Origin of the sequence: Nocardia concava NBRC 100430, assembly GCF_000308815.1 — a bacterium.
Taxonomy (GTDB): Bacteria; Actinomycetota; Actinomycetes; order Mycobacteriales; family Mycobacteriaceae; genus Nocardia; species Nocardia concava.
The window spans coordinates 1-114,618 of sequence record NZ_BAFX01000101.1; the positions used below are offsets into that span (position 1 = coordinate 1).

Here is a 114,618-nt window from a genome sequence, read left to right on the forward strand (position 1 = left end):
GAACACCGTGGGGGCGTCGAGACCGTCGATCGATTCGATCGCGATGGTGTGCAGGTCCGAAGTCTGCAGCCGTTCGCAGACCTGGTCGTAAATGTCGGCCGGGTCGCCCGCATCGGGGAGCAGCAGGACGTGGTGCCGTGTTTCGGGTCCGCCGATTCGCACCGCCCACTCGCGGTCACCGACCGTGATCCGCCGAGATTCCATGGTCGATAACGCTACAGGAGCGCCGGAGGGGTCGAACGCGAGTCAGCCGGATTGCTGTGACGCCGGTCACTTGTGGACGGTCAGAATTGGGAGATCTGACAGCGGACCTGCGGTGATGAGGCGCTCGAGGGTGTCGGGATCGAGGCGCTTCTCGAGCAGATCGGCGAGCAGATCCAGCTGCCCGGTGCGCACCTCGTCCACCGAAACATCCTCGGCGACAACGAAGCCCGCGCGGCCCGCCCGCTCGGCCACCTGACGCAGCCAGGCGCGGCGAAATTCGTCCGATTCCAAGGCTCCATGGAGATGGGTGCCCCAGATCGATTCGCGCACACTGCCTTCGGGGTGGCCGTCCAGTTCGAACCAGGGGCGGTCGCCGGTGTGGGTGACGCGGCCGTGGTGGATCTCATAGCCGTGCACGGGGAGATGGTTATTACTCCCGGCTCCCGCATGATCCTGGACACGGCCGGTGGAGCGGCGCAACACCTTCGGATCGGCGAATTCGATCTCCAGGTCGAGCAGGCCCAGGCCGGGGACGGTGCCCGCACCCGATTCCACCGGGTCGACGATGGTGCGGGACAGCATCTGGTAGCCGCCGCAGATGCCGAGGATCGGTGCGCCCGTGGCCGCCCGCGCGGTGAGGGCGTCCGCGATCCCGGTGCGGCGCAACCACTCCAGATCGCTGACGGTGGATTTGCTGCCCGGTACGACGACCAGGTCGGCTCCCGCCATGCGGGACGGATCGCTCACCCAGCGCACGGAAACCCCGGGTTCGCAGGCCAGCGCCTCGACGTCGGTGGAGTTGGAGATGCGCGGCAGCCGGACGGCGGCGACGGTCAGCCACTCCGTGCCCAGCGGCGGGCGCGACCGACCCACCGGCGCGTCGGCGACCGTGCCGAGCGAGTCCTCCGCGTCGATCCACAGATCCTCCGCGAACGGGATGACACCCAGCGTGGGCCGCCCGGTGAGCGCCTCGAGCTGATCCAGCCCCGGCTTCAGCAGATCCACGTCGCCGCGGAACTTGTTGATGATGAACCCGGAAATCAGTTGCTGGTCTTCGGGTTCCAGAATCGCGACGGTCCCGAACAGATGCGCCAGCACTCCCCCGCGATCGATGTCGCCGACCAGCACGACCGGCAGCTCCGCCGCCCGCGCCAATCCCATATTCGCCAGATCGGTTGCCCGCAAATTGATCTCGGCGGGGGATCCGGCGCCCTCACAGATCACGACATCGAATTCGTCACGCAGCGAGGCCAATTCCTCCGCCACAATGGCCCGCAATTCCTGCCGATGCCGGAAGTAATCCTTGGCCCCCACGGTATCGATGGCCTTGCCCCGCACCACGAGCTGCGACCGCCGATCACTCCCCGGCTTCAACAACACCGGATTGAACCGCACGCTCGGCTCGAGCCCACAAGCCCGAGCCTGCAACGCCTGCGCCCGCCCGATCTCCCCGCCGTCGAGCGTGACCACGGAGTTGTTGGACATGTTCTGCGCCTTGAACGGCGCGACGCGCACCCCGCGCCGCGCCAGCATCCGGCAAAGTCCCGCTACGACAACGCTTTTGCCCGCGTCGGAGGTAGTGCCCGCGACCAGCAGCGCACCTCTCACCGCGTGCTGTACTCCGCTCGCGGGCGGTAGACGTAGTATTCGCGGCCGCTGCTGGTGTAGGCGTCGCGGTTCACGTACTCGTCGCGGCTGTCGGCGGCGGCGTCGTCGGTCTCGGCGTCATCCACCGGACGGCCCGCGGAGAGTTCGACGTGGCGGCGCATGGTGGCGCGCATGACGTCCAGGCCCGCGTCGCGCGGGTTCGGGGGGAGGAAACGGGAGGGCTTGCGGCGCGGGCCGCGGGAGCCGATGCCGCGCGTGGTGACGCCCCGTTGGGGCATGGCGATTTTCACGGCAGCGTGAGGATCTCGGCACCGTCGTCGGTCACGACGAGGGTGTGCTCGAACTGGGCCGTCCACTTGCGGTCCTTGGTGACCACGGTCCAGCCGTCGTCCCAGATCTCGTAGTCGATGCCGCCCAGATTGATCATGGGCTCGATGGTGAAGGTCATGCCCGGCTCGATGACCGACTCCACGGCCGGCTGGTCGTAATGCAGGATGACCAGGCCCGAGTGGAAGGTGGGCCCGACGCCGTGCCCGGTGAAGTCGCGGACCACGCCGTAGCCGAAGCGGTTGGCGTAGGCCTCGATCACGCGGCCGATCACATTGAGCGCGCGGCCCGGCTTGACCGCCTTGATGGCCCGCATGGTGGCCTCTTCGGTGCGCTCGACCAGCAGCCGCACCTCCTCGTCCACATCACCGGCGAGGAAGGTCTTGTTGGTGTCGCCGTGCACGCCGTCGATGTAGGCGGTCACGTCGATATTGACGATGTCGCCGTCCTCGATGACCGTCGAGTCCGGAATCCCGTGGCAGATCACCTCGTTCAGCGAGGTGCAGCAGGACTTGGGAAATCCCTTGTAGCCCAGCGTCGACGGGTACGCGCCGTGGTCGAGCATGTACTCGTGCGCGATGCGGTCCAGCTCGTCGGTGGTCACGCCCGGCGCGACGGCCTTACCGGCCGCTTCCAGGGCCTGCGCCGCGATCTTGCCCGCGAGACGCATCTTCTCGATGGTCTCCGGCGTCTGCACCCAGGGCTCGTGTCCCTCGTTGGCGGTCTTCTTCCAGACGTATTCGGGTCGCTCGATGTTCTTGGGGACCTCGCGAATAGGCGACTGCACGCCGGGTACGAGGGGCTTGCGGGTACGCACAGACATGGGTACCAGAGTATCTGCCGGTCCGAATGGTGAGATGACCAGGTCCGGGCATGCGGGAATCTTTCCGGACTGCGGTCCGTTTAAGCTCTCGAATGACTTGGAAACGAGACTCGAGAGGGGCTTCGGCCGTGGAACTGGGACTGACGACATTCGCGGAAACGCACCCGGTCGGTGGCAACGGACCGACCCCCACCGCTGGTGAGCGGCTGCGACAGGTGGTCGAGGAGGCGGTGGCCACCGAGGCGGCCGGGCTGGACGTATACGGCGTGGGCGAGCACCACCGCAAGGATTTCGCGGCCTCCTCGCCCGCCGTGGTGCTGGCCGCGATCGCCTCGCGGACCGAGCGGATCCAGCTCACCAGCGCGGTGACCGTGCTCAGCTCCGCCGACCCGGTGCGGACCTTCCAGGACTTCTCGACCCTGGACGGGCTCTCCAACGGACGGGCCGAACTGATGGCCGGGCGTGGGTCGTTCATCGAGTCGTTCCCGCTGTTCGGCTACGACCTCAGCGATTACGACGAACTCTTCGAGGAGAAGCTGGCGCTGCTGCTGAAGATTCGCGAGGAGGGGCCGGTCACCTGGGAGGGCAAGTTCCGCGCGCCCCTGAAGGACGCGATCGTCTATCCGCGTACCGAGAACCGGCCGCTGCCGGTGTGGATCGCGGTCGGCGGCAGCCCCGAATCCGTTGTGCGCGCGGGACTTCTGGGCCTGCCGCTGGCGATCGCCATCATCGGCGGGCAGCCGGCGCGGTTCAAGCCGCTGGTGGATCTGTACCACCGGGCCCTCGACGAGGGCGGGCACGAGCCGCAGCCGGTGGCGGTGCACGCGCACGGGTACATCGCCGACACCGACAAGGCGGCGGTCGAGGACTTCTACGGTTCCTACGCGCGAGCCATGTCCGCGATCGGGCGCGAGCGCGGCTGGGGTCCGATGAACCGCCAGCAGTTCGATGCCTTGCGCTCGCAGAGCGGTTCGCTATTCGTGGGCACGCCGGACTACGTGGCCTCCAAGATCGCCGATGTCCGCGACACCCTCGGACTGGATCGGTTCATGCTGCACACCAGCGTCGGCACGCTGCCGCACGAGAAGGTGCTGCGGAGCATCGAGCTGCTGGGCACGAAAGTCGCTGCGCAGCTTCAGTAATCGGGCAGCTTCAGTAATCGGTGAGCTTGGCCTGGAACGCGATGCGGTCGCCGCGATACAGCGACCGCACGCGTTCGATCGGCACACCCTCGGCATCCACGCTGCGCCGGTGCAGCAACAGCATCGGCAGGGCGGTAGTGCATTCCAGCAGCGCGGCCTCACGCGGTGAGGCCAACATGGTCTCGATGCGCTCGGTGGCGGAGAAGTACACCACGCCACGCGAGCGCGTCGCCGTGTACAGCGACGTCGTCGGGTCGTAGAACTCGCGCAGGAAAGCGAAGCGCGGCAACGGCATCCAGGTGCTCTCCAACCCGATGCGCTCACCGTCGGCCAGCAGCACCCGCTCCAGATGGGTCACCACGGTGCCCGCCGGGACGGCCAGATCCGCGGCGACCTCCGGCGCGGCGGGGATGTCGGTCCACTCGACGAGCAGCCGCCCCGGCTTGCGGCCGAACTTGAGCGCGCCCTCGGTGTAGGAGCGAAGGGTCAAGGGCTGCACCATCTTCGGGTGCGAGACCACGGTGCCGCGACCTTGTCGGCGAATCCGCCCCTCCACCAACAGTTCTCGCACGGCCTGCCGCACGGTTTCGCGGGCGACGCCGCAGCGCAGGGCCAGTTCGCGTTCCGACGGCAGCGGATCGCCTTCGGAGAGTTCGGTCAGCAGAGATTCCAATTCCGCACGCACGCGATACGACTTCGGCATGCGCGCCAGCTGGTCTTCCACCCCTGCGGCCTCCCTCGAATCCATGCCCCCAGCGTACACAAGATTGGTCTATACCAATTATTAACCTATCGTTTCCACACGTAACACTCCTAGGTCTAGACCATTGCCCAGGATGTTGTTCATGCGATTGGTCATCATCGGCGGAGGGATCCTCGGCACCGCCCACGCACTCGCCGCCATCGGACGCGGCCACGAAGTGGTCCACCTGGAACGCGAGGTGGAGGCGCGCGGCGCTACCGTGCGCAACTTCGGCCTGGTGTGGGTATCGGGCCGCAGCGCAAACGAATTGGAGCTCACGCTGCGGTCCCGGCAGCTGTGGGAGGAGATCGGCGGCAAGGTGCCGGGCGTGGGCTTCCGGCCCGCGGGCTCGATCACCCTGGTGCGCACCGAGAACGAACTGGCCGTGGCCGAGGCCGCCGTGGCGAACCCGTCGGCCGCCGAACGCGGCTTCGAACTGCTCGACCCGGACCGCGTCCGCGCGCTGAACCCGGCGCTGCGCGGCAAATTCCTTGCGGGCCTGCACTGTTCGGCCGATGCCGCGGTGGAGTCGCGGCAGGCGCTGCCCGCGCTGCGCCGCTACATGGAGGCCAGCGAGCGCTACACCTTCTTCTCCGGCACCGAGGCCCGCACCATCACCGGCACCACCGTGATCGATGATCGCGGCCGCCGTCACGAGGGCGATCTGATCCTGGTCTGCCCGGGCGCCGCGCACGTCGGCCTGACTCGTGAACTGGTGGGCGATATTCCGGTGCGCCGGGTGCGACTGCAGATGATGCAGACCGCTCCCCTGGGCGAGCCGCTCACCACCGCCATCGCCGACGGCGACAGCTTCCGCTACTACCCGGCCTTCGCGGGCCCGGAGCTGGATCGGCTCAATCGTGAAGAGGCGCAGCCGTTCACGGCCGCGCAGCACAAGATGCAGCTGCTGGCGGTGCAGCGGCTGCACGGCGGGCTCACCATCGGCGACACCCACGAGTACGACGAGCCGTTCACCTTCGACGTGGACGAGGCCCCCTACGAGCACCTCACCGGCGTGATGGAGGAGCTGCTGGGCCGCAAGCTGCCGCCGGTGGTGCGGCGCTGGGCGGGTGTGTACAGCCAGTCCATCGATCCGGGGACCATCGTCACCCGTGCGCAGGCGTCCGAGAACGTCTGGGTCATCACCGGTCCGGGCGGTCGCGGCATGACCCTCGGCCCCGCCCTCGGCGAGCAGACCGCCGACCTCCTCAACCTCTGACCGTTCGAAACCGCGAAGGAAACCCAGTGTCCGACAAGCAGATCGAACTCGCCGTCCTGGACATGGCCGGCACCACCGTCGCCGATGACGGCCTGGTCGAGCAGGCGTTCGAGGCGGCCATCACCGCCGTCGGCGTCCCCGCCGAAGGGCAGGAGCGCGAGGATGCCCGGGCGTTCGTGCAGCGCACCATGGGCCAGTCCAAGATCTGGTGCTTCCGCACCCTGTTCGGCGACGAGGATCGCGCCCAGGAAGCCAACCGCGCCTTCGAGGCCGCCTACACCGAGCTCGCGGAGGAGGCCGGGATCACCCCGATTCCCGGTGCCGCCGAGGCCATTTCGGCGCTGCGCGCGGCGGGCATCAAGGTGGCGCTGACCACCGGGTTCAGCCGCGTGACCCAGGACAAGCTGCTGAACGCGCTGGGCTGGAACGATATCGCGGACCTGGCCCTGGTCCCGTCCGACGCCGGACGCGGCCGCCCCTACCCGGATATGGTACTGACCGCCCTGCTGCGGCTCGAGGTCGACGCCGTGGATCGCGTTGCGGTGCTGGGCGATACGTCCAGCGATATCGCCACCGGCCTGGCCGCGGGCGCGCGCATCGTCGCGGGCACGCTGACCGGCGCGCACACCGAGGAGCAGCTGCGCGCCGCGGGCGCGACCCACGTGCTGGCCTCGGTCACCGAGTTCGCGCAGCTGCTGCTGGCCGAGCGCGGCTAGAGAATTCCGCCGCCCGGACGCGCCTCGCCCGGGCGGCGGAGTATCCCCCAGTCCCTTCTAGCGTCACGTCCCCTGAACTGAAAGTTGCAGTCACCGTGCGTAATTCGAACAACCGCCTCGCACGCACCATCGCCCGTACCGCTCTCATCCTGACCTCCGCCACCGCGGTCGCCTTCAGCCTGACCGCCTGCGGCGGCACCGGCAGCAGCGAATCGGGCGACAAGACGGTCACCGTCTACTCCGCCGATGGCGTCGGCGACTGGTACAAGGCCCAGTTCGCGAAGTTCAAGGACCAGACCGGCATCGCGGTCAACCTGGTCGAGGCCGGGTCCGGCGAGGTCGTCAGCCGCGTCGAGAAGGAACAGTCCAACCCGCAGGCCGACGTGGTCGTGACCCTGCCGCCGTTCATGCAGAAGGCCGACAAGTCCGGTCTGCTGCAGGCGTCGGGCGTCGACACCGCCGCCGTCGCCGCGGCCGACAAGGACGCCAAAGGCAACTGGGTCACCCTCGCGGGCAACTACCTGTGCTTCATCGCCAATCCGTCGGTCGACGCCACCAAGGTCATCACCTGGGACGACCTGCTCAAGCCCGACTACAAGGGCAAGATCCAGTACTCCACCCCGGGCCAGGCCGGTGACGGCACCGCGGTGCTGATCCTGCTGCAGCAGCTCATGGGCAAGCAGGGCGCGCTGGACTACCTGACCAAGCTGCAGGCCAACAATGTCGGCCCGTCCTCCTCGACCGGCAAGCTGCAGGCCAAGGTCGACAAGGGCGAGATCCTGGTCGCCAACGGTGACGTGCAGATGAACCTGGCCACCGTGAAGGAGAAGGGTTCGAAGTTCGACGTCTTCTTCCCCGCCACCGCCGACGGCAAGGCCAAGACGGTCGCGCTGCCGTACCTGATGGGCCTGGCCAAGGGCGCGCCGCATTCGAGCGCCGGTAAGAAGCTGATGGAGTTCCTGCTCTCGGCCGACGCGCAGAAGAGCCTGCCCGACGCCTACGCCGTCCCGGCCCGCACCGAGCTCGCCAACGCCCCGGCCACCACGCCCGGCGCGGTCTCCCCGGCCTCGGTGGTGAAGAACGTCGAGATCCTGCACCCGGATTGGACGAAGGTGCTCGACGACCTCGACGCCGACGTCGCCGCCTACTCGAAGGCCACCGGCAGCTAGTCCACCCCGAGCCCCAGGAGCAGCAACCATGTCCTCCGCGTTGACGACATCCACGGTGGCCACCGAGTCCACCGACGAACCGGCCATCGTGTTCGACCGGGTCGGGGTCACCTACGGCCGCGGCAAGAAGACCACCGTCGCCCTGGCCGAATTCAACCTGCGCGTCGCCGCGGGCGAAACGGTCGCGCTCCTGGGGCCCAGCGGTTCCGGCAAGTCCACCGCGCTCAAGGCGCTGGCCGGATTCGTCCGGCCCACCTCGGGCACGGTGCGCCTGGCCGGGCGCGACGTCACCGACCTGTCCCCCGCCAAGCGCGGGATCGGGGTGGTGGTGCAGTCCTACGCGCTGTTCCCGCACATGCGGGTGCGCGACAATGTGGCCTTCGGGCTCAAGGCACATCACGTGCCGCGCAACGAGATCGGGGCCCGGGTGACCGAGGCCCTGGAGATGGTCGGCATGGGGGCCTACGCGCAGCGGCTGCCGCGCGAGCTGTCCGGCGGACAGCAGCAGCGCGTCGCCATCGCGCGGGCGCTGGCCATCCGGCCCAAGGTGCTGTTGCTCGACGAGCCGCTGGCCGCGTTGGATGCCCAGCTGCGGCAGAACATGCTCGGCGAACTGCAGCAGCTGCGAAAGGCGTTGCCGGACACGGCGATGCTGTACGTGACACACGACCAGGCCGAGGCGCTGGCGCTGGCCGACCGGATCGCCGTCATGCGCGACGCGCGGCTGGTCGACATCGACACCGCCCGCAATCTGTGGCGGCAGCCCTCCACCGAATTCACCGCGTCCTTCCTCGGCGGCGCGAATCTGCTTGCCTGCGAGGTGAAGCACGTCTCCGGCACCGCCGCACTGGTCACCGTCGGCGAGCACACCCTGCGCGCCGACGCGCCCCCGCCGGGTGTCGGCCGCCCCGACTGGGCCCCCAACGCCGACGCCCAACTGTGCGTCCGCCCGCACACCGTCCAGGTCGTCCCCCTGACCGACCGAGATGCCCTGCGCGCCACCGTGATCACCAGCGTCTGGAAGGGCGCTTCGACTCGCCTCCACCTCGAGGTCGCGGGCATCCCCGCCGAACTCGCCGTGGACGTGCTCGGCCACACCGAGATCACCCCCGGCGACCACATCGGCATCCGCTTCCCCGACCCGGCCGGTGTGCTGATCCCGCCGGGCATCGGCACCGACTCCGCCGCAGTAGAACCCGAGGTGCGCGCATGATCAGGTCATTTCCTCGTCATCCCGGCGTGCTTTTGGCCGGGATCCATTCGGCCGGTGTGGATTCCGGCCAAAAGCATGCCGGAATGACGGTGGGGACTTACCACGCCGGAATGACGGTGGGGGCTTACGTGGAAGGGAGAGGGCTGTCATGACCGCGTTGCTCGAATCTCCTTCCGCGCCCGAGGCTCCCGAAGCGCGAGAAGCAGGCCAGTCGTGGCGGCCGGTGCTGTGGGCGGTGCCGCCGGTGCTGGTGGTGTTGCTGATCGCGGTGTATCCGATCGTGCGGGTGCTGCTGGAGTCGACCAAGACCAAGTCCGGGCGAGGGGTCGGGACTTGGTCGAAGGTGCTGGCCGAGGAGTCTTTTCGGCATGCGTTGTGGCGGACCGTGACCATCGCGGTCAGCTCGACGCTGGGGTGCCTGGTGCTGGGGACGTTCCTGGCCGTGGTGCTGGCGTTCGTGCCGTTTCCGGGGTCGCAGCTGGTAGGGCGGCTCATCGACTCGGTGCTCACGCTGCCGTCTTTCCTTGTGACGCTGGCGTTTACGTTCCTGTACGGGACGGCGGGCGCGGTGAACGCGTTCATCAACCAGATCACCGGCGGCAAGCAGCCGGTGGTGAACTTCCTCAGCACGCCGTGGGGTGTGATCCTCGCCGAGGTCACCTTCTTCACGCCGTTCGTGGTGCGGCCGCTGCTGGCGGCGTTCGCGCAGCTGCCGCGGGAGCAGCTGGATGTGGCGTCGAGCCTGGGTGCGACGCCGTGGCGGGTGCTGCGGCAGGTGGTCATGCCCGAGGCGTGGCCGGCGCTGGCGGCGGGCGGGAGTCTCACGCTCCTGTTGACGCTCAACGAATTCGGCATCGTGTTGTTCACCGGCGCGAAGGGCGTCATCACGCTGCCCGCGCTGATCTACACGCGGGGCATCGTCACCTTCGACCTGCCGGGGGCCGCGGTGCTGGCCTCGGTGCAGGTGCTGCTGTCGCTCGGGCTGTATCTGGGATACCGAATGCTGTTCGCGCGCTTGACCGGTGCGCGGAAGGAGAGCTGATCATGCTGGTGTGGACGCGACGCGGGCGGGCCGCGGTGCTCGCGGTGTTCGGGATCGTGGTCGCGGTGGTGTTCGTGGCCCCGATCGCAACCGTGGTGGCCGCCGCGCTGGCCGGACACTGGAGTGGGCCGCTGCCCTCGCAGCTGGGTTTCGCGAATTTCGGCCGGGCGCTGTCGGGCGAGGAATCCGCGAGTCTGTCGGTGAGCCTGCAGACCGCGCTGCTCGCCGCCCTGTTCTCGCTGGTGCTGGGCACCTGGGCGGCGCTGGCCTCGCGGGAGGCGCCCGGCTGGCTGCGGCGGATCACCGACGCGGTGTTCCACGTGCCGGTGGCGGTGCCGTCGGTGGCGATCGGCCTGGGCGTGCTCATCACCTTCAACGAGCGCCCGCTGCTGCTGGGCGGCACCAAATGGATCGTGATCCTGGCCCATACGGTGCTGGTGCTGGCCTACGCGTTCAGCGGCGTCTCCGCGGCGCTGGACCGGCTCGATCCCGGCTACCGGCAGGCGGCCGAATCCCTCGGCGCGGGACCGGTGCGTGTACTCCTGCGCATCACCCTGCCGCTGCTGCTGCCCGCCCTGGGCGCGGCCGCCGGTCTGGCCATCGCGCTGTCCATGGGCGAACTGGGCGCGACCATCATGGTCTACCCCGCCACCTGGAAGACGCTGCCGGTGACCATCTTCGCCGCCACCGACCGCGGCGCGGTCTTCGACGCCGCCGCCAGCACCACCCTGCTGGTGCTGGTCACCCTCATCGCCCTGGTCATCCTGGGCCGCTTGAAAGGTCGTGCGGCGCTGCGTTGAGCGCATCCACCGCACCACACCGCTGACCGGTTATGCGGGGACGGTCAGCGGTGTCTTGCGTTTATGCCCGGGCGTGGCGGACGCTGGACCGGTATCCTGGCCGCGTTGTCGGAGTTGCTGGCTTTGTCGGAGTTACTGTTCGGGCGGGGGAAGTTCGATGGTGTTCGTAGCAGGTATGTCGGGTGAGTCCTATGACGTGGACGCCGAACCCTTCTACGCCGCCGGCAGCCGGTCGGTGCAGTACCTGTGCCGGGATCCACGCGGGCAGCAGCGGCTCTACAAACAGTTCCGGACCCCGGTAACCAGCCCGGACGGGATCGAATGGGCCCGCCAGGCCATGCTTCTCGGACGGCAGACGGTGGCCAACACGGGCGGATCCACCGCCAATGCCGCCGAGGCCGTCAACTGGCCGATCGATCTGATCGTCCACGACGGGGTACTGGCCGGTGTCATCCTGCCGCTGATCCCCATGGACTACCTGCTGCCCGATGGTCGGCCGCGCACCCTGGACCAGCTGTGGAGCGGCGTGCCCGGTCAGACCGCGACGTATTTTCGTGCGGGACTGGGCATTCGGCTCTGCGATATCGTGCGCGTGCTCGAGGATCGGCACCTGGTGCACGGCGACCTGTCGGCCAAGAACGTGCTCTGGCACGCGACCGTCCCGCTGGCCTACGTCATCGATACCGCCGGGCTGCAGCCGGTCGAGGCCGCCTACGACCGGTACAAGGACCGCTACGATCTCGCGGCGCTGCTGTACCGCACCCTGTTCCTCGACGCCGGGGCCGGGCCGGGTGCGCCGTGGCAGCCGACGCGCGGGTACCCCGCCGACCTGGATCCGCGGCTGCGCGCCTTGTTCGACCGCGCCTTCGGCAATGGCGGATTCGGCCCGGACGCACGGCCTTCCGCATCGGAATGGGCCGACACGCTGCGCGCGGCGTACCTGACCCCCGACGGCGCGAACTACATCTCCGAGCATCTGGCGGTGCTGGATCGCTTCACCGGGCAGCGGCCCGCGAGCGCGCCCGCCCTGCCGACGGTGGCGTTCGGCCAGTCCACCGCCCCCGGCCCACCGACCGGTTGGTCCCAGCCGCAGCCGCTCGTGTATTCCCAAGCACCGCAACCACAATCGGGCGACTCCAACACCGCACTGAAGGTGATCCTCGGCGTCCTGCTGGTCGTGCTGGTCATCGCCCTCGGCGTCGGCGCGGTCGTGCTCACCCGCGGCGATTCCGAGAACACCGCCAAGACGACCACCACGACCACGGTGCCGCCCACCACGACCACCGCTCCCCCGACGACCACCACCGCGGCCTTCGACAAGAGCACCCTCAATCAGCAGGCCACCGACAAGACGCCCTTCACCACCGAGGCGATGCTCCCGCAGAACTTCACCGACAGTAAGAACGTGCTGTTCACCCGCCGCTCTTCGGGTGTGAAGGACTGCACCACCACCAATATGTCGCAGAACGTGAAGACCGCGCTGGGCGACAACAAGTGCCAGGGGATGGTGACCGGCACCTACATCAGCCAGGACGACAAGATCCTGGTCTCGGTCGAGGTCTTCGCCTTCCCCTCCAACACCGAGGCCGAGAACCTCTACAACGGTCTCAAGGGCGCCAACCAGACCTGGGACGTCTGGTGCCCCACGCAGGGCGTCGGCTCCAGCGTCTGCCAGGCCGATTACGACACCCTCTTCGGCGCCACCTACTCCAGCTGGGGCCGCCAGCAGTACCGCTACGTCTACGAGTCCTACGGCGTCTACATCAACCTGGCCAAGGATTCCGCCCTCGAACCCAACCTCGACGCCCCTGCCCACACCAGCATTCAGGTGGTGGGACCGGACAACTACTGGAAGCCGCGCTAATGGTTCCGCTGTCGCACCTGGTGGCCTTCGGGTTGGCCGCCTTGATCATCATCGTGATTCCCGGGCCCAACGTGATGTTCTCGGTGGGAAGGGCATTGGTGCTGGGGCGGCGGGCGGCGGTGTTGTCCGTCGTGGGGACCGGGATGGGGACGACCGTGTGCCTGGTGGCGGCGTCGGTGGGGCTGGGAGCGCTGCTGATGGCCTGGGCGATGCTGTTCCTGGCGGTGAAGATCGCCGGGGCGCTGTATTTGATCTTCCTGGGGGCCAACGCCATTCGCGAGCGGCGGAAGCTGAGTGAGGCGCTGCGGGCCGAGATTCCGGTCGCCGAGGAGCGGCGGGTGCTGCGGCAGGGGTTCCTGGTGGGGGTGACCAATCCGAAGACCGTGGTGTTCTTCGCCGCGGTGCTGCCGCAGTTCGCGGTGCCCGAGGCCGGATGGCTGCCGCTGCAGTTCCTGATGATCGGGGCGATCTTCCCTGTGCTGCAGGTGCTTTCGGATGTCGTGTGGGCCGTGGGCGCGGCCTCGGCGCGGCAGTGGTTCGCGCGGTCGCCACGGCGGGTGGAGGCGGTGGGGGCCACCGGCGGGGCGATGATCATCGGCGTGGGGACGACCGTGGCGTTCAGCGGGAACGGCTGAGATCTTCCGGCACGAACGAGATCGCCTGGCACGGACGAGAGTTGGGCCGGTACCCGGGGATTCGGGTACCGGCCCAACTGTTCTCCGGGTGAGGGATCAGAACCCCGAAGTTTCGGTTGCCGCCGCGGTTCCTATGGATGCCGTAGCGGCCAAGAGTGCGCGGGAGTGGGCCGCGTCGGTGGCCCGGATGAGTCCGGCCGCCAGCAGGTAGGCGGCGGCCATCTCCAGGGCCGAGTCACGCAGGGCGGTCAGGGCATCGGTGAGGTCGGCGGCCTTGTTTTCGAAGCCGCGGCGGAGCTGGTGGGCGGAGTCGAACGCACCGAAGCCGGCGAGCCGGTGGGCATCGCGGCTGCGCGCGATCTGCGGGTCCAGCGCGTCTGCGAACCGCAGGAAGTTTGCGGCGCACTTGCGCGCCGCACCGACTTCCAGGCGGAACGTACCGTCCTGGGCCCGCTGATAGAGCTCGGTGGCCGTGGCCTCGCCCGCGTTCATGAACGAACTCCGTCCCCTCGGATTGTGAAAAGCCGATTACACCCGCACGAGTGCGAAAAAGACACCGTGCGAATGACTGTCGAGCGCTCCGCAGTCACGAGAATTCAGGGCGGGCGTGCCGCGCCAGTCGACCACGCGGCACGCCGGGCGGGGCGCCCCGTTGCGCCCGCCGTCTTGAGGCGGGCGACGTCTTACGGTTCGAGCGAGCTATTGGTCCGATAGCGCTACTCGGTTGACGTCACCGCTGACGATCAATGGTTCGGTAGCAATACATTAATTGTGTCAATGCATTTGGAATCATTGTTCTGGTAAACGGCGACGGCCACCGGCCACGTCGATTACGAGATCAGTGTAACCGTCCACCAGTTCGGCAAGATGGTACCAGTGTTTATGGGTGTTATCACTGGCCGCACCCTCGTGATCGATCACCTGATTGGCCTCCACCCAGCTCCGGGCCATGCGGTCGACGACCGCGCCCAGACTCTCGGTGTGCAGCCTGGCGCCGTTGCGGTGTTGTGGCAGTTCCTGTTCCACCCAATCGTTGATATCGTCAACGAGTTCGCCGCGGCGACAATCGATCTCACTCACCATCATGGGATCCCGCACCTGGGCACGACGTTCGTGAAGTTCGGCGAGCGCATGCGCCGACCGCAACAAAACTCGATCTTGAAATCGCCTCCCCTGGAAGGCGCAGAGCAATTGCGGAGCGGTCGGCAGGACTCCCGCTATGGACATGGTCATCGCGACTCCCCATACACACCCGACAGCATCACTAATCGCACCAACATGATTGGTCTCCGGATTCAGCTATACCGGTCATCGGATCGGTTGTACACGAATAGGCTAGCTGGATCATGCTCTTACAAATGCAAGAACGCAAGAATGCGTTCTTGCTTGTGCGCCAAGCGAAAGGGTTGTCATGGCAGGCAAGCGCACCGTGCTTACCGTCCGTTTGCGGCGGCTCGCCGCGATGCTCCACGAGATGCGCGAGAACGCCCAACTCAGCAAAGAGGTGGTCAGCGCCAAGACCGGCATCAACGTGACCACGCTCTACCGCATCGAGACCGCTCAGGCCAGGCCACAGCGCCGCACCCTGACCGCGATGCTGGACCTGTACGGCATCGGCGAGCCGCAGCGTTCAGATGCCTTGCAGTTGCTGGTGGACGCGCTCCGCCCCGGCATGGCACGGTCCTTCGAGGATGCCGTCTCTGAGGTCTACGGGGCATACATCAACTTCGAGGCCGAGGCCCTGTCGGCGCGCTTCTTCCAGTCCACCTACGTCCCGGGCCTGCTGCAGACCGAGGCCTACGCCAACGCGGTCTACCAGACCACCATGCCCAAGGTCTCGGATCAGGTTATCGAGCAACGCATCCGGGCCCGGCAGGAGCGCTCCAAGGTGTTGATCAAGGATGATCCGCTGGAGCTGTGGGTGGTGCTGGACGAGGCCGTGATCCGCCGCCTGGTGGGCGGTCCGGAGGTGATGAGCCAACAGTTCAGCCAGCTCTTATGGCATACCGAGAAGCGCAATGTGATCCTGCAGATCCTGCCCTTCGACGCCGGCGCGCACCCGGGCATGCTGGGCTCCTTCACGCTGCTGGACTTCCCCGATCCCGCCGACCCCGAGCTGGTGTACGTCGAGGGCATCGCCAGCGACGAGCTCATCGAGGGCCACCCGGAGGTGCGCCGCTACGGGGTGATGTTCGATCAGCTGCGGGCCATGGCGCTGAGCCCCCGCGATTCCATCACCATGATCCAGCAAACCATGGAGGACCTGGACAAATCATGATCGGAGCGGGCAGATGATCTTCCACCCACCCTAGGGTGGAGGGACCCGCACCCTCGGAGCGGAAATCGGCAGCACTGTGGTCGCTATCGACCGCGGCGCGCGGCGGCGAGAGTGGATACATACCGAACACCCCCGCTACCGCCCCCTCCGAGAGGATGATGTTCGATGTGCAAGCCGGTCGAATCGCCCGCCTCCATCGCGGTGACCGCCGCCGACTGCGAACTCAACAACGCGGAGCTGGACCGCTGGAGCAACCGGATGGCGCGTATGCTGCTGCGCCTCGGAGCCCACCCCGGCGCGCGTATCGCGATCGCGGAGACCCCGCAGCTCGAGGCTGTGGTGGCCCGCCTGGCCATTGTCAAGACCGGGGCCACGCCGGTGCCGCTGACCACCGAAACCACCTTGGCGCGTGCCGATTTCGGCATCACCACCAAGGCCGGGCGCGATCTGATCACCGACGCGAGCCGCTGGCTGGTGCTCGACGACCGGTCCACGCTGGTGCAGTACCTCACCGGCTCGGACGCACCGCTTTCCGAGGCGGAGCTGCAACTGGCGCGGAAGGCCTCCTGACCCGCCGAATCTCTATAGCCCGCAGAAGGTTACAGCAGAATGGCTTCCAGTAGCACCCTGTCCGCTTCCACCCCTGCTGCTGGCGAATCAGCTGCGGCCTTCACCCTGTCCGCCGCCCAGCGCGGCATCTGGTTCGCCCAGCAGCTCGCCGGTGACACGCCGTTCTCGATCGCCCAGTACGTCGAGTTCACCGGCGCGTTCGATATCGAACTGCTGGCCGATGCGGCGCGGCGAGCCGGGCACGAGTTCGGCACCGGATACCTGCGGATAGTCGAAATCGACGATCTGCCTTGGCAAGTCGTCGATACCACGCTCGACGACCGGATCGAGACCGTCGACCTGAGCGGCGCGCCCGATCCGGAAGCCGCCGCCCGGGCCTGGATGCGCGCGGAGTACACCGCGCCGCTGGATCTGACCCGCGACCGGCTGTGCAAGGTCGCCATGCTGCGGCTGGCGCCCGATCGCTGGTACTGGTACTCGCGCTTTCATCACATCCTGCTCGACGGCGTCGGCGCGCTCACCATGCTGCAGCGCACCTCGGAGATCTACAACGCCGCCGCGCGCGGCGAGGAGGTTCCGGCCGGCAAGGCCGAACCGTTGCAGCGCATAGTGGAAGCCGATGCGGCATACCGGGATTCGGACAAGCTGCAGGCCGACCGCGACTATTGGCGCGAACATCTGACCGGTATGCCCGAACCCGCCCAGCTGGGCAAGCGCACCGGCGCGGTGGACGCCCACCCGCGGCTGCTGAGCGGCGCGCTGCCGGAATCGACGGCGGCCCTGCTGGATTCGGTGACGGCGGCGCTGTCCACCAGTCCGGCCCCCGTGGTGGTGGCCGCCTTCGCCGCCTATGTCGGGGCCATGACCGGAGCGGGCGAGATCGTGCTGAGCCTGCCGGTGTCCGGGCGCACCACCGCGACCCTGCGCCGCTCCGGCGGCATGGTCGCCAATGTGGTGCCGCTGCGGCTGCACCCCTCCCCCACCGCCACGGTCGGCGATCTCATCCGCGCCACCCAGGGTGAGCTGACCGCCGCCCTGCGCCGGCAGCGGTACCGGCAGGAGGACATCATCCGCGACCTCGGCTGGGCCATGGACGAGGTGGCCGGATTCGGGCCGACGGTGAACCTCATGCTCGCCGACACCCGCATCCGCCTGGGCGAGGTGACCGGGCAGCTGCACGTGCTGACCTCGGGGCTCATCGACGACCTGTTCGTGAACGTCTATCCGGGCACCGGCGGCGAGCGCACCCACATCGATTTCCAGGCCAATCCGAACCGCTACGCCGATACCGAGCTCGCCACCCTGCACGCGCGGTTCCTGGAGTTCCTGCACCGCTTCCTGGCCGGGGGCATCGAGGGGCGTCTGGCCGCGGTGACCGTGATCTCCGCCGAGGAGCGCGCCGAACTGGTGCCCGCGGTCGGCCGCGACGGCACCCGGCCGCACAGCCTGCCCGAGATCCTCACCGCCGGGGCCGAACGCGCGCCCTCGGCTATTGCGCTGCGCATCGACGGCACGGCCTATACCTATCGTGAGCTCACCGAGTACACGAACCGGCTGGCCCGCGTGCTGATCGCGGCGGGCGCGGGACCCGAACGGGTGGTGGCGATCTCGATCCCGCGGTCGGCGGAATCGGTGCTGGCCATGTGGGCGGTGGCACAGACGGGCGCGGCCTTCGTGCCCATCGATCCCGGGTATCCGATCGATCGCATCGAGCACATGATCGCCGACAGCGGTGTGGTCGCGGGTGTGACGGTGGCCGGATCGCGGGCGGCGCTGCCGGATCGGATCGACTGGCTGGTGCTCGACGATCCGGAGACCGAGAAGCGGCTCAGCGCAAGCGATTCCGGTCCGATCATTGATGCCGATCGCCGTGCGCCGGTGCTGCTGGACCAGGTGGCGTATCTGATCTACACCTCCGGTTCGACCGGCCTGCCCAAGGGCGTCGCGGTCACCCATCGCGGGCTCACCAATCTGGTGACGGGTTCCGGGGCCGCGTTCGGTGTCGGCTCGGATGCCGTGGTGGCGCACGCGGTCTCACCAAGTTTCGACATCTCGATCGAGGAGCTGCTGGTCGCGTTCGCGGTGGGCGCGACGGTGGCGGTGGTCCCGCCGACCGCCTACGCGGGCGACGATCTGGCTCGCGTGCTGCGGCAGCTGGAGGTCACGCATCTGAATGTGACTCCGGCCGTCGCGGGTTCGCTGGAACCGGATTCGCTGCCCCGGCTGCGGACCGTGGTGGTCGGCGGCGACTCCTGCCCGCCGGAGCTGCCGGTGCGCTGGGCCGGACGCTGCGTCCTCAATGGCTACGGCCCGACCGAGACCACGGTCACGGCCACCCTGAGCGCCCCGCTGGCCCCCGGTGATCCCATTACGATCGGCGCGCCCTCGCGTGGCGTCTCGGCGGTCGTGCTGGATCCGTGGCTGCGGCCGGTGCCGCCGGGCGTGGTCGGCGAATTGTATTTGAGCGGTGCGGGTTTGGCGCGCGGCTATCACCAGCGCATCGGGTTGAGCGCGGAGCGGTTCGTGGCCAGCCCGTTCGCGGCCGGGGAGCGCATGTACCGCACCGGCGATCTGGTGCGGTGGCGCCGGCGCAACGGCCGCTGGGAACTGGAGTACCTGGGGCGCGGTGACACCCAGGTGAAGGTGCGCGGGTTCCGGATCGAGTTGGGCGAGGTGGATGCGGCGGTGGCGCGGCATCCGGGCGTCGAGATGGCGATCACGGTGGGCGCGAGCACGCCGGGCGGGGCGACGGCGCTGGTGTCGTATGTGTTGGCGACGGACTCGGCGGTCGAGGCCGAGGCCGTGAAAGCGACAGTGGCCCAGCACCTTCCGGCGCACATGGTGCCGTCGGTGGTGATGGTGCTCGATACGCTGCCCCTCACCCCGGCGGGCAAGGTGGATCGCCGCGCCCTGCCGAAGCCCGATTACGGTACCCGGGCCCGGGCCGGTCGCGCACCCGCCACCGAGCGGGAAATCCTGCTGGCCGAGGTGTTCACCGCCGTTCTCGGCGTGGAATCGGTTGCGGCGGACGACAATTTCTTCGCACTCGGCGGTGACAGCATTGTCGCCATCCAGCTGGTGGCGCGCGCCAAGGCCGCCGGGCTCGGGCTGCGCGCCCGGGATGTGTTCGAGCACAAGACGGTTGCCGGGCTGGCGGCCGTGGCCACCGATGTGACCGCTCCGATCATCCAGGAGTTGCCCGGCGGTCCGGTCGGCCAGGTGCCGCTCACCCCCATCGTGCACGACATGCTGGCGCACAGCGATGCCTGGCCCAGATACGCCCAGGCCGTGCTGATCCCGCTGCCCCACGACATCGATCGCGGCCGCCTCGTCGCAGCGGTTCAGGCCGTGCTGGATCGTCACGATCTGCTGCGCAGCACCCTCACTCATACGTCGGCCAATGGCACCCGCGCCTGGGACTGGCGGGTCGGCGAGCCCGGTGGGATCGAGGCGGGGGCGCTCATCGAGACCGTCACCACCACCGCCGACAGCGACGGTGAGGACGAATTGCAGCGCGCGGCCGATCTTCTGGATCCGGCCGCCGGGATCGTGGCCCGCTTCGTACTGATCGAGCGCGGGGAGGCGCTGCCGCTGCTGTGGGTCGTGCTGCACCACCTGGTCACCGACGGTGTCTCCTGGCGCATCCTGCTGCCGGACCTGGCCACCGCGTGGGCGGGCGGCACGCTCGCTCCGGTCGGCACCTCCTTCCGGCGTTGGGCGCACGGCCAGGTCGAGCAGACGCCCGCCCGCGCGGGCGAGATCCCCGGCTGGCGAAGCATTCTCACCACCCCGGATCCGCGGCTGGGCACCCGCGCCCTCGATCCCGGGCTCGACACCGTGGCCACCATGGGCCAGCTGCGGACCGTGATCGATTCCGATACCACCACGGCCGCACAGGAACTCATTCCGACGCGCTTCCACTGCGGGCTCGACGACGCGCTGCTGGCCGCGCTGGCCATGGCGGTCGGCCGGATTCGCGGCACCCAGCGCACCCTGCTCACGGTGGAGGGGCACGGGCGCGAGGAGTCGATCCTGCCGGGGGCCGATATTTCGCGCACGATCGGCTGGTTCACCAGCGTGTTCCCGGTGGCGCTGGATCTCAGCGATATCGATCTCGACGATGCCTTCCGGGGCGGCCCGGCCGCGGGCGCGGTGCTCAAGGCCGTGAAGGAACAGCTGCGGGCCATCCCGGACAAGGGTGTCGGTTTCGGCATGCTGCGCTACCTCGATGCCGAGACCGCGGCCGAGTTCGCGGGTGCGCCGACGCCGCAGATCAGCTTCAACTATCTGGGCCGGACCGGGGCCGGGGTGGAGCATCCCGGTGGCGCGGAAACACCGTGGGTGCCGGTCCGATTCGCCTCCACCCAGGACGACAGCGCGCCGCTGGCGGCGGTCGTCGATATCAATGCCTTCCATACGGCCGCCGGGCTGGAGGTGACCTGGGCCTACGCGTCGCGGGTGCTCGGGGCGGCCCAGGTCCGGGAACTGGCGCGGCTGTGGGGGCGGGCGGTCACCGCGCTGGTCACCCATGCGCGGCATGCCGGGGCGGGCGGGCATACGCCGTCGGACTTCCCGCTGGTCGCCGTGTCGCAGCGGCAGCTGGACGAGTGGGAGCGCACATACCCGTCGCTGGCCGACGTGTGGCCGCTCTCGCCGCTGCAGTACGGACTGCTCTTCCACGCGCGCTACGACACCGATACCGCCGACGGCTACACCGTGCAGACCCAGCTCACCCTGGCCGGGCGGGTGGATGCGGCCCGCCTGCGCACCGCGGCCGCGGCGCTGCTGGACCGGCACGAGGTGCTGCGGGTGGCCTATGTCGAGACCACCGACGGGCCGCGGCAGCTGGTGCTGGGCGAGGCCGAAATACCTTGGCAGGAGCTCGATCTCACCACCATCGCGGAACCGGCCGAACGGCAGCGGGAACTGGCCCGGCTGATCGCCGTGGACGCGGGCACTCGCTTCGATCTGGCCCGGCCGCCGCTGCTGCGGTTCAGCCTGATTCGCACCGACGCCGAGGCGTACACGCTCCTGATGACCAATCACCATCTGGCACTGGATGGTTGGTCGACGCCGCTGGTGGTGCGGGAGCTGCTGGCCGGGTACCTGGCCGCGGTCACCGGGCATGAGATTCCGCAGACACCGGCGCATTCCTATCGCGAATTCCTGGGCTGGCTGGGTGAGCAGGACGATGCCGCGTCGCTGGCCGTCTGGACCGAGGCGTTGGCCGGGGTCGATTCCCCGACTCGGGCGGTGCCGACCCTGGCGGGCATCACCTCCACCGAATCCGGCATGGTCTCGGTGGACTTCGACACGGTACGCCTGGAGCGGCTGACCGGCACCGTGCGCGAGACCGGCGCGACGGTGAACACTGCGGTGCAGGCGGCGTGGGCGCTGCTGCTGGCCATGCTCACCGGCCGCACCGATGTGGTGTTCGGCGGCACCGTCTCCGGGCGGCCACCGCAGCTGGCCGGGGTCGAGGAGATGGTCGGCCTGTTCATCAATACCCTGCCGGTACGGGTGCGGCTGGAACCCGGTGAACGGGTGGGCGATCTGTTGGCGCGGGTGCAGGGCGAGCAGGCGCGGCTGCTGGATCATCAGCACGTCGGGTTGGCGGCCATTCATCAGGCGGTGGGGCTGCCCGAGCTGTTCGACACGCTGACCGTGTTCGAGTCCTATCCCATCGATCGCGAAACGCTCTCGCGGGCACTGGATATCGCGGGGATGCGCATTCTCGACGTGTCGGGTACCGATGCGACGCCATATCCGCTCAACCTGATGGTGATTCCGCAGCGCGCCGCCGACGGCAGCGAAAGCCTGACCATCACCATCAAATTCATGGCCGACGAGCTGCCCGAGGCGGCGGCGCGGCGGCTGCTGGACCGGTTCGTGCTGCTGCTCAACCAGATCGCCGACCATCCGCAGCGCCGCATCGCCCAGTTGCAGCATTGCGATCCGATCGAGCGGGCGCAGCTGCTGCCGGTGCGCGGCGGCGAGGCCACTCCCCTGCGCACCCTGCCCGACATCCTGGCCTCGGGAGCCCGCGCCAATCCGGATGGCATCGCGGTGAGCTCCGGCGAGCTCAGCATGACCTACCGGGATCTCGACTCGTGGTCGAACCGGTTCGCGCGAATCCTGTTGCGGCGCGGGGTCGGTCGCGAGACGTTCGTGGTGCTGGCGCTGACCCGGTCGGTGGAGTCGGTGGTCGCGGTGTGGGCGCTGGCCAAGACCGGGGCGGCGTTCCTGCCGCTGGATCCCAACTATCCGGTCGAGCGGATCGAGCACATTCTCACCGATTCGCGGGCCCCGATCGGGGTGACGGTGTGCGAGGTCGGCGAGACGCTGCCGGGCAGCATCGACTGGCTGCTGCTCGATGATCTCAACACCATTCGCCGGGTCATGACGGTTTCCGACGCGCATATCACCGATGCCGAGCGCGGCGGGCCGATCAACCTCGCGCAGACGGCGTACCTCATCTACACGTCGGGGTCGACGGGTAAGCCCAAGGCCGTGCTGCTCAGCCATCGCGGGCTGGCCAATCTCGTTGCCTCCCAGCAAAGTCTGCTGGACTTGGATGAGACGACCAGTGCGCTGCAGGTGGCCTCGCCCAGTTTCGACGCGTCGGTGCACGAGCTGCTCATGGCCCACGGGGCCGGCGGCCGGCTGGTGATATCGCCGCCGGATGTGTACGGCGGCAGCGCGCTCGAGGAGCTGCTGCGCACCGAGAAGGTCACGCATGCGGTCATCACACCGTCGGTGCTGGCCACCATGAATCCCGAAGGGCTCGAGGACCTCAGCTGCCTGTCGGTGGCCGGCGAGGCGGCCGGGACGGAACTGGTGGCGGCCTGGTCGGCCGGGCGGCGCATGGTGAACCTCTACGGCCCAACGGAATTCAGCGTGTGGGCGACCGGTCCCGGTGAGTTGCTGCCCGGGGAACCCATCACCATCGGTGCGCCCATTCGGGGTGCGGCGGCCATGGTGCTCGACACCTGGCTGCGGCCGGTTCCCGTCGGCGTGACCGGGGAGCTGTATCTGGCGGGACCCGCCCTGGCGCGCGGCTATTTCAACCGATTCGGGCTCACCGCAGCACGTTTCGTGGCGAATCCGTACACCCAGCACGGGGCGCGCATGTACCGCACCGGCGACATGGTGCGCTGGGTCGAGGTCAAGACGGCCGACGGCGCGCAACTGGAACTGGAGTACCAGGGGCGCAGCGACTTCCAGGTCAAGATCCGCGGCCTGCGCATCGAACTCGGTGAGATCGACGCGGTACTGGGGGCCGACGAGCAGGTCGAATACGCCGCCACCATCGGCTGCCCGGGACCCGCCGGGCAGACCGTGCTCGTCTCGTATGTGGTCGCCGCACCCGGCCACACCCTCGACACCGAAGGGCTGCGGACCCGGGTGGCCGGGGCGCTGCCCGGCTACATGGTGCCCAGCTACCTCATCGAACTCGACGACGTCCCGCTCACCCCGGTCGGCAAGCTCGACCGGAATGCCCTGCCCGCACCGGATTTCGCCACCCTCGACGAGCGGTACCTCGCGCCCCGCAGCCCCATCGAGACGGCGGTCGCGAAGGTGTTCGCGGAGGTGCTCGAGACCGAGCGGGTCAGCATCGACCGCTCCTTCTTCGACCTCGGCGGCAACTCACTGATCGCCACCCGAGTGGTGGCGCGCGTAAATGCGGCGCTCGGCGCGACCATCGCCCTGCGCGACCTCTTCGACGCGCCGACGGTCGCGCAACTCTCGGCGCGCATCGTGCCCGGCACCGAGATCGCGGGCCTGCCGGCGCTTGCCCCACGCATCCGCCCCGACCGGATCCCGTTGTCGCCCGCGCAGCAACGCATGTGGGTGCTCAACCGGCTCGACCCCACCTCCGCCGCCTACAACATCACCGCGGCCCTGCGCCTGACCGGCGACCTCGACGTCGACGCGCTGCGGCAGGCTGTAGCCGACGTCGTGCTGCGCCACGAAACCCTGCGCACCCTCTACCCCGCCGACGCCGACGGGCCGCGTCAGGTCGTGCTCAGCGCCGACGCGGCCGCGCCCGCCATCGAATTGGACGACGTGGAAGACGGTGCGCCACTGCGGAAACGGATCGAGGACCTGACCGGCACCGGCTTCGACCTCACCCGGGAGGCCCCGCTGCGCGTCGGCCTGCTCCGCATCGTCACACCGCCGCATGGTGCGGACGCCTCTCGTCATCCCGGCGTGCTTTTGGCCGGGATCCATCCGACCGCAGTGGATTCCGGCCAAGAGCACGCCGGAATGACGGGGGGATCATCCCGCACGGCGCGCAACGGAGCGGCCGTCACCCACGTCGTTGTCCTCGTGGTCCACCACATCAGCGCGGACGGGTCCTCGATGGCACCGCTGGCCACCGATCTGATCACCGCGTATCTGGCGCGGAGCACAGGTATCGAGTCCGACCGGCCGCCATTGCGGGTTCAGTACGCCGACTACTCGATGTGGCAGCGGGAGCTGCTCGGGGACGAGAAGGATTCGGAATCCCGGGCGGCACAGCAGATTCGGTACTGGAGCGAGCGGCTGGCGGCCACTCCGGACGTGCTGGAGTTGCCGACGGATCGGCCGCGGCCCGCGGTGCAGAGCATGCGGAGCACCGATCTGGAGTTCCGGCTCGACGGCGGATTGCACTCGGCGCTCACCGAATTGGCGGCGGCGACCGACACCAGCCTGTTCATGGTGCTGCATGCCGCGCTGGCGGTGCTGCTGTCGCGGATGGCGGGGACGCACGATGTGCTGATCGGCACCGCGGTAGCCGGGCGCGGAGAGGCCGCGCTCGACGATCTCGTCGGGATGTTCGTCAATACCCTGGCATTGCGCACGCCGGTCGATCCGGCCAAGGGGTTCCGGGAATTCCTCGGCGAGGTGCGGACCACCGATCTGGATGCCTTCGCGCACGCGGAGGTGCCGTTCGAACGGCTTGTGCAGGTGCTGGATCCGCCGCGCTCGACCGCGCAGCACCCGCTGTTCCAGGTGTCGCTGTCGCTGCAGAACTTCACCCCGCCGGCCGTGGAATTTCCGGGGCTGCGGGTCGAGGTCGAGCCCATCGAGCGGGATGCCTCGCAGTTCGATCTGACCTTCGATCTGCGCGCGCCGCTGCCCGGCACGGACTCCGCGGGGCTGGACGGAACGCTCACCTTCGCCACCGATCTGTTCGACGAGGCCACGGCGGCCCGGCTGGTCACCCGCTGGCAGCGGATACTCACCGCCATCACCGCCGATCCCGGTGTGCGGCTGTCGGATATCGACCTGCTCGACGCGGCTGAGCGCCGGGCCCTGGTGCCTTTGCGCGGGCCGGGGCATGCCGGAATCACCACCCTGGCCCAGGTTTTCCGGGCCGCGGCCACCGCGCACCGGCTGTGCCCGGCCATCGTCGCCGACGGGCGGGCGGTGTCCTATCGGGAGCTGGATACCGCATCTCAGCGCCTGGCCATGCAACTCTCGGCCGCCGGTGCCGGATCGGAAAGCATTGTGGCGTTGGCGCTTTCGCGAGGCACGGAGCTGCTCACCGCGATCTGGGCGTGCGCGAAGGCCGGGGCGGCGTTCCTGCCCATCGATCCACGCCATCCGCTGGACCGCATCGATCACATGCTGACCGATTCGCGCGCGGTGCTCGGACTCACCACGAGCGCGCACCGGGGGCTGCTGCCCGATACCGTCGGGTGGCTGGTGCTTGATGATCCCGCCGCGTCGAGTGTGCGGATCACCCTGGGGCAGGGCCGGATTCGAGCGATGGGCAGCCATCCGGATCAGCCCGCGTGGCTGATCTACACCTCGGGCTCCACCGGTACGCCCAAGGGCGTGTCCGTCTCGCATCGCGGCATCGCCGACCTGGTGCGGGCGCAGCGTGAACTGCTGTCCCTGGGCGAGCACTGCCGCGTGCTGCAGGTCGCGTCACCGAGTTTCGACGCGTCCGCCTTCGAAGCGCTCATGGCGTTCGGGTCCGGCGGCACCGCGATTGTCGCGCCGCCGGACGTCTTCGGCGGCCAGCCGCTGACCGATCTCATTGCGGCACAGGGCGTCACGCACCTGGTTATCACACCGTCCGCGCTGGCGACGCTCGATCCGGACGCGGTGTCCAGCGTTCGGGTGCTGGCGGTGGCGGGCGAGGCCATCGGGCCGGATCTGGTGGCGCGCTGGGCGACCGGGCGGACCTTGATCAACCTGTACGGTCCGACCGAATTCACCATCTGGGCAACGGCTTCCGAGCCGCTGATCGCGGGGCAGCCGGTGACCATCGGCACCCCGATCCGCGGGGCGGGCACCCTGGTTCTCGACGACCGGCTGCGGCCGGTGCCCATGGGCGTGGCCGGGGAACTGTACCTGGCCGGACCGGCCCTGGCCCGCGGCTACCACAACCGGCCCGGGCTCACCGCGGCCCGCTTCGTACCCGACCCGTACGGGCGGCCCGGGGAACGGCTCTACCGCACCGGCGACCTCGTGCGCTGGACCGGATACCTCGACGAACCCCGCCTGGAATACCTGGGCCGCACCGACTTCCAGGTCAAGGTGCGCGGGCAGCGCATCGAGCTCGGGGAGATCGACGCGGCGCTCTCCGCCGCCGAAGGCGTCGAGTTCGCGGTCACGCTGGGCGTTCCCGGGCCGGGCGGCGCCACCGCGCTGGCCGCCTACCTGTTGGCCGAGCCCGGCCGCACGGTCGATCTCGCGGCCGTGCGCGCCCATGCCGCCGACCGGCTGCCCGGGTACATGGTGCCGTCGGCGTTCGTGGTCCTCGACGCGATCCCGCTCAACGCGGTCGGCAAGCTGGACCGCCGCGCGCTGCCCGATCCGGTCTTCGAGTCCGAGACCGAATACCGGGCTCCGACAACCGATCTCGAAACCGTGCTCGCGGAGATCATCGCCGAACTGCTGGGCCGCGACCGGGTCGGCGTACACGACTCGTTCTTCGCGCTCGGCGGCGACAGCATCCTGGCCATTCAGCTGGTCTCACGCGCGCGGCTGCGCGGCATCGAACTCACGCCATTGCAGGTGTTCGAGCATCGCACCGTCGCGGCCCTGGCGGCGCTGGCGGCGGCCGCGGGCGAGACCGTCGTGCTCGAGGAGCTGCCCGGCGGCGGGGTCGGCGAGATTCCACTCACCCCGATCGCGCGCTGGATGCTCGAACGCGGCGGCGATCACCGCAGATTCGCGCAGACCGCGGTGCTGGAACTGCCGCGCGGCATCGGCCGCGAACAGCTCGTCGCCACCGTCACCGCGGTCGTCGACCAGCACGACATGCTGCGCGCCCAGCTGGCTTTCATCGACGGCGACTGGCGGTTGCGGACCCGCCCGCCCGGCGCGGTGGATGTCGACCGGCTGCTGCACCGCATCGAATTCGATACCGGCGACAGTGTCGAACTGCGCGAATACGCGGTCACCGAACTGGATTCCGCGCTCGGGCGGCTCGATCCCGACAGCGGGACCGTGCTGCAACTGGTGTGGCTGGATCCCGCGCCGGACAGCCCGCCCGAACGCCGGGGGCGGCTCATCCTGGTGGCCCACCACCTGGTGATCGACGGCGTGTCGTGGCGGATCCTCATTCCGGATCTCATTGCCGCGTGGGCGCAGATCAGCGGCGGCGCGGAACCGATCCTCACCGAGACCGGAACCTCGGTGCGGCGCTGGGCCTATGCCCTCGACGAGGCCGCCCGGCAACCCCGCCGGACCGGGGAGCTGGACTACTGGCGCGATATCGCCGCCACACCCGACCCGCGCATCGGCGCTCGGGAACTCGATCCGGCCGTGGATCGTGTCGCGGCCGTGCGCGAGGTCGAGGTCGAGGTCGACGCGGAGACCACCGCGACACTGCTCACCACGCTGCCCGCACTGTTCGACGGCACCGTCGAGGACGCGCTGCTGGCCGGGCTGGCCCTGGCCATCCGGCGCTGGCGCATGGAGCCGATCGAGGCGGTGCTGCTGCGGCTCGAAGGCCACGGGCGGCAGCAGGAGATCATTCCGGGCGCGGATCTCTCGCGCACGCTGGGCTGGTTCACCACCGTGTATCCGGTGCGACTCACGCTGTCCGACATACCGATTCGCGACGCGCTCGCGGGCGGGCCGTCGATGGGCGATGCCATCCGCGCGGTGAAGCATCAGCTGGCGGAGGTGCCGGACAAGGGCATCGGGTACGGCATGCTGCGCTACCTGAACCCCGACACCGCCGCCGAGTTGCCCGCCCGGGTGCCCGGCCGGATCGGGTTCAACTATCTCGGCCGCTACGCCACCGCCGACATTCCAGCGGGCCTGGAGGATCTCGGCTGGCTGCCCACCGACGAATTCGGCGACCTGCACGCCACCGAGCATCCCGACGTGCCCGTCACCGCCGAGATCGAGATCAACGCGGTCGTGGTCGGGGATCGGCTGCAGGCCAGTTTCAGCTTCCCCGAAACCCTGCTGCCCCGGCACGAGATCACCATGCTGGCCCACCTGTGGGTCGACGCGCTGTCCGCCGCAGCGGCTTTCGCGCAGTCACCGGCCGCCGAACTCGCCGCCGAGGCCGAACGGCAGTTCATGATCGAGCTCCGCGAGAAGCAGGCCGCCGCGGAACTGGCTGCCACGCGGGCGGATTCACAACCCGGGCTGGGGTTGGACGTGGTGCTGCCCATCCGGCCGGGCGGCGACGAGCCACCGCTGTTCTGCATCCACCCGTCCTCGGGCATCGCCTGGACCTACCTGGGTCTCGCCGACGCCCTGTCGCCGGGGCGGCCCATCTACGGCCTGCAGGCCCCCGACCTGTCCGGGGAACCGCACGCCCGCAGCATCGCCGACTTCGCCGACCGCTACGTGGCCGAAATCCGCCGACTGCAACCGCACGGCCCCTATCATCTGCTCGGATGGTCCTTCGGCGGCCTCATCGCGCACGCCGTGGCCGCCCAGTTCGAGGCAACCGGAGACGAGGTCGCCACCCTGGCCCTGCTCGACGCGGACAGCACCGATATCGACGGCGGCAGCATCGACAAGCTCACCGCCGGATCCTTCGTCGCCACCTTCGGGTCGGTCTTCGGGATCACCGACATCCCGGCCGACACCACCGCCGAACAGGCCGCGGCCATGATCAGCGAACGCATGGGCGGTGTTTCGCTGGTCGACGCCGAGACCCTCGAACGCATGGCGGCCTCCTACAACGCCTCCGCCGACACCCGCACCGGGTATCAGCGGCCCGTATTCCATGGCGACGCACTGTATTTCAGCGCCACCGTGCACTCGTCCGACATCTTCGGCCCGGACGGCTGGCGGCCCTACATCACCGGGACCATCAGCAATCACGACATCGACGTCAGCCACGAAGAACTCACCGCGCCGCACGCGCTGGCGGCCATATCTCGCATTCTCGACACACATTGGGGACGGACGCCGTGAACATCGACAGTGGCAAACCCGATACAACACACGTGAAAACCAGTACGGTCCTCGACGGCGTGGTCGTCGAGAACGTCGAGAAATCCTTCGGCGCGGTGCAGGCGCTACGCGGGATCACCTTCAAGGCCGCGCCCGGTGAAGTGCTCGGCATCCTCGGGCCCAACGGGGCGGGCAAGACCACCACGGTCAATATCCTGTCCACGCTCATCGCGCCCGACGCCGGACGGGCCATGGTCGCCGGGCACGATGTGGTCGCCGACGCGGCCGCGGTGCGGCGGTCGATCATGCTGACCGGGCAGTTCGCGGCGCTGGACGACGCGCTGTCGGGCTACGAGAACCTCGTCATGTTCGGGCGGCTCATGGGTTTGCGCAAGCGCGCGGCCCGGGCGCGGGCCGACGAACTCGTGGAGGAATTCGATCTGGTGCAGGCCGCCGGACGGCGCGTCGGGACCTACTCCGGCGGTATGCGGCGGCGCATCGACATCGCCTGCGGGCTCGTGGTGCGGCCCGAGGTGGTGTTCCTCGACGAACCCACCACCGGGCTGGATCCGCGCAGCCGCCAAGGGGTTTGGGATCTGGTCGGCGGCTTCCGCAAGCACGGGATCACCACGCTGCTCACCACCCAGTACCTGGAAGAGGCCGACGCACTGTGCGATCGGATCATCGTCATCGACCACGGTGTGGTCATCGCCGACGGCACCGCCGATGAACTGAAGGCCCGCACCGGCGGCAGCTACTGCGAGATCGTGCCGCTGCGCATGGAGGATCTGCCCTCGATCGCCCGCGCACTCGGGGACATGCTGCCCGCCGCCAATCGTGAAGCGCTGACCGGCGATTCGGATCGGATCACCATTCCCGCGCCGGAAGGGGCCAAGACTCTGGCCGAGGCGTTGCGGCGGTTGGACTCGGCCGGAATGGAACTGGTCGACATCGCGCTGCGGCGGCCCTCGCTCGACGACGTGTTCCTGGAACTCACCGGGCACATCGCCAAGACCGAAGAGCCGGAAGACGATTCGCCGTCCGTGCGATTCCGGACCCCGGACGGGCGCTACACCTCCGAGGATCGGACCCGGGCATGAGCGCCGACACGGCCGTCGCCGAGGCGCCCGGCAACTGGCTCACCGACCTGCGCGCCACCCCGGCCACCCTGGCCCAGTGGTGGGTGCTCACGGTGCGGCTCATCGCGCCCTCCATCCAGACCGGCGAGATCGCCACCGCCATCCTCGCGCCCATCACCTTCACCGTCAGCTTCTACATCCCGCTGAATCGCGTGATGACCTTCGCCGGACTGGGATTCAGCAGCTACGCGCAGTTCATGGCGCCCATCGTGATCCTGCAGGCCGCCGCCTTCACCGCCGTGTCCGCGGCGTTCCGGGCCGCCACCGACGCGGTGTCCGGGCTCGACCGGCGCTTCGACGCCATGCCCATGCATCCGCTGGTGCCCGCCGCGGCGCGCATGTCCTCCAACGTCTTCCGGCTCGTGATCGGCATGATCTCCGCGGTCATCAGCATCTACGTGATCGGCTTCCGCTTCGCCGGCGGCGCCGCGCACACCCTCGGATTCCTCGCGCTCGGCATGCTCATCGGCTTCGCGTTCTGTCTCGGCGCGGACGCCATCGGCACCTTCACCCGCAGTCCGGAGGCCACCTCGCAGATGCTGGTGCTGCCGCCGCTCATCCTCGGCATGCTCTCCACCGGTCTGGCCCCCGCCCACCAATTCCCGCACTGGGTCCAGTTCTTCGTGCGCAACCAGCCCGTCTCGCAGTTCGCCGAGGGCCTGCGCGCGCTCGGCGGCGACACCCTCGGCAAGGCCCATCCGGTCACCTGGGGGCTGATGACGCCGCCGCTGCTGTGGATCGCCGCCATCCTCGCGGTGTCCGGCTACTTCATCGCCCGGCAGAACCTGAAGAGGTCGTGATGGCAACCCTCGACCGCCCCGCCGCCGATGACACCCTCGTCTTCCACGAGGCCTCCACCCCGGCCCTGTTGCGCCACACCTGGATTCAGGCGCAACGCCTGCTGGTCCGCTGGGCCCGCGATCCCGTCACCCTGCTCGAAACCCTCATCGTCCCTTGCCTTTTGCTATTGATGCTCGACATCGTTGTGGGCTCCCAGATCCAGAAGTTCTCCGGCCACAGCGCCCTCTACGGCTCGACCCCCATGGTCACCCTGGTCGGCGCGCTGTCCGGCACCGTCGCCAGCGGCGTCATGCTCGGCCGCGAACGCGAGGCGGGCATCCTCGCCCGCTTCTGGGTCCTGCCTGTCCACCGCGCCTCCGGCCTGGCCGCCCGCATCCTCGCCGAGGGCTGCCGCATCTTCGCCGGCACCGTCGTCATCATCCTGTTCGGCATGGCCCTGGGCTTCCGCTTCCGCGAAGGCCCCCTGCAAACCTTCGCCTTCCTCTGGATCCCGGTCCTCTTCGGCCTGGCCTTCGCGACCATGGTCACCGCCATCGCCGTCTTCACCGCCAAATCCACCTTGGTCGAAGCCGTCGCCCTCCTCTCCTCCCTCCTCATGTTCTTCAGCTCCGGCTTCGTCCCGCTCCTGGCCTACCCCAAGTGGATCCAACCGGTGGTCCAGCACCAGCCCATGTCGGTGGCCGTCGAAACCATGCGAGCCCTGGCCGAAGGCGGCCCAGTCGCGAGCCCATTGATCCAAACCATCGCCTGGTCCCTCGGCCTGATCGCCGTCTTCGCCATCCCCGCCGCCTACGGCTACCGCCGAGCCAGCCGCCGCTGAGCAGAACCCGCTCGGGTCAGGGCCGATGCTCATTCTCGAGGAGCCGGACCAGATTCCGCAGGAGCGATCGCAGGGCCTCGAGCTCCTCCGGCCCGGCCAGTTCGGCCCAGTGCTGCTCGATCCGATTTCCGGCGGCGACGGCCAGCGGCCGGACGGCGCGGCCGCGGTCGGTGAGGAAGACCAGATGTGATCTGCGGTCGCGCGGATTCGGGCGGCGTTCGAGGTAGCCGCGGCCCTCGAGCCGATCGATCGCCTCGGCCATGGTCTGCTTGCGCACCCCGGTGCGCAGGGCCAGCCCGCCCGCAGTGATGCCCTCGTCGGGAACATGCGGAAAGGCCTTGGCATCACCGGGCCGGAGGTCGTCGAAGCCCGCATCCCGAATCGTGGTCTCGACGGCGTTGGCGTAATGCCGCCGCAGCAGCCCGGTGAGCATGGCGATGCGCGGGCGTTCCGGAAGATCCACGGACATATCGACAATCGCCTGTCTGCGCTAGGCGTCGGGGGCGGAGCGCACGGCGGGCCAGAGCGTGGCCGCGAGTACGTCTGCCAGACCGCGTCGGGTATCGGCGTCATCGCCGCGCAGGAACGCACCGAAGTACGCGCCGAACACCATGGTGGCGATGGCCCGGGTGTCGATATCGGATCGGATGGCACCGCGGTCGCCGAGTTGGCGCAACAGCTCTTCGACCTGGCGGGCGCGCGGCTCGATGGCCCGTTCGACGACATGCGCGAGCAGTTCCGGCACACGCTCGGATTCGCTGATGAACCCGCTCAGCAGAAGGATCGCGTCGGGGTTGCGGTAGCAAGGATCGGCGCGGCGGATGACTTCGGTGAACACCTCGCGGGGCGTCGAGTCATCGAGCGGGAACGGCGGGGTGGCCGCGGTCTGGGCGCGCAGTCCATGGTCGAGGGCGTCGATGACGAGTTCGAGCTTGCCCGGCCAGCGCCGGTAGAGGGTGGGACGGGTGACCCCGGCATCGGCGGCGATATCGCCCAGCGCCATCTGGGAGTAGCCGTCGGTGACCAGGCGGCGGCGGGTCGCGAGCAGGATGGCCTCGTCCACGGCGGGGTCGCGGGGCCGCCCGCCGCGCGGACCAGATTTGGGCGCCCGCGGCGGCTCGGTGGATTCCATACGCTGCTCCGTCATGGTCAGAGATTGTGGTGGGCAGGCAGATTGAGGCCGTACCGGGCGACGATGTCATCGAACCATTCGGGGTTACCGTAGGTCAGCCCGTACCGGGCGGCCAGGTCCTGGAACGCGGCGGGGGCGGTGCCATCGGTCGCCATCAGATCACTGAGTTCGCTGAAATAGCGTTCGAAGCCGCCGGGAACGATGATCTCGATGATCCGGCCCGGGGTGTCCCCCGCGTTCCACATGGCGTGCATCTCGCCGCGCGGTTTGATCACGTAGCCGCCCGGTCCCACCACCGCCTCGGCGTCGCCGGACCGGAACCCGATCTGCCCCTCCAGAACAATGGAGTACTCGTCCTCACGGCTGTGCATGTGCGGCGGCGTGATCATGCCGACGGAGAAGGGATGCTCCACCATCGACACCGCACCACCGGTGCTCTGGCTGTCGAACTTGAAATCGGCGCCGAAACCGGGGATCGGAAAGCTCCTGCCCGCACCGGGCTGCACGATGGTGAAGGGCGGAATTACGTTGTGGTTCACAGTGTTTCGCTTCGCTGTAGTTATATTACGTGCACTGACTGTAACGTAACTGGCGGAAGCCGGCAACCACAGCGATCACGCCCGGGCCACACCGCTGATCCAGGCCCCTTTCCGTAAATAGTGGTGTGCGGGCGCGTCGAGCGGGTACCGAGATCGATTGGGCCGATTATGCTGGCCGCCGTGCTCGAAGCCGAAAATCCCGTTGCGCCGCATCCCGATATCGCCCATCTCGCTCCGCTGCTGGGGACCTGGCGGGGGCGTGGGCAGGGGGAATACCCGACCATCGAGTCGTTCGAGTACCTGGAGGAAGTGCACTTCGGGCACGTCGGGCGGCCGTTCCTGACCTATCGGCAGCGCACCCGGGCCGCCGACGGTAGTCGGCCCATGCACAGTGAGACCGGGTATCTGCGGGCCACCGGGCCCGATCGGATCGAGTTGATTCTGGCGCACCCGACGGGGATCACCGAGATCTGCGAGGGGCGGCTGGTGAACGAGGACGGGGAATTGCGGCTGGAGCTCGATTCCACCTCGATCGGGTTGAGCAGCAGCGCGAAGTCGGTGACCGCGCTCGGGCGGACCATCACCGTCGCGGGTGACACGCTCGAATACTCGCTGCGGATGGCCGCGGTCGAGCAGCCGCTGACCCATCACCTCGCCGCCACCATGCAGCGCAGCAACTGACGGTAAACATCCGATACCGATTCAGGCAAGGGTCTACTACACACCCCAGGTAGTGGCTGTGTTGCGGGCCACGGGCGGGTTGCCCCGGCATAACTGACCGATTACCGTTTCGTGCATTGGCAAACAGTCAGCCAACCCTAATGAGCACCGGGCAACCGAATAACCCCATTCGGTCTCCCTGACTCATCCCCAAACAAGGGAGAGGGACATGAAGCGCTCGGCCCTTTTGCTAGTCACCACCGCGGGAATGATCCTCGCCGGAGCCGGAGTCACCGAAATCATCGGCGACGCCTCCGCGGACGGACCACCCACCAAGGCCCTGGCCGAACAACGCTTCGTCACCGACGGAGTCGGCAACCTCCCCCCCGCCGCCTGCCTCCGCCTCGACAGCCAGTACGGCGAACGCTGAAACGTCGAATGACGCTCGGCCGCTCCACTTCTCAGTAGCCGGTCCATTCTTCAGTAGCCCGCGGGCAGGGCTGTCAGCATGTCGCGGGTGACCGCCACCGCGTTGTCCGAGCTGCCGCCGCGCACCACGAGGGTGGCCCAGGCCATATCGCCGCGGTAACCGATGAACCAGGCGTGCGAACCACCGTCCACCTCGGCCTCACCGGTCTTGCCGTAGACCTCGCCCTGGTCGACGATGCGTTCGGCGGTACCGCCGAGCACCACTTTGCGCATCATGAGGCGCAGGCCGTCGATGACGTCGGGGGTCAATTGGGGGTGGTCGCCGGAGACCTGGGTCGGGTGGCCCGCGATCAGGTACGGCACCGGGGTCGAACCGCGGGCGACCGTTGCCGCCACCAGAGCCATGCCGAATGGGCTGGCCACCACCTTGCCCTGGCCGATGCCGTCCTCGGCGCGCTGCACCAGGTCGTCGTCGGGGGGCACCGAACCCGAGACCGTGGGCAGGCCCGCCACCGTGTAGTCCGGGCCCAGGCCCAGAGCCGATGCGGCCCTGCGCAGATCCTCGCCGCCGAGCTCCGAGGCGATCTTGGCGAAGGATGTGTTGCAGGAGCGCTCGTAGGCGGTGGCCATCGAGACCGTGCCCACGCTGAACAGGTCGTAGTTGGGAATCGTGCGCTCCCCCACCACGATCTGGCTCGGGCACGGGACCGAGGTGTCGGGGGTGGCGTGGCCGGCGGTCATGGCCGCGGCGGCGGTCACCGTCTTGAAGGTCGAGCCGGGCGGGTAGAGGCCGGTCGCGGCGACCGGGCCGTCGGCGTCGGCGGCCTCGTTCTGGGCGATGGCCAGGATCGCGCCGGTGGAGGGTTGCAGCACCACCATCATGGCCTGCTCGGTGCGGGCGTCGACCGAGTGCTGGGCGGCGTTCTGGACATTGCGGTCGACGCTGAGCGAGAAGGACGGGGAGGTCTCGGGATCGACCTCCTGGAGCACATCGGTGTCGACGCCGTTCGCGTTGACGGTGACCACGCTCCAGCCCGCCTTGCCGTCGACCTCGTCGATGACGGTCTTGCGGACCTGGGTCATCAGGTCCGGGGCGAAGCGGCGGTCGGTGGGGACCAGATCGAATTCCTTGCTGAAGGTGACCCCGGGCAGGCCCAGCAGCTCCGAATTGACCTCGCCGAACTCCCATTCCGTGAGCAGGGCCGCGGTGTAGGGGCCGTCGGACTTGCGGGCCGCGGACAGCAGCGAATCGGGGGTGAGGTGTTCGTCGAAGCGGCGCAGCGCATTCGCCAGGGTCACCGAGACACCGCGGGCGTCGGCCGACGGGGACGGCTTGAACTTCACCCGGTACAGCGAGCCCGGCACCATCACATCGCTGCCCGAACGCTCGTTCACGCGGGCGCGCGGGGCGGGGTTCGAACGTAGTTGCAGCGTCTGGGTATTGCCGAGCCGCGGGTGGATGTCGGCGGAGGTCCAGCGCACCTCCCAGCGGCCCTCGGTGCGGCCCATCTGCAGCTGACCCTTGTAGGTCCAGACGCGATCCTTGGGCAGATGCCACTGGTAGGTGTAGTCGACGATGGCGGTGTCGTCGGTGACGCGGGCATTGTCGGTGGTGGCCACCAGCTTCTCGGCCTGCAGCTGATCCCAGGCCGAAGCCATTGCGGCGCGGGCCTTTTCGGGTTGGCTGGTGCGGTCGGCGGCCGCGTCCAGGTCGTGGTCGGCGAAGGCGGAGACGAACGCCTCGGCGGACTGGGCGGGACCCTGCGGACCCGACGAGCACCCGGCGGCGAAGGCGGCGACCGGGAGGGCGACCGCGGTGGCGATCAGCGTGGAGAAGACCCGTGGTGACATCGGGTCAGATGCTAGAGCCAACTATCGGCAAACCGGTGCGACACACTGCACCGGAACGGATTTCACGACTACATCACAGGGAGTTCTTCAGTCCAGCAGCACGGTCGCGAACGTGGCGATTTGCCGGAATCCCACCTTTTGATAGGCGCGGCGCGCAACCTCGTTGTAGCAGTTGACATACAGGCTGGCCGTGCGGCCCGAGGACACCACGACATTCGCGACGGTCGCGGTACCGGCCGTGCCATGGCCCTGACCACGCTTTTCCGGATGCACCCAGACGCCCTGGATCTGCCCGGTCCGCCGCGAGAGCGCGCCCACCTCGGCCTTGAAGACCACCTCGCCGTCCTCGAAACGCGCCCAGGCCCGGCCGGATTCGATGAGGCTCGACACCCGGCGGCGATAGCTGCGGCCGCCGTCGCCCGCGCGCGGGTCGATGCCGATCTCCTCGGTGAACATGGCGACGGCTGCGACCATGTAGCGATCGATCTCCTCGGGCCGCACCCGGCGCACCCGGAGATCGGGAGCCAGATTGGCGGGCCGCTCCAAGGCCAGCAACGGCTGATCCTCGCGCAGCTCGCGCGCCGGGCCCCAATGGTCGCTCAGCATCTCCCACAGCGGCAGCGCCAGCTCGCGGCGGCCCACCACCGACGAGCACAACCGCGGGCCCTTGACCGCCCGGTCGGCGAAGGCCTTCATATCCTCGCGACTACCCCGCAGCGGCACCAGATTCGCCCCCGAGAAGCACAGCGACTCCGCCGGACCGCCACGGCTCCACAGCTCCCCGTACGCCCCGCGCGGGTCCAGCCCGTACTCCTGCAGGCGCGCGGCGACCATGCAGGTCGCGACCGGATCGGCGTCCAGCACGCGCAAAACCTGGGTCAGATCGCGGTTCGCGAGCTGACGGGCCCCGGATATCCGGCCCCGGCGAGTCGGCTCCAGCACACTCCGCACGCTCACAGCCTGCCAGAACTTCCCCACCCGCGCCGCCCGATTGCCCCCAACCCACCAGTAACCAGCGAAAACCCCAAACCCCCACACCCCGAACCGACCAGTCCGCGCCGCACTTCGCATCCGGCCCGCGGCGTCCTCGCCATCCAGCCCGCGGCGTCCTCGCCATCCAGCCCGCAGCGCCTTCACCATCCGGTCCGCAGCGCCTCGTCATCCCGGCATGCTTCTTGGCCGGGATCCATACCGGCCGGGCCACAGCCTGTTCCAGTGGATTCCGGCCAAAAGCACGCCGGAATGACGAAGCCGGACCGACGCCGGAATGACGAGGCCCGGTCACGGCCGTCTATCTGGATGGGCGTGGCATGCGAACGGCCCGGTCCGCAGGGGACCGGGCCGTTGGAATCGGTGGGTGGCTAGCCCGCGGTGACGACCGGGGCGCCGGTGCCGGCCTCGTCGCCCATGTCCTCGGCGAGGCGCATGGCCTCCTCGATGAGGGTTTCGACGATGAGGTGTTCGGGGACGGTCTTGATGACCTCGCCCTTGACGAAGATCTGGCCCTTGCCGTTGCCGGAGGCGACGCCCAGGTCGGCCTCGCGGGCCTCGCCGGGGCCGTTCACGACGCAGCCCATGACGGCCACGCGCAGCGGGACCTCCATGCCTTCCAGACCGGCGGTGACCGCGTTGGCCAGGGTGTAGACGTCGACCTGGGCGCGACCGCAGGACGGGCAGGAGACGATCTCGAGCTTGCGGGGGCGCAGGTTGAGCGACTGCAGGATCTGGGTGCCGACCTTGATCTCCTCGGCGGGCGGGGCCGAGAGGGAGACGCGGATGGTGTCGCCGATGCCCTCGCTCAGCAGCGCGCCGAAGGCGACGGCGGACTTGATGGTGCCCTGGAACGCCGGGCCGGCCTCGGTCACACCTAGATGCAGCGGGTAGTCGCATTTGGCGGCGAGCTGGCGGTAGGCCTCGACCATGACGACCGGGTCGTTGTGCTTGACCGAGATCTTGATGTCGCCGAAGCCGTGCTCCTCGAACAGCGACGCCTCCCACAGCGCGGACTCCACCAGCGCCTCGGGGGTGGCCTTGCCGTACTTCTCCAGCAGCCGCTTGTCCAGCGATCCGGCGTTGACGCCGATGCGCAGCGGGATGCCCGCGTCCCCGGCCGCCTTGGCGACCTCCTTGACGCGGCCGTCGAATTCCTTGATGTTGCCCGGATTCACGCGCACCGCAGCGCATCCCGCGTCGATGGCGGCGAAGATGTAGCGCGGCTGGAAGTGGATGTCGGCGATCACGGGGATCTGGGACTTCTTGGCGATGGTCGCCAGCGCGTCCGCATCCTCCTGACGCGGGCACGCCACACGCACGATGTCGCAGCCGGACGCGGTCAGCTCCGCGATCTGCTGCAGGGTGGCATTGATGTCATGGGTCTTGGTGGTGGTCATCGACTGGACCGAAACGGGGAACTCGCTGCCCACTCCGACATTGCCCACCATCAGCTGGCGCGTCTTGCGCCGCGGTGCGAGGACGGCCGCCGGTGCGGCCGGCATCCCCAAAGCGATGGCACTGCTCACGATCGGCTGCCTACTTTCGACTAAGTCCTCACCCTTACCGGCTCCGAGCTTACCGAGGCTCGAATACCGGTCGCCCTGTGACGGCGGCGACAAGGGTACCCGCGCCGGATGCAGGACTCGGAATCGGCCGGGGCCTACAGTTCTTATTCGTTGCAAGTGACGTGAAGGTTTACGGTCTGAATTGTGAAGGTAGCGAAACCGGATTCGTGGCCCACCAGCCCCGAAGAGGCTGTGGCACTGCAAGATCTCCTGCGCACCCGGGTGGTCGCCGAAAATCCTCGGCCACCTCGTTTCCGGACGGTAGCGGGTCTCGACTCGGCCTACGACGATGCGGGCAACGTGGTCGCCGCCATAGTGGTGTTGGACGCCACAACCCTGGAAACCGTCGAGGTCGCCACCGCCCGCGGCACCACCGACTTCCCCTACGTCCCCGGCCTCCTGGCCTTCCGCGAACTCCCCACCACCCTCGCCGCCCTCGAAAACCTCACCGTCACACCGGATCTGTTCGTCTGCGACTCCCAGGGCCTGGCCCACCCCCGCCGCTTCGGCTTCGCCTGCCACCTCGGCCTCCTCACCGGCATCCCCACCCTCGGCGTGGCCAAGAACGCCTGGGGCGACTACGACGAACCCGGCCCCGAGCGGGGCTCCTCCAGCGTGATCACCATCGACGGCGACCCGGTCGGCCGCGCCCTCCGCACCCGCACCGACGTGAAACCGGTCTTCGTCTCGGTCGGCCACCTCATCGACCTCGACACCGCCTGCACCCAGGTCCTAGCCCTCACCCCCGAATACCGCCAACCCGAAACCACCCGCCGAGCCGACCACCTCTGCCGCCAACTCCTCCGCGACATCGCCGCCACCGGGGCGGCTCGCCAGGACTGACCCCGTCGGCCCTACATCCGCGCGCCCTTGGCCAGATTGCAGCGGCGGCAAAGGATTTGCAGATTGTCGACACTGGTCGCACCGCCCCTGCTCCAGGGGATGACGTGGTCGAATTCGAGGTATTCCTGGGCGCCGCACTCGACGCATTTGCCGCCGTCGCGCTGCCAGACCCGGGTCTTCACATCTTGCGGAATCGCCCGGGAGTCCCGTTCGCCCGGTGCGAGCACGAGACGTTTGGCGACCCGCAGCGTGCCTTCCAGCACCGCGGCGACGTATTCGGCGTCGGGCACGCGGTAGCTGCCGCCGCCCTTGGCGGTGGTGGCGGCGATGACGACGGTGTCGTACTCGCGCCGGATGGAAACGATCTTGGTCCAGGGCAGTTCGGCTCCGGCCCCGGTTCCGATGAAGCGCAGCTTCTTGCTGCTGCCGATGAGCCGTCCGGTGCTGTGTTTCGGGCCGCTGGCGAGGTGTCTGATCTGCACCGCGTTCACGTCCACGTGCAGCAGTTCGTCGGCCTCGAGGTGCAGGTCGGGGCGATTCACGCGGGGCAGCTCACCGGCCTTCACCTGGGTGAGCGCTCGACCACGCAGCATCCGCTGCCGCAGCTGTTCGATGGGCCGGCCCATGGCGGACAGATCCGCCGCGGCGTGCAACTCGGCGACGGTGCGATCGAAATCGTCGAGCTCCCCCTGCTCGATCTCGTTGTCCGCGAAGGCGAAAGCCACCACTCGCTCGAGGTGCGCCAAGGCCAGCGGCCGCAAGGCCTCGCGACCGGCCAGATCGCTGATCATCTGGTAGCGCAACATGATCCAGAGTTCGTCCCAGCGCGGCCCGCGCGGACCGGTCGCGGTGAGGACCTGCCAAGCCTGAGCGCGCCAGGTCTCCAGTATCTGCCCGTACGTCGCCGGGTCGTGTGGCGGATGCGACTTCCAGCGCTCCTCGGTCCACGCCGTGCCGCTCCACCACCGCAGCCGATCCGGATCCCCCGGCATCTCGTACCAGCCCGGCGCCAACGCGACCGGCGGCGGAACGCTCGCCTCCGGCGACGGTAGCGGGTCATCGTCCACCGTGACGCCGAATTCCTCTGCGAGACCACGCAATCCGCTGTCCCAGCCCTGCCCCACGGCGCGGAATCGCCAGCCGCCCGCGCGCCGATAGAACTCGCCGAGGACCATGGCCTGCACTGCGTCCATGCGCGACACCGCGTATCGGAGCACGGGCCGCCCGGCCTCCTGAACGCTCAGCGCCAGCCCCGGAATCTCCCGAAACGAACCGGCGGCAACCGATCCCGCGATCACGACCCGATCGACTCCGGATTCGATTCCCCGCAGGTCCACCGCCAGAACCGCTCGCCCGGCCGTAACCTCTTGCAGCACTACGGCTCCGGACGGATGCCGGGGCGCGTTGAAGAAGACGAAATCGTCATCGGATCGGATCCGCCCCGTCTCGGCCAGTAGCAGTGCTTGCGGATCGACCTCCTGCCCCGAACCCCATTCCAGCACCACCGAGACGGCCGATGCGGCCACGCGCGTATTCGCCCCACGCGTCAACTCCACGACGCAAACCCCAATTCCTCGTGCGCATTTCGCTACCGGGACACAGTACTCATCCACCCTGACACGCGGACGAGTCCGCTGCACACAGCCATACTTGAACAGTGTTCAAGCTCGAGGTAGGTTGCGTTGGCATGACGAGTGGATTGTTGAACCTGTTGGCGGACAAGGCGTTACGGAAGGTGGCTCCCACGAGGGCGGAAGGGTTGGCGCTGTTGGCGGGTTCGGAACCGCTGATCGACGTGATCGCCGCGGGATCACGGGTGCGGCGCGAGTTCTTCGGGATGCGCGTCAAGCTGAACACGATCATCAATATGAAAAGCGGTTTGTGTCCGGAGGATTGCGGCTACTGCTCCCAGCGCCTCGGTTCGAAATCCGAGGTCCTCAAGTACTCGTGGATTTCACCGGACGAAGCGGCTCGGATCGCTGATCGCGCGATCGGCGCGGGCGCGAAGCGGGTTTGCCTCGTCGCCAGCGGGCGGGGGCCCGGCGAGCGCGACATCACCCGGATCGAAAACACCATCGCCGCAATCAAAGCCGACAATCCGAACGTCGAGATCTGCGCGTGCCTGGGGTTACTGAACGAGGGACAGGCCGAACGGCTCGCGGCGGCGGGTGCGCACGCCTACTCCCACAACCTCAATACGGCGGAAGCCCGCTACTCGGAGATCTGCACGACGCACACCTTCGCCGACCGAGTGGACACGCTCGCACGCGCCGGTGCGGCCGGATTGTCGCCGTGCTCCGGGGCGATTTTCGGCATGGGCGAGTCCGATGCGGACATCGTCGATGTGGCCATCGCACTGCGCGAACTCGACCCGGACTCGGTGCCGGTGAATTTCCTGATTCCATTCGAGGGCACCCCGCTGGGCGACCGGTGGGACCTCACCCCGCAGCGCTGCCTGCGCATCCTCGCGCTGTTCCGGTTCTTCTTCCCCGACGTCGAGGTCCGGCTCGCGGGCGGTCGCGAGATCCACCTGCGCAGCCTGCAGCCCTTGGCGCTGCACCTGGCCAACTCGATCTTCCTGGGCGACTACCTGACCAGCGAGGGCCAGCCCGGCGTCGACGACCGCCAGATGATCAGCGATGCCGGATTCACCATCGAGGGCGCGGACGAGCAATCACTCCCGCAGCCTCGCCACGACCTCGTCGCGCTGCGACGCCGAGGCGCGGGAACAGACCTGCCCGCCAACTCCTGAGGCGATTCCCCAAGCGCGGCAAGCGCTATGGGAACAGCTTCACCGGGTTCACGATGTCGGCGACCAGGGTGAGGATCATGTACGCGCCGCCTATGACGACCACGACGTAGGTCGCCGGGAGCAGTTTCAGGTAGTCGACGGGAGCGCCGTCCGGCAGGCCCTTGCGGTTGCGGAAGAGGTTGCGGAGCTTCTCGTAGATGACCACGGCCATGTGGCCGCCGTCCAACGGCAGCAACGGAAGCAGGTTGAAGGCGCCCAGGAAGAAGTTGAGGCTGGCCAGGGTCAGGATGAAGATCGACCAGAGGCCGTGCTCGGCGGTCTCGCCGCCGATCTTGCTGGCGCCGTAGACCGAAACCGGAGTTTCCGGGTCGCGGACGCCGCCGGTGACGGCATGCCAGAGGTCGACGACCTTGGCGGGCATCTTGGCGAGGGATTCGACGGTCCGGACGGCGAGCTGGCCGGTGAAGGCGCCCGAGGCGGGAATGGCGGCCAGGACGTTGTATTTGACCGGCTCGTAGATGGTCTTCTGGACGCCGACCTTGGCGACGGTCCGGGCCTTGCCGTCCTTGTCGTAGACCACCGCCATCTGCGGGGTGATCGGGAGCTGCAGGGTGCGGCCGTCGCGGTCGACGGTGTAGGTGAAGGTGCCGGTCTGCTTCTGGGTCTGGGTGGTGAAGTCGTCCCAGCTCTTGATCGGGACGCCGTTGACCGCGGTCACCTTGTCACCGGGCTGCAGGCCGGCCAGCTCGGCCGGACCGGAACCGGTGCAGTCGTCGTACTTGGACCGGTCCGCCTTCATGTCGGACACGCAGATCAGCTTGCCCACCTGGGTTTCCGGCGGGGAATCCAGGCGCGGCAGCCCCCAGCCGACGGCCAGCACCACGATCAGTAGGAAGCCGATCAGGAAGTTCATCAGGATGCCGCCGGACATGACCAGCAGCCGCTTCCAGGTGGCCTGCCGGTACATGGCCCGGTCGAGCTCCTCGGGCTCGAGTTCGTCGAGGGCGGTCATGCCCGCGATATCGCAGAAGCCGCCCAGCGGCAGCGCCTTGAGACCGTATTCGGTCTCGCCGCGCTTCCACGAGAACACCTTGGGCCCGAAGCCGATGAAGTAGCGCCGCACCTTCATGCCGGTGGCCTGCGCGGTCCACATGTGACCGCATTCGTGCAGGGCGACCGAGGCCGTGATCCCGAGGGCGAACAGTATGAAGCCGATCGCGTAGCCCATCCGGTTACGAACCCTCCTGCTGTCAGCCGCGCACGAGCGTGCGTGCGGTGTCGCGCGCCCACGTATCGGCCGCGAGCACCTCGTCCAAGCTACCGGGTTCGACCGACCAGCGGTCGGCGGACTCCACGACGCGCGCCACCGTGCGCACGATGTCGGGGAATCGGATGAGTCCGTCCAGGAAGGCCTGCACCGCGATCTCGTTGGCGGCGTTGTAGACCGCGGTCACGCAACCACCGGCCTCACCGGCGCGGCGGGCCAGCTCGACGGCCGGGAAGACCCGATTGTCGACCGGTTCGAAGGTCCAGGTGGACGCGGTGGAGAAATCGCAGGCGGCGGCCGCGCCCGGCACCCGGTCCGGCCAGCCCAGGGCCAGCGCGATGGGCAGCTTCATATCGGGCGGGCTGGCCTGGGCCAAGGTCGAGCCGTCCTTGAAGGTGACCATGGAATGCACGATGGACTGCGGGTGCACGGTCACGTCGATATCCGCGTAGGGCACCCCGAACAGCAGGTGCGTCTCGATCAGCTCGAGGCCCTTGTTCACCAGCGACGCCGAGTTCAGCGTGTTCATCGGACCCATGGACCAGGTCGGATGCGTCTTGGCCTCGGCCGGATTCACCGACTCCAGCATCTCGGTGGTCCAGCCCCGGAACGGCCCGCCCGAGGCGGTCAGCACCAGCTTCGCGACCTCGTCGGCGCGCCCGCCGCGCAGGCACTGGGCCAGCGCCGAATGCTCGGAGTCCACCGGCACGATCTGCCCCGGCTTGGCCGCCCGCGTCACCAGCGAACCGCCCGCCACCAGAGATTCCTTGTTGGCCAAGGCAAGCCGCCGCCCCGATTCCAGGGTGGCCAGCGTCGGCTCCAGCCCGAGCGAACCGACCAGCGCGTTCAACACCACATCGGCGTCGGTACGCCGCACCAGCTCGGTAGCGGCGTCCGGACCGGCCAGCGCCACACCGAGTTTCGCCGCCGCGGCCTCGTCCGCCACCGCCACGTTGGTGGTCCCGGTCGCCGCGATCTGCTGAGCCAGCAGCTCCGTATTGCCCCCGCGCGCCGCCAGACCCACCACCTCGAAACGGTCGGGATTGGCAGCGATCACCTCCAGCGCCTGCGTACCAATCGACCCGGTGCTGCCCAGCAGCAGAACTCTCACAACGTCCGACACGCGCCTATTCTCTCCTGCCCCGATCTCGAATCCGCTTCGCCCCAATGCCGCCGATCCCACCCTTGATGGGCGTGGGTGTTTCGGGACCTCCGCCAGAGTCGGCGACACGCCCACCTCGCTCCGGGGTTTCAGAGGCTTGCCCCTGAGAGTTACGAGAGTTGTCCATCCCCCCTGCTGGCTACGACGCCGGGTCGTATGTCACGATATTGCCCAGCAATCGATTCGAGCCGTAAAGGAGCCAAAGTGGCCGCCACGGAACTGGAACCCGCGCACCCGAAGGATGTCGTCACCAAGGTCGACACCGCCGAGGTTCCGTCCGCCGCGTGGGGCTGGAGCGGTGAATCGCGCCGGACCGCCCGCGCCGCCGGTTGGGTCGTCGTCGTGATCCTGCTGGCCATGCTGTTCGAGAACCAGCAGGGCAGCTCGTCGGGCACCGGCAATGTCGGTTACATCTTCCTGATCCTGTTCGCGGTCGGCATCGCCTTCATCCTGATCCGCGATTCGATCCTGTCGCGCCGCCCGCGCTAGTCGCCCCGGCGCACATTTCCGACGCGTAATCCCTTGCCCCACCGACTCGTTCGGTGGGGCATTCGGGTTTTGTCGGTGTCTTGCGGCACACTCGCTAGCGTCCCAACGCAGTACGAGTAACCGGAGACATCACATGCGCAAGCTCCTGCCGTCCGCCCTGGTCGCCGTGGCCGCCACCGCCGCGCTGCTGGTCGGCCCCACCGGCACCGCCCACGCCCAGTCCTGGGCCTGCGGCACCGCCGTCGATCTCATCAACGCCGCCATCGACCAGTACCCCAACGGCATCGACAACGACGGTCAGAAGGCGCTGGCCGCCAAGCTGCTCGGCATCGACGCCTCCGGTTCGGACAAGGCGGCCATCGCGGCCTTCGCCACCGCGCTCATCGACGACAATGTCACCGATCTGAGCGACGCGATCGACGCGTTCAACGCTTCCTGCGCGTAAGCACTGCCGCGCGCTCACACCTGACCGAGGGCGCGCACACGAATCGGGCCGGATCGCATTCCAGCGATCCGGCCCGAATTCTATTGTCCCGCAACAACTCCTGCATAGTCGCCACGGGTGCCACGATCCGGTCCGACCGTGGTGGTCCCGGTCGGTCCCGGGTCAGCGGCTCAGTTGTCGGCCGCGGTCGGCGCGAGCAGCCGGGAACCCAGACCCAGGCCGATCGCGACGGCGGCGACGCCACCGGTCAGCACCAGCCCGGCCGCGGCACCGATCGGGATGCCGATGCCGGCGCCCATCAGGCAGCCGCCGATCCAGCCCGGGAGCAGCACCGGGGTGCCGAGGACCGCGCCGAGCGCGCAGCCGCCGACGCCGCCGATCAGGGTGCCGATCAGGGTGCCCATGCCGGTCGCGATGCCGAACTGCGACGAGGCCGCGGACCAGGCGGCATCCTGGTCGGCCTGGCTGGCGACGTTGTGCAGCACGGGGGCCGGGGTGGCGGCGGCCGGGTCCATGTTGGGGGTGAAAGTGGCGGTGTTGCCGTCGATCTGGGCAGCCACCGGGTGGGCCAGCCCGTCCGTCTGGAAGGACAGCGGGAACGCGGTCACCAGGCCGCCGTCGGCGTCGAGCACCTGGAACTGCCCGTCCTGCTGGGTGAGCGAACCGAGATCGGTCTTCAGCACGACCGAAGCGCCTTCGATCTTGGCGTCCCAGTGAATGGCGTCGGCCGTGGGTGCCGGGGCGGGATCGGCGTAGGCGGTGCCGGCGCTGATTCCGAGGGCCGCGATGGCCAGGGCCGAGGTGGCGGCGAACTTCTTGAATCGCATTACTTCTCGTCGCTTTCTTGAACGGGCGCTTCCCTCCAGGGAGCGAGGTCCTCATCGAGCACCCGGTACAAGAAAACCCAGCAAATGTTGCCTAGTTGTTGCTAAAACGTGGCGATAACAGGACTTTGAGTAGGTTTTGCGTAAATGTCATGTTCCATAGCTATTGGTACAACGCTTGCAGCAATCTCTTGGAATACGAAAAAGGCCCCTCCCAACAGGTGTCGGAGCGGGCCTTTTGCGTCGCGAACTTCCGGCTACTGCTCGGCCGGGTTGTTGATGCGGTTGAAGAAGACGATGCCGACGACGATCGCGGCGGGAACGCCCACGAGAACCAGACCGGCGGCAGCACCCAGGGTGATGCCGACCGCGGCACCGGCCATGCAGCCACCGATCCAGCCGGGAACGAGACCCGGGGTACCGACGGCAGCGCCGACGACACAGCCGAGCGAACCGCCGATGACGGTGCCGACCAGGGTGCCGATGGCGGTGGCCAGACCGAACTGGGTCGCCGCGGCCGAGACGGCGTCATCGAAGCTCGACTGCTTCTCGCTGGTCACGTTGTGCAGCAGCGGGTTGGCCGGGCGAGCGGCGGCCGGGTCGGTGTTGGGAACCAGGGTGGCGCGCAGACCCTCGACGATCGCCTGAATCGGGTGGTCCAGATCGTCCAGGGTGTAGGACAGCGGCACCGCGGTGACGACATTGCCGCCGTTGTCGCGAACCTGGAGCTGGCCGTTGTCGGTGCTGAGCGAGCCCTGGTCGATGTCGACCACCACGGCATTGCCATCGACCTTGGCGTTCCAGTGGATGCCCGGGGCCACCTGGGCGATGCCCTGGTTCACACCGTCGAGCAGGGAAGGAATGACCGGCACCGGAGCGGGGGCGGGATCCGCATGAACCACACCGGCGGTGACGCCGAGCGCCGCGATAACCATCGTAGAAGTGGCGGCGAGTTTGCTGAACTTCATGGCACTTGCTTTCTTACGGGGGTTGACCTTCCTCTGGGTGCTTCCCGAGAGCGAAGTGGACGTGGGTTTCGGGCGTCCGGGTCAAGTGTCCAGTAAGAATATGCTGAGAAATAGCGACAAATGTCCTTTGATAGCAGACGTCACTCAGTGCCATCAAGCGTGAGGCAAGCCACTCCCACCTGCGGATTCACCGCCGGAACCGCTCCCGAAGCTGCGGATCGTTCTCCCACCACAGGCCGCTGGACACCGCCTCGCCGTCCTCCTCGACATCGAGTTCGGCATCGGTCTCCCTCGCCTTGCGCGTCTCGTCCGCCGCGAACGCGCGCATGACGACCAGCGAATAGACGAGCCCGAGCAGATCGCCGAGCAGCCAGAGGATCCCCGCGCCGATGGTCTGATCCAGCCGCGCGTCCGGCCCCCAGGTGCGGCCGAGCGAGGAGTAGTAGCCGGTGGCCACGAGCGGACCCAGCCACAGCACGATCCCGAGAATGCCGTCGGCCAGGGATTCGGCAATGGTGATGAGCAGCGACAGACCCTGGGTGAAGTGCTTGGCCACCGGATCGACCTGAAGTCGCGAATAGAAGTACAGGAACCCGATGGCCACCACGAGGATCCGGGTCAGGGCGTCGACTCCCCCGTGCCGCAGCACCGCCTCGTACCAGGGCGAGAGGAACAGCGCCCAGGGCAGCAGCAGGATCAACACGGACGCGGTGGCCGGATGGGTGAGCACCCGGGCGATATCGCCGGAGAGCATGGCGTCCAAGCGTTTCCGGCCCGCGGGCCCCAGCGCCGCGCGCAGCACCGTGAACGGCGCTCCGGCCGCGAGCGCGAACGGCACCAGGTAGAGCAGGATCAACACCTGCAGCGCGCGCACCCAGAACAGCGTCCCGGAGTAGACGCCGATGAACCCGAGCCCGGAATACAGCCACACCCCGAGCCCGCCGACGGCGAAGCACACCGCCCGCCCCATCGAAAGCTGTTCGCCGCGTTGGCGCCCCTTCACGAAACAGATCGCATAGGCGACCCCGAGCAGCGCGGTGACCAGCACGGTCGAGCCGTCCCACCGCCACGAACTCACCAAACCGGCCATCCGCAACGGTGTTTCGATCCCGATCACGGCGTCCAGTATGCGCCGCCCCCACTCCCCGCCCGTCGAGTGGCACATCTTGGAGGCGATATGTCCGGATCATCCTGAAATCGCCCTCCAGGATGTGCCGTTCGGCGAAACGACGGTCAGGTGGGGAGGGCGATGTGGGGGTCGGTGGTGAGGTACGGCTCGGCTCGGGGGCCGGTGGCGAAGCCACGCAACACCGTGGCGATGGCGTGGCGGATGGCGGCCTCGCGGTCCGCGTCCTCGACGTCGGTCAGGGGGCCGTCGACGATGAGGGTGGCCAGGCCGTGGATGGCCGCCCAGGCCGTGAAATCGGCGCCGGGGCGTTGGCGCGGATCCATGAAGCCGAGCGATACCAGTGTGTCGAGGCCGACGCCGATGAGTTGGAAGATCGGGTCCTCCAGGACGTCCTCGTCCTTGTGGATGTCGATATCGCTGCCGCAGAACGCGGTTCGGAACAGGCCGCGCTCGCGGGAGGCGTACTCGATGTAGGCGCGGCCGGCGGTGGCCAGGCGGGCGATCGCGGTCGCGGTCGGATCGGCTTGGTCCGCAACGTCGTTCATGGCGGTGGCGAGGGCCTCGAACAGTGCGGCCTCGGCCTGCTCGTGGACCGCGGCCAGCAGCTCCTCGTGTCCGCTGAAGTGCCGGTAGGCGGCGGTGGCGGTGACGCCGACCGCGCGGGCGGCGGCGCGGACGGTGACCGCGGCCGGGCCGCCGATCTCGGCGAGTTGCGCGGAGGCGGTCACCAAGGCGTTGCGCAGGTCCCCGTGGTGGTAGGGGGTCTCGCGAACGGGTCGCTGAGCTGCATCGCCGGTGACGTCCACGACACCAATGTTGACACCCGTACAGATTCGATGGCAAGTTAACACCCACAAAGTTCACGCCTGTAAACATCCCTCGCGTTCCCGAGAGGAATCACCCATGAGCGCACTACTGGGGCGCCTCGGCGACTTCGCCTTCCGACGCCGGGGCCTGGTCGTCTCGATCTGGGTTCTCGTACTCGTCGCCGTGGTCGGCGGCGCGGCCCTCGCCGGCGGCCGCCTCGACGACCGCTTCACCGTGCCGGGCGCCGAATCCCAGCACGCCCTGGACACCTTGACCGAGACCGCGCCCGACGCCGCGGGCGCCACCGCACAGCTGGTCTTCACCGCGCCCGAGGGGCACCTCATCACCGAAGCGCCCTACCGCGCGGCCATCGCGCACACCCTGGAAACGGCCGGGACCGCACCCGGGGCGATCGGGGTGACCACACCGCAGGAGGCGGGAACGGTCTCCCCCGATCAGCGGACCGCGGTCGGCGTGGTGCATTTCGACGGCGACCGCTCCAAGGTGAGCGCCGATGCTCGCGAAACGGTCGAGAAGTCCGGTGACTCGGCTCGCGAAGCCGGACTCGAGGTTTCGGTCGGCGGATCCGCCTACGGGGCGGGCGACATACAGCCGGGCATCACCGAGATCCTCGGGCTCGCCGTGGCGGTGCTGGTTCTGCTGATCACCTTCGGTTCCCTGCTCGCCGCCGGAATGCCGCTGCTCTCAGCGGTTTTCGGGATCGCCGTCACGGTCGGCGGGCTGTTCGCGCTGAGCGCCGCGGTCCCGGTGTCCTCGACCGCGCTGACCCTGGCGCTGATGCTGGGCCTGGCGGTCGGGATCGACTACGCGCTGTTCATCCTGTCCCGGCATCGCTCCCAGTTGGCGGCCGGACTGACACCGCGCGCGTCGGCCCGTCGTGCGAACGAAACCGCGGGCAGCGCCGTCGTTTTCGCGGGCATCACGGTGATCATCGCGCTGGCCGCACTGAGCGTGATCGGCATTCCGTTCCTGACCGTCATGGGCCTGGCCGCCTCGGGAGCGGTCCTGGTCGCCGTGGCCGTGGCCCTGACGCTGCTGCCCGCGCTGGCCGGATTCGCCGGACACCGCCTGGCTCCGCGCCCCGGATCCCGGGCTCATCGCCGGATCACCGCCGCGGGCGACAGCACTGCACCGGACCAGAACGGCGCTGTCCCGCGCTCCGACAGCATGGGTGCGAGGTGGGCGCGGCTGGTGACCGCGCGGCCGGTGGTCACCGTCCTGGCGGTGGCCGGGGCGTTGATCCTGCTGGCCCTGCCGGTCGCGTCGCTGCGGACCGCCTTGCCGGACAACGGTTCCGCCGCCGTAGGGAGCGGACCGCGGCAGGCCTACGACACCATTGCCGAGAAGTTCGGTCCGGGATTCAACGGCCCGCTGGTCGTGGTCGTGGACGGCGACGCGAGTGCGGCGGCGACCGTCTCGGACTCGGTGCGCAAGCTGCCCGACGTCGCCTATGTGCTGCCGCCGCAGCCGACCCAGCGGGCGGGCCAGTCGCTGGTGACGGTGGTTCCGGCCAGCGCACCGGAATCGCAGCAGACCACCGATCTCGTGCACGCCATCCGTGACCGCGTGCCCGGCGCGGTGCCCGGGGCCGAGGTGACGGTGACCGGCGATACCGCCGTCACCATCGATGTCTCGCAACGGCTTTCGGCTTCGCTGCTGCCGTTCCTGGCCATCGTGGTCGGCCTGAGTCTGCTGCTGCTGGTCGTGGTGTTCCGCTCGATCGCGGTGCCGGTGAAGGCGGCGCTCGGCTTCCTGCTGTCGGTGGCGGCGGCACTGGGCACCACGGTGGCGGTGTTCCAATGGGGTTGGGCCGCCGAGCTGTTCGGGGTGGCGAAGGTGGGCCCGATGGTGAGCGTGCTGCCGATCATCCTGGTGGGCGTGCTGTTCGGGCTGGCCATGGATTACGAGGTGTTCCTGGTCTCCGGCATTCGCGAACAGTGGTTGCACCGGGGCGATTCGAAGACGTCGATCATCGAGGGCACCCGCCACAATGCCCGCGTGGTCACCGCGGCGGCCACCATCATGGTGGTGGTCTTCGCCTCGTTCGTGCCGATCGAGGACGCGATGATCAAGCCGATCGCGTTCGCGCTGGCGGTGGGTGTGCTGGTGGACGCGTTCGCGGTGCGCCTGACCCTGGTGCCCGCGGTGCTGGCGCTGCTGGGCCGGGCGGCATGGTGGCTGCCGCGCCGCCTGGACCGGATCCTGCCGGAGCTGAATATCGAAGGGCCGCAGGAGAAGAGCGAGGAACAACCCGCGGAGCTGGCCGCGGTGTGATCCGACGATCCCGGCCTCGGTGTGACCCGGGGCCGGATCAGTCGGTCTCGTGGGCCGGCTCGTGGGCGGCCTCGTACTCGGCCTCGAAGGCCTTCTCGCGGCGGCTCTCCCGGATCTTCCACACGATGAGCCCCAGCACGACGATGACGGCGACCGCGATGGCGATATCGCGGCCGACCGCCTTCGCCACCCGCTCGTAGGACTGTCCCGCCACGTACCCCAGCACCACGAACGTTGTGCCCCACACGATTCCACCGGCGGCATTGAAGATCAGGAAGCGGCGGTAGGGCATCCGCGAGGTCCCGGCCAGGGCGGGCATCATGGCCCGGAAGAAGGCGGTGAACCGGCCCAGGAACACCGCCCAGCCGCCGCGCCGGGCCAGGTAGTCCTGCGCCTTGTCGAGCCGTCCGCGATGGCGGTCCAGCATCTCGGCCTGCAGTAGTCGCGGCCCGACATGCTTGCCGACCTCGTATCCCACACTGTCGCCGATGATCGCGGCCGCCACCACCAGGACGATCATCACGCCGAGCACCACATGCCCCTGGCTGGCCGCCACTCCGCCGAGCACCGCGGCCGTCTCGCCCGGAATCACGAAGCCGACGAAGATCGCGTCCTCCGCGAACACCAGCAGGGTGACGATGAGGTACACCCAGATCGGGGCGATATCCAAAATCCGGTGCAGCAGCGAGTTCATGTCCGCAACGGTACCCAGGCCGCGAGATTCAGGTCGCGGGATCGTCCTCGGGGCGCCGCCGCAGCAGCACCCACAGACCCACCCCGCAGCCCGCCGCCAGCGCGGTCGCCGCCCAGCCCGGCGCGAACGAGGTGAAATCGCTGATGGTGCACGGCTTTCCGGGCTCGACCAGCAGGCAGTGCCCGCGGCGGGTGTAGTCGCGCAGCGCCAGCACCGGCGAGGGCGCGTACAGCAGCACGATGCCGAGCACGCGGGTGGAGCCGTAGCGCGGGGTGACCGCGCCGAAGCAGTAGCCCGCCAGCAGCGACAGCAGGCCGTGGCCGAGGCCGGTGAGAACGGCGGCGTGCCCGGCCGCGACCACCAGCACCGCGAACACCGAGATCCCGATGATGCCGACCGCCGCGACACGCATTCCGGGCCACCGGGTTCCGGCCAGCAGCCCGAGCCCGACGAGCACCATGTACAGCGGCAGCGACCAACCCGGCAGCCGCGTGACCAGGATGGCGCTGCCCGCACCCGCCAGCGCCACCGCCAGCAGCACCTGCGCGCCGTCGCGATCGGGCAGCAGCAGCGCCGCCAGCATCGCGGCCGATGCCGTGGCCAGAATGGTGATCGCGATATCGCGCGGGCTGTCGCCGTGCCGGGCCAGCACCGTGGAGCAGAGCAGGCTCACCCCGATCATCAACGCGCCCGCGATGATCGGCAGGATGGGCAGTTGCAGCGAATAGGGTTCGGCCGGTTGCGATCCCGGCTCCCGCAGGAACCGCCATGCGATCAAGACCAGAGCCAGCGCGATGAACCACAGCGGCGGCGCGTCGAGGGCGGGCCAGTTCTGCGGGAAGTGCTGGTCGATGACCCTGGATCGGGTCTCCGGTGCGATCTGCTGCAGGACGACGCCACCGATGGCCCCGAGCAGCCAGGCCAAAGCCGTCCAGGAGTACCGGGATTCGATGCGCGAGCGCGACAGCACCGCCGCGCCCGAGCCGCCGAAGATCAGACCGCCCGCTATCGAGTCCAGGAAGTTCAGGGTGGCGAGGGACGTGCCCAGCACGGCGTGCCGCCCCAGCAGATGGTTCAGGAACAGCAGCGCCACCCCACCCAGCGCCACGCCCCAGCGCAGGCTCTGCCCGCCCAGCGCGGTCGCCAGCACCGCCGCGACCACGGCAATCAGCGAACCTGCCGCAATCGCCTGCGGCAGACTGAAAACCAGCAGATCCAGCCGCAGCGCCGTACTCCGAGAGGTCCATGCGAAGTCGATCGGGACCATGAGCGACAGGCCAGCTATCAGCGCGGCGGCAAACGCGGTGGCCGCCTCCAAGCCCTCCCGACCCCACCGGACCGTCATCGAAGCCCGAGTGGACGCGATCCGGAAACCCGCCGATCTGCACCCATCTCGTCAGATTAGCAATTATTCAGCTACCAACCGGGGAGGCTGGGAACCGTCCGCCACAAGAGCCGGAGCGCGCTGTGAATCAAGCCGCATGCGCGAGAACCATCCCGATCGACACCAAGCCCACCGCCGCCACTCCACCCGCCACGAACGGCAGCAACGGGACGGCGGCCCGATGCTCACGACGCCGCAGGCTCCGATTTCGCGCCACCGCCACCACCGCGAGCACCACCATCACCACCGCGGAGGCCAGCGGCAGCAGCCCGGTCGGCTGCCACCCCACGCCACCCTCGGCCGCGACCTTCCCGAACAAGGCCGCACTGGCCATCGCGGAAATGGCGGTGCGCCGCCAGGCGAGCGCGGTTCGCTCGACCGCCAGTCCCGTATCCGGCGCGGCCGCAGCGCTTTTCGTGGCCGTGCCCGCACCGCTCACAGGCCGAGGACGCCGATCACCGCGAAGGCGGAGATCAATGTGACGCCCGCGGCCAGCACGGGAATCAGCACATTCCGCGGCAACTTCTTGCCCGCCCACATGGCCTGCTCGACCTTGCGCCACTGCGTGTACGCGCCGACTGCGAGGATGACCGCCAGCACGATGGCCGACATGGCGATGGCCACCCGCAATCCGTGGATGCGGAACCGTTCGACCAGCGTGTGCACGGCGACACCACCCGCGAGCAGGCCCAGCGAGGTGCGGATCCAGGCCAGGAAGGTGCGCTCGTTGGCGAGGGTGAATCGATAGTCGAGTTCGTTCTGCTCTTCGGACTGCTGATCGGAAGCCACCCCGCCATTTTATTGCATAGTGACTGCAATAATGCCGGGGTGTGAGCATCCGTACAGCTCAGCCCTCGCCGAGGAAGGCGTCGAGCACCTTCGCGGTGGCCTCGGCGGGAATGCCGTGGTCGGCGCCGCCGGGCACGCCGACGTAGCGGGCGTTGGCGAGCCGGGCGGGCAGCGCCTCGGAGGCCGAGCGCACGCCGGGCCAGGATTCGGGGCTGCTGATCACGAGGGCTTCGATGTCCAGGCGGGCCATCTCGGGGGTCGGGACATTGGGCGGGCGGCAGATGGCGGCGTCGTAGACCACGGTCTGCGCGATGGCCTCCAGCTGCGGCCAGATCGGGGACAGCTTCACCTGTTCGATCAATTCCGCCGGGAGACCGATGCCTTCGCGCTGCATGAGTTCCACGGCCGCGCCGCGCTCCCCGCGGGCGATCAGCTCGGCCAGGCGTTCGGGCAGGCGGTGCGGGGCGTGGTCGGCCAGCCCCGCCAATGCGAAGGGCGGCTCGTAGAGAGCCAGGCGGGTGATGGTCGAGCCCGCCGCGGCGGCGCGCAGGGCCAGGATCGCGCCGGAGGAGAAGCCGAAAACCGCTGCGCTGCCGCCGATATCGGCGAGGACGGCGTCGAGGTCCTCGATCTCACGTCGGATGTCGTAGCGAGCGGCATCCACAGGGGCGATGGCGTCGGTGCTGTCGCCGCGGCCGCGGCGGTCGGGGCGGACGACGGTGTAGCGGTCGCTCAGCTGCTCGGCCAGCGGCGCGCAGGTGGTGCTGTCGTTGAAGGCGCCGGGCAGGAACACGATGGCCGGGCCGGTACCGGCGCGGTGGTAGGCGATGACGGTGCCATCGGCGGAGGTCACGGTGGGCATGGGAGTTTCTCCATCGGTCGGGGCTTGATATCGGCACGACGAACGGGAATCCCGGCCTTGGACACCTCGCGTCGGCATAGTTGATGTCCATCCCCGGCCGATCCGTTCGTCGAGGGGGTGAAAGGAGACGACCATGCGATATTTGTTGCTGATCAGCGCCGACGAATCCCGGGTGGATGACGCGGTGTCCGAGGAGGGGCTGCGGGATTTCCGGGCGTGGATGGACGATCTGCTGGCCCGCGGTGTGCTCACGGCGCACGAGGGTCTGCATCCCAGCCACACCGCCACGACGGTCCGGGTGCGCGGGGACGAGGTGCTGCTGACCGACGGGCCGTTCCTGGAGGCCAAGGATCAGATCGGCGGTTTCGCGCTCATCGAGGTGGAGGATCTGGACGAGGCCATCGAGATCGCGGCGCGGCATCCGGCCAGTCGCTTCGGGCAGATCGAGATTCGGCCGGTGCTCACGCTTCCCCTCGGAATCCCTGCCCCGTGACCGCGGTCGACGATGCCATTACCGCCGCGTTCCGCACCGAGTGGGCGCGGCTGGTGGCGACCCTCATCGGCGGGCTGGGCGATTGGGATCTGGCCGAGGAGTGCGCGCAGGAGGCGTTCGCGCTGGCCTGGCGCACCTGGCCGCGCGACGGCATCCCGGATCGGCCGGGCGCGTGGCTGCTCACCGCGGCGCGGCGGCGGGCCGTGGACCGATTGCGCCGGGAGCGGGTGGGTGCCGAGAAGCTGCGCGCGCTCGCCCTGATCGATGACCCCGGAGAACCCGTGTCCGACAACAGCATTCCCGACGACCGGCTGCGCCTGCTGTTCACCTGCTGCCATCCTGCGCTGGCCTTCGAGGCCCAGGTGGCGCTGGCGCTGCGCACCTTGACCGGGTTGACGACCGCCGAAATCGCCCGCGCCTTCGGCGTTCCCGAGCCGACCATGGCGAAAAGGCTGGTGCGGGCCAAGCAGAAGATTCGCGATGCCGCGATCCCGTACCGGGTACCGCCCGCGCATCTGCTGCCCGAGCGGACCCGGGCGGTGCTGGGGGTGATCTATCTGCTGTTCAACGAGGGGTACGTGGCCAGCGGCGGGGCGGAGTTGCAGCGGGCGGATCTCGCGGCGGAGGCGCAGCGGCTGGCCGCGCTGGTGGTGGAGTTGATGCCGGACGATCCGGAGGCCGGTGGGTTGAATGCCCTTGTGCTGCTGCAACAGTCGCGGGCGGCGACGCGCAGCGCGGCCGACGGCGGGTTGATTCCGCTGGAGGAACAGGATCGAACCCGCTGGGATCGGGAGCTGATCGCCGCCGGGCTGACCGAATTGCGGCGTACCGCGCGGCGAGATCGTCTGGGGCCGTATCAGTTACAGGCGATGATCGTCGCATGCCACGTCACCGCGGAGGGTCCCGGGGACACCGACTGGGCGCGGATCACCGAACTGTACGAAGCCCTGCTGGTCCAAGTCCCCTCCCCCACTGTGGCTTTGAACCATGCCATCGCCGTCGCCATGCGCTCCGGTCCTGAGGCGGGGCTGAAACTACTGGACGAGCTGGTCACCACACCCGAGCAAGGTCACCTGTTCGCGGCCGCCCGCGCGGACCTGCTGCGCCGACTCGGCCGCGACGATGCCGCCGCACGGGAATACCGCACCGCCCTGCAACTCGCCGCCAATGACGCCGAACGCGCCTACCTGACCCGCCGTCTCAACGAGGTTGTTCGATCGGAAACATGATGGGGCTCAACAGATATTGATCACGCCCCGCCTCGGCCCGGTTGGCCAGTCGCGGCACGATCACCGCGCTCAATTCGGCGATCATCTGCTCGAGCTCCTCGCGGCTCAGCCACAGCGCATGCTGCCGGAATCCGACGAGATCCGCCGCGGGATCGGGCTTCTCACCGTCGAGGTAGGCGTTGAATTCGGCGATCAGCACGGCCATGGCGACGGCGAACACGGAACGGTATCCGTCACCGGACAATTCGGCGGCCGCCTCGGTGGGAATGGCGGCCTTGTCCTGCCGCAGCCGGTAGAGCCGCTCCACCGCGCCGCGCACCCGCCGTTCCTCCGCGACCTCCAGAATGCCCGCGGCGGTGAGCGCGTCGACGTGCCGGTACACCGTCGCCTTCGAGATGTCGGGCAGGCGATCGCACAGTTCGCCGGTGGTCAGGGTCCGATCCCCGCGCAGCGCGTGCACGATGCGCAGCCGCGCCGGATGCGCCAGCAGCTCGAAGGTTTCCACTACCCAACCTTCTCACACCCTGCTACCGTTCTCAATTGTAAGAATGATTGCACTTATTGAGAAAGGTTCGACGGCATGACCGTTGACATCGACTCCGCGACCGTGGCCACCACCGTCGCGGAAATGCTGAGGGACGAACGCTTCGACGACCTCGCGGAACTGTTCGCGCCCCGGATGGCGGCCGTGGTGTCGGCCGAGACGGTGCGGGTCGGGTGGACCGGGGAGATCGCCAAGATCGGCGCGGTGCGGGCGATCGGGAACGCGGCCGTCGAGCGGGTGGACGACGAGCTGGTGAAGGTGAGCGTGCCCGTCACCGCCGAACGCGGCGGGATCACGGTGTATCTGGCGGTGGACGCGGACGGGCGACTGCACGGGTTGCGGCTGGCGGGGCCCGCCGAATCCGGCTGGACCCCACCGGATTACGCCATACCGGGGCTCTTCAGGGAGCGTGAGGTCACGCTCGGCGACGGGGACACCGCGGTTTCCGGCACGCTGACCCTGCCCAGGGGCCGGGGCGCGCGGCCCGCGGTCGTCCTGGTCTCCTCCGGTGCCGTGGACCGCGACGTCACCACGGGCCCGAACAAGCCGTTCAAGGATCTCGCCTGGGGACTCGCCACTCTCGGTGTCGCGGTGCTGCGGTTCGACAAATTGACGTACGCGCACAGCGGATTCGAGAGCGCGCCGGGTTTCACCATGGTCGAGGAGTATGTCCCGCACGCGCTCGCCGCGGCCGAGATCCTGAAGCGGCAACCCGGCGTCGATCCGGCCCGGATCTACGTGGTCGGCCACAGCGGCGGCGGCAAGGCGGCCCCGCGCATCGCGGCCGCCGACCCGTCGATCGCGGGCGTGGGAATCCTTGCCGGAGATACGATTCCGCTCCCCCGCTCGATCCTGCGCGCCCTCGCGCATGTCGCGGCGGTGCAGCCCGGCGAGGACCTCACCGAGGTCCTGGAATCCACCCGCCGCCAGGTCGAACGCACCGAAAGCCCCACGCTGTCAACGGAAACCCCCACCTCGGACCTGCTGTTCAACTGGCCCGCCTCCTACTGGCTGGACCTGCGCGACTACGACCAGGTCGCCACCGCGGCCGCGTTGCACCGGCCGATCCTGCTGGTGCAGGGCGGCCGCGACTATCAGGTCACCGCCGATGAGGATCTCCCGCTGTGGGAGTCGGGGCTGGAGGGCGTTGCGGACGTCACCGTCCGCGTTCACCCGGCGGTGGACCACATGCTCTTCCCCGGCACCGGCCCGTCGACTCCGGCCGACTATCTCGAGCCGCATCACGTCGATCCCGCGGTGATCACCGATCTCACCGACTGGCTCGGCGCCGAACCCGTCCGGCTGAGTCTGCGAGATCGGCTGGGAGACTTCTGGATCCGTCAGGCCGCCCGGGTGCGGCGCATGAGCAGGATCGGCCGCCCCGACGAAACCACCCAGTACTCATAGGCATTGAGCCCGGCCACGATCGCGGTGACCGCGGCCAGCGTCACGATCTCCGGCAGCAGCGACGCGGCCGCCGTGACCGCACCCAGCACGACCGCGGTGACGAACCTGCCCACGGTGGCCGCGCCGAACATGCGCCAGCGGGTGAACAGGAAGGTGCTCACGTACAGCGTGGCGCCCAGCGGCAGCAGGTATCCGATCGCCCCGTGCGCGGTCGCGGTCGGATGCTCGACCATGGCGCTCGCCCCGACCGCCACCAGCACCAGGCCGATGACCAGCAGCATGTGCCCGTAGCTGAGCACATCGCGCACCACCCGCCCGCGAACCTGGTTGGTGCGCAACGAATGTTCGACGGCGGAGAACCCGTAGGCGAAGTACAGCCACCACAGCGCACAGCCGAGCAGGAAGATCAGCACGACCGCGATCCACGACGTCACGCCCAGATGCGCTTCCGCCGCCCGGGATCCCACCGACGCCACGGTCTCGCCGAGCGCGATGATGACGAACAGCGCGAAGCGTTCGGGCAGATGCGTCGCCCCGAACTGCACGGTCTCGAGCCGGCGCGCCAGCAGCGCCGGTCCGCCGAACATCAAGGCCACCGCGAAGATCCACAGCCCATCGCGCGGCGCGCCCTCGGGGACCAGGGTGGCCACCACCAGAATCAGCGCCGCCACCACCGACACCGTGAACGGATTGACCCAGCTCCCGAACGTCCCCGCCTGCGAGAACGCCCGCTTGCGCTGCATCTCCCACCACAGCAGCAGCCGCAATACCAGATGCGCGACGGCCAGCACCACCGGTTGCGCGTGACCGGCGAACGCGTGCGGCGCGGTGATCGCCATGACGAACATGCACAGCCCGCAGGCGAACAGGAAGATCCGCTGCCCGTTGGAGTCCTCGACCCCGTGCACGGCCAGCGTGGTGCCCACCCACGACCACCACATGATCGCCAGCACCAGCACCGTCTGGCCGACCGCGCCCCAACTCTCCCCCGCGAACGCCACGTGCGCCGCCTGCGTCACCGCGAACACCAGCACCAGATCGAAGAACAACTCCGCCCAGCTGGCCCGCTCGTGCGCCTCGTGCAGAACCTCAGTCACAACCCGTAATTCCCGTCTAGCTCCACATCCAGCGGCCCCAACCCTAGCGGGGGCCGGTGAAGCGTACCGGTTGGCTAGGAAACGGCCTGGGAGCCCAGGAAGTTCAGCAGGATCTGGACATCGTCGCCGTAGTCGACGTGGGCGTTAGAGGCGTAGAAGGCGGCCATGTCGACACCCTGGCGGCTCAGCTCCAACAGCGAGTTGATGGAGTCGACACCGCCCGCGCTGAGCAAGGTCTGCGCGGCCACGCGCAAATCACCCCGGACGGCGGCGGTGAACGGGCCGACCACCGATCCGACCAGGTCGAGTCCGGTCGGGGCGAGCGTCGCGACCTCGGTGGCGGCCGCGCGCGCATTGTTGTTCGTGAGGTATTCGACTGCGCGCCAGAGGGTTTCCTCGATCTGACCGACGTCGGCGGCGATGCGCAGGATGTCGACCTGGGCCAGGGCGTCACCGATGACGCTGGCGGCGGCGGTCCAGCCCGAGGGGTCGATGGTTCCGGCGGCGCGGATGACCGCGCCGATGAGCGGCAGGTCGACGCCCGCGACGGCGTGAACCATCGGGGTCAGGGCGACGTTCAGATCGCTCGCGATCTGATGTGCCGCGGTGAGATCCCCGGATTGGATCAGCCCGGGCAGGCCGGTGAGGTCGCGCAGGATCGTGGGCAGTTGCGTCGCGGTCGCCGTCCAGCCCGCACCCACCTTCACGGCCTGCGCGAGCAAGGTGTTCGGGTCGGTGCCCGGGGGGATCAGGGCGGAGATCGCCCCGCCGTCACCGCTGAGGACGCGGCCGAGCGCGGCCAGGAACGGCGAGGCGGTGGCATTGAGCGAGCAGTACAGGTCACCCGCCGCGCACAGCGTGCGCACCCGGTCGGTCAGCGCGCCGAAGTCGTGCCCGCGGGTTCCGGCGATGCCGTGGCCGGGTTGCGGATCGCCCAGGGAGAGCGTGGTGTTCGGATCGCGGTGCGGATCGGCCAGCAGGCCGACGGCGACCACCCGATCGGCGGGGATCGGGCCTTCGCCGTTGCCGATCTCGGTGGCGACATCGCCCATGCCGTCCGCGCCCTGGCTGTACCCGGCGAGGATGACCCGCGTCGAGGCGCACAGCCCGCGCGTCATCTTGCCCAGTTCGGCTTCGAGGGTGCTCAGGGACTGCACGTAGCTCAGGCCCTGGTCGAAAGCACTCGCGGCGTATGGGGCGTACAGCACGGTGATGTCGGCGCCGAACTGCCGCTGCAGACCGTCACCGATCGGGCGGAGCATTCCGACCGGCACGCTCGGATCCGCGTCGGGGCGCGTCTCCCAGGTGCCCGGCGCGAGAATCGCCGTGAACGGGGTGCAGTCCGCGGCCGCGACCGGTCGCGCGCCCGCCTCGACCGCCGTGCTTCCGACCATGACCGTCACCGCGCCCAGGATCGCCGCGCACGAGGTCGCCAGCCTGTTCATGATCCAATCCCTCTGTCGCCGACACGCTTTCGTTCCAGTGCGGCAGAGGCTCGACCCGCAGCACAGTCACAGCTAATTCTCGCCGCGAACCGCCGATTTCGCAGCATTTTCAGACACATATTCATTTCAGATGTTCGGGCGGGTCGATCCGGCCTCCCACCGCGCCCGCGCAATCCGGGTCTGCCGAACGGAAACGTCTCTCCGTACGTTGGAAGAGTGTCGGACGGTGCCGTTCGACCGGCAGGCGAGGGGTGGATGAGCTGTGCTCGAGGTTTCCGAAACGACTTCCGACAGTGGGCTTTTCGGTGAGGTCGTGGTCACGCTGACCGACGATCGGTGTTCCGTGCGCTTCGCGAGCGGGGATTCACCGGTGGTGACGATCGAGCGCCTCGGGGCGCGGACCCGCAAGAGCGTGCCGATCGGTACGCGGGCGGCGGGGTGCCTCAGCGCGCGGGTGAACGACCGGGCGATGGCGGTGCGGCCGGGCAGCGGGCGGGTGTTCCGGCGGAGCTATCGGGTCGCCGCCGAGATCGACGGGCGGGTGGTGAGTCTGCGGCCGAAATCCATTGATACGTGCCTGTTCATCGACGGTCGGCCGAAGGAGGTCGAGCGGGAGTTCGGCGAATTCACCGCGCGCGCCGACGGAACGATCGAGGTGGTGTGGCAGACGGCGACCGAGATCAGGGCGCTCGGGAAGACTGTCGAACCGCCGGAGGCGACCGCGGAGGATGTGCTCATCGGGTTCGCGCTGGCGGCGGCGTTCGGCACCGGGTCGCTGTCGGCGATATCGATTGCGCTGGGATTCGTTTCGGCAGCCCTGCCGAACTGAGCCGCTCTGCCCGGCCGACCGCTCAGATCGTCTGGGCCGCATGGGCGTCGACGAGCGCCCGCAGAAAGGCCGGGGGAACCTCCGGCCATTCGGGGTGCCAGCGGCCCGCGAGCTGGTCGGCGTGCAGCGCGGCCAGGGTCGCCACGACGTAGGGGCCGCCGTCGAGGATGTAGCGGACCGAACCGTGTTCGGCGCATTGGGCGGTCACGGTCGCCAGCAGCGCCTTGGCCTCCTCGATGTGCCCGGCGGCGGCCAGGCAGGCCACGAGCAGACGGCGGGCCTTGAGGAGTTCACGCGGGCGATGCACGGCCTCAAGGCGATCGACCCATTCCTGCGCCCAGGTGCGCGCGAGTTCGAGGCTCTCGGTGGTGGATTCGGCCAGCAGCAGGCGGATGGCGGTGAATTCCTCGTAGAGGACGGTGAATTCGTCGATCGGATCGGTGGGCTCGCGGCGGTTGTGGTAGTCGACGACCGGGAGCGGCCCGAATTCCGGATGCGGCGGCAGCCCCAGGCGTAGGCGCTCGTTCTCGACCTCGGCGCGCAGGCGCGGCAGCGACATCGAGATGGCCACGCGCGCACCCTCGTTCAGTCGGCGGATGGCGGCCGATCTGTCGCCGCGCAGCGCCTTCACGCGTGCGCCGACCACGTAGCGGGCGAGTTTGAAGTCGACGACCCCGGCATCGGGGCCCAGCTTGTAGCCCTCGTCGAGCAGCCGTTCGGCCTCGGCGACCTCGCCGCGCTCGTAGAGCAGTTCACCCAGCAGGGAACCGGCCAGCCGCGCACCGTAGGAGTGGCTGCCGCCGGATTGCTTGGCGATCTTCATGGCGGCCCGGAAGTACTGCTCGGCGCGGGCGATGTCGAGTTGCAGGCTGGCGGCCAGGCCGAGGAAGCACAGGCCGTGAATGTTGTTGTAGAAGCCCTTGTTCTGGCGCATGTAGGGCGCGGACCACTCCTGGATGCGGACCGCCTCGTCGAAGTCGTAGCGGTAGCCCGCGGCGAAGCTGGCCACATTCGCGCCGATGGCCACGACATAGGGCGAGAGTTCGTCGGCCAGCTCGAAACACGGTGCGAGCCAATCCTCCACGCCGGTCAGCACGTCCGCGCGCACGGTGACGACCGCGTGCACCACGCCCGCCTCGGCGCGCAGCCGGGCCCGCACCCGCTCGTCGAGTTCGCCGGTGTCGAGGGTCGATTCGGCCAGTCGCAGTGCGCGTTCGGCGGGTCCGGCCCGGTGCAGCAGGATGTTCGCCCAGGCCAGATCCAGTTGCAGGCGCGGATGGGTTTCGATGACCGCGGGCGGCAGCTTGTTCACCAGGCCGATGAGGCTGGCCATCTGACCGTATTCGAGCAGTGACATGCCGTCGCGTTCCACGATGACCACGGCCCGCTGCTCGTCACCGGCGAGCAGGGCGTGGTCGACGGCCTCGCTCACGTGGCGGTGCTCGGCGAACCAGGTCGAGGCGGTGCGGTGCAGGGTGTCGATGTCCTCGGGGCGGCCGTGTTCGAGGCGCTGGCGCAGGAAATCCTGGAACAGCTGGTGGTATTGGAACCATTGGCCGCCGTCGAGGCGGCGCAGGAACAGGTCCTGCTGTTCGATCTGCTCGAGCAGGGCCTGCCCGTTGGGGACGCCGGTGAGCGCGGAAGCCAGGTCGCCGCAGGTGCGTTCGGTGATCGAGGTCGCGACCATGAAGTCGAGGACGCCGGGTTCCAGTGTCTCCAGGACGTTTTCGGCGAGGAATTCGCCGATGGCGTGATGGCGGCCGGTGAGCTGGCCGATCAGCATGCCCGGATCCTCGCTGCCGCGCATGGACAGCGCTGCCAGCTGCAGCGCGGCCGCCCAGCCGCCGGTGGATTCGGTGAGGTCCTCCACATCGCCGCGGTCCAGGTCCAGGCCGCCCAGCTCGACCAGCAGGGCGTAGGCCTCCTCGGCGGTGAAACGCAGTGCGGCGGTGTCGATTTCCACCAGTTCGTCGCGGGCGCGCATGGAGCTCATGGGCAGGCCGGTCTGGCGGCGGCTGGTGACCAGGATGCGCAGGACGGGGCTGGAGCTCTCGATGAGGAAGCGCAGGGCGGCCTGGGTGTTCTGGTCGGCGACGCGGTGCCAGTCGTCGATGACGACGGTCAATTGCTCACCGCGGCGGTCGATGTCGTTGATGAGGGAGGTCAGGACGAACCGCCCGGCCTCGTCGCCGTGTTCCTCGAGCAGGTCGCCAAGTTCGCGGGCCAGGGCGGGGCGGGCCGCGCGAATGGCCTCGATCAGGTGGGAGAGGAACCAGACCACATTGTCGTCTTCGCTGTCGACGGTCAGCCAGGCGACCGAGCCGCCCGACGCGGTGACCTCGGCGCACCACTGTGCGGCGAGGGTGGTCTTGCCGAAACCGGTGGGGCCGTGGACGACCGCGAGGCGGCGGTCGCTGGCCGAGCGCAGGGCGTCGAGCAGGCGCGGGCGGGCGACCAGGGCGCGGCTGAGGGTGGGCGGGCGCAGGCGGGTCGCGGGGACGGGCGGGGTCGCGGTGGTGTTGCGGCCGCGGCGGCGGTTCGGTGTGCGGCCGGTGGTATTGCGTCCGGATGTGGCGCGGTCGAATCCCGTGACGCCGTCCCATTGCCCGGTTTCCTCAGCGGGCAGGTCCTCGGTGGGCAGCGGTATCGCCATCTCGTCCGGCTTGAGCCCGTGCCGTTCCTGGATCTCGCGCAAGGCCATTCCGAATTCCGCCGCCGATTTCGGCCGGTGCCCGCGCTCGCGCGCCATGGCGGATTCGATCACCACGGTCAGCTCCTCCGGCAGCCCCGAATCACCCAGATCCGGCATCGGCTGCTTGGTGATCCGCACGAACTGCGCGACCAGCTGCTCCCCGCTGCGCCGCTCGAACACCGCGTGCCCGGTTCCGGCGCAGAACAGCGTGGCCGCCAAACCGTAGACATCGGCCGTCACGTCCGGGGCCTGCCCCTGCAGCACCTCCGGCGCGGTATACGCCGGCGACCCGGTCACCGTCCCCGCCGCCGTCTCGAAACCCCCTGCCAGCCGGGCGATCCCGAAGTCCGCGAGCTGCGGCTCCCCGTACTCGGTGAGCAGGATGTTCCCCGGCTTCACATCCCGATGCAGCAGCCCCCGCCGATGCGCCGTCTCCAGCGCCCCCGACAACTTCACCCCGAAATGCAGCAGCTCCTGCCACGGGACGGGCCCCTTCTGCTGAATCCGCGCATCCAGCGACCCTTGCGAGTGATACGGCATCACGATGAACGGCCGGCCCGCATCCGTGGACCCCGCCTCGAACACGGTCACGATATTCGGATGTCCGCTCAGCTTCCCCATGGCGAGCTGCTCCCGCACGAACCGCTCCAACGCCTCGGACTCCAGATCCGCCGTCAACACCTTGATAGCGACGGTCCGCTCCAGCCCAGCCTGAAACGCCCGATAAACCACCCCGAACCCACCCCGCCCGATCTCCACCGGCCCCCCGAACCCGGCCGCCTCGAGCTCCGCCGCGAACCCGGAGGTCACATCGCGGCGCGTAGAAAACGGATCGACATGCCCCACAACGACCCCGATACGAAAACGAGCCTTCCACCCCGAGCATAAGCCGATCACCGCGTTCAGGCCGCCCCAATGGCTTCACCAAGACCAATCCTCGCTCTCGTCCGCGGCCACCGACGGCCACCGCCCCTCGATCGCCCGTTCCGCCTCGTCATGAAGGACATTCCGAGTCATGACCAAATACATGTAGGCCCGATCGGTGTACGGGATCAGATCCTCCGCCCCATCGTCGGGCCGAGTGAAGCCACCTTCATCCAGCATCTGCGCCAGCTCCTCCCGCCGCCTCTCCGCAGCAGCCTCCCGATCGCGCGCGAACCTCCTCCTCGCCTCCGTCAACCACTCAGGCCGCTCCCGCCGCAACCGCAGCACCTCCCCAACGGTCCACCTCCGCCCCAACTCCGGCAGATCCCCGACCGCGATACTCAACCGCGCCGCCGCAGCAGCCCACGTCAATGGCCTTGCCTCCCTACAACTTCGACTCCGCTTCGGGCTCATGGCCAACAACGCTGATCAGACCCCCATTCGCCCCACAGCCCTTCCGCAACTTCGCACCTCGGGCCGACTATCCCGTACCCCGCGTGCGCGACATTATGAACTTCAACGCTGCCAGCGGCCACCAAGTTCTGCGAATTACGGGGTCGCCCGTTGATTCTTTCCGAAACCGACCGACCGCAGCGAGAGACTATTGTGCCAGCTGAGCCTGAACCGGCCGATGCAGACCTCGCCAATGCAGCTGTTAGATTCGAGGGCCGGAGAAGCGGCTGGGTGAGCTATCAATGCCGAATTCCTATAGCTTGCATGATGAATGCCTCGGATTTCGAATCATGGCCTGGACTTACGTCCGGTCTGGTGATGAACCACGGGTGGCTACAGTGGTCGCGATTGCGCGGCGCGCCGTAAGCACCTTTGGTCAGCCCTGCGGTTCTCCGTTATCCGGGTTTTCGGCCTCGGGCGGAGCAGAGCCAGCCATCAGGTTCTCAAGCCGGTCGACCAGTGTGGGCTTTTCGAATGCGCCCAGGAACTTTCCGAACATTCTAATCACATATTCACGCTCGTCCGGTTCGGTGTCAGTGAAGAGATCGCCAATGATGCGAACGAAAGAATCCTGCGCGGCGAGGGTCTCAGCTCGGCGATGTTCATTGCGCGCATCGTCGATATTTGACACGAGCATTTTGAATTCGTCCTCGGACAAGGCTTCCAACTTCTCTGATGGCTGGTCAATCCACCAAAGCCAGGCATGCTCCTTGCTCTCAAACACCGTCCGCAGATGATCCAGACGCACAACTGCCTGAGCCTGCCGCTTTCGCTCGGCCCGGATTGCGGACAGGTACTCGGAGGTGATCAACTCGCTCTCAGCGGCCGGGGCTAGCCGAACCCATCCTCCGACAGCAAGCTCAAAAGGCTCCTGCACAGTTACACGATGAGCAAGCTCATGATTGATCGCGATCTCAGCGGCGGAACATTGTGTCACCATTCGTGAAGATGCTGCGCGTTCAGTGACCCAACGCAGACGATCGCAAGCAATCCAAAAGGCTTGCTTATCTCGTCCCCCATCACCGGTTTCGCTCTCGCGGTACACCCACTCCGGATGCAGATCGACAACAAAGTCGGCACCAGGGATAGCGCTTGACACACTGATCGTCGTGCTATGACCGTTTTTCGTTCTACTGGAGAGTGATGAGGTGCGACGTAGTATCACGAATTAGTCACCTGCACAGATTTTTTGAAGTCATCCGCTAGAATATCCATGATTCTTTCACCAACGGCATCGGAGGCGGCCGAGACGACCTTCGCGTGTAAGGCGTGGTTTGCCGTCGCCCGAATGGTTGGCATACAAACGTCGAAGACGATATCTCCTGGTAGTAGATCACCACTCGCGGCGAACCAAGAGCACATGACTGGAGCACAACCAGCCACATCCAGCACGTCGTAGGTCTGGCGCCACAGATTTGCGATCAGATCCTTTACCTTGTTGTCGACCTGCGCTGCCTCAAGCAGGACCGGCACGACGTTGGGCCCATCCAGTCGCGCCAGTTCGATGAATGTTTTCGCTCCAGCGGAAGCATTGTTCTTTAAAAGTCGTGCTACGGATTCTACAAACCTAGCCGTGGAATCGACGCTGTTGACTAGCCCTGCGATTGCGCGATTCGCTGCTTGCAAGATTTCGCGTGGGGCGCCGGTTTTCGCGAGCACTCGCGTCAGCCTCGTCAACGCAAGATCGGTACGCTCGACGGCCAGTCGTCGTTCACATACACCCACCGTCAGCGCCAATCGGACCGGATCCTGGTTATTGGCCCAGAAGTAGAGCCGCCGCCGCACTCCGACTCCGATATCCGAATCAAGCACCACGGCGTCAAGCACTAGTACCGCAAGCTCGAGGTGCCTAGGGCTGCGGACCGCTTCGGTGCGTAGGAAATCGAAAAGCTGGTTTGGATTGTGTAGCCGAACCGCAAATCCTGCGAGCACGGCAGCAATCCTCTGCCTTCTATTGGACGGAGCCTTCTTGCTGGTCCCCAGATCAACCAGCCATGCCAGTAGTGGTTCGCGCAGTGACGGCCGCTCTCGCCAGATATGATCTAAGATCGCTATATCGAGCCGGGGCCGAGCTTTTGTGAGTGATACGCGCCGGTCCTGATCTATCTGTGCGCCAGTGCTGGAAAGCTTCGCGCTAATGTCTGGTCCAGCGAGCGGGCCGAAAACTTCCGGCTGCTGAGAGCACGCATCGGCTAGCAAATCACCCGCGTGCACGATTTCATGATCGAACGCTCCATCTAGCACAGCCGCAGCAATAAGGTAGGCACGCGAGGACACGTCCTCGTTCTTGTGAAACCACGCTTCAAGATAATTGCGCCATCCCCAGAACTCATCGAGAGCGTCGGTGAGATTTGCGAATCCGTCGGCATTCCCAACGCGCGCGATGGCCTGTGCGAGCCGAACCGCATCAGCAGGCGCCAAATCGGACCGTTCAAGAATCGAATTCACCGATTCGTCGGCTTGCCAATCAACCCGCTCGGCCATTGGGAATCGTCGGTTCAAGCATGCAATTACGATTCGTTGCGGCTCCGGTTTTTCCCAATCGAAGGTGACATCCTTCGCTGTTCCTGCACAATGAATCCAAATCTCAGGTGTTGTGATAATTACGAGGAACGATCCACGGCGCTTCATCTCTGCCGACAACCGAATCAGGTCTTCGCCGAAACGGGCCGATGGTCGACTATCCTCGCCAATCTCGGCATCGCGTGCGTCCCAGGTTCTAGACAGATCCAGAAGGTAACCGTGCTGGTGGCGGAGCGGTAACCAGTGGACGTCGGGGCGGAGCCACGTTGGATGTAGCCGACTTACATCACCGAGGGGACGTCCTTCGCGGTTCGCCAGCTCCCGCGCCTCGTGTAGCAAACTGAGCGCCGCTGTCATACGGCCGGTGCGCGGTTTGCCCGATACGACCGTTATGTGTTTTTCAAAAAGGTTGCGGCAGGCGCTCAAAGATGGCCCGGTATCGACGAAAAATGCATTGGCCGAGCGGAGCTGCGATTCAGCGATCGGCTCGATGCTCAGCTGCCCATAATAGTGATGTTCGCTCTGGTCATGGAAGGCTGAAGCATTGCCCTGGAAGGCAACTACGGCGTTCGAATGGTCGCTGGCAATGACTGTATGTCCACGGTCGCCCAGTGCGGACGACAGCACTGCCGAATCGGCAAAATCTGACAACTCTCAGTCCCGATATGTTGCAGATGCGTTGCCAATGCCAGTCGAGGTGATGCGACTTCCGCCTGACGCGCTGTTCTTAATTTTCACCACTTGGCTACTCGTGGGTACTTTCGGACCCGCGCCGCCTTCAATCAGTGCCCGAAGCGAGTCAAGAGACTCCGGGTGATCGGCCAACAATTCATGCAAGCGAACAGACCATTTGGAATCTAGTCGTGACGCCCACGCCTCGTCGCCGGATTCGCGTGCATCTTCCAACCGGGCGGCGTCGCGGTCGAGCTGCGCCTCCTCGCGGGCTTCGTCTTCGGGGTCGCCCTGCCCAAGGATCCGGCTCAACAGCTTCTTAAAGGCGTCCCATGTATCGGTCCCTATCGTCTTACCCAGCGCGGTCACCACTGCTGCGACCACTGCCGATTGCGTAGCGTCCATTACACCTTCCCCCTGTCCATCAACGTTAATCACGAGTTTTTCATGGAACATCTTGCCAGGCAACATACTTCAGGCTGGCCTAAGCGCAGCCTTTGGTTCAAAGTGATGTCGGCAGACGCCAAGCTGAATGACGGTATTGACCATCCCGCCGGGTCGGCGACATCGATCGGTGCAGGTACGGAGCTGATTTGGATCCATGTTAGCCGTCGCCAAGACCGTCCTCAGTGAGATGCCGATCGACTGTTCTTACTTGACTCGCATCTACCGCGTCGGCCCGGTTCGCGGCGACGGCAAGCCACCAGAGCGACGGCCACCTCGGATCTGATCCGGCATAGTGGTGATCAACCATCCGATCTCGTCCTGATGTTCCAAGGTCAACCCTGCAGGCGGGTGCGGGTGCCGCAGGCCACGTGGAGCCAGTCGACGTCAGGGGTGGGGGCCGCGCTGTCGGCGATGTAGCGGTCGATCATGTTGGTGCCCACGGGATCCTGGCCGAACAGGGCCTTGCAGCCGCGATTGGTCGCGACGACGGTGCCGTAGGCGTCGACGACCAGCGCCGGGAAGGGTTCGTGGGCGCGCAGCAGGCGGTCGATGACGGTGGTGAAGGGCTGCCAGCGCGGATCATGCACCGGGACATCGGGATACGCCGAGGGGAAGCCGGCGGCGCGCAAAAGCTGGTTGCGGTCGGGTAGGCCCAGGTCCAGGACATCGGTCATGCGCAGGACCAGGTCTCGCTCCGGCTCGGTCCGCCCCGTCTCCAGTAGTGACAGCTGTCGTGCGCTGATTCCCACCAGCGCAGCCAATTCCACCTGGCTGACATGCCGAATTCGGCGCCACTGGCGCAGCCGCTCCCCGAACGAATCCTCCGGGACCCCCGCAATCGATCCCATGCTGTCCCAGCTTGCCAGACGTGTCCCGCGCCGTCCGGCGCTCGGCGAATCGTCAAGTGTGCGAAGGGTTCTCCAAGATCGAGGCGGGAAAATGGCGGCGGGATTCCGCTCTCGCGGGGGTGTCGACCGGGGATCATGGATGCGACGGGTTCCCGACCGCCCGTCCGGAATTACGGGGAGTCTGTCATGACGACTGTCGGCGATCAGGAACTGTGGTGTCCGTTGCGGGGGTCGGTGCATCCCCTGCGCGAGGCCATCGAGGCGGACAGCCGGGCGTGGCTCGACGGGCACGGGGTGATGCCGCCGGGGCGGGTCGAGGAGTTCTGGGCCGGTGCGCCAGGGGCTTTGGGGGCATACACCTATCCGCGCGGGACGCGGGAGGGGACGCAGCTGGCGACGGATTTCATTACGTGGCTGTTCGCTTTCGACGATCTGTACTGCGATGGGAATCGGATCGGGAGTGATCCGGTCGAGTTCAGTGCGGTGATCGGGGAGCTGATCGAGGTGCTGGAGGCGCCGGAATCGGGGAATTCACAGGAACTTCCGGTGCGGCGGGCGCTGCGTGATCTGCACGGGAGGGTCGGGGCCATGGGCTCGCCGGTGCAGCGCCAGCGGTGGGCGGCGGACACCGAGCGGTATCTGCTCACCAAACTGTGGGAGGCGGGGCGGCGGCAGGCCAGATCGCTGCCGCCGCTGACCTCGTACGCGCATATGCGCAGGCTCGGCGGGGCGAATGTCGCCTGCCTCATGCTGACCGATATCAGCCTGGGCCGCGAGGTGTCGGCCGAGGTGATGTGCGGTGCCCGGATGAACGAATTGGTCCAGGCCGCCGCCGATCTCGCCGATCTCGACAATGATCTGCTGTCGTATGCCCGGGAGAGCGGGCCCGACGAGGAATTCCCCATCAACGGCGTGACCGCGGCGGCCCAGCACGGCGCTCCCGACCTGGCCGCGGCGGTTCGGTGCGTCGTGGAATTCCGCGACACCCGAATGCGGACGCTGCTCGACGCATCGGCGCACTTCGCCGCGGATCCGGAGAGTCCGGCCGCCGATTTCAGCCGTGGGGTCTGCGACTGGGTCAGCGGTCATATCGACTGGATCATGAAGTCCGGTCGATATTCTCGGCTTCCGGCCGCGTGAGGCTCGGCCCGGCGGGCGTCACCGCGGTGACGCGCATGCGCAGGTGCCGGGGCTGCAGTGTCGCGGACCGGGCCGGGCGGGCATCGCTGCCGGGCAGGGTCTTCAGCCGCCAACGGGAGGCGATGCTGGCCAGCGCCAGCGTCATCTCCGTCATCGCGAAGTCCTCCCCGATGCATTTGCGCGCGCCGTCGGCGAAGGCCAGAAAGCCGCCGCGGGACGCGGGTTTGGACTCCAGCCAGCGGTCCGGGTCGAAACGATCGGGGTCCGGGTAGAGGTCGGCGCGGTGCTGGATCGTGAAAGCGCTGTACAGCACCGTGGTTCCGGCGGCGAGCGCGTGGCCGCCGAGTTCGGTGTCCTCGCTGACGGTCCGGGTGACGAACCAGACCGGCGGGCGCACACGCAGGGTCTCGATGATGACCCGCCTGGTGAGCGGCAGAAGCGGCAGGTCTTCGTAGCGCGCGGACCGACCACCCAGTACTGAATCGACTTCGGCGTAAAGCCGATCCGCAATTTCCGGATGCCGGTCGAGCAGATACAGCGCCCACGCCAACGCGGTCCCCGTGGTTTCGGTCCCCGCGACGAAGAACGTGATGACATGATCACTGATCTCCTGATCGCTGAACCCCTCCCCACTCGTATCCCGCGCGGAAATCAACGCCGACAACAGATCTCCCCCGTCGACCCCAGCGGAACGCCGCGCACTGATGATCTCGGCAAGCGCGTTCCGAAGATTCGTAATCGCCCGCTCGTACCCCCGATTCCCCGGCGTCGGCAACCGCAACAGCGCGGCGGGCATCACCGTCCGCACCATCAACGCCGCCACCACCCGATCGAGATCGCTCAACATCCGCGCCAACCGCACCCCCGGCACCGAATGCGTGAACAACGCAGCCGCCGTCACCCCCGACGTCAGCGCATGCATCTCCCCCTTCACATCGAGAACCCGCCCATCCCACCAGGATTCGACCGTCTCCCCGATCCGCCGACTCATAACCTCGGCGTATTCCGCAGTCCGCCCCGCCTGAAACAACGGCTGCAACAACCGCCGATGCCGCCGATGCACCGAATACGGGCAAGTCACCAACCCCTCCCCCAACACCTCCCGTACCCGATCCAACAACGCCCCACCCTTGTCGAAAACCCGATCCCGCCGCAGCAGTTCCCTGGTCAACTCCGGATCACAAACCGCCACCGCACTCACCGGCCCCAGCCCGATCCGCACCAGATCCCCGTGCGCAGGCAGCGATCTCAAAAACTCCAGCGGATCACGCACCAGCGAACCCACATGCCCGAGCAAGGGCATCCGACGCGGAGCGACAGCGATCGATCCCATCAACCAACTTTCCCAGACCCACCCCCTCACACTCCGCAAATCAACTCACAGGAGGAGGTCCGTCGGCACGCGATAGCATCATTATCACTGCCATAACAACGATAGACGCTCAATAGGCCACCCGACACCCCACATCCGCATCTTATCGTTGCCATCGCAGTGTTAAGCGTGGGAAGATTGCACAGTTCCGGCCATCGCGACCAATGATGCCCGTTAGCGCTGCCATAGCAACGATAGGAGGCCAGGTGACGCGTCCGAAACCGCGGAAGCGATCACGAAACGAGAGAGGTCCCCTCGCATCCTTCGGGGCTTATGTCGAACAACGGCGACAGACCCTCGGCCTTACTCAGCTCGATCTCGCCGATCTGGCGGATGTAGGTGTCTCGTCGGTGCGCACCGTGGAGTCAGGACAGTCGTCCCCGACCCTCGCGATTACGTTGCGAATCCTGGATGCCCTCGGATTGAGCCTCGTCAGCATGCCGCACGCGGACGCGCGCGCGCTGAACGACGGCACCGCCACCTTGTGGGCGACGGAGGTCGGCCACCTGTGACCACGCCGCATGACCTCGCACAGCTTCGAACCATCGACGAAGTCGACGTATACAAGGCCGGCCGTCTCGCCGGACACCTGCGCCGCAAACGAGACGATGTCGAATTCACCTACGCCGAGCCATATCTCGCCGACACTACGGCACCCCCCGTCGCGTTCACCCTGCCGAAGCGGGCCGGGGCATTCAGGGCAACGGCGGGATCGGTCCCGCCGTTCTTCGCCGGTCTGCTCCCCGAAGGTCTGCGCCTGTCAGCCATTACCCGCGCCGTACGGACGAGCGAGGACGACCATCTCAGCATCCTCCTCGCCGTGGGCGCTGACACCATCGGCGATGTTCAAATCCTGCCTGCCGGAGCGATTCCCGCCGACCCGGCGCCGCTGTTCGACCAAACCGCCACATCCGGTGTCGATTTCACCACGCTGTTCTCCCGCGCGACCTCCACCGAGGTCGATGAACTGGACCGCACCGCGCTGCCCGGTATTCAGGTCAAGGTATCCGCGCAGATGATCTCGACACCCGTCTCCTCGACACGCGGTCCGGCAATACTCAAACTCAATCCTCCCGAGTACCCCCTACTGGTCGAGAACGAGAACTTTTTCCTCGACATGGCCGCTGCATGCGGTATCCGGGTGCCCGATCACCATCTCGCCACCGATAAGAACGGCCGAACCGCACTGTTCATCGACCGGTTCGATCGAGTCAGCGAGGACGGCAAGATTCGCCGCTTGGCACAAGAGGACGCCTGCCAGGTCCTCGGACGCTATCCAGCCGCGAAATATCGAATCGCGTTGCAGGAAGCCATCCAATCACTCGCCGACGCCGTCACGGCAGGCCGCGGCTCTCACCCGCTCGCCGTTCTGCAGATGCTCGAAATCGCGGCATTCAGCTACCTCATCGGCAACGGCGACCTGCACGGCAAGAACCTCTCGATTCGCCAGAACCCCGACACCATCTGGGAGGTCACCCCGGCCTACGACCTGCTCACCACACAGCCGTACCTGAGCTGGAACGACCCGATGGCATTGCCGCTCTACGGACGCGACGGAAAACTTGCCTACCGCTGGTGGGTAGAAGCAGCAACCCGCCTCGGAGTCACGAAGCGAGCCATCAACCGCAGCCTGACCCGAATCACCGAGGCATCCGAACCCTGGCCCGATCGAGCCGCCACAATCGGCTTCGACGAGAAGACGACTCGTCACTTGGCAACCTTCATCGCCGAACGGCGTCGAGAACTCCGACCGGTGGCCTGACACCGACCGGGCAGAGAATGAATTCGCCTCTCCGGCGGCAGCGGTCCCACATCACAATCCCGCGAACCGGCCGATGGCAACCAGGACGGCGATGACCAGGATCGTCGAGGTGATGGCGATGTTCTTCGGCTCCCGCAGCCGCACGTGCGCAATAATCGCGCCAACCATCACCACCGCGAATCCCACTGCGGCCAAAGGCGTCAGCACCGGCGCGATCCCGGTCCACCACGGCACGATAATCCCGACGACACCGAGCAACTCACATCCCGCGGTCACCTTGACAACAGCGCGTGGATACAACCCAACCCCGGTCTGCCCCAACTCAACCAGCCGTTCCCGCGACAGCGTCGATTTGGCCGACCCCGACACGGCAAACACAACAGCCAACACAATCTGCCCGATCCATAAAGCGATATTCATGACAACCTCCTCGATTGCTTATTGCCATTGGACAATCGAGGGGTCGCGAACGTGACAGCCGTCGGTGAATCAGGCGAGGCTGAGAGTGTCAGCTGTGCTGGCTCGGGTATTGGCCGGGGTACGACGGGTAGGCGGGGGCCGGGCGGAAGTAGGGGCGCGCCTGTTTGTTCCACAGCAGGATCACTGCGCCGAGGCCGACGGACCAGGTCAGTAGGCCGAAAACGGTTGAGATCACCGCGGTGTCGACTCTGGGTAGGAACAGGCCGATCAGGCCGATCAGCGTGGAGAGGGAGTAGAGGCCGAAGAATACGGTGCTCGTGATCCGGGCCCAGTTCTTGCCGGCCCGGGTCATGAACGCCATCCAGATCCAGAGGCCGATGGAAATCAGGGACATTGCGACGCCGACACCGAACGAGACGTTTGCGATCGTGTCGATATCACTCTCGGTCAGGGCGCCGTTCGAACTCTCGGAGGCCTTGTCCCGGATCGTCGACAGCTGGGTGAAGCCGTACAGCGTGCTGATCAGCGTCAGCACGGCACCGGCCAGCATGAGATAGAAGGCGTTCATGACCGGCTGCGGCGGCTTCGACGCCCCCGGTACCGGTCCACCGGGATACGGCGCCATCCCCGGAAACGGCTGATACACGCCGGGATCCTGATACGGCTGCTGCCCGGGCGCGGCCGGGTATGGCTGCGACACGGCCGGGTACGGCTCGGGCGCGGCCGAATACGGCTGCGACACTGCCGGATACGGCTGTGGCGCGGGCGGATACGGGTGCGGGTAGGACTGCTGCGCGGCCGGATCCCAATAGGACTGTTGCGCCGGATCTTGATTCGGCTGCGGTTCTGGATAGCTCACTGTCGCTCCCCTCGGCGGTGCATTTGCCGGAGCATACGGGCAAACGCGGTATCTAGCCCTCGGCGGCGAGCTGGCCGCAGGCGGCGGCGATTTCCTGGCCTCGGGTGTCGCGGACGGTGCAGGTGACGCCCTGGGCCTGGACGCGGCGGACGAATTCGTCCTGGACCGGTTTGGGGCTGGCGTCCCACTTGCTGCCGGGGGTGGGGTTGAGGGGGATGAGGTTGACGTGGACCAGGGGGCCCAGGGCCTTGTGGAGCTTTTTGCCGAGCATGTCGGCGCGCCAGGGGTGGTCGTTGATGTCGCGGATCAGCGCGTATTCGATGGAGACGCGGCGGCCGGACTTGTCGGCGTAATAGCGTGCGGCGTCGAGGACTTCGGCGACGGGCCAGCGATTGTTGACCGGTACCAAGGTGTCTCGGAGTTCGTCGTCCGGAGTGTGCAGGGAGACAGCGAGTCTCACCGACATGTTCTCGTCGGCCAGTTTGCGGATGGCGGGAGCCAGGCCGACGGTCGACACGGTGACCGACCGCTGGGAGATGCCGAACCCCTCCGGCGACGGAGAAGTGATGCGGCGCACGGCGTTCACCACGCGCTTGTAGTTGGCCAGCGGCTCGCCCATGCCCATGAACACGATGTTGGACAGGCGGCCCGGACCACCCGCGACCTCGCCGTCACGCAGCGCGGCCGCGGCGGCGCGCACCTGGTCGACGATCTCGGCGGTGGACAGGTTGCGGTTGAGGCCGCCCTGACCGGTAGCGCAGAAGGGGCACGCCATGCCGCAACCGGCCTGCGAGGAGATGCAGAGCGTGTTGCGGTCCGGATAGCGCATGAGCACCGACTCGAGCAGCGTCCCGTCGTTCGCCTTCCACAGCGACTTGCGGGTGGTGCCGTCATCGCATTCGATGTGGCGGATCTCGGTGAGCAACCGCGGGAACAGCGCCTCGGCGACCTTGGCGCGCATCGCCTCCGGCAGATCGGTCATCTTGTCCGGATCGGCCACCAACCGGCCGTAGTACTGCCGGGCGATCTGATCGGCCCGGAACTTCGGCAGCCCGAGCTCCTCGACCACCGCCTTGCGCTCCTGCGCATCGAGGTCGGCGAGATGCCGGGGCGGCATGCCGCGACGCGGGGCATCGAAAACGAGGGGCAAGGGAGTCGTCATAACCCGTCCAGTGTACGTACCGGCGTTTTCCCGGTTACGGCCGGATTCGGGGGCACGGCGGTACCCTCTCCCCGTGACCGAACCGGATCCACAGTTGGAGGAGCTCGAGGAGCAGCGGGCCATGCTGCGCGCGATGTCCGCGGAGTTCGACCTCGTCGACGAGTTCGCCGAGGTGAACCAGCACCTCGACCAGCTGATCGCCGGGCTCGACGACATCGGCCGGGAACTCGACGACGCGTTGGCCAGGCTCGACGACGCGGAACAGGCCGACGACCCGATATCCGAGCTTCCGTCATAGCAATCGGCAATGATCGAGCTATGACTACCGCCGTGCCCGCATCGGGAGCAGACCCGACCCCGAGCCAGGGCAGTTCGAAGCACAAGGGTCAGGGCGTGCTCAAAACCCGCGCCGGTTATGCCTGGATCGGACTGGTCGTCGCGGCCCTGATCGGCATCGCGCTGCTGGTCTTCATCCTGCAGAACCTCGAACAGGTCAATGTGACCGTCTTCGCCTGGGATTGGAATCTGCCCCTGGGCGTGCTGATACTGCTGTCGGTGATCGCGGGCGCGCTGGTCACAGCGCTCGTCGGCGGCTACCGCATCTTCCAATTGCGACGGGCCGCCAAGCGAAAGTAAGAAGCCCGGGGGCTCAGCCCCGGGCTTCTCGTCACAGCAATGCGGTCAGCACCAGCCAGGCCACGAACGCGGACGGCAGCATGGAGTCCAGTCGATCCATGATGCCGCCGTGTCCGGGCAGCAGAGTACCCATGTCCTTGATGCCCAACTCCCGCTTGATCTGCGATTCGATCAGATCACCGCTGGTCGCCACGAGCACCAGGCCCGCGCCCAGCAGCACGCCGATCATCGAATTCGCCTGCAGCAGCAGCGTCACCGTCAGCAGACCGCCGATCACGCAGAACACCAGCGACCCGGCGAAGCCCTCCCAGGACTTCTTCGGGCTGATGTGCGGCACCATCGGATGCTTGCCGAACAGCACCCCGGCCACGTACCCGCCCACGTCGGAGCAGACCACCAGGATCATGAAGGTCAGCACCCGCAGATTGCCGTCGTCCTCGGACAGCATGAGCACCGCGAACGACGCCAGCAGCGGAATCCAGATCAGGGTGAAAACCGAAATGGCGGTGTCGCGCAGGTAGTTTCGCGGCGTCGCCGTCAAGCCGTGGTCGAACAGCCGCCACACCATCAGGGTCAGCGCCGTCGCCCCGAACGCGCCCAGCACGCCCTGCGGCCCGATCGGCCAGGCCAGCCAGATCACCGCCTGCCCGCCGACCAGCAGCGGAATCCGCGGCACCAGCACATCGGCCTCGCGCAGCCGCTTGGTCACCTCCCAGGTGGCCACCGCGACCGCGACCGCGATCACGCCGACGAGCACCTTGGGCGCCCACAGCAGAATCGCGATGAGGGACAACCCCAGCCCGAATCCGACCGCCAGCGCGGCCGGCAGATTGCGGCCCGCCTTCGACTTGGGCGCGCTCGGCGGCCCCGCCGCGTCGGGCTCGCCGCCCTGGCCCGAGACGTCATTGTTCGAGTCGACACCATTGCCAGATTCGCCGTGATTGCCGGATTCGCCGCCCTGCCCGGCCGAATGGGTGTCCGACCCGGCCGCACCCGTGCCCGCCGCGGCCGCGGTCGGCACGGTGGCTTCCTCCGGCTTCTCGCCGGTGGCGGCAATCTCTTCGGCCACGATTGTCCCGTCGCTCAACTTGTCGTCCGTTCGTCCCTACCCCCGGCCGGAGACCGGCCGTCTCAGCGCTCCAGCAGGCACTAGACCTCGAGCAGTTCGCCTTCTTTGTGCTTCACCAGCTCGTCGACCTGCGCCACGTACTTGTCGGTCGTCTTCTGCAGTTCCTTCTCGGCGCGCGAGACCTCGTCCTCGCCCGCCTCGCCGTCCTTCTGGATGCGGCCGAGTTCGTCCATGGCCTTGCGCCGCACATTGCGGATGGCGACCTTGGCGTCCTCGCCCTTGGACTTGGCCTGCTTCACCATTTCCCGGCGGCGCTCCTCGGTGAGCTGCGGGATCGAGACCCGGATGATGTCACCGTTGTTGGTCGGATTCACCCCGAGATCGGAATTGCGGATCGCGGTCTCGATGGGCTGCATCTGCGCCTGCTCGTACGGCTTGATGATGACCATGCGCGGCTCAGGCACGGTGATCGAGGAGATCTGGGTGATCGGTGTCATCGACCCGTAGTACTCGACCACGATCCGCGAGAACATGCCCGGATTGGCGCGACCCGTCCGGATCGAGCCCAGCTCGTCCTTCACCACCGAGACGGCCTTCTCGAACTTTTCCTCGGCGTCGAAGAGCGCTTCTTCAATCACGGCGTTTCCTCCACTGCGTCATGGTTCTTGTCGTCGGTCACGACCGGACCAGGGTGCCGATCTTCTCACCGGCGACGGCGCGGGCGATATTTCCCTTGGTCAACAAATTGAACACCAGCATCGGCATCTGGTTGTCCATACACAGGCTGAAGGCGGTGGCATCGGCGACCTTGAGGCCGCGCTCCAACGCCTCCTTGTGGGTGATCTCGGTGAACATGGTGGCGTCGGGATCCTCCTTGGGATCCGCGGTGTAGACGCCGTCCACGGCCTTGGCCATGAGCACCACTTCCGCGCCGATCTCCAGCGCGCGCTGAGCGGCGGTGGTGTCGGTCGAGAAGTAGGGCATGCCCATACCCGCGCCGAAGATCACGACGCGGCCCTTCTCCAGGTGGCGCTTGGCGCGCAGCGGCAGGTACGGCTCGGCGACCTGGCCCATGGTGATGGCGGTCTGCACCCGGGTGTCGATGCCCTGCTTCTGCAGGAAGTCCTGCAGCGCAAGGGAATTCATAACGGTCCCGAGCATCCCCATGTAGTCGGAGCGGGCCCGCTCCATGCCGCGCTCCTCGAGCTCGGCGCCGCGGAAGAAGTTGCCGCCGCCGATCACGACCGCCACCTGGACGCCCTCGGAGACGACCTCGGCGATCTGCTCGGCGACCATCTGCACCACATCGGGATCGAGACCCACCCGGCCTCCGCCGAACATCTCGCCACCCAGCTTGAGGAGCACTCGGCGATAGCCCTTGCGATCGGGGGCGGTATCCGGGTCCGTCATCGGTCTCCTTGTCTCGGCGGTGCAATCGAGCGTCTGGTGGGGCAATGTGCGCGGGCACATGAAAAGACCATCCCGGCCGACGAATTGCACGGGACGGCTACAAAGCTTCATCTATCCTGCCTCACGACCGGTCACGACGGTGACCCGACCCTCGATACCGCCTCCCGATTCGTGACAATCCGACCCCTCATTCCGCCGCCAGCAGCCCGGCGATTCGCTCGGCCGCCACCGGCGTGGCGGGCACCTGGACCACCATGAGCAGCAACGGATTCTCCACCGGGCGCAGCTGGAACACCTCGAGTTCGATCAATCCGGCGCGCGGATGCCGTACCCCGATGGTCGCGGGACGAAACCGGCGTACCGGATATTCCGACCACCAGTGCCGGAATTCCGGGCTCGCCGCGATCAACTCGGCCACCAGTTCGGTGAGCCGCGGATCGCTCGGACGACGGCCCAGGGCATCGCGCAACTGGCTGAGCACCGCCAGCGCGGCGCCCTCCCAATGCGTCATCCGCATCCGATTCGTCTTGTCGGTGAACATCATCCAGAGCAGATTGCGACGCCCCGGCGGCAGATCGAGCGGATCGTCGCGGACGCGGACGTAGGCGCGATTCCACACCAGATAATCGAAACCCTCGTCGTACACGCTGGCCGGATTGGGCATGACGGCGTCCACGAGCCGCTGCAGCCGATCCCGGTCGGCGGTGGCGCGCTGGTCCTCCGGATCGGAGAGCCCGGCCAGGAACCGCAGATGGCGATGCTGATCGGGATCCAGACGCAGCGTCCGGGCCAGGGCGTCGATGACCTGCCGGCTGGCCTCCACCTCCCGGCCCTGCTCCAGCCAGGTGTACCAGGTCAGGCCCACGCCCGAGAGCTCGGCGACCTCCTCGCGCCGCAGGCCGGGCGTGCGGCGGCGGGACGGATCGCCGTACGGCGTGAGTCCCACATCCCCCGGCTGCAATCGGGCCCGCTGCGCGCGCAGGAATTCGCCCAGTTGCGCGTGCCGCGAGGCGGACCCGGACGCACCGTCCGGAGTAGAAGTGCCTTTGCCGCTTACCATTTCGCCATCCCCCTGTACAGATTGGTGCCTAGCAGTATCGCCACCAGGACAGGTTCGCGCCCGGCTTCCTACCGTCGTTTCAGATCCACGCGACGGGAGCGACCACATGAACGAGGCACACGGACCGGTATTGGTCATCGGAGCAACCGGACGGCAAGGCAGCGCCGCCGCCCGCGCCCTGCTCGAGAAGAACTGGCCCGTGCGGGCTTTCGTCCGGAACCCGGAGGCGCCCGCGGCGGTGCGCCTGCGGGAGGCGGGCGCCGAACTGGTGACCGGAGACCTCGACGACGAGGAATCGCTGCGCGCGGCCATGGACGGCGCCTACGGCGTCTTCCTCATGCTGACCATGATGGAGGGCGTCCACATCAGCCTCGACGCCATCGCGGCCGAGGAGCGGCGCGGCAAGACCGTCGCCGACCTGGCCGCCAAGAGCGGTATCGAGCACCTGGTCTACAGCTCCCTGCGCGGGGTCGGCGCGGGCTCGGGCATCGAGTACTACGACGCGAAAGAGCACATCGAGAACCACATTCGCGCGCTCGGCCTGCCCGCCACCATGCTGCGGCCGGTGTCCTTCATGGACAACTTCGCGACCTACAGCAAGCCGGTTCGTGACGGCGACAACCTGGTACTGGCGCTCGCGGTGCCGCCCGAGCAGCCGATGCCGCTGGTCGCCATCGAGGACATCGGCCGCTTCGCCGCGGTGGCGTTCGAGCGTCCGGGCGAGTTCATCGGTCGCACCGTGGATCTCGCGGGTGATGCCCTCACGCCGGTCCAGATCGCCGAAACCTTCGCTCGCACAGCCGGATTGACCCCGCGCACCGTCCAGGTCCCGGTCGAGCAGATCCGCGCCTTCGACGAGCAGGTGGGAAAGATGTTCGCCTACTTCAACTCCCACCCCGAGCCGCCCGTCGACCTGGCCGCCCTGCGCGCCGACCTGCCCGAACTGATGACCCTCGAGGCGTGGATCGCCCACACCGACTGGAAACTCTGAGGAGCACACCATGACCGACGGACTCCTGGCCGCCGACGGCCTGCTGCTGCCGCCCGGCGCGGGCGACAAGGTCCAGCCCACCATGACCATGAAGCTCGGCGCCGACCGCTCGGACGCCTGGTCGGCCTTCGAAGCCGAGGTCCCACCGGGTTTCGATGTCGGCGCGCACTGGCACGGGCACGCGGAGGAGATCTTCTACGTCGTCGAGGGCGAACTGAACCTGCTGGCCTTCCACCCGCAGGCCAAGGCCATCGGCGACTGGCTCACCTGGGAGGCCGCCGACGGCACCACCGTCTACCGCGGCGGTCCCGGCAGCTTCATGTACGTCCCGGCGGGCTGCCCGCACGCCTTCTACAACCCCGGAACCACCACCGCCAAAATGCTTTTCATGGTCACCCCCTCGGGCCATGAGAAGTACCTCGCCGAGCTGAGCGAGCTCCTGCTCTCCGGCGAGGCCACCCCCGACCTCATCTCCGAACTCCGCCTCAAGCACGACATCCACCAGCTGACACCCCTCCAGAGCCGCCCGGCGGAGTAACCGGCAATCACCCGGCATCTCGACGCTGCCCCGGTAATTCGGGGCAGCGATCAAGTTTGAAACACGCAGATTTCAAATACGATCTGCGCCCATGCTCTCCAAAACCGGCGCAGCCCGAACGGGATTCGCGGCCCTCACCCTCGCGGCGGCCCTCGCCACCGCCGCGGGCCCGGCAGCCGCCGACATCCCCCTCGCCCCCTACTCGCCCGGCACCACGAGCGACATCGCCGTGGAGGGTGCGGGTAGCCCCGGCAGCAGCGACACCCTGCTCGGCCCGGTCTCCGGCTCCGCCCTCGGCTCGGCCTCACTCTCCTCGACCGGAAGCCGCAACGCAGGCCTGCTGGACCTGCCGATGGCCCTGGGATACGTCCCCTGCAACCCCGCCAAGAGCAGCGCCCTGGGCACTCTCGTCGCCGGGCTGATCGAGATCACCGGCAGCGTGGCCTACGGAGTCTCCTGCCCGCCCCCGACCACCTAGCCGATCAAGACCCGGGCAGGGATAAGAGAAGGCCCCTCGCGCATCGGAATCCGATGGGCGAGGGGCCTTTTCGAGTTTTCAGGCGATTACGCCTGGCCGACCTCGAAGCGGGCGAAGCGGGTGATGGTGACACCGGCCTCGTCCAGCTGGGCCTTGACGGTCTTCTTGGAGTCGGTGACCGAGGCCTGCTCGAGCAGCACGACATCCTTGTAGAAGCCGTTGACGCGGCCTTCGACGATCTTCGGCAGCGCGGCCTCCGGCTTGCCCTCTTCCTTGGCGGTGGCCTCGGCGATCTCGCGCTCCTTGGCGACGAGCTCGGCCGGGACGTCCTCGCGGGTGAGGTACTTGGCCTTGAGGGCGGCGACCTGCATGCCGGCGGCGCGGGCGGCCTCGGCATTGTCACCGGTGTACTCGATCAGCACGCCGACGGACGGCGGCAGGTCGGTGGCACGCTTGTGCAGGTAGACGGTGGTCTGGCCGTCGAACGCGGCGACCCGGCGCAGCTCGAGCTTCTCGCCGATCTTGGCGGCCAGCTCCTGCAGCACCTGGTCGGCGGTCTTGCCGTCGACGTCCAGCGCCTTCAGGGCGTCCAGGTCGGCCGGGCGGGCCTTCGCGGCGGCGGCCACGATGGCGTTCGCGACGTCCTGGAACTCCTGGTTCTTGGCGACGAAGTCGGTCTCGGAGTTGATCTCGATCAGGACGCCGTCCTGCGAGACGACCAGGCCCTCGGCGGTGGCGCGCTCGGCGCGCTTGCCGACATCCTTGGCGCCCTTGATGCGCAGGAACTCGACGGCCTTGTCGAAGTCGCCCGCGTTCTCCTCGAGCGCCTTCTTGCAGTCCATCATGCCGGAGCCGGTGAGCTCGCGGAGCCGCTTCACATCGGCGGCGGTGTAGTTCGCCATCTCGGGCGAGCCTCCCTTTGTGAGTGAAAGTCTGTGGGTGTCACACCTTGCCGACCGTTTTCGACCGGCAGTGCACATTCAAATGAACGGTCGGCAAGGTGAACAGATGCCTCGCGGCGGGTGGATCAGAAGTCGGCCGGGGTCTTGGTGGCCGGGTCTTCCTTCAGCTCCGCCTCGGCAGCGGTCTCCGGGGCAGCCTCGGCGGCGGGGGCGGCCTGCGCGAGCAGCTCCTGCTCCCACTCGGCGAGCGGCTCGCCGGCGCCGGCCTCGGGCTTCGAGTCACCGGCGGCACGCGAGGCACGAGCCTGCACGCCCTCGGCGACGGCGGACGCGACGACCTTGGTCAGCAGCGCGGCCGAGCGGATCGCGTCGTCGTTACCCGGGATCGGGTAGTCGACCAGGTCGGGATCGCAGTTGGTGTCCAGGATCGCGATGACCGGGATGTTCAGCTTGCGAGCCTCGCCGACGGCGATGTGCTCCTTGTTGGTGTCGACAACCCAGATGGCCGAGGGAACCTTGGCCATGTCCCGGATGCCGCCCAGGGTGCGCTCCAGCTTGTTCTTCTCACGCGTCAGCATGAGGATTTCCTTCTTGGTGCGACCCTCGAAACCGCCGGTCTGCTCCATCGACTCCAGCTCCTTCAGTCGCTGCAGCCGCTTGTGGACGGTCGAGAAGTTGGTGAGCATGCCGCCCAGCCAGCGCTGGTTCACGTAGGGCATGCCGACGCGGGTCGCCTCAGCGGCGATCGACTCCTGGGCCTGCTTCTTGGTGCCGACGAAGAGGACGGTGCCGCCGTGGGCAACGGTCTCCTTGACGAACTCGTAGGCCTTGTCGATGTAGGTCAGCGTCTGCTGCAGATCGATGATGTAGATGCCGTTGCGGTCGGTGAAGATGAACCGCTTCATCTTCGGGTTCCACCGGCGGGTCTGGTGACCGAAGTGCGCGCCGCTGTCGAGCAGCTGCTTCATTGTTACGACAGCCATGGCTCCGTAACTTCCTCTCGTTGCTGGTTGACACAGGAATCGGCGATCCCTGCCCTGGCGCTCACGGCCACCGGAACCCTCCGAGAAAAATTCAGGGGGACCAGCCGGCGACACTCACTGTGGGCGCGCGAAGTCGGTTCGCGTTCACGCAAACCGCTGACCCAGTTTACGCAGCGGTGGGCCCAGACCGAAATCGGCCCCGGGGGTCGGGGAAATGGGGGTGCGGATGCGCAGGTCAGGGGCTTAGCGTGGACGGATGCTGCGGACCGGGAGGCTGGTACTGACACCGCTTTGCGCGGACGATCAGGACGCGTTGTCGGCGTTGTTGCGGAAGCCGGAAGTTCGCGAATTCCTGCTCGACGGGGAGGTGCTGAGCGACGCGGAAGTGACCGAGATCATCGTGAATTCCGAAAAGGATTTCGCTGCCTCGAATTTCGGGATTTGGGGGCTGCGGTTGATCGGGGACGAGGGGTTGATCGGGGCCGGGGACTTGATCGGCACGGCCGGACTGCGGCGACTCGACGGCGGGCCGGAGCTCGAGGTCGTCTACAGCCTCGATCCGGAGCATCAGGGGCGCGGGCTGGCGCTGGAGGCGGCCACGGCGGTGGTCGACTACGCGTTCGAGGTGCTCGGGCGCGACCGCGTGCTGGCGGAGATCGATGAAGGCAACGCGGCGTCGATCGCGCTGATCGAGCGGTTGGGCATGCGGGCATTCGAGAGCGTGCCCGGGGTGCTCGGGCCGATGGTGCACTACTCGCTCGCGAATCCGCGTCAGGCCACCGAGAGCGCATAGGCGACCGAGATCGCGAGGGCGGTCGCCACCACCGCGCCGATCGCGACGGCGAAGGCGGTGATGGAGCGTCTTCCATTGCTCCAGTTGCCTTTTCGATGCGAATGCAGCACGGCGCTGCGGCGCACACAGACGACGGTGACCACCGCCAGGGCGACCATGGCGACGAACGCCAGGACCGCGACCGGCCGACACTCACTGGTGAACGCGACGCGCACGAACAACAGCAGATTCGCCATACAGCCGATGGCGGTCCGGCGCCACGCCAGCGCGGTCCGCTCGGCCGCCAGCCCGGCCTCGGGGCTGGTCATGCCAGCAACAACCCGAAGCTGGCCAGCACCGCGATGACCGCGATGCCGAAGGCGAGTATCGGCACCATCACCGTGTGCGGCAGCCGATCTCCCCGCTCCATCGCCGACTGCACATGCCGCCACCGCCCGTACGCGCCCACCGCGATAATCGCTGCCAGCACAATGCAACTCATCGCCACCGCACTCCGCAGCCCGTGCTGCCGGAACGGCCGCACCAACTCGTGCACCGCCACCCCACCGGCCAGCAGGCCCAGCGCGGTCCGCATCCACGCCAGGAACGTGCGCTCATTGGCCAGCGTGAACCGATAATCGATCCCCGACTCCGGTTCCTCCGACGAGCTCATCGCAGGCGTCCTCCATCACGTCCGAGCGGCATTCGCAGCGACCCACGACTGGCCTCGGCCCTGTTCACAACCGTCGTGTCATCCACACTCGCCGCACACGCTATCCCGCCCGCGAATCCGAGCGCGCACCCTGATCCCATGCCCCTGCTCACCCACCGTCCTGACCCTCCACCACGCTCTCGCAGGACCACAGATCCCCCACCGGCCGCCCGCCCGAGCACATCACGCCGGACACTCCTCGCCACCGCGCACAGGACGATTCCGGCCGCGGGACGCAGGAGACTTCCGAACGCGGGGAGCAGAATTCGCGCTGCCTGGCGCGCACCACTCCCGGTCGCGGCCTGCCCGTCGACCGTGATGGGGGCGCGCACGAAAGTCGCGACGCCGGTACACACAACGATCCCGACCGGGTTCACGCGAGTACTAGCGGCCGCGCCGTGCGTGGTCGGCCTGGCCGCACTGTGTGTGGTCGGTTTGGCGGCTCCGAGCCGGGGCGCGCCTGCGGACCAGGATGTGCCCGTGGGTGCGTACGGCTGGCCGCTGGTGCCGCGTCCGGCGGTGGTGCGGGTGTTCGACAAACCCGAGCACGATTGGCTGCCCGGGCATCGCGGGGTGGATCTGGCGGGTGTGCGGGGGCAGGCGGTGTTGTCGGCCGGGGACGGGATTGTGGTGTTCGCCGGGTTGGTGGCTGGGAAGCCGGTGGTGTCCATCGATCATCCGGGTGGGTCGCGGACTACGTATGAGCCGGTTGTCGCGTCGATTGCGGTGGGGCGCAGGCTGACTCGCGGTACTCCGATCGGTGTGCTGGAGGAGGGGCATGCGCCGTGCTCGCCGTGTCTGCACTGGGGTGCGCGCCGGGATCGCGAATATGTCGACCCGCTGGGCTTGCTGCGGCGCGGCCCGATCCGCCTGAAACCGCTGACATCCGGGCCGGGAGCGGGATCACAGCGTCCCGGCCTGTCGGGGTGATGGGGACGGCGGGAGGATGTGGGTATGTCGCAGGAGTCCGCCGACGTGCCGTTCACCTATCCCGATGCGGGCGCGACCCAGGGTGAGTTTCCGCCCGGATACGACCATTTCCGGTTGCGGCTCCGAATCGGTTCCGGGCGGGCGCTTTTCGAGCAGGCTGCCGAACACATCCTCGACTACGGGATACAGCGGGACACCGGGATCTTCAAGTGGGCCGATACCCCGCGCGTGCGGGTCGGGACCCATCTGACCGTGCGGTTGGGTTTGGGGCCCATCGGGATCGATGCGCCGTGCCGGGTCGTCTATGTACTCGATGAGCCGGATAAGCGGGGCTTCGCTTACGGCACGCTGCCCGGGCATCCGGAGATCGGAGAGGAGTTGTTCGCTGTCGAGTACGACCCCGCCGACGATGCGGTGTACGGCGTCATCGCGGCCTTCTCCAATCCCGGCGCCTGGTACGTCCGCCTCGGGGGCCCGATCGTCCGCCTCATCCAGCGCTGGTTCGCCCGCCGCTATATCGGAACGCTCCGCCCGCGCTGAGGCGGGCGGAGCGACGCGATCTCAGCCCTCGCCCAGGTGGGCGGCGAGGGCGGCGGCTTCGGCGCGCAGTGTGGCGGCGCGGTCGGCGCCGCTGGCGAGCGACTCGTATTCCTTTGCGGCGGTGAGCCGCTCGTCGATCTCGGCACGGACGATGGCCGCGATCTCGGCTTCGGTCAGATCGCGGCGGGCGCGCTCGGCCGCGCCGAGACCGACGGCACTGGATTCGATGGCCCCGGCTCGCACCTCCGAACCGTCCACCGCTTCCGCATTGTCGATGGCCCCGAGGGCCGAGCGCAGTGCGGCCGTGGCAGGGCGGTCGCGAGACTTCATCGCGGCGGGCAGCGCCGCGCGCAAACGGTCACGCAGCGGCTGGATCTCGATGGTCATGACCGGCACGGTACGGCGGCAAACCGCTCGCGTCGACCATTTTTCGCAGCGCGTCGGGGATCCAGGATGGCCGAGCGGATCGCCTAAACGCCTGCGGGAGCGGCCTTCTCGCTTGCGGCGAGCTCGGACTTCCAGGCGCGGAAACCCTCTTCGGTGCGGCCGCGACGCCAATAGCCGGAAATGGAGGATGCCCATTCGGCGGGGACGGCGCGTTCCTTGCGGATGTAGGGGCGCAGGTTGTGCATGACGGCCTGGGCCTCACCGTGAATGAAGACCTGCACCTGCCCCTCGCGCCACGGCGCGGATCGGACGGCCGAGGCCAGTCGCTCGCCCGGTTCGGCGTCGCCGCGGTGAATCCAGGTGAGCTCCACGCCTTCCGGATGGGCGAAGGACAGTTCGTCGGCCGGGCCGCCGACCTCGACGAAGATCTGACCGACGGCATCGCCGGGCAGCGCCTCGCTGGCCGCGGCGATGGCGGGCAGTGCGGACTCGTCGCCGGCCAGGAGATACCAGTCGGCATCGGGGCGCGGCGCGAAGGCGCCGCCGGGGCCCATCAGCTCGATGCTGTCGCCGGGCTCGGCCGCGGCCGCCCACGGACCGGCCACGCCCTCGTCACCGTGGTAGACGAAGTCGATGGCGATCTCCTGGGCCGCCCTGTCCACCTCGCGAACCGTGTAGGTGCGCACAGTGTCGCCGTCGGGGCCGGGGAAGACGAGTTTGACGTAGGCGTCGGTGAAATCGTTGGGCTGGAAGGCTGCGAAACCGGGACCGCCGAGCCGTACCCGGATCAGGTGATCGGTCAGGCGGATCGTGTTCTGGACCACCAGCGTCGTCCGTGTGCGTGCCAAAGTGCCACCTCCATTATTAGGATTACCTAAGTGACGCTAGCACGAATTCCGATAGGTCGTCGATACGATTTCGATATGCCGTTGATCATGGGATTCCGCTGATGAGCGATGCCAGCGCCGTGGCCAGCCGATTTATTCCGGGACCGGGCGGGCCGCCGGGCTCGGACATGTAGAGATCCCGGCGGATCTCCACCATCAGCGCGGAGACCCGCGCGTCGGTGCCGTAGAAATCCAGGGGCACATAGGTTCCCGCGAACGGGCTGTTGGCGCCGACACCGCCGAAATCCACGAAGGCCCCGGCCGCGCGGGTGAGCAGTTCGGGCGGGGTGTGAAAGGCGTCCGCGCCCAGGCAGATCGGCGGACGGAGGCCTTCGCCGTGCAGCTCGTAGGGCAGGGGTTCGGTGGGATAGGAGTGCACGTCGATGATGACGGCCTGACCGACGGCGGCGAGCCGGTCTGCGACCACCTCCGTCATGGCCCGGGCGTACGGATGGAAGTAGCTGTCCAGCAAGGGATTCGGGTCGAAGTCCGGCTCGCGCAGCGGCTCGCGGTCCGTGGTGGCGGTGTACACCGCTCCCATGCCGACCGCCAGCATCTCCTCGCGCTCGTCGGGGAAGCGCTCCGGGTCGACGACCAGCCGGGACAGCCGGTTCACGAATTGCCAGGGCCGCTTGGCCGATAGACCGGCGGCCTCGGCGGCCAACTGCGCCGTGTGCGCGTCGGTGATGGCGTCGAGTTCACGGTCCAGGGCCCGGTCGTCGAGCAGCAGATCCGCGCGGACCGGCTCCGGAATCGTGCGCGCGGAATGCGGAACATGCAGCACCACGGGCGAATCCGCGGCGCCGGGCAGCAGTTCGACCGAATCGGGGATATCCATCAGGCGCGCGGGTGGGCTTGGTCGTGCACCTTCTTGAGCCGATCGATCGACACGTGGGTGTACAGCTGAGTGGTGGCCATGCTGGCGTGGCCCAGGATCTCCTGCACGACCCGCAGGTCGGCCCCGCCCTCGAGCAGGTGGGTGGCGGCGGTGTGCCGAAAACCGTGCGGCCCCATATCCGGTGCACCGGGAATGGCCGAAACCACCTCGTGCACAACGGTTCTGGCCTGCCGCGGATCGATCCGTCGACCCCGGCGACCGAGCAACAGCGCCCGCCCCGACTCCGGCGTGGCCAGGGCCGAGCGCCCGAACCGCAGCCAGCCTTCCAGCGCCTGTTCGGCGGGCCCGCCGAACGGCACCGCCCGCTCCTTGTTCCCCTTGCCGAGCACCCGCACCAGCCGCCGCTCCCGATCCACATCCTCGATGTCCAGCCCGCACAGCTCGCTCACCCGGATCCCGGTGGCGTACAGCATCTCGACGATGAGCCGATCCCGCAATGCCATCGGATCCCGTTGCGCCGCCCCCGATTCCGCCGCCTCCATCGCCGCCCGCGCCTGCTCCTTCCCCAGCACCGACGGCAACACCCGATGCGCCCGCGCCGACCCCAGCCGCGGCCCCGGATCCACCGCCAGCCGCCCGGTATGCGTCAGCCACGCCGTGAACGTCCGCGCCGACGAGGCCCGCCGAGCCATCGTGGTCCGCGCCGCTCCCCCGGCGGCCTGCGACGCCAACCACGACCGCAACAACTGCAGATCCACCTCCCCCACACCGGAATCCACAGCCCGATTCAGCAGATGCTCCAACAACCCACGCGCATCCCCCACATACGCCCGCACCGTATGCTCCGACCGATTCCGCCCCAACCGCAGATGCCGCCCATACTCGACCAGCAACGCCTCCAAATCCTCGGGCAGCTCACTCATCCCCTCACGCTGACCCGAATTCACCCCCAAGGCAAGCGCCCTCGCCGACAACGCCGATCCGGTCCGCGATACCGGCGCCGTCAGCCGTCGATGCGGGCCAGGGTCTCGGCCACTCGTTCGAGGTGTTCGGACATGGCCTGGCGGGCTTCTTCGGGGGAGCGGGCCTGGATGGCGCGGACGATGGCCTCGTGTTCGCGGTCGGAGTCGGCGCGGCGGTCCTGGGTCAGGTTGAGGAATTCCGATTGGACGTCGAGGGCGCGGCGGGTGTCGGCGACCATCGAGGTCAGCATCTTGTTGCCGCTGGCCGCGGCGATCGCGGTGTGCAGTTCGCCGTCGTGGCGGACCCATTCGCGGGCATCGGTGGTGGCGGCCAGCTTGTCCAGGAGGGTGAACAGCTGCTCGAGCTGTTCGGGGGTGTGGCGCTCGGCGGCGAAACCGGCGGCCGGGATCTCCACCAGGCGGCGGGCCTCGATCAGGTCCCCGGCCTCGATGCCGGCGAAGGTCAGCCGCGCGTTCTCCTTGGCGGAGATGACGAAAGTGCCTCGGCCGCTGCGGGTTTCGGTGAGGCCGAGAATGGCGCAGGCGTGCAGGGCCTCCCGCACCACCGGGCGGCTCACGCCGAATTCCTTGGCCAGGGCGATCTCGCCGGGCATGCGGTCGCCGACCGCGTACTCACCGCTGGTGATCAGGCTCTTGAGTCGACGAAAGACCGCCTCCGTAGCGCCGATGCGCTGCACACGTCCTTCTTCGACAGTCACGCGACCAGTATGGGCGCCCCGGCTCGAGCCGCGCAAAACGCTCGCGCCGCGTTTCCCACGGGTGATCCGGCGGGCCATTGACAGCGATTGTGACGCCAATTACGGTTCACCTGTCTTACAGCCTGACAGCCTTACTGCCTGAGCGCTCTCCACCCGCTCGCGGAGGCTGGATGCGGCCCGAGGAAGGTTTCCCATGCAGCTCGACCAACCGCCGTCCGCGGCGCACACCAGCGCCGCGACAGCGGACATCAGCACAGCGGCAGCGCACACCGACGCCGCGGCGACGTCCGCCCCGGCCCCGACCGGCTCGCCGGAGCGGATCGACATCGGCGATCTCGGCTATCAGAAGCAGCTGCGCAAGCGGCACATGCGGATGATCGCCATCGGCGGATCCATCGGCACCGGCCTGTTCCTGGGCGCCAGCGGCCGCATGGCCCTGGCCGGCCCGTCACTGGCCATCGTCTACATCGTCTGCGGCATCTTCACCTTCATGGTGGTGCGGGCACTGGGCGAACTGGTCATGTACCGGCCCTCGTCCGGCGCGTTCGTCTCCTACGCCCGCGAATTCCTCGGCGAGCGCGGCGCCTACTCGGTCGGCTGGCTGTATTTCCTGAATTGGTCGACCACCCTGGTCGCCGACATCACCGCGGTCGCGCTGTACGTGCACTACTGGTCGTTCTTCGTGCCGGTGCCGCAGTGGGTGCTCGCGCTGATCGCGCTGGCCGTCGTGGTCGGGCTGAATGTGGTGTCGGTCAAGCTGTTCGGTGAACTGGAATTCTGGTTCGCGCTGGTCAAGGTCGGCACCATCATCGTGTTCATGCTGGTGGCAATCGGATTCATCGTCACCGGCACCGATATCGGCGGGCACACCCCGGGCCTGTCCACCATCACCGACAACGGCGGCATCTTCCCGCGCGGGCTGGCCCCGATGCTGACCATCGCGCTGGGCGTGGTGTTCGCCTTCGGCGGCACCGAGATGATCGGCGTCGCCGCGGGCGAATCCGACAACCCGCGGGCGGTCGTGCCCAAGGCGGTCAACTCCATCATGTGGCGGATCGTGCTGTTCTACGCCGGTTCGGTGGTGCTGTTCACGCTGCTGCTGCCGTGGACGGCGTACTCGTCCGGTGAGAGTCCGTTCGTCACGGTGATGAGCAAAATCGGTGTGCCACACGCCGGTGACGTCATGAACCTGGTGGTGCTCACCGCCGCCATGTCGAGCCTGAACGCGGGCCTGTACGCGACCGGCCGCACGCTGCGGTCGATGGCGGTGGCCGGGACCGCACCGCGGTTCGCCGCGCGGATGAACGGCCGGGGCGTGCCCTACGGCGGCATCCTCATCACCAGCGCGGTCGGCATCGCGGGCGTTGTGCTGAATCTGGTGGTGCCGCAGCAGGCTTTCGAGATCGTGCTGAACCTGGCCGGACTCGGCATCGTCGGCACCTGGGCCTCGATCATGGTCTGCCACTGGATCTTCGTGCGCCGCGCCGAGCGAGGCGAGTACACGCGGCCGGAGTTCCGGCTGCCCTTCGCGCCGGTGCTCAATGTGCTCACCCTCGGCTTCCTGGGCGCGGTCGTGGTGCTGATGTTCTTCGACGCCGAGGTCGGGCGCATCACGCTGGTGGCGTTCCTGGGCGTGGTCGCGGCCATGGTGGCGGGCTGGTACCGGGTGCGCGGGCGGCTCGATGCCACGGTGCTCACGACGGACGGGAAGTCCGCCCTATGACCGGCGCCGCGTCCAGCACTGTGGCACAGGATATTTCGACGCTGCGGGTCGCGATCCTGTACACCGGTGGCACCTTCGGCATGGTCGACGGCGGTGACGGGCTGCGCCCGCGCGCCGGGATCGGGGGCGAGATCGCCGACCTGATCGACGCCTATACCGACCGGTTCGGGATCCCGGTGGAGTTCCGCTACAACGAACTCGAGCGGGTCATCGACAGCGCCGACGCCGATCCTGACACCGCCCGCCGGATTGCCGAGCGGGTGCGCGCCGGGCTCGGAGTGACCCCGCCCGACGGCGTCATCGTCATCCACGGCACCGACACCATGGCCTACGCGGGCGCGCGAATCGCGTTCGAGCTGCACGACATTCCGGTTCCGGTGGTGCTGACCGGCGCGCAGATCCCGCTGGGACTGCCCGCCAGCGATGCCGGGGACAACCTGATGCTGGCCTTGAATTCGATTGCCACCCAACCCGCCGCGGGCGTCTTCATCGCCTTCGGGTCGGCGCTGCATCCGGCGGTGCGGGCGAGCAAGCGCAGCTGCGACGGGTACGACGGGTTCACCACCGTGCGTCCGCTCACCCCGCCGCGGGCGTCGGTCGCGCATCCGGTCGCGGTGCATGGGGGCGAAACATCGCCTCCGGTCGGCCTTTTCACGGTCTTTCCCGGCATGGACACCGATCTGCTCGATGCCGCGCTGCGCATCTACCACGGCGGCGTGGTGCTGGAGTGCTACGGCGCCGGGACCATGCCGGTGTCCGAGACCACGGTCGCCGCCATCGGCAAGGCGACCGAGCGCGGCACGCCCGTCGTGCTGATCACCCACTGCGACAGCGGAACCGTCGACCTGGGCCGGTACCAGCCCGGACGCGCGCTGCTCGCCGCGGGCGCCATCGGGGGCGGCGATATGACGCGGGAGGCCGCGCTGGCCAAGCTCGCCCACCTCGCCGACCTCGGACTCCCCGCGGCCGAACTCCGCCGGTGGATGACCACCAATCTGCTCGGCGAACTCACCGACTGAAATCCCAATCCCTGCCAGCCACAAGCCGATCGCATGGAGACGACAATGACCGAAACCCGCACCGAACACGATTCGCTGGGCGCGCTCGACGTACCCCGGGACGCCTACTGGGGTGTGCACACCGCCCGCGCCCTGGACAACTTCGCCATCTCCGGCGAGCGCATCGGCAACTATCCGGCGCTGATCACCGCCCTGGCCGCGGTGAAGCAGGCCGCCTGCCTCGCCAATCGCGAACTCGGCCTGCTCGATGACCGCCGGGGCGAGGCCATCGAGGCCGCCTGCGCCGAAATCCGCGGCGGCGCACTGCACGACCAGTTCCCCATCGATCCGATCCAGGGCGGCGCGGGGACCTCGACCAATATGAACGCCAACGAGGTCATCGCCAATCGCGCGCTGGAGCTGCTCGGGCACGAGCGCGGCGCCTACTCCGAACTCGATCCGCTCGATCACGTGAACCTCGGTCAGTCCACCAATGACGTCTACCCGACCGCCGTGAAACTCGCTGTCATCCAGCATATTCGGCAACTGGCCGCGGCCATGGAGCGGCTTGCGGGCGAATTCGACCGCAAGTCCGCCGAATTCGCCGACGTCCTGAAAATGGGCCGCACCCAGTTGCAGGATGCCGTGCCTATGACTCTCGGGCAGGAATTCGCCACCTTCGCGATCATGCTGCGCGAGGACTGCGCCCGGCTGGCGGAGGGCACCGCGCTGTTGCACGAGGTCAATCTTGGCGGTACCGCCATCGGCACCGGTATCAACGGCCATCCGCTGTATCCGGCGCTGGCCTGCGCGCGGCTGAGCGAACTCACCGGTGAGCAGGTGGTTCCGGCCGAGAACCTGATCGAGGCCACCCAGGACTGCGGCGCGTTCGTCCAGGTCTCCGGCATCCTCAAGCGGGTGGCGGTGAAACTGTCCAAGACCTGCAACGATCTGCGCCTCATGTCCTCCGGCCCGATTACGGGCCTGCGCGAGATCACCCTGCCCCCGGTGCAGGCGGGCTCGTCGATCATGCCCGGCAAGGTCAACCCGGTCATCCCCGAAACCGTCAATCAGATCGCCTTCGAGGCCATCGGCGCCGATCTGACCGTCACCATGGCGGCCGAGGGCGGCCAGTTCCAGCTCAACGCCTTCGAGCCGATCATCGCCCACAGCCTGCTGCGCACCACCGCGCACCTCACCGCCGCCGCCGACACCCTGGCCACCAAGTGCGTCAACGGCATCACCGCCCACCGCGACCACCTCGCCGCGGGCGTCCACCGCTCCATCGGCATCGTCACCGCCCTGACCCCCCACATCGGCTACGCCGCCAGCGCCCGAATCGCCAAGCACGCCTTGCAAACCGGCCAACCCGTCGCCGACGTCGCCACCGAACTCGGCCTGCTGACGCCGGAAACGGTCGCCGAACTCCTGGCGCCGCACCGCCTGGCGGGCCTGCCCGACTGACGGCTCGGACCGACTGCGCGGCAACGTCTTGCGGGCCTGCCCAATCCGCAGGCTCGCGGACGTTATCGCCGAAGCGCTCCTGGCGGTGACGTTGGCGCTCGCAGGCGGAGATATTGGCGCACATGGACGGTGACGTTGGCGCCTGTGGGCGGTGTGCTCGTGGGCAGTGACGTTGGTACTCATGGGCGGCGCTGATTGTGCTCATGGGCGGTCACGATGACGCCGGGTGCGGTGGCCGGTGGATTCGTGCGGTACCAGCCATTGCCGTCACAGGCGACCAAGCCCGCGATCTCCAACGCGGACAAGGTCGCCCGGACTGCGGGCAGCGGCAGTCCGGTATCGATGCTCACCCCGCGGGGCAAGCGGGAGCCGGTGCGTGGAAGCGCGGCGAGGACCAGCGCTTCGTCGTCGGAGAGGTTGTCCTCCGGGCTGGGCGGCACCGTGCCCGGCAGCGAAAGTCGCAGCGGCCCAGCCTCATCGAGAATGTCCTCGGCCCGGGTCACGATGAACGCCTCGCCTTCCCGGATCATCCGATGGCACCCCACTGACGCCGCCGACGTGATCGGCCCCGGCACCGCCATCGCCGGACGTCCAAGGCGCCGACACCATTTCACGGTATTGCGCGCCCCGCTGCGCACCCCGGCCTCAACCACGACAACCCCGTCGGCGAGCGCGGCGATCAGCCGGTTCCGGGCCAGAAAGTAATGCTTCCGAGCCGAGGTCCCGGGCGGGTACTCGGTGACAACCAGCCCGGTATCGGCGATTTCGGCCAGCAGTTGATCATGCTGCACCGGATACGGCCGATCCGGCCCGCAAGCCAGCACCGCGATCGTCATCCCGCCGACCGCCAGCGCGGCCCGATGAGCCATCCCATCGATGCCGAACGCGGCTCCTGAAACGATCGTCCACCCCCGCGCCGCCAACTCCCCCGCGATCTCCCCGGTCGCGTGATTCCCATACCCGCTACTGCACCGAGCCCCCACCACCGCGATGGCCCGCTCGGTCGTCTCCAACAACGACCGCTTCCCCCGCACCCACAACACCAACGGCACCGCCGCATCCGCATCCTGCCCCGAATCCAACTGCCCCAATCCCAACAATCGCCAAGCAGGCCACTCCGGATCATCCGGCGTAACCACCCGCCCACCCAACCGCTCGATATGCGCCAAATCCCTCTCCGCCCTATCAATCCCCCTCCGCAACTCCGTAGGCCCGCGCAACACCTCCGGCAACGCACACTCCCGCACCGCCCGAGCCGCCTCCACCACCCCCACCGACTCGATCAACCCCGACAACGCCGCACACGGCCCCTCCACCACCCGAGACAAATACACCCAAGCCAACCGCCGCTCATCCGCATCACGGCCACCCGCCATCGCGCCCGCAGTGGCCTTCTCGTCGTGCATCGCACCGGTCCACCCGGACCCCCGCCCGAACTCACTGACGGGAGCGTTCGTCCGTCCCAGTTCGGTCGCGGCTGCACCGGCCGCACCGGCGCCGGTCTCGAAATCCGTTCCGGCATCGACGAAAGGAATTGGACTCTCACCCCACGCCGGCCCGGGATCCGAGATCGACCGGTCATCGTCGCCGGTAGGGCCCGTCGGATCAGCGCTGTTCGCTGCCTCGCTCATGCTCCACCTCGCTGTCGAAAGCTCAAGGCCTGCAATACGTCCTGCGCATTGGGCAGGTCGCCGCCGCGCAAGTCGCAAACGGTCCAGGCGACCCTGATCGCCCTGTCCGCGCCGCGGGCCGACATGCGGCCGTGGCGGAGGGCGTTCTCCACCGGTGCGAGAGCCTCCTGCGGCAGCCGGAAGCGTTGGCGGAGAACATGTCCGGGCACCTCGACATTGGTCGACATGCCGATCTCGGCCCAGCGTTTTCGCGCGGCTTCACGAGCGGCCGCCACCCGGACCCGGACCGTTTCGCTGCTCTCGACTTCGTCGCCGGTGAAGGCCCCGGCCGCTTGGGCGTGCATCTGCACCGACAGGTCGATTCGATCCATGAGCGGGCCTGAGAGCTTGCCGAGATACCGGCGGCGCGCCAAAGGGGCACAGATGCAATCGATATCGCGGGCAGGCGCGCAGGGGCACGGGTTGGCCGCCAGCACCAGCTGGAAGCGGGCCGGGAATCGGGAGACGCCATCGCGGCGGGCGATGCGAACCTCGCCCTCCTCCAAGGGAGTTCGCAGGGCCTCGAGGACCTTGGTGCCGATCTCGGCGCATTCGTCGAGAAACAAGACGCCGCGGTGGGCGCAGCTCACCGCGCCCGGGCGGGCCGATCCCGAGCCGCCGCCGATCATCGCGGTCACCGAGGACGAGTGATGCGGGGCCACGAATGGTGGCGCGGTGACCAGCGGAGCGTCGTCAGACAGGGTGCCCGCAACCGAGTGAATCGCGGTGACCTCCAGCGAATCCCGCTCGCGCAGTGGCGGCAGGAGGCCCGGAAGGCGTTGCGCCAGCATGGTTTTTCCAATGCCCGGAGGACCGGTCAAGAGCAGGTGGTGGCCGCCCGCCGCCGCCACTTCCAGGGCCCAGCGGGCCTCGTCCTGGCCGACGACCTCGCGCAGATCGCCGATCGACGGCGGGGCCGGGGCCTGCATCGGCTCCGGGCGGGCGAGCTCGCCCCCGCCTCGCAGCCAGTCCAGCAGTTCGATCAGGGTGGACGCGCCGAGTACTCGGATGCCATCCACCAGGCCCGCCTCGGGCAAGGCGTCGCTCGGGACGATCACGGTGCGACGGCCCGCCGTCCGCGAGGCCAGGACTGCGGGGAGGATGCCGCGCACCCGGCGGACGCGGCCGTCCAGAGCCAATTCGCCCAGCAGAACCGATTCGGCGAGCCGGTTCGAGGGGATCACTCCGGCGGCGTCGAGGACCGCGCCCGCGAGGGCCAGGTCATAAACCGAGCCGACTTTGGGGAGGGTGGCTGGGGAGAGGGCCAGGATTACGCGGCCGTCGGGCCATTTTTCGCCGGAGTTGGTGACTGCGGCGCGGACTCGGTCGCGGGATTCCTGGAGGGTGGTGTCGGGGCGGCCGACGAGGTGGACCGAGGGGAGGCCCTGGCCGATGTCGGCTTCGATTTCGACGAGTTGGCCTTCCACGCCGTTGACGGCCACCGAATACGCGCGTCCCAGGGGCATGTCAGAACACCGCCTTCAGGTGGCGGATCTCGGGGTCGCGGCCGTGGCGCAGCAGGACCGCGACGACGTCGAAGCGGACGCGGCGCCAGGGGCCGGGTTGTTCGCGCAGCCAGAATTGGGCGGCGGTGCGGATGCGCTGCTGTTTGAGGTAGGTGACGGCCTCCTGGGGCGGCCCGCAGGTCAGCCCTCGACGGGTCTTCACCTCGACGAAGACGGTGACCTCACCGTCGCGCCCGATGATGTCGATCTCCCCCGACCGACACCGCCAGTTGCGGTCGACGATCTCGATCCCGGCCTCACGCAGAAACCGCGCGGCCAGTTCCTCCCCCTGCGCTCCCAGCGCCACATGCTGTGCCATGAGAGCCAGCATGGCCGGGCCCGCGACGGACCCGGCCATGCCGACCTGGGAAAACGGTGAAGCTGTGGATAAAACCGCGGCTGTGGATTACTCCGGAAGCCGCAGGTCGGTCTTCTCCAGCTCCTCGATATTCACGTCCTTGAAGGTGATGACGCGAACGTGCTTCACGAAGCGCGCGGGCCGGTACATGTCCCATACCCATGCATCCGACATCCGCACCTCGAAATACACCTCGCCATCGGCGTTCTGCGGACGCAGTTCGACAGAATTGGCGAGGTAGAAGCGACGTTCGGTCTCCACCACGTACGAGAATTGGCCGACGATGTCCTTGTACTCGCGGTACAGGGATAGCTCCATCTCGGTTTCGTACTTCTCGAGGTCCTCGGCGCTCATCGGGTGGAACGTCCTCCTTGTCGCCCAACTGGGTGTAGAGACATCATCCCGCATACGCCGTGTCGGTAGCCACTCGGCCGGTCTCCCGGACGTTTCGCCAGGACCGACGGTGCTCGGGGGTGATGCCGAGGCGGGTGAGCGCCTCATTGTGCTCCGGTGTGTTGTAACCCTTGTGGGCAGCGAAACCGTACCCCGGGTACTGCCGATCCATCTCGACCATCATGCGATCCCGGGTCACCTTGGCCAGCACGCTGGCCGCCGCGATGCACGCTGCGGACGCATCGCCGCCGATCACGGGCAGGTTCGGCACCGGAATCCCGGGCACCCGGAAGCCATCGGTGAGCACGTATCCGGGCACCGGATCGAGCCCGGCCACAGCGCGGCGCATGCCCTCGATATTCGCGACGTGGATGCCGATGGCGTCGATCTCCCAGGCCGGGATCACCACCACCGACCAGGCCAGCGCCACCCGTTTGACGATCGGGAACAGCTGCTCGCGGGCATTCTCGGTGAGCTTCTTGGAGTCGTCCAGACCGGCCAGCGAGGTGTACGCCTTGGGCGGCAGCAAACACGAGGCCACCACCAGCGGCCCGGCCGAGCAGCCGCGCCCGGCCTCGTCCACGCCCGCGACCGGCCCCAGCCCGCCGCGGATCAGCGCGGCCTCGAGCGTGCGTAGCCCGCCGGCCGGGCGCATGACCACGCGCGGCGGCCAGTCACCGCGGTCGATCCGCTGAATCTTCTTGCCGCCGCGCGGTTTCCGGCCTCCGCCGGGTGCCGCGGCACCGCTCGCCATCTTCCCCACCGATCGATTATCCCGCGGTCCCCACTGCTACTGGGGGTCCTGCGACTTGACCGGACCGATCCGGCTCGGCGGCCAGATCTTGAACACGGCCTTGCCGCGCACGTCCTTGACCGGAACGGTGCCCTGCAGCTCATCGGTCATGTGGTAGCGGGAGTCGGCCGATTCGGCGCGGTTGTCGCCCATCACCCACAGGTTGCCCTCGGGCACCTTGACCTCGGGGAAGGCGCGGCCCGCACCGAAGGGGATGTCGGGCTGCGCCGGATTGAAGGGGTTGTTGAACTTCACGTACGGCTCGTCGAGCGACTTCCACTCGGCGCCGGGGGTGTTGTCCTTGACCATGACCCGCCCTTGCGCGTCACAGCATTTCACCGATTGACCGCCGACCGCGATGACCCGCTTCACCAGATCGTTCTCGTCCGGCGGCACCAGGCCGAAGAAGGACAGGAAGTTCTGCATGCCGCGAACCACGGTGTTGGAGGAGCGGATCGACTTGTAGTGGCTGTTCCACGAACTGGTCGGTCCGACGAAGACCACCACGTCACCCGGCTGCGGATCGCCGAAGTAGTAGCTCAGTTTCTCCACATAGATGCGGTCGCCGGTGCAGCCCGCGCAGCCGTGCAGCGTGGGTTCCATGGACTGCGAGGGGATCACGTAGGGCCGGCCGATGAAGGTCACCAGCAGCGCCACGATGAGCGCCGCGAAACCGACCAGGATGGGAAGCTCCTGCCAGAACGGGCGCTGCTTCTTCTTCGGCTTCGGCTGGGGGGTCTCGGGGGCTGCCCCGTTGTCATCGCCCGAACCAGACATCGTCACCGACTCGCTCTCGTCTGCCACCGGAACAGAGTAGCCCGGCACCGCGAAGAACCATGCGGTGCCGGGCTACTCGGCGTCGGCGAGCCGACAGTTGGATACTGCGAGAACCGTTCCCGACTCGGTCGGGGCGGTTGCTACCTCAGCGCTTTTCCTTGATCTTGGCGGCCTTGCCGCGCAGATCGCGCAGGTAGTACAGCTTGGCGCGACGCACGTCACCGCGGGTCACGACCTCGATCTTGTCGAGGTTGGGGCTGTGCACCGGGAAGGTGCGCTCCACGCCGACACCGAACGAGACCTTACGCACGGTGAAGGTCTCGCGGATGCCACCGTTCTGGCGGCGGATGACGACGCCCTTGAAGACCTGGATGCGCTCCTTGTTGCCTTCGATAACCTTCACGTGCACGTTGACCGTGTCACCCGGGCGGAAGTCCGGGATGTCGCTGCGCAGCGAGCTTGCGTCGACGAAGTCGAGGGTGTTCATTTCCGTCCTTATTGGAGTTCGCGCGAACAGAGGAACCTGGCGGCTGACCCCGCGAGGGGCGCTCGACCGGTTCGTGCTCCGGATAATTTGGGCGGTGCCCGGGCATGACTACGCCCAAGGCAACCCGAGTATTGTGCCAGACCGATCGATCGAGGCGTGAATCGGGGGCAGACCGCGCACCACCGCCCGGCCACAGCCTAGTCGGCCCAGCCGGGGCGCGACCGACCGACCGGTCGACAAATAGTGGGGTCGGGAATACGAAAAACGATATGCCACTTGGTAATCGAGAAAATATTCGGCGGGGGCGGTAGTAGCATGAGGCGCGGGGTTTCGGTGTGCTCGGGAACTCTGAGGCGCGGATGGGTATGTCCGCGTCCGCGAAGGAAGTCAGATCAATGGGCGAGCCCTATCAGTTCAAGAACATGCTGATCGTGAATACCAAGACCGGCGGCGCGAATCCGAACGTGCTGTGCGCCACGCAATCGGGACCGAGTTTCGTTCCCAAGCTGGCCGTTTACGTGAATAAGACCCTGCCGCCGAATTGCCATTGGAATATCGGGTGGGCCAGCGTGGGCGCGCAGTACACCATCGAGATCAACGATGGCTTCGGCAATACCTATCTGCTGGCCGCGCCGCTGAACTCGAGTCCCAATGGGACCGGTTGCGCGCTGGTGGCGCCCAGCGCTTCGGCGGGGTACTGCACGGCGTGGGCGTTCGCGTACCCGACGCGCCTGCTCTCGGGCCTGGGCACCGGGCTGCACTCGTACGACGGGAATGAGGGGACGCTCTCGCTGGACGCCGGGAGATACCCGGACCCGATCGTGTACAGGTTCAATTCCAAGGAAAACCAGACCTGGCAATTCGGCTACTCGATGGATTCCCTGAAGCCGACGCCCTACTAGATCATGACCGAGTGTTCGCGCGAGTGAGCGCGGACGCGATATCGGAGACCAGCGGCGGATAATCGGTCGTTCCGGTGACGACTTGCAGGAAGACCAGTCGGTCCTGCTCCGCCGCTGCGGCTTTCAGACATTCCCGCAATTCGCCGATGGTGGTCGCGCGCAAAGTCAGGACCGATTCGGCGTCACCGCCGAAGGCATGCGGTAATTCGGCCCAGCGCCACGGGGAAATGTCGTTGTAGGGCGCGTCGGGGCCGTGGATGGCGCGTTCGATGGCATAGCCGTTGTTGTCGACCAGGATGATCACGCCGTTCATCTGTTCGCGGATCCAGGTGCCGAGTTCCTGGATCGAGAGCTGGGCGGCGCCGTCGCCGATGACCAGCACGGCGCGGCGGTCGGGGCAGGCGATGCCCGCGCCGAGGGCGGCCGGGAGGGCGTAGCCGATCGAGCCCCACAGTGGCTGGCCGAGGAAGGTGATGCCGGTCGGCATGCGGAGGGTGGCCAGGCCGAAGAAGGCCGATCCCTGATCGGCCACGACGATGTTGTTATTGCCCAGCGCCTCGGCGACCAGCGGCCACAGAGCCGCCTGGGTGAGCGGGGCGTCGGCGGCGAACGGTTCGGCGAAAGCGGGGTCCGCGTGGGCGGGAAGTGCTGCGGCCGGGGCGAATTCGGTGGCGAGTTCGGTGAGGATCTCCAGGGCGGCGGTCAGGGACAGCGGCGCGAACGCCTCCACTCCCCCAATGACGGTGCGCTCCGGGCCGATGTCGATGGTCCGACGGGGATCGATGCGCTGACTGAATCCGGCGGTGATGCTGTCGGTGTACTGCACGCCGACGGTCACCAATCGTTCGGCGTCCTCGACGGCGGCGCGGACCTCCGGCGGCGAGGCCGCGCCGGTGTAGATGCCGAGAAAGTTCGGGGCGGATTCGTCGACCACGGTCTTGCCCCAGGCCAGGGTGGCGTGCGGGAGGCCGTGCGGTTGACCCGCCGACGGGCCGACCAGGGTGCGCAACCGGTCGGTCGCTCCGACCCGGTCGACGAAGATGTCGGCCAGCACCGTGACCCGGCGGCCGCCCAGGAATTCCCGGGCCGCCGCCGCGAAGGCCGCCCGCGCTCCCGCACTGGAGAAGTCGGCGGGCGGGGCCAGCGGTGTCGCGGGCCGGGACACCTCGAGGCGCGCGGTATCGGTGGCCAGCATCAGGTATCCCGGCCGCCGGTGCACGCGCACCGAATTCAGCACCCGGTCGATCTCCTGGCAGGCGTCGGCCGCGCCGAGATCGGCCTGCGCGCAGGTGACTTCGGCGGCGATGCGGCGGAAGTGGTGGAAGTCGCCGTCGCCGAGGGTGTGGTGGATGACGCGGTGATGGGCCTGGATGTCCTTGGCCGGGACGCCCACGATGTGCACCACGGGCACGTGCTCGGCGTAGCTGCCCGCGATGGCGTTGACCGCGCTCAACTCGCCCACTCCGTAGGTGGTGACGACCGCGCCGATGCCGCGCAGGCGGGCGTAACCGTCGGCGGCATAGCCCGCGTTCAGCTCGTTGGCGCTGCCGATCCACCGGATATCCGGGTGCGCGATGACGTGGTCGAGGAACTGAAGGTTGAAATCGCCCGGGACGCCGAAGATCTCGGTGACGCCGAGTTGCTGGAGCCGATCGAGCAGGTAGTCGCCGACAACGTAGCCCATGGATCAACACTGGCACGCCGATCCCCAGTCAGCAACTACTTAGCTATCAGCCGGTTGCTGAGGTCGGTCGACGGTCTCGGACTCCTCGGGCCGGGGTTCCCCGAACATCCTGCCGGTGATCAGGTGCAGATGGGCCGACGGCGGCGGCGCCGGCGGGGCCGGGACCACCGTGCGGCTCAATTCCTCCTCGGCGGCGCGCAGCACGTGTTCGGCATCGGGCTTACCCGCGAGCAGATCCTGCACGAAGATCTTGGCGCGAATGACCGGACGGCGGTAGCGGCGTTCGCGGCGCATAGCGCGGCGCATGAGCCCCTCCCCGTAGCGCCAGCGCGCCCAGGGTGCGCCGGGACGGCTCAGCCGCAGCGCGCCGATGACCAGCAGCGGCGGGAAGAACATGCCGAACAGACCGGTCCAAATCTTGCCCTTGGCGATGACCATCGCCGCGAGCAGCAGATTCACCAGGGCGAAGGTGATCGTGAACAGCCGCTCGGGCACGTTCGGATCCTGCCGGAAATCGCGCACATTGCCGATGTCGAGCAGCCACAGCGGATGAAAACCCAACAGCAGCAAGCCCGTAACCGCGATGGCCACGAACACCGCGTCCACCGAAGTGCGTCCCTGCTCCTCCCAGTACACGTCGCGCAGGTAGTAGATGAGCGCGAACTCGTCGAGCACGAGCGCCGCGCCGACACCGAAAACCGCCGCCAGCGCGCTGATCACGCCGACGCTGCTCTGATACAGCGCGACAAGGCCCATCCCGGAGCCCAGCACCAGGATCACACCGAACACCATGTGGTGGATGTGCACATCACCCGCCCGCACATTCCCCGGCCACCAGCGCACCTGTTTGCGGATGAGCCGCACGCTGATTCGAATCAGCAGAAATCCGATGATGAACCCGAACAGCAGGCATGCCAGCGGCAATCGGCCGTGCGCCACCACGACATCTTCCCACCACCGATGCACATGCATGCCCGTGTCGTCTCCCGGAATCCTCGCGCGAACACCAACCCCAGCCACGCTACCCGCGCCCGCCACCGGCAGGCCGAGATCATCCGCGGCCGCGACGCGATAGGGCAACCATCCAGCCAACGCCATGCCCACCACCCGACGTGACTAGGCTCACATCCATGAAGCTCAGCACTCGCAACCAACTGGACGGAACCGTCACCAAGGTCACCCGCGGCGAGGCCATGGCAGTAGTACGAGTCCGCCTCGCCGGCGGCGAAGAGATCACCTCCTCCATCACCCGCGACGCCGCCGACGACCTCGGCCTCGTCGACGGCAAGCAGGTGAAGGTCCTGATCAAGTCCACCGAAGTCTCCCTCGGCGTCGAATAGCTTCCCCACAGCGAGCGGCCGAGGCGAATCCAACCGGATTCACCTCGGCCGCTTCCGTTTTCGCGGTCGGTTGTCGGTGGGTGGCGGTAGCGTCTGCCGCGAACCGCCGTCGACGAACGGGAGCAGGCCATGCCGGACGAGATCGTCTTCGAGAACGTCGCACCCGTGATTCCGGTCCTGGATCTCGACGCCGCCCTGGACCGCTACCGCCGCCTGGGCTTCACAGCCCACGCGTACGAGGGCGATGCCCGCTACGGCTTCGCCGACCGCGGCGGCATCTCACTACACCTCACCGAATGGTCCGAGCACGACCCGAAGCGCACCGCCTCGGCGATCTATCTCTACGTCTCCGACGCCGACGCGCTCTACGCGGAATGGTCAGCCGCCAACCTCCCAGGCCGACTGGTACCCCCGATCGACACCGATTACGGCCTAAGGGAATTCGCCTACGTAGACCCCGACGGCACCCTCCACCGAGTCGGCTCCCCCTCCAACCCCTCCCCCACCGAGTCCGCCCCCACCTAGTCGCCCCGCCCCACCGAGCGGCACATCCCGGAGGTGTATTCGGCACATTTAGGACAAATCCCCTCCAGAATGTGCCACTCAGCGTCCATCACCTCATGCGCGCCGGGATGCCGCCACGGCCGAGCCTCGAGGGGGCTGGAAGCCGAGCGCACGCACCCGACCCAGCCAGCCCCTCTCCCTTATCCAGGCGTCTTTGATCTTTCCTACTTGCCGAACCCGGCGCGCCGCAGCGCATCCGCCATCGACCCGCTGGGCGCGGACTGGTTACGGCGGTCGTTGCCGCGGTTGCCGCCGCCCTGACCACCCTGGCCGCCTTGACGGTTGCCACCCTGGCGACCGCCGTTGTCACGGCCACCGCCGCGCTGGCCACCACCCTGGTTGTTGCGCGGCCCGCGGTCGCCGCGCTCCTGCTTGGGCTTGCCGGGCTCATCATCGAGGCGCAGCGACAGACCGATCCGCTGCCGCTGAACATCCACCTCGAGGACCTTCACCTTCACCACGTCACCCGACTTCACGACCTCGCGAGGATCCTTCACGAAGTTGTGCGACAGCGCCGAAACGTGAACCAGCCCATCCTGATGGACGCCGACATCGACGAAGGCTCCGAAGGCCGCCACGTTGGTGACGACACCCTCGAGCACCATGCCGGGCTTCAGATCCGCGACCTTCTCGATGCCCGCGGCGAATTCGGCGGTCTTGAACTCCGGACGCGGGTCACGGCCCGGCTTCTCGAGTTCGGCGATGATGTCGGTGACTGTCGGGACACCGAACTGCTCATCGGTGAAGTCGGCAGGCCGCAGCGCACGCAACGCCGAGGTATTGCCGATGATCTCCTTGATCCCCTTACCGCTGGCGTCGAGGATGCGCCGAACCACCGGATACGCCTCGGGGTGCACGCCGGAGGTGTCGAGCGGATCGTCACCCTCCCGGATCCGCAGGAAGCCCGCGCACTGCTCGAAGGCCTTGGGGCCCAACCGCGGCACATCCTTCAGCCCCGCCCGGCTACGGAACGGCCCATTGGCATCCCGATGCGCCACAATGCTTTCCGCGATCGAGTTGGAGATGCCCGACACTCGGGACAGCAGCGGCACCGACGCGATGTTCACATCGACGCCGACCGCGTTCACCGCATCCTCGACGACCGCGCCCAGCGACCGCGCCAGCAGGGTCTCGGAGATGTCGTGCTGGTACTGCCCGACGCCGATCGACTTCGGATCGATCTTCACCAACTCGGCCAACGGATCCTGGAGGCGGCGGGCGATGGACACCGCGCCACGCAGCGACACGTCCATATCGGGCAGTTCGGCCGAGGCGTAGGCCGACGCCGAGTACACCGACGCACCCGCCTCGGAGACCACGATCTTGGTGGGCTTGTTCTCCGGAATGCGCGAGATCAGCTCGGCGGCAAGGGCGTCGGTCTCACGGGAGGCCGTGCCATTGCCGATGGCGATGAGCTCCACATTGAAGCGGGCGACCAGTGCGCCCAGCACCGCGAGCGACTTCTCGGTCTGGCCCTGCGGCTTGTGCGGGTAGATGACCTCGGTGGCGACGACCTTGCCGGTCGCGTCCACGACCGCGACCTTCACACCGGTGCGGTAGCCCGGGTCCAGCCCCATGGTGGTGCGGGTGCCCGCGGGCGCGGCCAGCAGCAGATCGCGCAGGTTGGCCGCGAACACGTCGACGGCGTCGCGTTCGGCGGACTGCCGCAACCGCATTCGCGTATCGATCCCCAGGCTCACCTGCAGCTTGGTCCGCCACGCCCAGCGCACGGTGTCCAGCAGCCACGAGTCCGCGGCGCGCCCCTGATCGGCAATGCCGAACTTGATGGCGATGCGGCCCTCGTAGATCGAGCGCTGCCCGTCCTCGAGCTCCTCGGTGTCGGGCTCGAGGTGCAGGTTGAGCACCTCTTCCTTCTCACCGCGCAACAGCGCCAGGATGCGGTGCGAGGGCAGCTTGCTGAACGGCTCGGAGAATTCGAAGTAGTCGGCGAACTTCGCGCCCGCCTCCTCCTTGCCCGGGCGCACCGACGAGGAGATCTGCCCGCGCTCCCACATGAGCTCGCGCAGTTCGCCGACGAGGTCGGCGTCCTCGGCGAAACGCTCCACCAGGATGGCGCGCGCGCCGTCGAGCTGTTCGGCGTTGTACTGGGCGGGATCGGTGGTCGGGTCGTTCAGCAGCGCGTCGGCCACGGGCTCGTGCCCGGCCTCGCGCGCGATCTGCGCCTTGGTGCGCCGCTTCGGCTTGTACGGGAGGTAGATGTCTTCGAGGCGGGCCTTGGTGTCGGCGAGCATGATCTGCGCGTGCAGCGCCTCGTCCAATTTGCCCTGGCCGCGAATGGATTCGATGATCGAGCCCCGGCGCTCGTCGAGTTCGCGCAGGTAGTGCAGGCGTTCGTCGAGGGTGCGTAGCTGCGCGTCGTCGAGCCCGCCGGTGACTTCCTTGCGGTATCGGGCGATGAACGGCACGGTCGACCCGGCATCCAGCAGTTCGACGGCGGAGCGCACCTGCTCCTCCCGCACCCCCAGCTCGTCGGCGATGCGCCGGCCGACACTGGCGAGGCGAACGGTGCTCTCGGTACCTGTGGCACCGGATGCTGCACCTGCGGATGCTGCGCTGACGGTTTCGGAGGCTGTCGTCACGCCCGCAGACACTACCGGCGTCGCCTGACAGCCGGTGCAAGGCCCAGCCACGTTTCCGTCACCACGTGTGCGAAGAAGCGTCACGATCGGCGATCGCGATGAGTTCGATCACCGGATCCCGTGCGCCCGGCGAGCGGCCGTACCGCCATGATGGGAGGATCGCCGAGTGCCGAGCGCCACTCTCCGCGAACGCCTTTCGCGCATCGCCCCCGATAATCTCGTCCGAGCGGGAGTGCGTGTCGCGCTCGCGGCGGCCATGCTGGCGACGGCCGCGGGCTGCGATTCGCATGATTCGCCCACACCGGGCGGCACGACGCAGGCCGGAGATTTGAACCTGAGTGCCGCGAAGGCACTGCATTTGGAGGCCAACGACGACTGGGACGTCATCGCACCCGGGGTCTTCACACTGACGAACGGCCGCCTCGACGGCCTGGATGTGGCTTCCGGACAACAGCTTTGGTCAATTCCGCCGTCGGGCGAACCGATCGACAAGGACAAGTTCCGGGTGCTGGATTCCGGCCGGGTGCTGCTGGTCGGCCATCGGAACAGTCCGGGGCTCACCGCGTACGATACCGCCACCGGCGCGCAAATATGGTCGACCCCGGCCGAGAAATGGCGCGAGGACGATCATTCCAGCGGGCAATTCGTGCACAGCGATGCGCGCAGCGGCGCGCACTCGTGGACGGTGGACCCGGGCACACTGGGCTGTGCGACACCGATAGCGAAAGATCTCGACTTCGCCCGGGATCCGGACGGCGTGGGCCTCGTGGCGGCGCCGGGCGTCGTGACGTTCCGCTGCCCGGCGACCGGCGGCCGCTTCGCCATCGGCGGGCTGAACGAGACCACCGGGGCGGTCATCTGGCGCCGGGACGTGCCCGACCAGCTCAGTTACCTGCGCAGCCGGACCGGCTCCGGCCGCATCGCGACCGTCGCATCGGGGGACACCCTCGAGACCATCGACGCGCCGACCGGGCGCTCGCTGGGCAGCCGTACCGGAGTCTCGGACAACGCTTTTCGCTTCCCCCTCGGCGATGGGTCGGCCATGGTGCTGGTCGGCGAGAAGCTCGCCGACGCGAAGGAGATCCGAATCGAGGAGCCGGGCGGCGGCACTCGGTGGGCGGCCCCGATCAATACCGGAGACGAACAGGTCAGGCCACAATTGACCAGCGCCGGCAACACGATCCTCGCGACGATGTCTCAACCCTCGAATGGCAAGACCTGGCTGGTCTCCTATGACGCGAAAACCGGCAAGCGCACCGTGGTGATCGGCGACGGGCCCACCGCCGCCGGTGAGAAACCGATCCTCACCATGGCTTTGAACCTGTTGGACCTGGCGACCTACCGCGCGTCGTGGGGTGTGGTGGTGGTCGGCCCCGACAACACCTACGCCGCTATCCCGTTCCACGCCTGATCGGCGGTGATCAGCCGAAATCCCTTGGGGAGGCCTTGAATTCGGGGCAATAGACGGTGACGGCGGCTTGGATGAGGCGCTGTTCGTAGCCCCACTGGTCGGTCGCGACGACCGGAGTGCCTGCACGGAGGCGCTCGCAGACGTCCTTGCCCTCGGCGATCAAATGCTGCCCGTCCTCGGTGTTTTCGTAGCCGGGCTGGGCCACGGTCTTGTCGCCGAGCTTGCTCAGGAACAGTGAGTCGAGGTTGTCGGCTACTGCTTTGCCGCCGCCGAAGATGGCGGTGAAGAGGGCCAGGGCGGTCAGGGTCGCGCCGAGAAAGCCTTTGGGGTTGGGCATGATTGCTCCTTCGCGGCGGGCGCTAGGTCTCCGGGAGGAGGTCGGGGCGGCGTTCGGCGGTGCGTTGCAGGGATTGCTCGCGCCGCCACGCGTCGATCTTGGCGTGGTTGCCGGACAACAGGATTTCGGGGACGTCGAGGCCGCGCCAGCTCACCGGGCGGGTGTAGGAGGGGCCCTCGAGGAGTCCGTCGGAGAACGAATCCTGTTCGTGGGACTGCTGATTGCCGAGCACGCCGGGGATCAGACGGACGAATGCCTCGGTCATGACGAGCACCGCGGCCTCACCGCCGATGAGGACGTAGTCGCCGATGCTGACCTCTTCGACGCGCACCCGCCGCGCGGCGTCATCGAAGACGCGCTGGTCGATGCCCTCATACCGGCCGCACGCAAACACGATGTGCTTCTCGGTGGACCACCGCTGCGCGGTCTCCTGTGTGAACGGCACGCCCGCCGGGGTCGGCACCACCAGCAACGCGTCATCGGGACACACCTCGTCCAGCGCGTCGCCCCACACGGTCGGTTTCATGACCATGCCGGGCCCGCCGCCGTACGGGGTGTCGTCCACGGACTTGTGCACGTCATGCGTCCACCCGCGCAAGTCGTGCACCTCGACCTCGAGCAGTCCCTTGTCGATGGCCTTGCCCAGCAAGGCCGCTCGCATCGGCTCGAGGTATTCGGGGAAGATCGTCACTACGTCGATACGCATGCCGCTACTCCGGGTCCAGCAGGCCCTCGGGCGGGTCGATGACGATCAGCCCGTCGGCGACCGACACGGTCGGCACCATGGCGAGCACGAACGGGACCAGGATCTCCCGGCCCGCGGGCGGGAACGCGTCCCCGGCCTTGATCGAAAGCAGTTCTCCCGCAGCGGAATGCAGCACCTCGTTCACGGTGCCGACGAGCGTGCCGTCACCGAGTTCGACGCGCAGCCCCTCGAGTTCGTGGTCGTAGTACTCGTCGGGATCCTCCGACGGCGGCAGTTCCGTCGATTCCACGACGAAGACCATGCCTCGCAACGCATCCGCGGCCGTGCGGTCGGCAATGCCATCCAGACGCAAGAGAAGCCGGCCCGAGTGCTCCCGGGCCGACTCCACTTCGAATTCCTGCGTCTGCTTGGCGCGCGGCAGCTTCCCCTTCAGGGTGCTGCCGGGCGCGAACCGCAGTTCCGGCTCGTCGGTGCGGACTTCTACGACGAGTTCGCCACGCACACCGTGCGATTTGGCGACCCGCCCGACGACCAGTTCCATCTTCTACTGATCCGTGTCGACCACGTCGACGCGAATGCCCTTACCGCCGATCCCGGCGACCAGGGTGCGCAGCGCGGTCGCGGTACGACCGCCGCGACCGATCACCTTGCCCAGATCCTCCGGGTGCACGTGCACCTCGACGGTCCGGCCACGGCGGCTGGTGATCAGCTCGACGTGGACGTCGTCGGGATTGGCGACGATGCCGCGAACCAGGTGTTCGACGGCATCGGCGACGACGGCGCTCATGATTATTCGGCGGCTTCGGTGGTGGCCTCAGCGGTCTCGGCCTCGGCGGCCTCGTCCTTCTTGGCGGCCTTCTTCTTGGGGGTGACGGCCTCGGCGACCGGCTCGTTGTCGGCGGCGGCGAGCGCGGCGTTGAACAGGTCGAGCTTGGACGGCTTCGGGGCCTTGACCTTCAGGGTGCCCTCGGCGCCCGGCAGGCCCTTGAACTTCTGCCAGTCACCGGTGATCTCCAGCAGGCGCTTCACCGGCTCGGTCGGCTGGGCGCCGACGGACAGCCAGTACTGGGCGCGTTCGGAGTCGATCTGGATGAGCGAGGGCTCTTCCTTGGGCTGGTAGACGCCGATGGCCTCGATGGCGCGGCCGTCACGACGAGTACGGGCGTCGGCGATGACGACGCGGTACTGCGGGTTGCGGATCTTGCCCATGCGGGTCAGCTTGATACGAACAGCCATGATTGCTGCCTTTCCAAATGGTTGGTCACGTCGCAATTCAGCAGCCCACGCGAGGTGGACCCGGTTTTGCGTCAAGTGCTGTGACCGCCGCGCGGTACGTAACCGGAGACGGGCTGACACTGTCCTCGATGAGGACGATCGTCCATTCTGCCAGAGCCCCCACCGCACGAAGAAATCGCCCCGAC

Annotated in this window: 109 protein-coding genes and 1 pseudogene; 44 read left to right on the forward strand and 66 right to left on the reverse strand. The window is 67.9% G+C overall.

Features of this window, described 5'->3' with window-relative positions; genetic code table 11:
• The 4 genes and pseudogenes from ON43_RS23395 to map form a co-directional block, all read right to left on the reverse strand.
• Positions 1–204 (reverse strand): annotated as a pseudogene (locus tag ON43_RS23395) (alpha/beta hydrolase); the annotation flags it as partial.
• 66 nt (positions 205–270) lie between these two features.
• On the reverse strand, positions 271–1,812 hold the full coding sequence (locus tag ON43_RS23400) for a cobyric acid synthase (RefSeq protein WP_040810892.1): 1,542 nt from the start codon (positions 1,810–1,812) through the stop codon (positions 271–273).
• Positions 1,809–2,090, reverse strand: a complete 282-nt coding sequence (locus tag ON43_RS23405; protein ID WP_167333454.1) for a hypothetical protein — start codon at positions 2,088–2,090, stop codon at positions 1,809–1,811. The genes ON43_RS23400 and ON43_RS23405 overlap by 4 nt, the downstream gene beginning before the upstream one ends.
• A gap of 8 nt (positions 2,091–2,098) precedes the next feature.
• A complete protein-coding gene (gene map, locus ON43_RS23410; RefSeq protein ID WP_040810896.1) occupies positions 2,099–2,962 on the reverse strand; it encodes a type I methionyl aminopeptidase in 864 nt (287 codons plus the stop codon).
• Positions 2,963–3,090: 128 nt separating this feature from the next.
• Between map and ON43_RS23415 the strand changes: the two genes are divergently transcribed.
• Complete coding sequence (locus tag ON43_RS23415; protein WP_040810898.1) at positions 3,091–4,104, forward strand: LLM class flavin-dependent oxidoreductase; 1,014 nt, start codon at positions 3,091–3,093, stop codon at positions 4,102–4,104.
• A gap of 10 nt (positions 4,105–4,114) precedes the next feature.
• On the opposite strand, the gene ON43_RS23420 is transcribed toward ON43_RS23415, so the two are convergent.
• A complete protein-coding gene (locus tag ON43_RS23420) occupies positions 4,115–4,852 on the reverse strand; it encodes a GntR family transcriptional regulator (RefSeq protein WP_281033332.1) in 738 nt (245 codons plus the stop codon).
• A gap of 97 nt (positions 4,853–4,949) precedes the next feature.
• Between ON43_RS23420 and ON43_RS23425 the strand changes: the two genes are divergently transcribed.
• From ON43_RS23425 to ON43_RS23460, 8 genes are all read left to right on the forward strand, one after another.
• Positions 4,950–6,065, forward strand: coding sequence for a TIGR03364 family FAD-dependent oxidoreductase (locus tag ON43_RS23425; RefSeq protein WP_040810987.1), 1,116 nt, complete (start codon positions 4,950–4,952; stop codon positions 6,063–6,065).
• Positions 6,066–6,127: 62 nt separating this feature from the next.
• Positions 6,128–6,781: a phosphonatase-like hydrolase gene (locus ON43_RS23430; RefSeq protein ID WP_040810988.1), complete on the forward strand. Its 654-nt coding sequence runs from the start codon at positions 6,128–6,130 to the stop codon at positions 6,779–6,781.
• A 95-nt stretch (positions 6,782–6,876) separates the two neighbouring features.
• Entirely contained in the window at positions 6,877–7,950 is a 1,074-nt protein-coding gene (locus tag ON43_RS23435) for a 2-aminoethylphosphonate ABC transporter substrate-binding protein (protein ID WP_040810900.1), read from the forward strand.
• A gap of 28 nt (positions 7,951–7,978) precedes the next feature.
• Positions 7,979–9,163 (forward strand): ABC transporter ATP-binding protein, encoded by a 1,185-nt coding sequence (locus tag ON43_RS23440; RefSeq protein ID WP_051179026.1) that lies wholly within the window; start codon positions 7,979–7,981, stop codon positions 9,161–9,163.
• A 148-nt stretch (positions 9,164–9,311) separates the two neighbouring features.
• Complete coding sequence (locus tag ON43_RS23445; RefSeq protein WP_040810901.1) at positions 9,312–10,205, forward strand: 2-aminoethylphosphonate ABC transporter permease subunit; 894 nt, start codon at positions 9,312–9,314, stop codon at positions 10,203–10,205.
• Positions 10,206–10,207: 2 nt separating this feature from the next.
• Entirely contained in the window at positions 10,208–11,005 is a 798-nt protein-coding gene (locus ON43_RS23450; RefSeq protein WP_040810903.1) for an ABC transporter permease, read from the forward strand.
• Positions 11,006–11,162: 157 nt separating this feature from the next.
• Positions 11,163–12,869, forward strand: coding sequence for a hypothetical protein (locus tag ON43_RS42740; protein ID WP_157514152.1), 1,707 nt, complete (start codon positions 11,163–11,165; stop codon positions 12,867–12,869).
• Positions 12,869–13,504, forward strand: coding sequence for a LysE family translocator (locus ON43_RS23460; RefSeq protein ID WP_040810904.1), 636 nt, complete (start codon positions 12,869–12,871; stop codon positions 13,502–13,504). The genes ON43_RS42740 and ON43_RS23460 overlap by 1 nt, the downstream gene beginning before the upstream one ends.
• A gap of 96 nt (positions 13,505–13,600) precedes the next feature.
• On the opposite strand, the gene ON43_RS23465 is transcribed toward ON43_RS23460, so the two are convergent.
• Positions 13,601–13,996 carry a hypothetical protein gene (locus ON43_RS23465; RefSeq protein ID WP_040810906.1) on the reverse strand — a complete coding sequence of 132 codons (396 nt, stop codon included), beginning with the start codon at positions 13,994–13,996 and terminating at the stop codon, positions 13,601–13,603.
• Positions 13,997–14,293: 297 nt separating this feature from the next.
• A complete protein-coding gene (locus ON43_RS23470) occupies positions 14,294–14,653 on the reverse strand; it encodes a DUF4254 domain-containing protein (protein ID WP_040810907.1) in 360 nt (119 codons plus the stop codon).
• A 262-nt stretch (positions 14,654–14,915) separates the two neighbouring features.
• On the opposite strand from ON43_RS23470, the gene ON43_RS23475 reads away from it, so the two are divergent.
• The 6 genes from ON43_RS23475 to ON43_RS23500 all read left to right on the forward strand — a co-directional run bounded on the left by ON43_RS23475 (position 14,916) and on the right by ON43_RS23500 (position 32,474).
• A complete protein-coding gene (locus ON43_RS23475; protein WP_040810908.1) occupies positions 14,916–15,782 on the forward strand; it encodes a helix-turn-helix domain-containing protein in 867 nt (288 codons plus the stop codon).
• Between the two features lie 165 nt (positions 15,783–15,947).
• Positions 15,948–16,352, forward strand: a complete 405-nt coding sequence (locus ON43_RS23480; RefSeq protein WP_051179028.1) for an AMP-binding protein — start codon at positions 15,948–15,950, stop codon at positions 16,350–16,352.
• 39 nt (positions 16,353–16,391) lie between these two features.
• Positions 16,392–29,735, forward strand: coding sequence for a non-ribosomal peptide synthetase (locus ON43_RS42745; RefSeq protein WP_051179030.1), 13,344 nt, complete (start codon positions 16,392–16,394; stop codon positions 29,733–29,735).
• A gap of 32 nt (positions 29,736–29,767) precedes the next feature.
• Positions 29,768–30,814: an ATP-binding cassette domain-containing protein gene (locus ON43_RS23490; RefSeq protein ID WP_083913653.1), complete on the forward strand. Its 1,047-nt coding sequence runs from the start codon at positions 29,768–29,770 to the stop codon at positions 30,812–30,814.
• On the forward strand, positions 30,811–31,653 hold the full coding sequence (locus ON43_RS23495) for an ABC transporter permease (protein ID WP_051179032.1): 843 nt from the start codon (positions 30,811–30,813) through the stop codon (positions 31,651–31,653). The genes ON43_RS23490 and ON43_RS23495 overlap by 4 nt, the downstream gene beginning before the upstream one ends.
• Positions 31,653–32,474: an ABC transporter permease gene (locus ON43_RS23500; protein WP_040810909.1), complete on the forward strand. Its 822-nt coding sequence runs from the start codon at positions 31,653–31,655 to the stop codon at positions 32,472–32,474. The genes ON43_RS23495 and ON43_RS23500 overlap by 1 nt, the downstream gene beginning before the upstream one ends.
• A gap of 16 nt (positions 32,475–32,490) precedes the next feature.
• Here the strand turns inward: ON43_RS23500 and ON43_RS23505 are convergent, their stop codons facing one another.
• From ON43_RS23505 to ON43_RS23515, 3 genes are read right to left on the reverse strand one after another with little or no spacing between them, the layout of a single operon-like run.
• On the reverse strand, positions 32,491–32,943 hold the full coding sequence (locus ON43_RS23505; RefSeq protein WP_040810910.1) for a MarR family winged helix-turn-helix transcriptional regulator: 453 nt from the start codon (positions 32,941–32,943) through the stop codon (positions 32,491–32,493).
• 21 nt (positions 32,944–32,964) lie between these two features.
• Entirely contained in the window at positions 32,965–33,621 is a 657-nt protein-coding gene (locus ON43_RS23510) for a TetR/AcrR family transcriptional regulator (protein WP_218003346.1), read from the reverse strand.
• A gap of 2 nt (positions 33,622–33,623) precedes the next feature.
• Entirely contained in the window at positions 33,624–34,145 is a 522-nt protein-coding gene (locus ON43_RS23515) for a cupin domain-containing protein (protein ID WP_040810911.1), read from the reverse strand.
• A gap of 168 nt (positions 34,146–34,313) precedes the next feature.
• Between ON43_RS23515 and ON43_RS23520 the strand changes: the two genes are divergently transcribed.
• Together ON43_RS23520 and ON43_RS23525 are read left to right on the forward strand one after the other, a co-directional pair.
• Positions 34,314–34,826, forward strand: a complete 513-nt coding sequence (locus tag ON43_RS23520; protein ID WP_051179034.1) for a peroxynitrite isomerase — start codon at positions 34,314–34,316, stop codon at positions 34,824–34,826.
• A gap of 208 nt (positions 34,827–35,034) precedes the next feature.
• Positions 35,035–35,235 (forward strand): hypothetical protein, encoded by a 201-nt coding sequence (locus tag ON43_RS23525; protein WP_040810912.1) that lies wholly within the window; start codon positions 35,035–35,037, stop codon positions 35,233–35,235.
• 50 nt (positions 35,236–35,285) lie between these two features.
• Here the strand turns inward: ON43_RS23525 and ON43_RS23530 are convergent, their stop codons facing one another.
• From ON43_RS23530 to ispG, 3 genes are all read right to left on the reverse strand, one after another.
• Entirely contained in the window at positions 35,286–37,085 is a 1,800-nt protein-coding gene (locus tag ON43_RS23530; protein ID WP_040810913.1) for a penicillin-binding transpeptidase domain-containing protein, read from the reverse strand.
• A gap of 87 nt (positions 37,086–37,172) precedes the next feature.
• The gene (locus tag ON43_RS23535) at positions 37,173–38,036 is read right to left on the reverse strand and encodes a GNAT family N-acetyltransferase (protein WP_245568715.1); all 864 of its coding nucleotides are present in this window, start codon (positions 38,034–38,036) and stop codon (positions 37,173–37,175) included.
• Between the two features lie 410 nt (positions 38,037–38,446).
• On the reverse strand, positions 38,447–39,580 hold the full coding sequence (gene ispG / locus ON43_RS23540) for a flavodoxin-dependent (E)-4-hydroxy-3-methylbut-2-enyl-diphosphate synthase (protein ID WP_373283476.1): 1,134 nt from the start codon (positions 39,578–39,580) through the stop codon (positions 38,447–38,449).
• Between the two features lie 207 nt (positions 39,581–39,787).
• Here ispG and ON43_RS23545 point away from each other — a divergent pair, with 207 nt between their 5' ends.
• Positions 39,788–40,486, forward strand: coding sequence for an endonuclease V (locus ON43_RS23545; RefSeq protein WP_040810915.1), 699 nt, complete (start codon positions 39,788–39,790; stop codon positions 40,484–40,486).
• An 11-nt stretch (positions 40,487–40,497) separates the two neighbouring features.
• On the opposite strand, the gene ON43_RS23550 is transcribed toward ON43_RS23545, so the two are convergent.
• Positions 40,498–42,042 (reverse strand): TerD family protein, encoded by a 1,545-nt coding sequence (locus ON43_RS23550; protein WP_040810916.1) that lies wholly within the window; start codon positions 42,040–42,042, stop codon positions 40,498–40,500.
• A 131-nt stretch (positions 42,043–42,173) separates the two neighbouring features.
• On the opposite strand from ON43_RS23550, the gene bioB reads away from it, so the two are divergent.
• Positions 42,174–43,238 (forward strand): biotin synthase BioB, encoded by a 1,065-nt coding sequence (bioB, locus tag ON43_RS23555; protein ID WP_040810917.1) that lies wholly within the window; start codon positions 42,174–42,176, stop codon positions 43,236–43,238.
• Positions 43,239–43,263: 25 nt separating this feature from the next.
• Here bioB and ON43_RS23560 read toward each other — a convergent pair whose 3' ends face one another.
• Together ON43_RS23560 and dxr are read right to left on the reverse strand one after the other, a co-directional pair.
• Complete coding sequence (locus tag ON43_RS23560; protein ID WP_040810919.1) at positions 43,264–44,466, reverse strand: M50 family metallopeptidase; 1,203 nt, start codon at positions 44,464–44,466, stop codon at positions 43,264–43,266.
• A gap of 22 nt (positions 44,467–44,488) precedes the next feature.
• Entirely contained in the window at positions 44,489–45,628 is a 1,140-nt protein-coding gene (dxr, locus tag ON43_RS23565; protein ID WP_040810921.1) for a 1-deoxy-D-xylulose-5-phosphate reductoisomerase, read from the reverse strand.
• 243 nt (positions 45,629–45,871) lie between these two features.
• On the opposite strand from dxr, the gene ON43_RS23570 reads away from it, so the two are divergent.
• Together ON43_RS23570 and ON43_RS23575 are read left to right on the forward strand one after the other, a co-directional pair.
• The gene (locus tag ON43_RS23570) at positions 45,872–46,156 is read left to right on the forward strand and encodes a DUF2631 domain-containing protein (protein WP_040810922.1); all 285 of its coding nucleotides are present in this window, start codon (positions 45,872–45,874) and stop codon (positions 46,154–46,156) included.
• A 133-nt stretch (positions 46,157–46,289) separates the two neighbouring features.
• Complete coding sequence (locus ON43_RS23575) at positions 46,290–46,601, forward strand: hypothetical protein (RefSeq protein ID WP_040810923.1); 312 nt, start codon at positions 46,290–46,292, stop codon at positions 46,599–46,601.
• Between the two features lie 170 nt (positions 46,602–46,771).
• On the opposite strand, the gene ON43_RS23580 is transcribed toward ON43_RS23575, so the two are convergent.
• The 4 genes from ON43_RS23580 to ON43_RS23595 form a co-directional block, all read right to left on the reverse strand.
• The gene (locus tag ON43_RS23580) at positions 46,772–47,428 is read right to left on the reverse strand and encodes a DUF8020 domain-containing protein (RefSeq protein ID WP_051179037.1); all 657 of its coding nucleotides are present in this window, start codon (positions 47,426–47,428) and stop codon (positions 46,772–46,774) included.
• Positions 47,429–47,682: 254 nt separating this feature from the next.
• On the reverse strand, positions 47,683–48,393 hold the full coding sequence (locus ON43_RS23585) for a DUF8020 domain-containing protein (RefSeq protein WP_051179038.1): 711 nt from the start codon (positions 48,391–48,393) through the stop codon (positions 47,683–47,685).
• A 187-nt stretch (positions 48,394–48,580) separates the two neighbouring features.
• A complete protein-coding gene (locus ON43_RS23590) occupies positions 48,581–49,483 on the reverse strand; it encodes a cytochrome c oxidase assembly protein (protein WP_051179039.1) in 903 nt (300 codons plus the stop codon).
• Between the two features lie 143 nt (positions 49,484–49,626).
• Positions 49,627–50,328, reverse strand: a complete 702-nt coding sequence (locus ON43_RS23595; RefSeq protein ID WP_051179041.1) for a TetR/AcrR family transcriptional regulator — start codon at positions 50,326–50,328, stop codon at positions 49,627–49,629.
• 97 nt (positions 50,329–50,425) lie between these two features.
• On the opposite strand from ON43_RS23595, the gene ON43_RS23600 reads away from it, so the two are divergent.
• A complete protein-coding gene (locus ON43_RS23600) occupies positions 50,426–52,624 on the forward strand; it encodes an MMPL family transporter (RefSeq protein WP_040810924.1) in 2,199 nt (732 codons plus the stop codon).
• Between the two features lie 37 nt (positions 52,625–52,661).
• Here the strand turns inward: ON43_RS23600 and ON43_RS23605 are convergent, their stop codons facing one another.
• The 5 genes from ON43_RS23605 to ON43_RS23625 form a co-directional block, all read right to left on the reverse strand.
• Entirely contained in the window at positions 52,662–53,318 is a 657-nt protein-coding gene (locus ON43_RS23605) for a DedA family protein (RefSeq protein WP_040810925.1), read from the reverse strand.
• Positions 53,319–53,346: 28 nt separating this feature from the next.
• The gene (locus tag ON43_RS23610; protein ID WP_157514153.1) at positions 53,347–54,663 is read right to left on the reverse strand and encodes a hypothetical protein; all 1,317 of its coding nucleotides are present in this window, start codon (positions 54,661–54,663) and stop codon (positions 53,347–53,349) included.
• A gap of 127 nt (positions 54,664–54,790) precedes the next feature.
• Positions 54,791–55,141, reverse strand: a complete 351-nt coding sequence (locus tag ON43_RS23615) for a DUF202 domain-containing protein (protein WP_051179043.1) — start codon at positions 55,139–55,141, stop codon at positions 54,791–54,793.
• Complete coding sequence (locus ON43_RS23620) at positions 55,138–55,491, reverse strand: YidH family protein (RefSeq protein WP_040810927.1); 354 nt, start codon at positions 55,489–55,491, stop codon at positions 55,138–55,140. The genes ON43_RS23615 and ON43_RS23620 overlap by 4 nt, the downstream gene beginning before the upstream one ends.
• A 58-nt stretch (positions 55,492–55,549) precedes the next feature.
• On the reverse strand, positions 55,550–56,353 hold the full coding sequence (locus ON43_RS23625) for an alpha/beta fold hydrolase (RefSeq protein ID WP_040810928.1): 804 nt from the start codon (positions 56,351–56,353) through the stop codon (positions 55,550–55,552).
• Between the two features lie 133 nt (positions 56,354–56,486).
• Between ON43_RS23625 and ON43_RS23630 the strand changes: the two genes are divergently transcribed.
• Together ON43_RS23630 and ON43_RS23635 are read left to right on the forward strand one after the other, a co-directional pair.
• Positions 56,487–56,846 carry a YciI family protein gene (locus tag ON43_RS23630; RefSeq protein ID WP_040810929.1) on the forward strand — a complete coding sequence of 120 codons (360 nt, stop codon included), beginning with the start codon at positions 56,487–56,489 and terminating at the stop codon, positions 56,844–56,846.
• Positions 56,843–58,075 carry an RNA polymerase sigma factor gene (locus ON43_RS23635; protein WP_040810930.1) on the forward strand — a complete coding sequence of 411 codons (1,233 nt, stop codon included), beginning with the start codon at positions 56,843–56,845 and terminating at the stop codon, positions 58,073–58,075. The genes ON43_RS23630 and ON43_RS23635 overlap by 4 nt, the downstream gene beginning before the upstream one ends.
• Here ON43_RS23635 and ON43_RS23640 read toward each other — a convergent pair.
• On the reverse strand, positions 58,047–58,580 hold the full coding sequence (locus tag ON43_RS23640) for a helix-turn-helix domain-containing protein (RefSeq protein WP_040810931.1): 534 nt from the start codon (positions 58,578–58,580) through the stop codon (positions 58,047–58,049). The genes ON43_RS23635 and ON43_RS23640 overlap by 29 nt on opposite strands.
• A gap of 75 nt (positions 58,581–58,655) precedes the next feature.
• On the opposite strand from ON43_RS23640, the gene ON43_RS23645 reads away from it, so the two are divergent.
• Positions 58,656–60,026 (forward strand): alpha/beta hydrolase, encoded by a 1,371-nt coding sequence (locus ON43_RS23645; RefSeq protein WP_063712608.1) that lies wholly within the window; start codon positions 58,656–58,658, stop codon positions 60,024–60,026.
• On the opposite strand, the gene ON43_RS23650 is transcribed toward ON43_RS23645, so the two are convergent.
• On the reverse strand, positions 59,960–61,123 hold the full coding sequence (locus ON43_RS23650; RefSeq protein ID WP_040810932.1) for a low temperature requirement protein A: 1,164 nt from the start codon (positions 61,121–61,123) through the stop codon (positions 59,960–59,962). The two genes, ON43_RS23645 and ON43_RS23650, sit on opposite strands and share 67 nt — an antisense overlap.
• 74 nt (positions 61,124–61,197) lie before the next feature.
• The gene (locus tag ON43_RS23655; protein WP_040810933.1) at positions 61,198–62,568 is read right to left on the reverse strand and encodes a cutinase family protein; all 1,371 of its coding nucleotides are present in this window, start codon (positions 62,566–62,568) and stop codon (positions 61,198–61,200) included.
• A 262-nt stretch (positions 62,569–62,830) separates the two neighbouring features.
• On the opposite strand from ON43_RS23655, the gene ON43_RS42750 reads away from it, so the two are divergent.
• The gene (locus tag ON43_RS42750; protein ID WP_051179045.1) at positions 62,831–63,397 is read left to right on the forward strand and encodes a hypothetical protein; all 567 of its coding nucleotides are present in this window, start codon (positions 62,831–62,833) and stop codon (positions 63,395–63,397) included.
• 22 nt (positions 63,398–63,419) lie between these two features.
• Here ON43_RS42750 and ON43_RS23665 read toward each other — a convergent pair whose 3' ends face one another.
• The 6 genes from ON43_RS23665 to ON43_RS23685 form a co-directional block, all read right to left on the reverse strand.
• Positions 63,420–66,935 (reverse strand): serine/threonine-protein kinase, encoded by a 3,516-nt coding sequence (locus ON43_RS23665; protein WP_040810934.1) that lies wholly within the window; start codon positions 66,933–66,935, stop codon positions 63,420–63,422.
• Between the two features lie 75 nt (positions 66,936–67,010).
• Positions 67,011–67,193: a hypothetical protein gene (locus tag ON43_RS44975; protein ID WP_157514154.1), complete on the reverse strand. Its 183-nt coding sequence runs from the start codon at positions 67,191–67,193 to the stop codon at positions 67,011–67,013.
• Positions 67,194–67,842: 649 nt separating this feature from the next.
• On the reverse strand, positions 67,843–68,565 hold the full coding sequence (locus ON43_RS23675; protein ID WP_157514155.1) for a hypothetical protein: 723 nt from the start codon (positions 68,563–68,565) through the stop codon (positions 67,843–67,845).
• 62 nt (positions 68,566–68,627) lie between these two features.
• Positions 68,628–70,640 (reverse strand): hypothetical protein, encoded by a 2,013-nt coding sequence (locus ON43_RS44980; RefSeq protein ID WP_157514156.1) that lies wholly within the window; start codon positions 70,638–70,640, stop codon positions 68,628–68,630.
• 3 nt (positions 70,641–70,643) lie between these two features.
• Positions 70,644–71,129 carry a hypothetical protein gene (locus ON43_RS44985; protein ID WP_157514157.1) on the reverse strand — a complete coding sequence of 162 codons (486 nt, stop codon included), beginning with the start codon at positions 71,127–71,129 and terminating at the stop codon, positions 70,644–70,646.
• Between the two features lie 311 nt (positions 71,130–71,440).
• Entirely contained in the window at positions 71,441–71,956 is a 516-nt protein-coding gene (locus ON43_RS23685) for a helix-turn-helix domain-containing protein (RefSeq protein ID WP_051179047.1), read from the reverse strand.
• Between the two features lie 186 nt (positions 71,957–72,142).
• Between ON43_RS23685 and ON43_RS23690 the strand changes: the two genes are divergently transcribed.
• Positions 72,143–73,096, forward strand: a complete 954-nt coding sequence (locus ON43_RS23690) for a terpene synthase family protein (RefSeq protein WP_040810938.1) — start codon at positions 72,143–72,145, stop codon at positions 73,094–73,096.
• Here ON43_RS23690 and ON43_RS23695 read toward each other — a convergent pair.
• Positions 73,056–74,429: a cytochrome P450 gene (locus ON43_RS23695; protein ID WP_040810939.1), complete on the reverse strand. Its 1,374-nt coding sequence runs from the start codon at positions 74,427–74,429 to the stop codon at positions 73,056–73,058. The genes ON43_RS23690 and ON43_RS23695 overlap by 41 nt on opposite strands.
• Positions 74,430–74,635: 206 nt before the next feature.
• On the opposite strand from ON43_RS23695, the gene ON43_RS43875 reads away from it, so the two are divergent.
• Entirely contained in the window at positions 74,636–74,980 is a 345-nt protein-coding gene (locus ON43_RS43875; protein WP_083913666.1) for a helix-turn-helix domain-containing protein, read from the forward strand.
• Positions 74,977–76,230 carry a type II toxin-antitoxin system HipA family toxin gene (locus tag ON43_RS23700; RefSeq protein ID WP_040810940.1) on the forward strand — a complete coding sequence of 418 codons (1,254 nt, stop codon included), beginning with the start codon at positions 74,977–74,979 and terminating at the stop codon, positions 76,228–76,230. The genes ON43_RS43875 and ON43_RS23700 overlap by 4 nt, the downstream gene beginning before the upstream one ends.
• Positions 76,231–76,281: 51 nt before the next feature.
• Here ON43_RS23700 and ON43_RS23705 read toward each other — a convergent pair whose 3' ends face one another.
• From ON43_RS23705 to rlmN, 3 genes are all read right to left on the reverse strand, one after another.
• On the reverse strand, positions 76,282–76,650 hold the full coding sequence (locus ON43_RS23705; RefSeq protein ID WP_040810941.1) for a DoxX family protein: 369 nt from the start codon (positions 76,648–76,650) through the stop codon (positions 76,282–76,284).
• An 88-nt stretch (positions 76,651–76,738) separates the two neighbouring features.
• On the reverse strand, positions 76,739–77,509 hold the full coding sequence (locus ON43_RS23710) for a hypothetical protein (protein WP_040810942.1): 771 nt from the start codon (positions 77,507–77,509) through the stop codon (positions 76,739–76,741).
• 52 nt (positions 77,510–77,561) lie between these two features.
• A complete protein-coding gene (gene rlmN, locus ON43_RS23715; protein WP_040810943.1) occupies positions 77,562–78,671 on the reverse strand; it encodes a dual-specificity RNA methyltransferase RlmN in 1,110 nt (369 codons plus the stop codon).
• 73 nt (positions 78,672–78,744) lie between these two features.
• Between rlmN and ON43_RS23720 the strand changes: the two genes are divergently transcribed.
• The gene (locus ON43_RS23720) at positions 78,745–78,969 is read left to right on the forward strand and encodes a hypothetical protein (RefSeq protein WP_040810944.1); all 225 of its coding nucleotides are present in this window, start codon (positions 78,745–78,747) and stop codon (positions 78,967–78,969) included.
• A gap of 20 nt (positions 78,970–78,989) precedes the next feature.
• Entirely contained in the window at positions 78,990–79,307 is a 318-nt protein-coding gene (locus ON43_RS23725) for a LapA family protein (protein ID WP_040810945.1), read from the forward strand.
• 31 nt (positions 79,308–79,338) lie between these two features.
• On the opposite strand, the gene ON43_RS23730 is transcribed toward ON43_RS23725, so the two are convergent.
• From ON43_RS23730 to ON43_RS23745, 4 genes are all read right to left on the reverse strand, one after another.
• The gene (locus ON43_RS23730) at positions 79,339–80,394 is read right to left on the reverse strand and encodes a phosphatidate cytidylyltransferase (RefSeq protein ID WP_040810946.1); all 1,056 of its coding nucleotides are present in this window, start codon (positions 80,392–80,394) and stop codon (positions 79,339–79,341) included.
• Between the two features lie 62 nt (positions 80,395–80,456).
• Positions 80,457–81,014, reverse strand: a complete 558-nt coding sequence (gene frr / locus ON43_RS23735) for a ribosome recycling factor (RefSeq protein ID WP_040810947.1) — start codon at positions 81,012–81,014, stop codon at positions 80,457–80,459.
• Positions 81,015–81,051: 37 nt separating this feature from the next.
• Positions 81,052–81,786: a UMP kinase gene (gene pyrH, locus ON43_RS23740; protein WP_040810948.1), complete on the reverse strand. Its 735-nt coding sequence runs from the start codon at positions 81,784–81,786 to the stop codon at positions 81,052–81,054.
• Positions 81,787–81,973: 187 nt separating this feature from the next.
• Positions 81,974–82,846 (reverse strand): helix-turn-helix transcriptional regulator, encoded by an 873-nt coding sequence (locus ON43_RS23745; protein ID WP_051179050.1) that lies wholly within the window; start codon positions 82,844–82,846, stop codon positions 81,974–81,976.
• A gap of 106 nt (positions 82,847–82,952) precedes the next feature.
• Between ON43_RS23745 and ON43_RS23750 the strand changes: the two genes are divergently transcribed.
• The 3 genes from ON43_RS23750 to ON43_RS23760 all read left to right on the forward strand — a co-directional run bounded on the left by ON43_RS23750 (position 82,953) and on the right by ON43_RS23760 (position 84,853).
• Positions 82,953–83,837: an NmrA/HSCARG family protein gene (locus tag ON43_RS23750; RefSeq protein ID WP_040810949.1), complete on the forward strand. Its 885-nt coding sequence runs from the start codon at positions 82,953–82,955 to the stop codon at positions 83,835–83,837.
• A gap of 10 nt (positions 83,838–83,847) precedes the next feature.
• The gene (locus ON43_RS23755) at positions 83,848–84,375 is read left to right on the forward strand and encodes a cupin domain-containing protein (protein ID WP_040810950.1); all 528 of its coding nucleotides are present in this window, start codon (positions 83,848–83,850) and stop codon (positions 84,373–84,375) included.
• 91 nt (positions 84,376–84,466) lie between these two features.
• Entirely contained in the window at positions 84,467–84,853 is a 387-nt protein-coding gene (locus ON43_RS23760) for a hypothetical protein (RefSeq protein WP_040810951.1), read from the forward strand.
• Positions 84,854–84,939: 86 nt separating this feature from the next.
• Here the strand turns inward: ON43_RS23760 and tsf are convergent, their stop codons facing one another.
• Positions 84,940–85,755, reverse strand: a complete 816-nt coding sequence (gene tsf / locus ON43_RS23765; protein WP_040810952.1) for a translation elongation factor Ts — start codon at positions 85,753–85,755, stop codon at positions 84,940–84,942.
• Positions 85,756–85,880: 125 nt separating this feature from the next.
• Positions 85,881–86,738 carry a 30S ribosomal protein S2 gene (gene rpsB, locus ON43_RS23770; protein WP_040810953.1) on the reverse strand — a complete coding sequence of 286 codons (858 nt, stop codon included), beginning with the start codon at positions 86,736–86,738 and terminating at the stop codon, positions 85,881–85,883.
• 256 nt (positions 86,739–86,994) lie between these two features.
• Between rpsB and ON43_RS23775 the strand changes: the two genes are divergently transcribed.
• Positions 86,995–87,531 (forward strand): GNAT family N-acetyltransferase, encoded by a 537-nt coding sequence (locus ON43_RS23775; protein ID WP_051179051.1) that lies wholly within the window; start codon positions 86,995–86,997, stop codon positions 87,529–87,531.
• Here ON43_RS23775 and ON43_RS23780 read toward each other — a convergent pair.
• Positions 87,510–87,839 (reverse strand): DUF202 domain-containing protein, encoded by a 330-nt coding sequence (locus ON43_RS23780; protein ID WP_040810954.1) that lies wholly within the window; start codon positions 87,837–87,839, stop codon positions 87,510–87,512. The genes ON43_RS23775 and ON43_RS23780 overlap by 22 nt on opposite strands.
• Complete coding sequence (locus ON43_RS23785; protein ID WP_040810955.1) at positions 87,836–88,183, reverse strand: YidH family protein; 348 nt, start codon at positions 88,181–88,183, stop codon at positions 87,836–87,838. The genes ON43_RS23780 and ON43_RS23785 overlap by 4 nt, the downstream gene beginning before the upstream one ends.
• A gap of 357 nt (positions 88,184–88,540) precedes the next feature.
• On the opposite strand from ON43_RS23785, the gene ON43_RS23790 reads away from it, so the two are divergent.
• Together ON43_RS23790 and ON43_RS23795 are read left to right on the forward strand one after the other, a co-directional pair.
• A complete protein-coding gene (locus ON43_RS23790; protein WP_083913658.1) occupies positions 88,541–89,152 on the forward strand; it encodes a M23 family metallopeptidase in 612 nt (203 codons plus the stop codon).
• A 24-nt stretch (positions 89,153–89,176) separates the two neighbouring features.
• Complete coding sequence (locus ON43_RS23795) at positions 89,177–89,692, forward strand: DUF1990 domain-containing protein (protein WP_040810956.1); 516 nt, start codon at positions 89,177–89,179, stop codon at positions 89,690–89,692.
• Between the two features lie 21 nt (positions 89,693–89,713).
• On the opposite strand, the gene ON43_RS23800 is transcribed toward ON43_RS23795, so the two are convergent.
• From ON43_RS23800 to ON43_RS23820, 5 genes are all read right to left on the reverse strand, one after another.
• Complete coding sequence (locus ON43_RS23800; protein ID WP_051179065.1) at positions 89,714–90,079, reverse strand: GatB/YqeY domain-containing protein; 366 nt, start codon at positions 90,077–90,079, stop codon at positions 89,714–89,716.
• Between the two features lie 83 nt (positions 90,080–90,162).
• On the reverse strand, positions 90,163–90,927 hold the full coding sequence (locus ON43_RS23805; protein ID WP_040810958.1) for a siderophore-interacting protein: 765 nt from the start codon (positions 90,925–90,927) through the stop codon (positions 90,163–90,165).
• Between the two features lie 85 nt (positions 90,928–91,012).
• Complete coding sequence (locus tag ON43_RS23810) at positions 91,013–91,804, reverse strand: N-formylglutamate amidohydrolase (protein WP_040810959.1); 792 nt, start codon at positions 91,802–91,804, stop codon at positions 91,013–91,015.
• A complete protein-coding gene (locus ON43_RS23815; protein ID WP_040810960.1) occupies positions 91,804–92,727 on the reverse strand; it encodes a tyrosine recombinase XerC in 924 nt (307 codons plus the stop codon). The genes ON43_RS23810 and ON43_RS23815 overlap by 1 nt, the downstream gene beginning before the upstream one ends.
• Positions 92,728–92,807: 80 nt before the next feature.
• Positions 92,808–93,485 carry a FadR/GntR family transcriptional regulator gene (locus ON43_RS23820; RefSeq protein WP_040810961.1) on the reverse strand — a complete coding sequence of 226 codons (678 nt, stop codon included), beginning with the start codon at positions 93,483–93,485 and terminating at the stop codon, positions 92,808–92,810.
• Between the two features lie 193 nt (positions 93,486–93,678).
• On the opposite strand from ON43_RS23820, the gene ON43_RS23825 reads away from it, so the two are divergent.
• The 3 genes from ON43_RS23825 to ON43_RS23835 are packed head-to-tail and all read left to right on the forward strand — an operon-like array spanning position 93,679 to position 97,670.
• Positions 93,679–95,208 carry an amino acid permease gene (locus tag ON43_RS23825; RefSeq protein WP_083913660.1) on the forward strand — a complete coding sequence of 510 codons (1,530 nt, stop codon included), beginning with the start codon at positions 93,679–93,681 and terminating at the stop codon, positions 95,206–95,208.
• Positions 95,205–96,227 (forward strand): asparaginase domain-containing protein, encoded by a 1,023-nt coding sequence (locus ON43_RS23830; RefSeq protein WP_051179052.1) that lies wholly within the window; start codon positions 95,205–95,207, stop codon positions 96,225–96,227. Before ON43_RS23825 ends, ON43_RS23830 begins: the two co-directional genes overlap by 4 nt.
• A 45-nt stretch (positions 96,228–96,272) precedes the next feature.
• Complete coding sequence (locus ON43_RS23835) at positions 96,273–97,670, forward strand: aspartate ammonia-lyase (RefSeq protein WP_218003347.1); 1,398 nt, start codon at positions 96,273–96,275, stop codon at positions 97,668–97,670.
• A gap of 179 nt (positions 97,671–97,849) precedes the next feature.
• Here ON43_RS23835 and dprA read toward each other — a convergent pair whose 3' ends face one another.
• The 7 genes from dprA to rplS form a co-directional block, all read right to left on the reverse strand.
• Positions 97,850–99,046, reverse strand: a complete 1,197-nt coding sequence (gene dprA, locus ON43_RS23840) for a DNA-processing protein DprA (RefSeq protein ID WP_083913668.1) — start codon at positions 99,044–99,046, stop codon at positions 97,850–97,852.
• Positions 99,047–99,297: 251 nt separating this feature from the next.
• On the reverse strand, positions 99,298–100,806 hold the full coding sequence (locus tag ON43_RS23845) for a YifB family Mg chelatase-like AAA ATPase (protein ID WP_040810963.1): 1,509 nt from the start codon (positions 100,804–100,806) through the stop codon (positions 99,298–99,300).
• Position 100,807: 1 nt separating this feature from the next.
• The gene (locus tag ON43_RS23850; protein WP_040811012.1) at positions 100,808–101,164 is read right to left on the reverse strand and encodes a YraN family protein; all 357 of its coding nucleotides are present in this window, start codon (positions 101,162–101,164) and stop codon (positions 100,808–100,810) included.
• Between the two features lie 87 nt (positions 101,165–101,251).
• Entirely contained in the window at positions 101,252–101,557 is a 306-nt protein-coding gene (locus ON43_RS23855; RefSeq protein ID WP_019929973.1) for a DUF2469 domain-containing protein, read from the reverse strand.
• A 43-nt stretch (positions 101,558–101,600) separates the two neighbouring features.
• Entirely contained in the window at positions 101,601–102,359 is a 759-nt protein-coding gene (locus tag ON43_RS23860) for a ribonuclease HII (protein WP_281033334.1), read from the reverse strand.
• A gap of 27 nt (positions 102,360–102,386) precedes the next feature.
• Positions 102,387–103,166, reverse strand: coding sequence for a signal peptidase I (lepB, locus tag ON43_RS23865; protein ID WP_083913662.1), 780 nt, complete (start codon positions 103,164–103,166; stop codon positions 102,387–102,389).
• A 145-nt stretch (positions 103,167–103,311) separates the two neighbouring features.
• Entirely contained in the window at positions 103,312–103,653 is a 342-nt protein-coding gene (gene rplS / locus ON43_RS23870) for a 50S ribosomal protein L19 (RefSeq protein WP_033086110.1), read from the reverse strand.
• 395 nt (positions 103,654–104,048) lie between these two features.
• Here rplS and ON43_RS23875 point away from each other — a divergent pair, with 395 nt between their 5' ends.
• Positions 104,049–104,555, forward strand: coding sequence for a hypothetical protein (locus tag ON43_RS23875; protein WP_157514158.1), 507 nt, complete (start codon positions 104,049–104,051; stop codon positions 104,553–104,555).
• Position 104,556: 1 nt separating this feature from the next.
• Here ON43_RS23875 and ON43_RS23880 read toward each other — a convergent pair whose 3' ends face one another.
• Together ON43_RS23880 and ON43_RS23885 are read right to left on the reverse strand one after the other, a co-directional pair.
• Positions 104,557–106,239 carry an alpha-keto acid decarboxylase family protein gene (locus ON43_RS23880; protein ID WP_040810966.1) on the reverse strand — a complete coding sequence of 561 codons (1,683 nt, stop codon included), beginning with the start codon at positions 106,237–106,239 and terminating at the stop codon, positions 104,557–104,559.
• A 39-nt stretch (positions 106,240–106,278) separates the two neighbouring features.
• Positions 106,279–107,211 (reverse strand): hypothetical protein, encoded by a 933-nt coding sequence (locus ON43_RS23885; protein WP_051179054.1) that lies wholly within the window; start codon positions 107,209–107,211, stop codon positions 106,279–106,281.
• Between the two features lie 158 nt (positions 107,212–107,369).
• Here ON43_RS23885 and ON43_RS23890 point away from each other — a divergent pair, with 158 nt between their 5' ends.
• Together ON43_RS23890 and ON43_RS23895 are read left to right on the forward strand one after the other, a co-directional pair.
• On the forward strand, positions 107,370–107,579 hold the full coding sequence (locus ON43_RS23890) for a TOBE domain-containing protein (RefSeq protein ID WP_040810967.1): 210 nt from the start codon (positions 107,370–107,372) through the stop codon (positions 107,577–107,579).
• A 129-nt stretch (positions 107,580–107,708) separates the two neighbouring features.
• On the forward strand, positions 107,709–108,104 hold the full coding sequence (locus ON43_RS23895; protein WP_051179056.1) for a bleomycin resistance protein: 396 nt from the start codon (positions 107,709–107,711) through the stop codon (positions 108,102–108,104).
• Between the two features lie 203 nt (positions 108,105–108,307).
• On the opposite strand, the gene ON43_RS23900 is transcribed toward ON43_RS23895, so the two are convergent.
• Positions 108,308–110,641 carry a Tex family protein gene (locus ON43_RS23900; protein WP_040811016.1) on the reverse strand — a complete coding sequence of 778 codons (2,334 nt, stop codon included), beginning with the start codon at positions 110,639–110,641 and terminating at the stop codon, positions 108,308–108,310.
• 268 nt (positions 110,642–110,909) lie between these two features.
• On the opposite strand from ON43_RS23900, the gene ON43_RS23905 reads away from it, so the two are divergent.
• Positions 110,910–112,154: an outer membrane protein assembly factor BamB family protein gene (locus ON43_RS23905; RefSeq protein ID WP_157514159.1), complete on the forward strand. Its 1,245-nt coding sequence runs from the start codon at positions 110,910–110,912 to the stop codon at positions 112,152–112,154.
• A gap of 10 nt (positions 112,155–112,164) precedes the next feature.
• Here ON43_RS23905 and ON43_RS23910 read toward each other — a convergent pair whose 3' ends face one another.
• The 5 genes from ON43_RS23910 to rpsP are packed head-to-tail and all read right to left on the reverse strand — an operon-like array spanning position 112,165 to position 114,433.
• Positions 112,165–112,491, reverse strand: coding sequence for a DUF732 domain-containing protein (locus tag ON43_RS23910; protein ID WP_040810969.1), 327 nt, complete (start codon positions 112,489–112,491; stop codon positions 112,165–112,167).
• Positions 112,492–112,513: 22 nt separating this feature from the next.
• On the reverse strand, positions 112,514–113,197 hold the full coding sequence (gene trmD, locus ON43_RS23915) for a tRNA (guanosine(37)-N1)-methyltransferase TrmD (RefSeq protein ID WP_040810970.1): 684 nt from the start codon (positions 113,195–113,197) through the stop codon (positions 112,514–112,516).
• A 4-nt stretch (positions 113,198–113,201) separates the two neighbouring features.
• Entirely contained in the window at positions 113,202–113,738 is a 537-nt protein-coding gene (gene rimM / locus ON43_RS23920; RefSeq protein WP_040810971.1) for a ribosome maturation factor RimM, read from the reverse strand.
• 3 nt (positions 113,739–113,741) lie between these two features.
• Positions 113,742–113,984: an RNA-binding protein gene (locus ON43_RS23925; RefSeq protein ID WP_040810972.1), complete on the reverse strand. Its 243-nt coding sequence runs from the start codon at positions 113,982–113,984 to the stop codon at positions 113,742–113,744.
• Positions 113,985–113,986: 2 nt separating this feature from the next.
• Entirely contained in the window at positions 113,987–114,433 is a 447-nt protein-coding gene (gene rpsP, locus ON43_RS23930; protein WP_040810973.1) for a 30S ribosomal protein S16, read from the reverse strand.
• Positions 114,434–114,618: the final 185 nt, after the last annotated feature.

Bases quoted from the DNA above. Each gene is read 5' to 3' on its own strand.
- ON43_RS23760 (WP_040810951.1), top strand. From the start codon at position 84,467: ATGCTCTCCAAAACCGGCGCAGCCCGAACGGGATTCGCGGCCCTCACC.
- ON43_RS23460 (WP_040810904.1), top strand. From the start codon at position 12,869: ATGGTTCCGCTGTCGCACCTGGTGGCCTTCGGGTTGGCCGCCTTGATC.
- ON43_RS23835 (WP_218003347.1), top strand. From the start codon at position 96,273: ATGACCGAAACCCGCACCGAACACGATTCGCTGGGCGCGCTCGACGTA.
- ON43_RS23850 (WP_040811012.1), bottom strand. From the start codon at position 101,164: ATGGCACAGCATGTGGCGCTGGGAGCGCAGGGGGAGGAACTGGCCGCG.
- ON43_RS23465 (WP_040810906.1), bottom strand. From the start codon at position 13,996: ATGAACGCGGGCGAGGCCACGGCCACCGAGCTCTATCAGCGGGCCCAG.
- ON43_RS23645 (WP_063712608.1), top strand. From the start codon at position 58,656: ATGACCGTTGACATCGACTCCGCGACCGTGGCCACCACCGTCGCGGAA.
- ON43_RS23825 (WP_083913660.1), top strand. From the start codon at position 93,679: ATGCAGCTCGACCAACCGCCGTCCGCGGCGCACACCAGCGCCGCGACA.
- ON43_RS23725 (WP_040810945.1), top strand. From the start codon at position 78,990: ATGACTACCGCCGTGCCCGCATCGGGAGCAGACCCGACCCCGAGCCAG.
- ON43_RS23430 (WP_040810988.1), top strand. From the start codon at position 6,128: ATGGCCGGCACCACCGTCGCCGATGACGGCCTGGTCGAGCAGGCGTTC.
- ON43_RS23830 (WP_051179052.1), top strand. From the start codon at position 95,205: ATGACCGGCGCCGCGTCCAGCACTGTGGCACAGGATATTTCGACGCTG.
- ON43_RS23605 (WP_040810925.1), bottom strand. From the start codon at position 53,318: ATGAACTCGCTGCTGCACCGGATTTTGGATATCGCCCCGATCTGGGTG.
- ON43_RS23885 (WP_051179054.1), bottom strand. From the start codon at position 107,211: ATGCATGTGCATCGGTGGTGGGAAGATGTCGTGGTGGCGCACGGCCGA.
- tsf (WP_040810952.1), bottom strand. From the start codon at position 85,755: ATGGCGAACTACACCGCCGCCGATGTGAAGCGGCTCCGCGAGCTCACC.
- rpsB (WP_040810953.1), bottom strand. From the start codon at position 86,738: ATGGCTGTCGTAACAATGAAGCAGCTGCTCGACAGCGGCGCGCACTTC.
- ON43_RS23875 (WP_157514158.1), top strand. From the start codon at position 104,049: ATGGGCGAGCCCTATCAGTTCAAGAACATGCTGATCGTGAATACCAAG.
- trmD (WP_040810970.1), bottom strand. From the start codon at position 113,197: ATGCGTATCGACGTAGTGACGATCTTCCCCGAATACCTCGAGCCGATG.
- ispG (WP_373283476.1), bottom strand. From the start codon at position 39,580: ATGCCGGCCGCACCGGCGGCCGTCCTCGCACCGCGGCGCAAGACGCGC.
- ON43_RS23420 (WP_281033332.1), bottom strand. From the start codon at position 4,852: ATGGATTCGAGGGAGGCCGCAGGGGTGGAAGACCAGCTGGCGCGCATG.
- ON43_RS23685 (WP_051179047.1), bottom strand. From the start codon at position 71,956: ATGGGATCGATTGCGGGGGTCCCGGAGGATTCGTTCGGGGAGCGGCTG.
- ON43_RS23855 (WP_019929973.1), bottom strand. From the start codon at position 101,557: ATGAGCGCCGAGGACCTCGAGAAGTACGAAACCGAGATGGAGCTATCC.
- bioB (WP_040810917.1), top strand. From the start codon at position 42,174: ATGACGAGTGGATTGTTGAACCTGTTGGCGGACAAGGCGTTACGGAAG.
- ON43_RS23705 (WP_040810941.1), bottom strand. From the start codon at position 76,650: ATGAATATCGCTTTATGGATCGGGCAGATTGTGTTGGCTGTTGTGTTT.
- ON43_RS23440 (WP_051179026.1), top strand. From the start codon at position 7,979: ATGTCCTCCGCGTTGACGACATCCACGGTGGCCACCGAGTCCACCGAC.
- ON43_RS23405 (WP_167333454.1), bottom strand. From the start codon at position 2,090: ATGCCCCAACGGGGCGTCACCACGCGCGGCATCGGCTCCCGCGGCCCG.
- ON43_RS23630 (WP_040810929.1), top strand. From the start codon at position 56,487: ATGCGATATTTGTTGCTGATCAGCGCCGACGAATCCCGGGTGGATGAC.
- ON43_RS23500 (WP_040810909.1), top strand. From the start codon at position 31,653: ATGGCAACCCTCGACCGCCCCGCCGCCGATGACACCCTCGTCTTCCAC.
- ON43_RS23690 (WP_040810938.1), top strand. From the start codon at position 72,143: ATGACGACTGTCGGCGATCAGGAACTGTGGTGTCCGTTGCGGGGGTCG.
- ON43_RS23580 (WP_051179037.1), bottom strand. From the start codon at position 47,428: ATGCGATTCAAGAAGTTCGCCGCCACCTCGGCCCTGGCCATCGCGGCC.
- ON43_RS23795 (WP_040810956.1), top strand. From the start codon at position 89,177: ATGTCGCAGGAGTCCGCCGACGTGCCGTTCACCTATCCCGATGCGGGC.
- dprA (WP_083913668.1), bottom strand. From the start codon at position 99,046: ATGGCGGGTGGCCGTGATGCGGATGAGCGGCGGTTGGCTTGGGTGTAT.
- ON43_RS23655 (WP_040810933.1), bottom strand. From the start codon at position 62,568: ATGAACAGGCTGGCGACCTCGTGCGCGGCGATCCTGGGCGCGGTGACG.
- ON43_RS23750 (WP_040810949.1), top strand. From the start codon at position 82,953: ATGAACGAGGCACACGGACCGGTATTGGTCATCGGAGCAACCGGACGG.
- ON43_RS23895 (WP_051179056.1), top strand. From the start codon at position 107,709: ATGCCGGACGAGATCGTCTTCGAGAACGTCGCACCCGTGATTCCGGTC.
- ON43_RS23815 (WP_040810960.1), bottom strand. From the start codon at position 92,727: ATGAGTGAGCTGCCCGAGGATTTGGAGGCGTTGCTGGTCGAGTATGGG.
- map (WP_040810896.1), bottom strand. From the start codon at position 2,962: ATGTCTGTGCGTACCCGCAAGCCCCTCGTACCCGGCGTGCAGTCGCCT.
- ON43_RS23625 (WP_040810928.1), bottom strand. From the start codon at position 56,353: ATGCCCACCGTGACCTCCGCCGATGGCACCGTCATCGCCTACCACCGC.
- ON43_RS23800 (WP_051179065.1), bottom strand. From the start codon at position 90,079: ATGACCATCGAGATCCAGCCGCTGCGTGACCGTTTGCGCGCGGCGCTG.
- ON43_RS23525 (WP_040810912.1), top strand. From the start codon at position 35,035: ATGAAGCGCTCGGCCCTTTTGCTAGTCACCACCGCGGGAATGATCCTC.
- ON43_RS23475 (WP_040810908.1), top strand. From the start codon at position 14,916: ATGGCAGGCAAGCGCACCGTGCTTACCGTCCGTTTGCGGCGGCTCGCC.
- pyrH (WP_040810948.1), bottom strand. From the start codon at position 81,786: ATGACGGACCCGGATACCGCCCCCGATCGCAAGGGCTATCGCCGAGTG.
- rimM (WP_040810971.1), bottom strand. From the start codon at position 113,738: ATGGAACTGGTCGTCGGGCGGGTCGCCAAATCGCACGGTGTGCGTGGC.
- ON43_RS23445 (WP_040810901.1), top strand. From the start codon at position 9,312: ATGACCGCGTTGCTCGAATCTCCTTCCGCGCCCGAGGCTCCCGAAGCG.
- ON43_RS44975 (WP_157514154.1), bottom strand. From the start codon at position 67,193: ATGCTGGATGAAGGTGGCTTCACTCGGCCCGACGATGGGGCGGAGGAT.
- ON43_RS23780 (WP_040810954.1), bottom strand. From the start codon at position 87,839: ATGACCAGCCCCGAGGCCGGGCTGGCGGCCGAGCGGACCGCGCTGGCG.
- ON43_RS23925 (WP_040810972.1), bottom strand. From the start codon at position 113,984: ATGAGCGCCGTCGTCGCCGATGCCGTCGAACACCTGGTTCGCGGCATC.
- ON43_RS23510 (WP_218003346.1), bottom strand. From the start codon at position 33,621: ATGACGGAGCAGCGTATGGAATCCACCGAGCCGCCGCGGGCGCCCAAA.
- ON43_RS23600 (WP_040810924.1), top strand. From the start codon at position 50,426: ATGAGCGCACTACTGGGGCGCCTCGGCGACTTCGCCTTCCGACGCCGG.
- ON43_RS23890 (WP_040810967.1), top strand. From the start codon at position 107,370: ATGAAGCTCAGCACTCGCAACCAACTGGACGGAACCGTCACCAAGGTC.
- ON43_RS23810 (WP_040810959.1), bottom strand. From the start codon at position 91,804: ATGGATATCCCCGATTCGGTCGAACTGCTGCCCGGCGCCGCGGATTCG.
- ON43_RS23745 (WP_051179050.1), bottom strand. From the start codon at position 82,846: ATGGTAAGCGGCAAAGGCACTTCTACTCCGGACGGTGCGTCCGGGTCC.
- ON43_RS23590 (WP_051179039.1), bottom strand. From the start codon at position 49,483: ATGGCCGGTTTGGTGAGTTCGTGGCGGTGGGACGGCTCGACCGTGCTG.
- ON43_RS23425 (WP_040810987.1), top strand. From the start codon at position 4,950: ATGCGATTGGTCATCATCGGCGGAGGGATCCTCGGCACCGCCCACGCA.
- ON43_RS23450 (WP_040810903.1), top strand. From the start codon at position 10,208: ATGCTGGTGTGGACGCGACGCGGGCGGGCCGCGGTGCTCGCGGTGTTC.
- ON43_RS23880 (WP_040810966.1), bottom strand. From the start codon at position 106,239: ATGGGCTACGTTGTCGGCGACTACCTGCTCGATCGGCTCCAGCAACTC.
- ON43_RS23575 (WP_040810923.1), top strand. From the start codon at position 46,290: ATGCGCAAGCTCCTGCCGTCCGCCCTGGTCGCCGTGGCCGCCACCGCC.
- ON43_RS23610 (WP_157514153.1), bottom strand. From the start codon at position 54,663: ATGACGGTCCGGTGGGGTCGGGAGGGCTTGGAGGCGGCCACCGCGTTT.
- ON43_RS23845 (WP_040810963.1), bottom strand. From the start codon at position 100,806: ATGCCCCTGGGACGCGCGTATTCGGTGGCCGTCAACGGCGTGGAAGGC.
- lepB (WP_083913662.1), bottom strand. From the start codon at position 103,166: ATGTCTGGTTCGGGCGATGACAACGGGGCAGCCCCCGAGACCCCCCAG.
- rpsP (WP_040810973.1), bottom strand. From the start codon at position 114,433: ATGGCTGTTCGTATCAAGCTGACCCGCATGGGCAAGATCCGCAACCCG.
- ON43_RS23505 (WP_040810910.1), bottom strand. From the start codon at position 32,943: ATGTCCGTGGATCTTCCGGAACGCCCGCGCATCGCCATGCTCACCGGG.
- ON43_RS42745 (WP_051179030.1), top strand. From the start codon at position 16,392: ATGGCTTCCAGTAGCACCCTGTCCGCTTCCACCCCTGCTGCTGGCGAA.
- ON43_RS23585 (WP_051179038.1), bottom strand. From the start codon at position 48,393: ATGAAGTTCAGCAAACTCGCCGCCACTTCTACGATGGTTATCGCGGCG.
- ON43_RS43875 (WP_083913666.1), top strand. From the start codon at position 74,636: ATGCCCGTTAGCGCTGCCATAGCAACGATAGGAGGCCAGGTGACGCGT.
- ON43_RS23790 (WP_083913658.1), top strand. From the start codon at position 88,541: ATGGGGGCGCGCACGAAAGTCGCGACGCCGGTACACACAACGATCCCG.
- ON43_RS23755 (WP_040810950.1), top strand. From the start codon at position 83,848: ATGACCGACGGACTCCTGGCCGCCGACGGCCTGCTGCTGCCGCCCGGC.
- ON43_RS23910 (WP_040810969.1), bottom strand. From the start codon at position 112,491: ATGCCCAACCCCAAAGGCTTTCTCGGCGCGACCCTGACCGCCCTGGCC.
- ON43_RS23520 (WP_051179034.1), top strand. From the start codon at position 34,314: ATGCTGGCCGCCGTGCTCGAAGCCGAAAATCCCGTTGCGCCGCATCCC.
- ON43_RS42740 (WP_157514152.1), top strand. From the start codon at position 11,163: ATGGTGTTCGTAGCAGGTATGTCGGGTGAGTCCTATGACGTGGACGCC.
- ON43_RS23775 (WP_051179051.1), top strand. From the start codon at position 86,995: ATGCTGCGGACCGGGAGGCTGGTACTGACACCGCTTTGCGCGGACGAT.
- rlmN (WP_040810943.1), bottom strand. From the start codon at position 78,671: ATGACGACTCCCTTGCCCCTCGTTTTCGATGCCCCGCGTCGCGGCATG.
- ON43_RS23695 (WP_040810939.1), bottom strand. From the start codon at position 74,429: ATGGGATCGATCGCTGTCGCTCCGCGTCGGATGCCCTTGCTCGGGCAT.
- ON43_RS23495 (WP_051179032.1), top strand. From the start codon at position 30,811: ATGAGCGCCGACACGGCCGTCGCCGAGGCGCCCGGCAACTGGCTCACC.
- rplS (WP_033086110.1), bottom strand. From the start codon at position 103,653: ATGAACACCCTCGACTTCGTCGACGCAAGCTCGCTGCGCAGCGACATC.
- ON43_RS23785 (WP_040810955.1), bottom strand. From the start codon at position 88,183: ATGAGCTCGTCGGAGGAACCGGAGTCGGGGATCGATTATCGGTTCACG.
- ON43_RS23480 (WP_051179028.1), top strand. From the start codon at position 15,948: ATGTGCAAGCCGGTCGAATCGCCCGCCTCCATCGCGGTGACCGCCGCC.
- ON43_RS23530 (WP_040810913.1), bottom strand. From the start codon at position 37,085: ATGTCACCACGGGTCTTCTCCACGCTGATCGCCACCGCGGTCGCCCTC.
- ON43_RS23560 (WP_040810919.1), bottom strand. From the start codon at position 44,466: ATGGGCTACGCGATCGGCTTCATACTGTTCGCCCTCGGGATCACGGCC.